This window comes from Streptococcus sp. HN38, from assembly GCF_028335765.1.
GTDB lineage: Bacteria > Bacillota > Bacilli > Lactobacillales > Streptococcaceae > Streptococcus > Streptococcus suis_P.
This window is the reverse complement of the sequence record NZ_CP116604.1, coordinates 518,191-632,686: the sequence shown is the minus strand read 5'-3', so window position 1 is coordinate 632,686 and position 114,496 is coordinate 518,191. Positions and strand designations below refer to the sequence as shown.

General features: G+C 41.5%; 115 protein-coding genes, 8 pseudogenes and 1 riboswitch (2 of these 124 running past the window's edge). Of the genes and pseudogenes, 24 read left to right on the top strand and 99 right to left on the bottom strand.

Annotated features, from left to right (window positions below; translation table 11 throughout):
- The 3 genes from PHA78_RS03180 to rplK all read right to left on the bottom strand — a co-directional run.
- Nucleotides 1-7,851, bottom strand: the beginning of a protein-coding gene (locus PHA78_RS03180) for a Rib/alpha-like domain-containing protein (protein WP_272158436.1). 8,022 nt of this gene lie to the left of the window's left edge; 7,851 of the gene's 15,873 nt are visible here — the first part of the coding sequence; its start codon is at nucleotides 7,849-7,851; the stop codon falls past the left edge of the window.
- Between the two features lie 551 nt (nucleotides 7,852-8,402).
- Nucleotides 8,403-9,092 carry a 50S ribosomal protein L1 gene (rplA, locus tag PHA78_RS03175; protein WP_004194879.1) on the bottom strand — a complete coding sequence of 230 codons (690 nt, stop codon included), beginning with the start codon at nucleotides 9,090-9,092 and terminating at the stop codon, nucleotides 8,403-8,405.
- A 40-nt stretch (nucleotides 9,093-9,132) separates the two neighbouring features.
- Nucleotides 9,133-9,558 carry a 50S ribosomal protein L11 gene (rplK, locus tag PHA78_RS03170; protein WP_002935890.1) on the bottom strand — a complete coding sequence of 142 codons (426 nt, stop codon included), beginning with the start codon at nucleotides 9,556-9,558 and terminating at the stop codon, nucleotides 9,133-9,135.
- Between the two features lie 154 nt (nucleotides 9,559-9,712).
- Here rplK and PHA78_RS03165 point away from each other — a divergent pair, with 154 nt between their 5' ends.
- Nucleotides 9,713-10,081, top strand: coding sequence for a DUF3397 domain-containing protein (locus tag PHA78_RS03165; RefSeq protein WP_023369732.1), 369 nt, complete (start codon nucleotides 9,713-9,715; stop codon nucleotides 10,079-10,081).
- A 207-nt stretch (nucleotides 10,082-10,288) separates the two neighbouring features.
- Here PHA78_RS03165 and gloA2 read toward each other — a convergent pair whose 3' ends face one another.
- The 10 genes from gloA2 to PHA78_RS03115 all read right to left on the bottom strand — a co-directional run bounded on the left by gloA2 (nucleotide 10,289) and on the right by PHA78_RS03115 (nucleotide 20,889).
- Nucleotides 10,289-10,675: an SMU1112c/YaeR family gloxylase I-like metalloprotein gene (gene gloA2 / locus PHA78_RS03160; RefSeq protein WP_105150606.1), complete on the bottom strand. Its 387-nt coding sequence runs from the start codon at nucleotides 10,673-10,675 to the stop codon at nucleotides 10,289-10,291.
- Nucleotides 10,675-13,044, bottom strand: a complete 2,370-nt coding sequence (locus tag PHA78_RS03155) for an FtsK/SpoIIIE family DNA translocase (protein WP_272158435.1) — start codon at nucleotides 13,042-13,044, stop codon at nucleotides 10,675-10,677. Before PHA78_RS03155 ends, gloA2 begins: the two co-directional genes overlap by 1 nt.
- Nucleotides 13,045-13,170: 126 nt before the next feature.
- On the bottom strand, nucleotides 13,171-14,529 hold the full coding sequence (locus PHA78_RS03150; RefSeq protein WP_272158434.1) for a glycoside hydrolase family 32 protein: 1,359 nt from the start codon (nucleotides 14,527-14,529) through the stop codon (nucleotides 13,171-13,173).
- A gap of 17 nt (nucleotides 14,530-14,546) precedes the next feature.
- Nucleotides 14,547-16,157, bottom strand: a complete 1,611-nt coding sequence (locus tag PHA78_RS03145) for an ABC transporter substrate-binding protein (protein ID WP_024415874.1) — start codon at nucleotides 16,155-16,157, stop codon at nucleotides 14,547-14,549.
- A gap of 254 nt (nucleotides 16,158-16,411) precedes the next feature.
- A complete protein-coding gene (locus tag PHA78_RS03140) occupies nucleotides 16,412-17,299 on the bottom strand; it encodes a carbohydrate ABC transporter permease (protein WP_029187444.1) in 888 nt (295 codons plus the stop codon).
- A 9-nt stretch (nucleotides 17,300-17,308) separates the two neighbouring features.
- Nucleotides 17,309-18,229: an ABC transporter permease gene (locus PHA78_RS03135; RefSeq protein WP_014637695.1), complete on the bottom strand. Its 921-nt coding sequence runs from the start codon at nucleotides 18,227-18,229 to the stop codon at nucleotides 17,309-17,311.
- 155 nt (nucleotides 18,230-18,384) lie between these two features.
- Nucleotides 18,385-19,371, bottom strand: coding sequence for a LacI family DNA-binding transcriptional regulator (locus tag PHA78_RS03130; protein WP_029187445.1), 987 nt, complete (start codon nucleotides 19,369-19,371; stop codon nucleotides 18,385-18,387).
- A gap of 156 nt (nucleotides 19,372-19,527) precedes the next feature.
- Nucleotides 19,528-20,073 carry a hypothetical protein gene (locus PHA78_RS03125; RefSeq protein WP_105156763.1) on the bottom strand — a complete coding sequence of 182 codons (546 nt, stop codon included), beginning with the start codon at nucleotides 20,071-20,073 and terminating at the stop codon, nucleotides 19,528-19,530.
- The gene (locus tag PHA78_RS03120; RefSeq protein WP_105156762.1) at nucleotides 20,074-20,451 is read right to left on the bottom strand and encodes a VOC family protein; all 378 of its coding nucleotides are present in this window, start codon (nucleotides 20,449-20,451) and stop codon (nucleotides 20,074-20,076) included.
- A gap of 84 nt (nucleotides 20,452-20,535) precedes the next feature.
- Entirely contained in the window at nucleotides 20,536-20,889 is a 354-nt protein-coding gene (locus tag PHA78_RS03115; protein ID WP_099806500.1) for a DUF2500 domain-containing protein, read from the bottom strand.
- A 142-nt stretch (nucleotides 20,890-21,031) separates the two neighbouring features.
- Between PHA78_RS03115 and PHA78_RS03110 the strand changes: the two genes are divergently transcribed.
- A complete protein-coding gene (locus tag PHA78_RS03110) occupies nucleotides 21,032-21,835 on the top strand; it encodes a peptidylprolyl isomerase (protein WP_029187447.1) in 804 nt (267 codons plus the stop codon).
- 54 nt (nucleotides 21,836-21,889) lie between these two features.
- Here the strand turns inward: PHA78_RS03110 and PHA78_RS03105 are convergent, their stop codons facing one another.
- The 19 genes from PHA78_RS03105 to PHA78_RS03015 all read right to left on the bottom strand — a co-directional run bounded on the left by PHA78_RS03105 (nucleotide 21,890) and on the right by PHA78_RS03015 (nucleotide 35,724).
- Nucleotides 21,890-22,435, bottom strand: coding sequence for an ECF transporter S component (locus PHA78_RS03105; RefSeq protein WP_272158433.1), 546 nt, complete (start codon nucleotides 22,433-22,435; stop codon nucleotides 21,890-21,892).
- Nucleotides 22,432-23,280 (bottom strand): pyridoxamine kinase, encoded by an 849-nt coding sequence (locus PHA78_RS03100; RefSeq protein ID WP_272158432.1) that lies wholly within the window; start codon nucleotides 23,278-23,280, stop codon nucleotides 22,432-22,434. Before PHA78_RS03100 ends, PHA78_RS03105 begins: the two co-directional genes overlap by 4 nt.
- Before the next feature lie 196 nt (nucleotides 23,281-23,476).
- Nucleotides 23,477-24,166: a 5'-methylthioadenosine/adenosylhomocysteine nucleosidase gene (locus PHA78_RS03095; RefSeq protein ID WP_024376765.1), complete on the bottom strand. Its 690-nt coding sequence runs from the start codon at nucleotides 24,164-24,166 to the stop codon at nucleotides 23,477-23,479.
- 8 nt (nucleotides 24,167-24,174) lie between these two features.
- A complete protein-coding gene (gene macP, locus PHA78_RS03090; protein WP_024376764.1) occupies nucleotides 24,175-24,495 on the bottom strand; it encodes a cell wall synthase accessory phosphoprotein MacP in 321 nt (106 codons plus the stop codon).
- Nucleotides 24,496-24,505: 10 nt separating this feature from the next.
- The gene (locus PHA78_RS03085; protein ID WP_004194850.1) at nucleotides 24,506-25,051 is read right to left on the bottom strand and encodes an NUDIX hydrolase; all 546 of its coding nucleotides are present in this window, start codon (nucleotides 25,049-25,051) and stop codon (nucleotides 24,506-24,508) included.
- A gap of 8 nt (nucleotides 25,052-25,059) precedes the next feature.
- A complete protein-coding gene (gene glmU, locus PHA78_RS03080; protein WP_024376763.1) occupies nucleotides 25,060-26,442 on the bottom strand; it encodes a bifunctional UDP-N-acetylglucosamine diphosphorylase/glucosamine-1-phosphate N-acetyltransferase GlmU in 1,383 nt (460 codons plus the stop codon).
- A gap of 111 nt (nucleotides 26,443-26,553) precedes the next feature.
- On the bottom strand, nucleotides 26,554-26,868 hold the full coding sequence (locus PHA78_RS03075; RefSeq protein ID WP_029187450.1) for a hypothetical protein: 315 nt from the start codon (nucleotides 26,866-26,868) through the stop codon (nucleotides 26,554-26,556).
- A gap of 66 nt (nucleotides 26,869-26,934) precedes the next feature.
- On the bottom strand, nucleotides 26,935-27,408 hold the full coding sequence (locus PHA78_RS03070; RefSeq protein ID WP_029187451.1) for an ASCH domain-containing protein: 474 nt from the start codon (nucleotides 27,406-27,408) through the stop codon (nucleotides 26,935-26,937).
- Nucleotides 27,405-27,686, bottom strand: a complete 282-nt coding sequence (locus tag PHA78_RS03065) for a hypothetical protein (protein WP_162496053.1) — start codon at nucleotides 27,684-27,686, stop codon at nucleotides 27,405-27,407. Before PHA78_RS03065 ends, PHA78_RS03070 begins: the two co-directional genes overlap by 4 nt.
- Nucleotides 27,687-27,696: 10 nt before the next feature.
- Nucleotides 27,697-28,395, bottom strand: coding sequence for a 3-oxoacyl-ACP reductase (locus PHA78_RS03060; RefSeq protein ID WP_029187452.1), 699 nt, complete (start codon nucleotides 28,393-28,395; stop codon nucleotides 27,697-27,699).
- A complete protein-coding gene (locus PHA78_RS03055; RefSeq protein ID WP_004194840.1) occupies nucleotides 28,388-28,624 on the bottom strand; it encodes a DUF2829 domain-containing protein in 237 nt (78 codons plus the stop codon). The genes PHA78_RS03060 and PHA78_RS03055 overlap by 8 nt, the downstream gene beginning before the upstream one ends.
- 275 nt (nucleotides 28,625-28,899) lie before the next feature.
- Complete coding sequence (locus PHA78_RS03050; protein WP_029942782.1) at nucleotides 28,900-29,724, bottom strand: hypothetical protein; 825 nt, start codon at nucleotides 29,722-29,724, stop codon at nucleotides 28,900-28,902.
- A gap of 1 nt (nucleotide 29,725) precedes the next feature.
- Complete coding sequence (locus tag PHA78_RS03045) at nucleotides 29,726-30,520, bottom strand: hypothetical protein (protein WP_029187453.1); 795 nt, start codon at nucleotides 30,518-30,520, stop codon at nucleotides 29,726-29,728.
- Between the two features lies 1 nt (nucleotide 30,521).
- Complete coding sequence (locus tag PHA78_RS03040; protein WP_024399936.1) at nucleotides 30,522-30,839, bottom strand: PadR family transcriptional regulator; 318 nt, start codon at nucleotides 30,837-30,839, stop codon at nucleotides 30,522-30,524.
- Nucleotides 30,836-31,000, bottom strand: coding sequence for a hypothetical protein (locus PHA78_RS03035; protein WP_029187454.1), 165 nt, complete (start codon nucleotides 30,998-31,000; stop codon nucleotides 30,836-30,838). Before PHA78_RS03035 ends, PHA78_RS03040 begins: the two co-directional genes overlap by 4 nt.
- Before the next feature lie 187 nt (nucleotides 31,001-31,187).
- Nucleotides 31,188-33,200: an ABC transporter permease gene (locus PHA78_RS03030; RefSeq protein ID WP_272158431.1), complete on the bottom strand. Its 2,013-nt coding sequence runs from the start codon at nucleotides 33,198-33,200 to the stop codon at nucleotides 31,188-31,190.
- A 1-nt stretch (nucleotide 33,201) separates the two neighbouring features.
- Nucleotides 33,202-33,960 (bottom strand): ABC transporter ATP-binding protein, encoded by a 759-nt coding sequence (locus tag PHA78_RS03025; protein ID WP_099871990.1) that lies wholly within the window; start codon nucleotides 33,958-33,960, stop codon nucleotides 33,202-33,204.
- 95 nt (nucleotides 33,961-34,055) lie between these two features.
- Complete coding sequence (locus tag PHA78_RS03020; protein ID WP_029187457.1) at nucleotides 34,056-35,048, bottom strand: sensor histidine kinase; 993 nt, start codon at nucleotides 35,046-35,048, stop codon at nucleotides 34,056-34,058.
- Nucleotides 35,041-35,724 carry a response regulator transcription factor gene (locus PHA78_RS03015; protein WP_272158430.1) on the bottom strand — a complete coding sequence of 228 codons (684 nt, stop codon included), beginning with the start codon at nucleotides 35,722-35,724 and terminating at the stop codon, nucleotides 35,041-35,043. The genes PHA78_RS03020 and PHA78_RS03015 overlap by 8 nt, the downstream gene beginning before the upstream one ends.
- A gap of 143 nt (nucleotides 35,725-35,867) precedes the next feature.
- On the opposite strand from PHA78_RS03015, the gene PHA78_RS03010 reads away from it, so the two are divergent.
- Nucleotides 35,868-37,049: a DUF2974 domain-containing protein gene (locus PHA78_RS03010; RefSeq protein ID WP_099778322.1), complete on the top strand. Its 1,182-nt coding sequence runs from the start codon at nucleotides 35,868-35,870 to the stop codon at nucleotides 37,047-37,049.
- 14 nt (nucleotides 37,050-37,063) lie between these two features.
- Here the strand turns inward: PHA78_RS03010 and PHA78_RS03005 are convergent, their stop codons facing one another.
- A complete protein-coding gene (locus PHA78_RS03005) occupies nucleotides 37,064-38,188 on the bottom strand; it encodes an aminotransferase (protein WP_024377555.1) in 1,125 nt (374 codons plus the stop codon).
- 139 nt (nucleotides 38,189-38,327) lie between these two features.
- On the opposite strand from PHA78_RS03005, the pseudogene PHA78_RS03000 reads away from it, so the two are divergent.
- Nucleotides 38,328-38,546: pseudogene (locus PHA78_RS03000) on the top strand (winged helix-turn-helix transcriptional regulator); the annotation flags it as partial.
- A 27-nt stretch (nucleotides 38,547-38,573) separates the two neighbouring features.
- Here PHA78_RS03000 and PHA78_RS02995 read toward each other — a convergent pair.
- Genes PHA78_RS02995 through hprK form a run of 4 tightly spaced genes read right to left on the bottom strand, consistent with a single transcriptional unit; the run spans nucleotide 38,574 to nucleotide 41,228 of the window.
- Nucleotides 38,574-39,110 (bottom strand): YtxH domain-containing protein, encoded by a 537-nt coding sequence (locus tag PHA78_RS02995; RefSeq protein ID WP_024396152.1) that lies wholly within the window; start codon nucleotides 39,108-39,110, stop codon nucleotides 38,574-38,576.
- Entirely contained in the window at nucleotides 39,094-39,504 is a 411-nt protein-coding gene (locus PHA78_RS02990; RefSeq protein ID WP_024376744.1) for a DUF948 domain-containing protein, read from the bottom strand. Before PHA78_RS02990 ends, PHA78_RS02995 begins: the two co-directional genes overlap by 17 nt.
- A gap of 13 nt (nucleotides 39,505-39,517) precedes the next feature.
- The gene (gene lgt / locus PHA78_RS02985; protein WP_238139013.1) at nucleotides 39,518-40,294 is read right to left on the bottom strand and encodes a prolipoprotein diacylglyceryl transferase; all 777 of its coding nucleotides are present in this window, start codon (nucleotides 40,292-40,294) and stop codon (nucleotides 39,518-39,520) included.
- Between the two features lies 1 nt (nucleotide 40,295).
- Complete coding sequence (gene hprK / locus PHA78_RS02980) at nucleotides 40,296-41,228, bottom strand: HPr(Ser) kinase/phosphatase (RefSeq protein WP_024376742.1); 933 nt, start codon at nucleotides 41,226-41,228, stop codon at nucleotides 40,296-40,298.
- Between the two features lie 217 nt (nucleotides 41,229-41,445).
- Between hprK and manA the strand changes: the two genes are divergently transcribed.
- Nucleotides 41,446-42,387 (top strand): mannose-6-phosphate isomerase, class I, encoded by a 942-nt coding sequence (manA, locus tag PHA78_RS02975; RefSeq protein ID WP_029187462.1) that lies wholly within the window; start codon nucleotides 41,446-41,448, stop codon nucleotides 42,385-42,387.
- Nucleotides 42,388-42,585: 198 nt separating this feature from the next.
- On the opposite strand, the gene PHA78_RS02970 is transcribed toward manA, so the two are convergent.
- The 10 genes and pseudogenes from PHA78_RS02970 to PHA78_RS02925 form a co-directional block, all read right to left on the bottom strand.
- A complete protein-coding gene (locus PHA78_RS02970; RefSeq protein WP_002936774.1) occupies nucleotides 42,586-42,858 on the bottom strand; it encodes a PspC domain-containing protein in 273 nt (90 codons plus the stop codon).
- Entirely contained in the window at nucleotides 42,848-43,609 is a 762-nt protein-coding gene (locus tag PHA78_RS02965) for a hypothetical protein (protein WP_029187463.1), read from the bottom strand. Before PHA78_RS02965 ends, PHA78_RS02970 begins: the two co-directional genes overlap by 11 nt.
- Before the next feature lie 105 nt (nucleotides 43,610-43,714).
- A pseudogene (locus PHA78_RS02960) lies at nucleotides 43,715-43,975 on the bottom strand (topoisomerase DNA-binding C4 zinc finger domain-containing protein); the annotation flags it as partial.
- Between the two features lie 169 nt (nucleotides 43,976-44,144).
- On the bottom strand, nucleotides 44,145-44,882 hold the full coding sequence (gene erm(B), locus PHA78_RS02955) for a 23S rRNA (adenine(2058)-N(6))-methyltransferase Erm(B) (protein WP_002321849.1): 738 nt from the start codon (nucleotides 44,880-44,882) through the stop codon (nucleotides 44,145-44,147).
- A 124-nt stretch (nucleotides 44,883-45,006) separates the two neighbouring features.
- Nucleotides 45,007-45,090, bottom strand: coding sequence for a 23S rRNA methyltransferase attenuation leader peptide (locus tag PHA78_RS02950; protein WP_032498436.1), 84 nt, complete (start codon nucleotides 45,088-45,090; stop codon nucleotides 45,007-45,009).
- Between the two features lie 68 nt (nucleotides 45,091-45,158).
- Nucleotides 45,159-45,281, bottom strand: a pseudogene (locus PHA78_RS02945) (peptide-binding protein); the annotation flags it as partial.
- A 51-nt stretch (nucleotides 45,282-45,332) separates the two neighbouring features.
- A complete protein-coding gene (locus PHA78_RS02940) occupies nucleotides 45,333-45,797 on the bottom strand; it encodes a SprT family protein (protein WP_099807264.1) in 465 nt (154 codons plus the stop codon).
- Complete coding sequence (locus PHA78_RS02935) at nucleotides 45,784-47,940, bottom strand: Tex family protein (protein WP_099807265.1); 2,157 nt, start codon at nucleotides 47,938-47,940, stop codon at nucleotides 45,784-45,786. Before PHA78_RS02935 ends, PHA78_RS02940 begins: the two co-directional genes overlap by 14 nt.
- 81 nt (nucleotides 47,941-48,021) lie before the next feature.
- A complete protein-coding gene (locus tag PHA78_RS02930) occupies nucleotides 48,022-48,864 on the bottom strand; it encodes an aldo/keto reductase (protein ID WP_024378936.1) in 843 nt (280 codons plus the stop codon).
- A 115-nt stretch (nucleotides 48,865-48,979) separates the two neighbouring features.
- Nucleotides 48,980-49,495, bottom strand: coding sequence for a QueT transporter family protein (locus PHA78_RS02925; RefSeq protein ID WP_024378937.1), 516 nt, complete (start codon nucleotides 49,493-49,495; stop codon nucleotides 48,980-48,982).
- Nucleotides 49,493-49,595: riboswitch (PreQ1 riboswitch) on the bottom strand. Its footprint overlaps the gene before it by 3 nt.
- A gap of 28 nt (nucleotides 49,596-49,623) precedes the next feature.
- On the opposite strand from PHA78_RS02925, the gene PHA78_RS02920 reads away from it, so the two are divergent.
- A complete protein-coding gene (locus tag PHA78_RS02920) occupies nucleotides 49,624-50,061 on the top strand; it encodes a GtrA family protein (RefSeq protein ID WP_272158429.1) in 438 nt (145 codons plus the stop codon).
- Between the two features lie 46 nt (nucleotides 50,062-50,107).
- Here PHA78_RS02920 and PHA78_RS02915 read toward each other — a convergent pair whose 3' ends face one another.
- The 9 genes from PHA78_RS02915 to PHA78_RS02875 all read right to left on the bottom strand — a co-directional run bounded on the left by PHA78_RS02915 (nucleotide 50,108) and on the right by PHA78_RS02875 (nucleotide 58,081).
- Nucleotides 50,108-51,031 (bottom strand): YihY/virulence factor BrkB family protein, encoded by a 924-nt coding sequence (locus tag PHA78_RS02915; RefSeq protein WP_029997739.1) that lies wholly within the window; start codon nucleotides 51,029-51,031, stop codon nucleotides 50,108-50,110.
- Nucleotides 51,032-51,078: 47 nt separating this feature from the next.
- Nucleotides 51,079-51,939 (bottom strand): methionyl aminopeptidase, encoded by an 861-nt coding sequence (locus tag PHA78_RS02910; protein ID WP_105101166.1) that lies wholly within the window; start codon nucleotides 51,937-51,939, stop codon nucleotides 51,079-51,081.
- Nucleotides 51,936-52,508 (bottom strand): GNAT family N-acetyltransferase, encoded by a 573-nt coding sequence (locus tag PHA78_RS02905; protein ID WP_099876325.1) that lies wholly within the window; start codon nucleotides 52,506-52,508, stop codon nucleotides 51,936-51,938. Before PHA78_RS02905 ends, PHA78_RS02910 begins: the two co-directional genes overlap by 4 nt.
- A gap of 94 nt (nucleotides 52,509-52,602) precedes the next feature.
- A complete protein-coding gene (locus PHA78_RS02900; protein ID WP_024376732.1) occupies nucleotides 52,603-53,862 on the bottom strand; it encodes a UDP-N-acetylglucosamine 1-carboxyvinyltransferase in 1,260 nt (419 codons plus the stop codon).
- Between the two features lie 130 nt (nucleotides 53,863-53,992).
- Nucleotides 53,993-55,192 carry a methionine adenosyltransferase gene (gene metK, locus PHA78_RS02895; protein WP_024380069.1) on the bottom strand — a complete coding sequence of 400 codons (1,200 nt, stop codon included), beginning with the start codon at nucleotides 55,190-55,192 and terminating at the stop codon, nucleotides 53,993-53,995.
- Between the two features lie 631 nt (nucleotides 55,193-55,823).
- The gene (locus PHA78_RS02890; RefSeq protein ID WP_024389949.1) at nucleotides 55,824-56,291 is read right to left on the bottom strand and encodes a deoxycytidylate deaminase; all 468 of its coding nucleotides are present in this window, start codon (nucleotides 56,289-56,291) and stop codon (nucleotides 55,824-55,826) included.
- A gap of 16 nt (nucleotides 56,292-56,307) precedes the next feature.
- Nucleotides 56,308-56,592 (bottom strand): hypothetical protein, encoded by a 285-nt coding sequence (locus PHA78_RS02885; RefSeq protein WP_238139815.1) that lies wholly within the window; start codon nucleotides 56,590-56,592, stop codon nucleotides 56,308-56,310.
- Between the two features lie 21 nt (nucleotides 56,593-56,613).
- Entirely contained in the window at nucleotides 56,614-57,045 is a 432-nt protein-coding gene (locus tag PHA78_RS02880; protein WP_272158428.1) for a hypothetical protein, read from the bottom strand.
- A gap of 1 nt (nucleotide 57,046) precedes the next feature.
- Nucleotides 57,047-58,081, bottom strand: a complete 1,035-nt coding sequence (locus PHA78_RS02875; RefSeq protein WP_272158427.1) for a M42 family metallopeptidase — start codon at nucleotides 58,079-58,081, stop codon at nucleotides 57,047-57,049.
- A gap of 44 nt (nucleotides 58,082-58,125) precedes the next feature.
- On the opposite strand from PHA78_RS02875, the gene PHA78_RS02870 reads away from it, so the two are divergent.
- From PHA78_RS02870 to birA, 3 genes are all read left to right on the top strand, one after another.
- Complete coding sequence (locus PHA78_RS02870; protein ID WP_272158426.1) at nucleotides 58,126-59,949, top strand: SNF2-related protein; 1,824 nt, start codon at nucleotides 58,126-58,128, stop codon at nucleotides 59,947-59,949.
- Complete coding sequence (locus PHA78_RS02865) at nucleotides 59,921-61,003, top strand: DEAD/DEAH box helicase (RefSeq protein WP_272158425.1); 1,083 nt, start codon at nucleotides 59,921-59,923, stop codon at nucleotides 61,001-61,003. Before PHA78_RS02870 ends, PHA78_RS02865 begins: the two co-directional genes overlap by 29 nt.
- Nucleotides 61,004-61,087: 84 nt before the next feature.
- Nucleotides 61,088-62,035, top strand: coding sequence for a bifunctional biotin--[acetyl-CoA-carboxylase] ligase/biotin operon repressor BirA (birA, locus tag PHA78_RS02860; protein ID WP_105147488.1), 948 nt, complete (start codon nucleotides 61,088-61,090; stop codon nucleotides 62,033-62,035).
- Here the strand turns inward: birA and PHA78_RS02855 are convergent.
- On the bottom strand, nucleotides 62,010-62,198 hold the full coding sequence (locus tag PHA78_RS02855; protein WP_099871730.1) for a DUF3272 family protein: 189 nt from the start codon (nucleotides 62,196-62,198) through the stop codon (nucleotides 62,010-62,012). The genes birA and PHA78_RS02855 overlap by 26 nt on opposite strands.
- 200 nt (nucleotides 62,199-62,398) lie before the next feature.
- Here PHA78_RS02855 and PHA78_RS02850 point away from each other — a divergent pair.
- A pseudogene (locus tag PHA78_RS02850) lies at nucleotides 62,399-63,906 on the top strand (IS1182 family transposase).
- A gap of 310 nt (nucleotides 63,907-64,216) precedes the next feature.
- Here PHA78_RS02850 and dnaX read toward each other — a convergent pair.
- From dnaX to udk, 5 genes are all read right to left on the bottom strand, one after another.
- Nucleotides 64,217-65,884 (bottom strand): DNA polymerase III subunit gamma/tau, encoded by a 1,668-nt coding sequence (gene dnaX, locus PHA78_RS02845; protein WP_029176833.1) that lies wholly within the window; start codon nucleotides 65,882-65,884, stop codon nucleotides 64,217-64,219.
- A complete protein-coding gene (locus PHA78_RS02840) occupies nucleotides 65,884-66,381 on the bottom strand; it encodes a GAF domain-containing protein (protein ID WP_014638428.1) in 498 nt (165 codons plus the stop codon). Before PHA78_RS02840 ends, dnaX begins: the two co-directional genes overlap by 1 nt.
- A gap of 64 nt (nucleotides 66,382-66,445) precedes the next feature.
- Nucleotides 66,446-66,715 (bottom strand): DUF1294 domain-containing protein, encoded by a 270-nt coding sequence (locus PHA78_RS02835; protein WP_105147489.1) that lies wholly within the window; start codon nucleotides 66,713-66,715, stop codon nucleotides 66,446-66,448.
- An 87-nt stretch (nucleotides 66,716-66,802) separates the two neighbouring features.
- Nucleotides 66,803-67,342: a PadR family transcriptional regulator gene (locus PHA78_RS02830; RefSeq protein ID WP_044777745.1), complete on the bottom strand. Its 540-nt coding sequence runs from the start codon at nucleotides 67,340-67,342 to the stop codon at nucleotides 66,803-66,805.
- 1 nt (nucleotide 67,343) lies between these two features.
- Nucleotides 67,344-67,973 carry a uridine kinase gene (gene udk / locus PHA78_RS02825; RefSeq protein WP_002936217.1) on the bottom strand — a complete coding sequence of 210 codons (630 nt, stop codon included), beginning with the start codon at nucleotides 67,971-67,973 and terminating at the stop codon, nucleotides 67,344-67,346.
- A gap of 83 nt (nucleotides 67,974-68,056) precedes the next feature.
- Here udk and PHA78_RS02820 point away from each other — a divergent pair, with 83 nt between their 5' ends.
- On the top strand, nucleotides 68,057-69,043 hold the full coding sequence (locus tag PHA78_RS02820; protein ID WP_272158424.1) for a Gfo/Idh/MocA family protein: 987 nt from the start codon (nucleotides 68,057-68,059) through the stop codon (nucleotides 69,041-69,043).
- The gene (locus PHA78_RS02815; RefSeq protein ID WP_272158423.1) at nucleotides 69,033-70,115 is read left to right on the top strand and encodes a DEAD/DEAH box helicase; all 1,083 of its coding nucleotides are present in this window, start codon (nucleotides 69,033-69,035) and stop codon (nucleotides 70,113-70,115) included. Before PHA78_RS02820 ends, PHA78_RS02815 begins: the two co-directional genes overlap by 11 nt.
- Nucleotides 70,116-70,181: 66 nt before the next feature.
- Here PHA78_RS02815 and PHA78_RS02810 read toward each other — a convergent pair whose 3' ends face one another.
- From PHA78_RS02810 to PHA78_RS02800, 3 genes are all read right to left on the bottom strand, one after another.
- A complete protein-coding gene (locus tag PHA78_RS02810; RefSeq protein ID WP_029997274.1) occupies nucleotides 70,182-71,579 on the bottom strand; it encodes a polysaccharide deacetylase family protein in 1,398 nt (465 codons plus the stop codon).
- 289 nt (nucleotides 71,580-71,868) lie between these two features.
- The gene (gene gloA, locus PHA78_RS02805; protein WP_015647197.1) at nucleotides 71,869-72,252 is read right to left on the bottom strand and encodes a lactoylglutathione lyase; all 384 of its coding nucleotides are present in this window, start codon (nucleotides 72,250-72,252) and stop codon (nucleotides 71,869-71,871) included.
- Nucleotides 72,253-72,357: 105 nt separating this feature from the next.
- Nucleotides 72,358-73,050 carry a phosphoglycerate mutase gene (locus tag PHA78_RS02800; RefSeq protein WP_024378952.1) on the bottom strand — a complete coding sequence of 231 codons (693 nt, stop codon included), beginning with the start codon at nucleotides 73,048-73,050 and terminating at the stop codon, nucleotides 72,358-72,360.
- Nucleotides 73,051-73,275: 225 nt separating this feature from the next.
- On the opposite strand from PHA78_RS02800, the gene PHA78_RS02795 reads away from it, so the two are divergent.
- From PHA78_RS02795 to PHA78_RS02785, 3 genes are all read left to right on the top strand, one after another.
- On the top strand, nucleotides 73,276-74,460 hold the full coding sequence (locus tag PHA78_RS02795) for an acetyl-CoA C-acetyltransferase (protein WP_024376718.1): 1,185 nt from the start codon (nucleotides 73,276-73,278) through the stop codon (nucleotides 74,458-74,460).
- 28 nt (nucleotides 74,461-74,488) lie between these two features.
- On the top strand, nucleotides 74,489-75,643 hold the full coding sequence (locus tag PHA78_RS02790; RefSeq protein WP_029187476.1) for a hydroxymethylglutaryl-CoA synthase: 1,155 nt from the start codon (nucleotides 74,489-74,491) through the stop codon (nucleotides 75,641-75,643).
- A 61-nt stretch (nucleotides 75,644-75,704) separates the two neighbouring features.
- Nucleotides 75,705-76,991 (top strand): hydroxymethylglutaryl-CoA reductase, degradative, encoded by a 1,287-nt coding sequence (locus PHA78_RS02785; protein ID WP_029187477.1) that lies wholly within the window; start codon nucleotides 75,705-75,707, stop codon nucleotides 76,989-76,991.
- A gap of 139 nt (nucleotides 76,992-77,130) precedes the next feature.
- On the opposite strand, the gene PHA78_RS02780 is transcribed toward PHA78_RS02785, so the two are convergent.
- Entirely contained in the window at nucleotides 77,131-77,598 is a 468-nt protein-coding gene (locus tag PHA78_RS02780) for a GNAT family N-acetyltransferase (RefSeq protein WP_002942918.1), read from the bottom strand.
- Nucleotides 77,599-77,686: 88 nt separating this feature from the next.
- Between PHA78_RS02780 and PHA78_RS12525 the strand changes: the two are divergent.
- Nucleotides 77,687-77,875, top strand: a pseudogene (locus tag PHA78_RS12525) (helix-turn-helix domain-containing protein); the annotation flags it as partial.
- Nucleotides 77,876-78,722 (top strand): annotated as a pseudogene (locus tag PHA78_RS02775) (IS630 family transposase); the annotation flags it as partial. It lies immediately after the preceding pseudogene.
- A 100-nt stretch (nucleotides 78,723-78,822) separates the two neighbouring features.
- On the opposite strand, the gene PHA78_RS02770 reads toward PHA78_RS02775, so the two are convergent.
- From PHA78_RS02770 to xseA, 11 genes are all read right to left on the bottom strand, one after another.
- The gene (locus PHA78_RS02770; protein WP_024409746.1) at nucleotides 78,823-79,002 is read right to left on the bottom strand and encodes a hypothetical protein; all 180 of its coding nucleotides are present in this window, start codon (nucleotides 79,000-79,002) and stop codon (nucleotides 78,823-78,825) included.
- A gap of 197 nt (nucleotides 79,003-79,199) precedes the next feature.
- The gene (locus PHA78_RS02765) at nucleotides 79,200-79,475 is read right to left on the bottom strand and encodes an HU family DNA-binding protein (RefSeq protein WP_105100958.1); all 276 of its coding nucleotides are present in this window, start codon (nucleotides 79,473-79,475) and stop codon (nucleotides 79,200-79,202) included.
- Between the two features lie 89 nt (nucleotides 79,476-79,564).
- On the bottom strand, nucleotides 79,565-80,161 hold the full coding sequence (locus tag PHA78_RS02760) for a YpmS family protein (RefSeq protein ID WP_105150353.1): 597 nt from the start codon (nucleotides 80,159-80,161) through the stop codon (nucleotides 79,565-79,567).
- Complete coding sequence (locus PHA78_RS02755) at nucleotides 80,133-80,966, bottom strand: SGNH/GDSL hydrolase family protein (protein WP_105150352.1); 834 nt, start codon at nucleotides 80,964-80,966, stop codon at nucleotides 80,133-80,135. The genes PHA78_RS02760 and PHA78_RS02755 overlap by 29 nt, the downstream gene beginning before the upstream one ends.
- Nucleotides 80,959-81,792 (bottom strand): DegV family protein, encoded by an 834-nt coding sequence (locus PHA78_RS02750; protein WP_002936253.1) that lies wholly within the window; start codon nucleotides 81,790-81,792, stop codon nucleotides 80,959-80,961. The genes PHA78_RS02755 and PHA78_RS02750 overlap by 8 nt, the downstream gene beginning before the upstream one ends.
- A 93-nt stretch (nucleotides 81,793-81,885) precedes the next feature.
- Nucleotides 81,886-83,547 carry a DNA repair protein RecN gene (gene recN, locus PHA78_RS02745; protein ID WP_272158422.1) on the bottom strand — a complete coding sequence of 554 codons (1,662 nt, stop codon included), beginning with the start codon at nucleotides 83,545-83,547 and terminating at the stop codon, nucleotides 81,886-81,888.
- Between the two features lie 2 nt (nucleotides 83,548-83,549).
- The gene (locus PHA78_RS02740) at nucleotides 83,550-83,975 is read right to left on the bottom strand and encodes an arginine repressor (RefSeq protein WP_002942941.1); all 426 of its coding nucleotides are present in this window, start codon (nucleotides 83,973-83,975) and stop codon (nucleotides 83,550-83,552) included.
- The gene (locus tag PHA78_RS02735) at nucleotides 83,968-84,789 is read right to left on the bottom strand and encodes a TlyA family RNA methyltransferase (RefSeq protein ID WP_099806743.1); all 822 of its coding nucleotides are present in this window, start codon (nucleotides 84,787-84,789) and stop codon (nucleotides 83,968-83,970) included. Before PHA78_RS02735 ends, PHA78_RS02740 begins: the two co-directional genes overlap by 8 nt.
- The gene (locus tag PHA78_RS02730; RefSeq protein WP_024398994.1) at nucleotides 84,782-85,654 is read right to left on the bottom strand and encodes a polyprenyl synthetase family protein; all 873 of its coding nucleotides are present in this window, start codon (nucleotides 85,652-85,654) and stop codon (nucleotides 84,782-84,784) included. Before PHA78_RS02730 ends, PHA78_RS02735 begins: the two co-directional genes overlap by 8 nt.
- Nucleotides 85,654-85,869, bottom strand: a complete 216-nt coding sequence (locus PHA78_RS02725; RefSeq protein ID WP_024409752.1) for an exodeoxyribonuclease VII small subunit — start codon at nucleotides 85,867-85,869, stop codon at nucleotides 85,654-85,656. Before PHA78_RS02725 ends, PHA78_RS02730 begins: the two co-directional genes overlap by 1 nt.
- On the bottom strand, nucleotides 85,844-87,187 hold the full coding sequence (gene xseA, locus PHA78_RS02720; protein ID WP_099806742.1) for an exodeoxyribonuclease VII large subunit: 1,344 nt from the start codon (nucleotides 87,185-87,187) through the stop codon (nucleotides 85,844-85,846). The genes PHA78_RS02725 and xseA overlap by 26 nt, the downstream gene beginning before the upstream one ends.
- A gap of 224 nt (nucleotides 87,188-87,411) precedes the next feature.
- Between xseA and ypfJ the strand changes: the two genes are divergently transcribed.
- Nucleotides 87,412-88,320 carry a KPN_02809 family neutral zinc metallopeptidase gene (gene ypfJ, locus PHA78_RS02715; RefSeq protein ID WP_099806741.1) on the top strand — a complete coding sequence of 303 codons (909 nt, stop codon included), beginning with the start codon at nucleotides 87,412-87,414 and terminating at the stop codon, nucleotides 88,318-88,320.
- A gap of 208 nt (nucleotides 88,321-88,528) precedes the next feature.
- Here ypfJ and PHA78_RS02710 read toward each other — a convergent pair whose 3' ends face one another.
- From PHA78_RS02710 to PHA78_RS02700, 3 genes are all read right to left on the bottom strand, one after another.
- Nucleotides 88,529-89,080: an isoprenylcysteine carboxyl methyltransferase family protein gene (locus tag PHA78_RS02710; RefSeq protein WP_024409755.1), complete on the bottom strand. Its 552-nt coding sequence runs from the start codon at nucleotides 89,078-89,080 to the stop codon at nucleotides 88,529-88,531.
- A 723-nt stretch (nucleotides 89,081-89,803) separates the two neighbouring features.
- Nucleotides 89,804-91,174 (bottom strand): sensor histidine kinase, encoded by a 1,371-nt coding sequence (locus PHA78_RS02705; protein WP_099807211.1) that lies wholly within the window; start codon nucleotides 91,172-91,174, stop codon nucleotides 89,804-89,806.
- A gap of 1 nt (nucleotide 91,175) precedes the next feature.
- Nucleotides 91,176-91,826, bottom strand: coding sequence for a response regulator transcription factor (locus PHA78_RS02700; RefSeq protein WP_024376704.1), 651 nt, complete (start codon nucleotides 91,824-91,826; stop codon nucleotides 91,176-91,178).
- Between the two features lie 228 nt (nucleotides 91,827-92,054).
- Between PHA78_RS02700 and PHA78_RS02695 the strand changes: the two genes are divergently transcribed.
- The 3 genes and pseudogenes from PHA78_RS02695 to PHA78_RS02690 form a co-directional block, all read left to right on the top strand.
- The gene (locus PHA78_RS02695) at nucleotides 92,055-92,756 is read left to right on the top strand and encodes a CPBP family intramembrane glutamic endopeptidase (protein ID WP_015647212.1); all 702 of its coding nucleotides are present in this window, start codon (nucleotides 92,055-92,057) and stop codon (nucleotides 92,754-92,756) included.
- A gap of 512 nt (nucleotides 92,757-93,268) precedes the next feature.
- A pseudogene (locus tag PHA78_RS12520) lies at nucleotides 93,269-93,457 on the top strand (helix-turn-helix domain-containing protein); the annotation flags it as partial.
- Nucleotides 93,458-94,242: pseudogene (locus tag PHA78_RS02690) on the top strand (IS630 family transposase); the annotation flags it as partial. It lies immediately after the preceding pseudogene.
- Here the strand turns inward: PHA78_RS02690 and PHA78_RS02685 are convergent.
- From PHA78_RS02685 to PHA78_RS02660, 7 genes are all read right to left on the bottom strand, one after another.
- Complete coding sequence (locus PHA78_RS02685) at nucleotides 94,204-94,704, bottom strand: hypothetical protein (RefSeq protein WP_272158421.1); 501 nt, start codon at nucleotides 94,702-94,704, stop codon at nucleotides 94,204-94,206. The pseudogene PHA78_RS02690 and the gene PHA78_RS02685 sit on opposite strands and share 39 nt — an antisense overlap.
- Nucleotides 94,705-94,757: 53 nt before the next feature.
- Nucleotides 94,758-95,324: a hypothetical protein gene (locus tag PHA78_RS02680; RefSeq protein ID WP_105100962.1), complete on the bottom strand. Its 567-nt coding sequence runs from the start codon at nucleotides 95,322-95,324 to the stop codon at nucleotides 94,758-94,760.
- Nucleotides 95,284-95,424, bottom strand: coding sequence for a YSIRK-type signal peptide-containing protein (locus tag PHA78_RS12515; protein WP_079267544.1), 141 nt, complete (start codon nucleotides 95,422-95,424; stop codon nucleotides 95,284-95,286). Before PHA78_RS12515 ends, PHA78_RS02680 begins: the two co-directional genes overlap by 41 nt.
- A gap of 240 nt (nucleotides 95,425-95,664) precedes the next feature.
- Nucleotides 95,665-96,513, bottom strand: coding sequence for a bifunctional methylenetetrahydrofolate dehydrogenase/methenyltetrahydrofolate cyclohydrolase (locus PHA78_RS02675; RefSeq protein ID WP_024378968.1), 849 nt, complete (start codon nucleotides 96,511-96,513; stop codon nucleotides 95,665-95,667).
- A gap of 129 nt (nucleotides 96,514-96,642) precedes the next feature.
- On the bottom strand, nucleotides 96,643-97,377 hold the full coding sequence (locus PHA78_RS02670) for an amino acid ABC transporter ATP-binding protein (RefSeq protein WP_002943067.1): 735 nt from the start codon (nucleotides 97,375-97,377) through the stop codon (nucleotides 96,643-96,645).
- Complete coding sequence (locus tag PHA78_RS02665; RefSeq protein WP_002938702.1) at nucleotides 97,370-98,059, bottom strand: amino acid ABC transporter permease; 690 nt, start codon at nucleotides 98,057-98,059, stop codon at nucleotides 97,370-97,372. Before PHA78_RS02665 ends, PHA78_RS02670 begins: the two co-directional genes overlap by 8 nt.
- 125 nt (nucleotides 98,060-98,184) lie before the next feature.
- A complete protein-coding gene (locus PHA78_RS02660) occupies nucleotides 98,185-98,415 on the bottom strand; it encodes a DUF1797 family protein (protein ID WP_024399156.1) in 231 nt (76 codons plus the stop codon).
- Nucleotides 98,416-98,638: 223 nt separating this feature from the next.
- Here PHA78_RS02660 and PHA78_RS02655 point away from each other — a divergent pair, with 223 nt between their 5' ends.
- From PHA78_RS02655 to PHA78_RS02645, 3 genes are all read left to right on the top strand, one after another.
- A complete protein-coding gene (locus PHA78_RS02655) occupies nucleotides 98,639-100,867 on the top strand; it encodes an ATP-dependent Clp protease ATP-binding subunit (RefSeq protein WP_272158420.1) in 2,229 nt (742 codons plus the stop codon).
- Between the two features lie 185 nt (nucleotides 100,868-101,052).
- Entirely contained in the window at nucleotides 101,053-101,514 is a 462-nt protein-coding gene (locus PHA78_RS02650; protein ID WP_002938708.1) for an NUDIX hydrolase, read from the top strand.
- A 54-nt stretch (nucleotides 101,515-101,568) separates the two neighbouring features.
- The gene (locus PHA78_RS02645; protein ID WP_002938710.1) at nucleotides 101,569-101,877 is read left to right on the top strand and encodes a DUF1827 family protein; all 309 of its coding nucleotides are present in this window, start codon (nucleotides 101,569-101,571) and stop codon (nucleotides 101,875-101,877) included.
- A 183-nt stretch (nucleotides 101,878-102,060) separates the two neighbouring features.
- Here the strand turns inward: PHA78_RS02645 and ileS are convergent, their stop codons facing one another.
- The 12 genes from ileS to murD form a co-directional block, all read right to left on the bottom strand.
- A complete protein-coding gene (ileS, locus tag PHA78_RS02640) occupies nucleotides 102,061-104,850 on the bottom strand; it encodes an isoleucine--tRNA ligase (RefSeq protein ID WP_099780175.1) in 2,790 nt (929 codons plus the stop codon).
- Nucleotides 104,851-104,860: 10 nt separating this feature from the next.
- Nucleotides 104,861-105,301: a GNAT family N-acetyltransferase gene (locus PHA78_RS02635; RefSeq protein WP_099780176.1), complete on the bottom strand. Its 441-nt coding sequence runs from the start codon at nucleotides 105,299-105,301 to the stop codon at nucleotides 104,861-104,863.
- Between the two features lie 232 nt (nucleotides 105,302-105,533).
- On the bottom strand, nucleotides 105,534-106,223 hold the full coding sequence (locus tag PHA78_RS02630; RefSeq protein ID WP_024378971.1) for a DivIVA domain-containing protein: 690 nt from the start codon (nucleotides 106,221-106,223) through the stop codon (nucleotides 105,534-105,536).
- Nucleotides 106,224-106,231: 8 nt separating this feature from the next.
- Nucleotides 106,232-107,023, bottom strand: a complete 792-nt coding sequence (locus PHA78_RS02625) for a YlmH family RNA-binding protein (RefSeq protein ID WP_024378972.1) — start codon at nucleotides 107,021-107,023, stop codon at nucleotides 106,232-106,234.
- A gap of 2 nt (nucleotides 107,024-107,025) precedes the next feature.
- Nucleotides 107,026-107,289, bottom strand: coding sequence for a YggT family protein (locus PHA78_RS02620; protein WP_002943042.1), 264 nt, complete (start codon nucleotides 107,287-107,289; stop codon nucleotides 107,026-107,028).
- Between the two features lie 4 nt (nucleotides 107,290-107,293).
- Nucleotides 107,294-107,857 carry a cell division protein SepF gene (locus PHA78_RS02615; protein ID WP_024378973.1) on the bottom strand — a complete coding sequence of 188 codons (564 nt, stop codon included), beginning with the start codon at nucleotides 107,855-107,857 and terminating at the stop codon, nucleotides 107,294-107,296.
- A 16-nt stretch (nucleotides 107,858-107,873) separates the two neighbouring features.
- Complete coding sequence (locus PHA78_RS02610; RefSeq protein ID WP_024378974.1) at nucleotides 107,874-108,545, bottom strand: YggS family pyridoxal phosphate-dependent enzyme; 672 nt, start codon at nucleotides 108,543-108,545, stop codon at nucleotides 107,874-107,876.
- A gap of 6 nt (nucleotides 108,546-108,551) precedes the next feature.
- Entirely contained in the window at nucleotides 108,552-109,781 is a 1,230-nt protein-coding gene (ftsZ, locus tag PHA78_RS02605) for a cell division protein FtsZ (protein ID WP_002943037.1), read from the bottom strand.
- A 25-nt stretch (nucleotides 109,782-109,806) separates the two neighbouring features.
- The gene (ftsA, locus tag PHA78_RS02600) at nucleotides 109,807-111,186 is read right to left on the bottom strand and encodes a cell division protein FtsA (protein ID WP_024378975.1); all 1,380 of its coding nucleotides are present in this window, start codon (nucleotides 111,184-111,186) and stop codon (nucleotides 109,807-109,809) included.
- Between the two features lie 152 nt (nucleotides 111,187-111,338).
- Nucleotides 111,339-112,421 (bottom strand): cell division protein FtsQ/DivIB, encoded by a 1,083-nt coding sequence (locus PHA78_RS02595; protein ID WP_029185014.1) that lies wholly within the window; start codon nucleotides 112,419-112,421, stop codon nucleotides 111,339-111,341.
- Nucleotides 112,422-112,426: 5 nt separating this feature from the next.
- Nucleotides 112,427-113,491 (bottom strand): UDP-N-acetylglucosamine--N-acetylmuramyl-(pentapeptide) pyrophosphoryl-undecaprenol N-acetylglucosamine transferase, encoded by a 1,065-nt coding sequence (locus PHA78_RS02590; RefSeq protein WP_032500041.1) that lies wholly within the window; start codon nucleotides 113,489-113,491, stop codon nucleotides 112,427-112,429.
- Between the two features lie 2 nt (nucleotides 113,492-113,493).
- On the bottom strand, nucleotides 113,494-114,496 hold the 3' portion of the coding sequence (gene murD, locus PHA78_RS02585) for a UDP-N-acetylmuramoyl-L-alanine--D-glutamate ligase (protein WP_024409762.1). 347 nt of this gene lie beyond the right edge of the window; the window shows 1,003 of its 1,350 coding nt (coding positions 348-1,350); its start codon lies off the right edge, out of view; its stop codon occupies nucleotides 113,494-113,496.

Below are 114,496 nucleotides of genomic sequence, written 5' to 3'. Positions count from 1 at the left end.
TTCTGCAGCTGGTGCTGTTGGTGTGTAGGTCTCGCTATCTTTCTGGTCAACTGGAACCTTGATGGTTTCAGAAGTACCGTCTGGGTAGCTTACAAGAACTGGGACAACTGGTTTGTCACCATCAAGCTCAACCTTAGCTCCATCTGGAACCTTAGCTGTGGTATTCTCTGGCAACTTGCTCAAGTCAACCTTAGCCGCAATAGCTGCCTTATCTGTATCTTGTACAGGTGTTTCAGCCTTAGCTGGTGTATCGGTCAAGACAGGTTGATCCGCATCTGTCAAGCTTGGTGTGTGCTTCACACTGTCTTTTTGAACTACAGGAACATAAACTGTATCTGTCGTATTGTCTGGATAAGTCACGGTCACTGGAACAACTGGTGTACCATTTCGATCAATAACCTTGGCATCTGCTGGTAGGCTTGCTTGACCACCTGAACCTTCTGGGATCACTACAGCATCTTTAACGGCTTGCTTATCACGTTCTGACAAGGTGCCATCTTGGACAGCTGGGGCATCCAATTTGACAGATTCAGCTGGTGCTGTTGGGTTGTGGGTTTCGTTATCTTTCTGGTTAACAGGGACATTGACGGTTTCAGAAGTGCCGTCTGGGTAGCTTACTTTCACTGTCACATACGGACCATCTGGACCTTCTGTAACTGGTGAAGTGATTTCCTTAGTAACCTTAGGAGCCTGACCACCATCTACAGCAGGAACTGTCACGCTATCAAGGATCGCTGCTTTATCTGTAGGATCAGTGATTTCTGTACCTGGAGTTTGTGGAGAAGTAATCGCTACAGCATTGTCCTTGTTTGGTGCTACTGGGTTGTAAGTCAAGTCATCCTTCTGGTCAACTGGAACCTTGATGGTTTCAGAAGTACCGTCTGGGTAGCTTACAAGAACTGGAACAACTGGCTTGCCATTTTCAAGCTCAACCACAGCATCATCTGGCACCTTAGTCTCTGTACCTTGAGGAAGATTTGTCTTATCAACCTTGGCTGCAATAGCTGCCTTATCAGTTTCTTGAACTGGCTCATTTGCCTTAGCAGGTGTGTCGGTCAAAACTGGGCTGTTTGCCTCTGTCAAGACTGGGGTATGCTTGGTGCTGTCTTTTTGGACAACAGGGACATCCACTGTTTCAGTCGTGCCGTCTGGGTAGGTCACAGTCACTGGAACAACTGGGGTACCATTTCGGTCAACAACCTTGGCATCCTCTGGAAGACTTGCCACACCGCCTGAACCTTGTGGAATCGTCACAGCATCCTTGACAGCCTGCTTATCAGCATCGGACAAGCTAGTGTCGGTCGTTGCTGCTACGTCCAATTGAACTGGCTTAGTAGGAGCTTCTGGGTTGTGGACTTGGTTGTCAGCGTGTTTGACAGGAACTTCAATCTTCTCTTTAGACTTATCTGGGTAAGTAATCTCTACTTCGACAACTTTCTTACCTTGGTTTGCACCTGTACCGTCTTTGACTGGCGAAGCAATCGTCTTAGTCACTTCTGGCTTAGTGCCCGCTGCTGGGACATCTACATTGGCAAGAATAGCTGCGTCATCTGGGCTGGTAATCTGAGTGTCGTTTGTTGGCTCTACAGAGATAGGAACCTCTTTAGGATTTACCAAGTTTGGTGTGTAAACAGCTCTGTCATACTGGCGAACTGGTACCTGAACCTTATCAACTGTGCCATCTGGGTAACGAACTTCTGCTTCAACGACAGGCTTGTCACCATCCAATTTGACAGCTGCATTTTCAGGAACATGAATCTGACCATTTGAACCTGCTGGGACATTGACACCAAACTTCAAGGCTTCTCTTTCCTCAGCAGAAAGGGTTTGACCTGGTGTCACTGGACTATCCAATGGTACTGGGGTTGTGCTAGCCGTTGCATCATACTTGGTGCTGTCTTTTTGAACTACAGGAACATAGACTGTATCTGTCGTATTGTCTGGATAAGTCACGGTCACTGGAACAACTGGCTTGTCATTCTCAAGCTCAACTTTAGCCCCCTCTGGAAGACTTACTCGACCACCAGAGTTTGCTGGCACAGTCACTGCTGCCTTGATGTCATTCTTATCATTGTCTGATAGGGTGCTGTTGGCGGTAGCTGGTGCATCCAATTTGACAGATTCAGCTGGTGCTGTTGGGTTGTGGGTTTCATTATCCTTCTGATCTACTGGGACATAGACAGTGTCTGTTGTCTGGTCTGGGTAGGTCACGGTTACCTTGACAACTTGCTTGCCATCTCGTTCCTCAACCACAGGATTTTGGTCAAGACTTGGTCTTCCGCTAGAACCTTCTGGAACAGATACTTTAGCAAGAATGGCATTCTTATCAGCCTCAACCGTAATAGCTGTATCCGATGCATGGCTAGCCTTGATAGCTGCTGGCGTTTCTGGATTGCTTATAGTCGCTTCATACTTAGCATTGTCTCTCTGCTTGACTGGTACTTCAACGGTTTCAGAAGAACCATCTGGGTACTCAACTGTCGCTACAACAACTGGCTTGCCTGTATTGCCTTCTGTACCATTTGTCACACGAGCGTCCGCTGGAACTGTGACAGTTGGCTGTCTATCACCAGCAGGGTAGTTCGGTACAGTTACCGCTGCCTTAACGGCATTGCGCTCATCCTCTGTCAATGGTGTGCCAGTTGTAGCAGCAGAATTAATCGGTGTTTCAGTCACTACTGGCGTGTGCTGAGCACTGTCTTTCTGCTTGAATGGTACAGTCACTGTTTCAGATGAGCGGTCTGGGTAAGTGATGGTCACTGCACCGTTTTCGGCAACATTAAAGTCTGTATTTTCAGGGAATTTAGATGCGCCTTCTGGAGTTTTGTTGGCCTCTTTGAGGGCATTGATCAGAGCAGTCTTATCAGCGTCTGTCGTTGGACGTGCGCTATCGATGAGGGCTGGAGCTGTGTTAGCTGGTGGGACAACCTCAATGTGAGCTGCCTGAGTTGGCCATGTAGCTCGAACCGTCACGGTCTTATCTTGAGATACAAAGGTTCGTTTGAAGTCCTCTGGTGCATTTGCATGAGCTTTTGTGCGAATAATTACTGAAACTTCTTTATTCTGACCACTTGTAGGAGCATCCGTTGGAATAATGACCTCAAAATCAATCAAATTGTCTTGACCTGAACCAACATTGAAGTTGATCTTAGGTCTAACATCCTCAGGAGTCAGTGCTTGATCAAAGGCTTTTTCAATAGCTGTCTCTGGCTGGTTAACAGTGGCATCAACAATACGAACATAGAAGTCATTTGTCGCCGCACTTGCTTGGTCTAAGTTATCCAAGGCACGAAGCTTACGGGTATGTTTGCCGATAGCAGAATCTGTTTTACCAGAAATCAAGGCTGCCTTCGTATTGCTTCCCTTGTCTTTTTCACCAACCGTCAAGCCCATCTCATCTTTAGTGCTTCCATTCGTAGAGACAATTTGGACATCCTTAATTGATTCGTTGTCCGTAAAGCCTCCCAACTCCACTGGAGTGGTCATATCTGTATTCTTGAAGACTACCAAATCATTCGGCTGGGTAGTTACTGTTGGAAGACCTGATTTAAGCGGTACTTCCACCTGTTCAGTCGAACCATCTGGGTACTCGACGGTCGCCACAACAACTGGCTTGCCTGTGTTTCCATTTGTACCATCCGTCACACGAGCGTCCGCTGGAACTGTGACGGTTGGCTGTCTGTCGCCAGTGAAGGTCGGAACAGTTACCGCTGCCTTGACGGCATTGCGCTCATCTTCTGTCAATTCTGTACCTGCCGTTGCAGCAGAGTTGATCGGTGTTTCAGTCACTACTGGCGTGTGCTGAGCACTGTCTTTCTGCTTGAATGGTACAGTCACTGTTTCAGATGAGCGGTCTGGGTAAGTGATGGTCACTGCACCGTTTTCGGCAACATTAAAGTCTGTATTTTCAGGGAATTTAGATGCGCCTTCTGGAGTTTTGTTGGCCTCTTTGAGGGCATTGATCAGAGCAGTCTTATCAGCGTCTGTCGTTGGACGTGCGCTATCGATAAGGGCTGGAGCTGTGTCAGCTGGTGGGGCAACCTCAATGTGAGCTGCCTGAGTTGGCCATGTAGCTCGAACCGTCACGGTCTTATCTTGAGATACAAAGGTTCGTTTGAAGTCCTCTGGTGCATTTGCATGAGCTTTTGTGCGAATAATTACTGAAACTTCTTTATTCTGACCACTTGTAGGAGCATCCGTTGGAATAATGACCTCAAAATCAATCAAATTGTCTTGACCTGAACCAACATTGAAGTTGATCTTAGGTCTAACATCCTCAGGAGTCAGTGCTTGATCAAAGGCTTTTTCAATAGCTGTCTCTGGCTGGTTAACAGTGGCATCAACAATACGAACATAGAAGTCATTTGTCGCCGCACTTGCTTGGTCTAAGTTATCCAAGGCACGAAGCTTACGGGTATGTTTGCCGACACCATAACTTGTACCTGTTTTACCGGAAATCAAGGCTGCCTTGGTATTATTTTCCTTGTCTTTTTCACCAACCGTCAAGCCCATCTCATCTTGGGTTCTTCCATTCGTAGAGACGATTTGGACATCACTGATTGATTCGTTATCTGCAAAGCCTGCCAACTCCACTGGAGTAGTCATATCTGTATTCTTGAAGACAACCAAATCATGTGGCTGGGTCGTTACTGTTGGAATACCTGATTTAAGCGGTACATTTACGTCTTCACGAGAGTTATCACTGTACCTAACCGTCACCGCACCAGTAGGAGCAACATCATAATTGGTATCTGCAGGCAATTTACCTGGGTTGGCTGCTTTAAGTGCATCGATGATAGTTTGTTTTTCATCCTCTGCTACAGTTGTCCCCTTGATTTGAACAGCCTCAGGCACTACCAAATCAGTACTATCCGCAAGGGTATCCTGTACACGATCTGGTGCATGTCCATCTAGGGCGATTCTAGCTTCTTGGAGTTTAGCAAGGGCAGCGTCAACTTCAGCCTGAGTTGCTGCTGGGTTAGCCTTGTCACGAACTGCTATTGCCTGTGTAAGGGCTTGTTCATAAGCTTGTTTCTTGTCCTCGCTAGCATAGGTATATTCTGCATTGGCTGGGTCTTTCACATGACTAGAGCGATCAATCTCAGCCCTGAGGTTGCCCTTGTCTACATCCTTGGTGACTGGTTGAGTTGTACCACCCAAGCCACGGATCGCATCGGTCAAGTTTGAAATCAACTGACCTACGGATGTTGTTGGCAATTCACCTGTTTGTGGTGATACTCTCTTGGCAGCATCCAAGGCAGTATTAAAGGTATTTTGCTTAGCTCTATCTGCTCTTGAATAATCACTTGACTGCTTGATCGTTTCTGCTTGCGCCACCAAATCCTTCAAGTGTTTCATTTCACCGTCCAAGGCACGGGCACTTGTCAGCATGTCTGCCACACCTTGTTGAGACTTATCTCTTTCCAAGCCTGCCAACAATTCTTCTTTTTGCTTATTGTTGATATTTGTCAGCTGGTTGATGGCATCCTTGGCCTGGATATAGTCGCTGTAAGCTCGTGCCTGGTCGACTGCATTGGTAATCTCTGATGGGGTTTGGGCACGGTCTACAATTCCAAGGAACTCATTTTTCTTCTCTTCTGGTAGGCCTGAGATGGCATTGATGTCACGTCTGGCCTGGTCTCTGAGAACTTCTGCCTTGGCTCTTTCTAGGATGGCTTCTATCCGTTCAGCTGTTTTTTTGCCATCTGAGCTGACAGTATTGAAATTAGTCTCTGTGATTTGAGCACGCAATTCATCCTTGTTGCTTGGAGCTGGATTCATGTTATCGAGCTGTTCCAAGGCACTGCGTTTCAGGTCTTCAAAGGCTGCTTCTTCGATGATGGCGTTGATTTGATCCTGTGTGGTTGCATTATCAATTCGGTTTCTGTAAGGTGTTTTTTCACCATCATTTAGTTTGCTGAGGGCGTTGATAGCCTCCTTGCCCTTGTTCCTCATATTGGTGGTGTTGAGGGCTTTGGCATCATTGAGTTTCTGGTCAACTACAGTAGTCGTCGTTGCGCTATTGATGGCATTGATGGCTGCCGTCTTCTCATTTTGAGAAAGGTGCGGAAGGGCATTGATTTCCTGGATAGCCGCTGCTTTCTTCTTATCGAGGGCATTCTTCTCATTGCGTGCTTCAGTGATGATCGCTTCAATAGCCTGCTGGTTTTGGGCCGCATCGATTCTGCTCTTCCAATCAGCAGCCTTACCATTGATGTTACCGATGCTATCGATGGTAGCCTTGGCTTCATCCTTGGTAGTCTTCAATGGATCTTCTTGGTAGAAGAGCATAGCAGGTGTCAAGAGACCGTAGACTTGGGTGTTTACTGGGCCACCAAAACGGCTATCTTTTGTAACCCCTTTAACTTCAATACCCTGAATTTGAGTTTGTCTACTATCTGTATACTTAATTGAAGCTGTAAGATGTTGAGCCTTCCAGTTATCTGGTCCAAATGTACGCGCCCCATTCTTGAATCCCCATTGATTATTCCAAGATTGAAGCTGTTTATTCAACTCAAGAAACTTATTCAACTGTTCTTGCCACTGGGTCAGATAGGTAGCTTTATTTCCAATAGTAGCGATGTTGGCAACTGCTTTTTTAGCTGGCAAGTTTAATTGATGGTCTTCACCTTGCAAACCAACCATATCGTTTCCAACTACTCCTCGTCCCTTAAGGACAAAATTAGTCGAAGTAGATGGAGCTGTTGGTGCAGCACCTGATGCAGTGTTGATTTTATAAACCAACTGCTTCATCGGGATGGTCTTTTCTGAACCATCCTTGAATCGGAGGACTGCATTGCCACCGACACCGTCAGTGGATACCGATACACCAGTAACCAAAGGCTCTGAACCATTGAAGAGGTCTGGGTTAGCTTCACGGATTTTTTGTGCGATGTTATTGCGTGTCTGTTGACTTAGGTCTTGCAGACTGTTAACTCCTATACGAGCAGGTGGGTTAATGGTAGACTTTTCAGCCAGCGTGCGGGTATCTGGCGTTGTGCCATACTGAGCCAAGAAGTTAGCATGACTTCCAGACTCTTCATTAAGACCTACGACGAAGTTCATCGGAGCATTGCCGTCTTTCACACGAGCACGGAACTTATAGACATGCTTATCGGTAGAGCCACTAAATCTGTTGATGTAGACAGTTCGGGAAGTGGCTTTAAAGTCACTAGCAGCTTTTGTTAGAGCTTCTTTACCACTACCAGCATTGTTAGGAACTGAGAACATCAGACGATCCCAGTCACCGTTCCATCTGCCTTCGCTTTGACCACCGATGGTATCTCCACCAGGATCAGTTGGAGATGTTACTTTTTTATGTCTTTCGCCCTGTAAAGAATCTGGACTACCTATGATATAGCGATGGTCCCAAAGGCGGTACCATGGCTCATCCGCAAATCTGTAATCACCCTGCCATGTTCTATACTCTGTGGTTTCACGAGGGGTTCTCTCACCTTGCCAGTAGAGTTCCCGAGTGATCTTTTCTGGCTCGTAAAGGGATTTCGGCATATTGAAATACAGAAAACGTCTCGCATAGCCGTCATGATCTTGGTTGAAGGTCAGTGTGACATCCACATACTGGACTCCATTTACCTCTACAAATGACTTTTCAATTTTGAAGTCCCCGTCACTGGCTAGAGCTTTTGGCGAACCGTTACGAACATAGCGAATTTCTACACCTGGATCATAGTCTGTACCAGCTTGAACTTGCTCGACGCCACTCAAGACCATTCCACTACCGATAACCAGTGAAACAACACCGATTGTCAACTTACGAATACCAAATCGACTGCGCTTTTCAAAGTTAAAGGCTTCTTGACGATTTAACTTATTTCGTTTAATTTTAAACAAATTCATTTCCTCCTATTTTTGGCATTGACGGAAAAGGAACTAGACTGTAGACAATTAAATCTAGAACTAGTTCAGTTTACATATCTTACTAGGTATCCTCCTCTCTTTTCCAACTAACGCAACGACAAAAGGCGGAAACTTCTGTCCGAAGTCCGCCACAAAAAAACTATAGAAAATCAAAAAGACAGTCTACACCTATCTGTCTGTCTGTCTGTCTGTCTGTCTGTCTGTCTGTCTGTCTGTCTAATGGTAAGACATTTCATAAGAACTGTCAACTCCTTATATCAATGCGTTGTAAGTAGTTTACCATACATTTTAAATTTTTTCAAGTATTTTTGCAATCGATTATAAGGTCGCAGACAAAACTTTCGAGCAAGCGTATGGTTTATGATGGTTTGAATTAGGAAATGGACATGTTTGAGTTATAGTATCAGTAGCCCACTTCCAAAATAACTTTAGAGTTCTCAAATTGATAAACTCAGATGTATACTGTTTCTAATTCATATTCCTTATAGAAAAAAAAGACTGCCCGAAGACAGTCTTACTGATCATTAAAGTGAGTTAGGATCAACTTTGATACCAACACCTTGTGTTGTTGTGATTGATACTGAAGTCATGTAAGTACCTTTAGCTGTAGCTGGTTTAGCTTTAGCCATTACATCGTGGAAAGCTTTGAAGTTTTCAACGAGTTTGTCAGCGTCAAATGATACTTTACCAATAAGAGCTTGTACGATACCTGCTTTGTCAGCACGGTAAGTGATTTTACCACCTTTAGACTCTTCAACTGCTTTAGCAACATCCATAGTTACTGTACCAGTTTTAGGGTTTGGCATCAAGTTACGTGGACCAAGTACACGACCAAGACGTCCAACAACAGCCATCATATCTGGAGTTGCGATAACAACGTCAAAGTCCAACCAACCACCGTTGATTTTAGCAACAAGGTCATCTTCACCAACAAAGTCTGCACCAGCAGCTTTTGCTTCTTCTGCTTTAGCACCACGTGCGAAAACAAGAACGCGTGAAGTTTTACCAGTACCGTTTGGCAATACCATTGCACCACGGATTTGTTGGTCTGCTTTACGTACGTCGATGTTCAAGTTGTAAGCAACTTCAACTGACGCATCAAATTTAGCGAAGTTAGTTTCTTTTGCAAGAGCAACAGCTTCTTCTACGCTGTAAAGTTTTGTGCTGTCGATTTTTTCAAGAGCAGCACGCAAGTTTTTGCTTTTTTTAGCCATGTTATATGTCTCCTTGTAATCAGATAATCTTGGGTGCTACTTAGTCAGTAACAGTGAATCCCATAGAACGAGCAGTACCTTCGATCATACGCATTGCAGCTTCAAGAGATGCAGCGTTCAAGTCAGGCATTTTAGTTTCAGCAATTTCTTGTACTTGTGCACGAGTAACTGTTGCAACTTTAGTTTTGTTTGGTGTACCTGAACCTTTTTCAACACCTGCAGCTTTTTTCAAAAGAACAGCAGCTGGTGGTGTTTTAGTGATGAAAGTGAATGATTTATCTTCATACACAGAGATAACTACTGGGATAATCATACCAGCTTGGTCAGCTGTACGAGCGTTAAACTCTTTTGTGAATCCCATGATGTTGATACCTGCTTGACCAAGTGCTGGACCGACTGGTGGAGCTGGAGTAGCTTTACCTGCAGGAATTTGAAGTTTTACGAGTTTTTCGACTTTTTTAGCCATGATATAAAATCCTCCTATTGTGGTTTTGGCGGTAATTAAAGATTTTTACCTCCCACAAATATGTGTTTTACACATACCTTTTCATTATACACGAATTTCAAAGAAATGCAAGCTTTAGGTTTACTTTTTTTCACATTTTTTATAGAATGAATGTATGTTTGAATCGATTATATTTTTAAAAATAGTAGCCTTTCTATTCATCTTTCTAACCTTGGCCATTTCGATAATTGCTGTCAAGTTTTTTAGGTTGCAAAACCGAGGATGGAACTTTGCAGACATTGCCTTTCCTCTCTATGCAATTGAATTTTATCTGATTTCGGACAAGGCCTACTATAACAGTCTACTGCCTCAGCTTGTCCTAGCCCTCTCACTACTAGCGATTGGTCTTTGTGGTTTCTTCCTTTTAAAGAAAAAGAATTTTTTATATCGCCGTTTCTTCAAGGTTTTCTGGCGAGCTAGTTTTATCTTGACTTTTTTGATGTATCTAGCTTTGGTTATTGCGGTCTTCGCTTTAAAATCCTAAAATCATCCATCCTCTCATAGATGGCATAATAAATCCCCAGTGCAGGCGCAGTGGGGATTCTTTTTTATACTAAATCAGAATAGGCGACGTAGATGCAAATAGAACTGACCTTCATCAAAATCAAGTCAACAGCGTATGATTTTGATTTTCTAAGAGTATTAATTAGTTGTCATATTGAAAGGCCTCTCTGGGCATGAAAAGATGGACTTATTCATGAATTTCTAGAGGGAGGCCATCTGGATCAAAGAAGAAGGCCATTTTTTTACCATCAAAATCATCTGTTCGCAGGACTTCATGTCGGATGTCCAAACGGTCAAACTCTTCCAGGCAAGCCTCCACATCTGCAACCTGGAAGGCTAGATGGCGTAGACCTGTATGTTCAGGATTGGGCATGGCCGGACGCATTGGCGCATCTGGTTTGATGAAAATTTCCAAAACCAAATTGCCTTTTTTGACATTGAAGAGAATATCATTTTTTTCTGAGCGAATATGCTCATCCACCTGTTCAAAGCCTAGTTTCTCAACATAAAATTCTCTTGTCTTGTCATAGTCACTACCGATAATTGCAATATGATGAACTGCTTCAAATTTCATTATTGTGTTTCCAATACCTTTCTAGGTTTTGTTCCTTCAGCTGGACCAATGACACCCGCTGCTTCTAGCTCTTCCATGAGGCGTGTTGCCCTGTTAAAACCAACAGACAAGCGTCGTTGAATCATAGAGGCACTGGCTTTTTGTGTCTCAACTACCAAGGCACGTGCTTCGTTGAAAAGTGGATCTCCTCCAGCATCACCAAAACCTGTATCGCCATCACCTTCTGCCACTTCACCTGGATCAAAGGATTCATCATAATCTGCATCTGCCTGATCCTTGATAAAGCCAACTATTGCTTCTACATCATCATCGGATATAAAGGAACCTTGCAAGCGGACTGGATGGTTTTCATCAATCGGTTTAAAGAGCATGTCACCACGACCCAAGAGTTTTTCAGCACCGTTTTCATCTAGAATCGTCCGACTGTCTGTACCGCTTGATACGGCAAAGGCGATACGAGATGGGACATTGGCTTTAATCAAACCTGAAATAACATCAACAGATGGTCGCTGGGTAGCAAGAATCATGTGGATACCTGCTGCACGAGCCTTCTGTCCCAAGCGAATAATAGCATCCTCCACTTCCTTGCTGGCTACCATCATCAAGTCTGCCAACTCATCTACGATTACCACAATGAGAGGAAGCGGAATCTGTTTTTCTTCTGAACGGCTATTAAATTCCTCGACCTTCGCATTATAACCTTCCAAGTTTCGGACACCAATTTGGCTAAACAACTCATAGCGTTTCTCCATTTCATCCACTACTTTTTGAAGAGCTCGAGCAGCCTTGCGTGGGTTGGTCACAACGGGAATCAATAGGTGGGGAATATCATTATAGACCGATAATTCGACCATTTTGGGGTCAATCATCATGAACTTAACTTGGTCTGGACCAGCTTTCATTAGAATTGAAGAGATGATACCGTTGACAGCAACAGACTTCCCTGAACCAGTTGAACCAGCCACCAATAGATGGGGCATACGTGCTAGGTTAAAGGAACGGACGGAACCATTGACAGCCTTACCGAGAGGAATTTCCAGAAGTTTGTCTGGGTCTGTTTTAGATTGTTCCCAGAGCTCACGGAAAGGTACTGTAGCCACTTCGGAGTTTGGAACTTCAATACCGACCAGTGATTTTCCCGGGATAGGAGCTTCAATACGGACATCTTTAGCCGCAAGGGCTAGAGCCAAATCATCAGCTAGGTTAGAAATCCGATTGACACGGACGCCGACTGCTGGTTTGACTTCATACTTGGTTACCGATGGTCCAATCTCAGCACGCTCAACTACTACCTTGATTCCAAAACTAGCAAAGGTGTCTTCTAAAACTTTAATATTCTGACGAACAATTCGTTTTTCATTGGACTGACTCTTAGCTTTTATAGGAGCAAATAAGTCTATGGACGGAAGTTTATATGCTAGTCTCTGCTTAGGCTTGAAATCAATCTCCACATCTGTCTCGTCCTTTTCAAACTCATTTGGTTCAGAAGCCTGGCTTGCCGAGTTTGATTGTGCTGGTTGGTCATCTTCTGCCAACATAATAGGAAATTCATCTTCTATGTCTAAGTGGTCATACTCTGAAATAATCGGTACTTGAACAGGCTCTTCTTCGAGGATTTCACCCGTTTCTAAATCGACATGTCTATCTACCAGTGCCAAAGCCCGAGCTGACTCTTCCTCTTCCTCTAGACGAAGGCGTTCCTCTTCTAGACGAGCTAATTCTTGCTGACGTTTTTCTTCTCGTTCAGCCTTCTTCTGTGTTCGAAGCTCTGCTCTTTTTACCTGCGTCTCCACCAACTTATCTTTGGCAACCGCCAAGCCATCGGCAACATCATAAACAGACCATGGGCTTACAAAAAAGATACCAAATACTATCACTAGAAGACCGATGAAGAAGGAACCGACATTTGCAAAGAGGAAGGAGACTGGCAGATAGAAGATACTTCCAATCATCCCTCCGCCTAGAAATGCTGTTACCTGAAACTTAGCTAGGTCTGACAAGGCCAATTTTAGAGTATGACCGAATAAGTCACTCCCTTGGTAGGTCCAATCTAAGTAAGCCTGAAATTCAATTAATAACCCGATAACAATCAGCCAGAAGCCCGATATGGTCCCTTCTCTTTCGCGTAAGACTTTGGGAATAAGAAGGTAGATAAATGCACCCGCCAATAATAGATAGGCCAGACTACCAAATAATAGCCGGAAAATATTGTAGCTGGTCACTCCAAACACACCTAGGCGACTGGCTGCAAAGGCAATGAATAAAAGCCCCAATACTCGAAGGGTGATATTTTTAACACGTTCTTGCTGTGCTAATTCTGCCTTGGTTGGTCGCCTCGTAGCCTTTCCTTTTTTACTTGTCTTTCTCATAGATACCTCAACTTTCTCAATCTCTTTATTCTATCATAATTGAGAATATTTTTCATATCAGAAAAAGTCCTGCATTATACAGGACTTCTCTTGGAGTGAAAGAATAATTTAAGAGGGCAAATAATATTATAGAGCGTTTAGAATAATCTGACCTTCTACGTAGAAGGTTGATGTCAAGGTTTCTTGACCATCGTTAATAAAGATTTCCAAACAGTTGGTGTCAACCAAGACCTCTAGCTCTGTCGCTTGAACCGTGACCGCTCGACGAACAGTTGACCATTCCTCCTCACCAACTTGCTGGATTTTGAGAGAGCTACGGTCAATATAGACTTCCTGTCTTTCTTTATCATAGCCAAATTGCAGGTAATCTTGGTCGCTTCCAAGTTTTAGTTCCAAACTGTCTTCCAGTCTAAGAGAGAGCTTGCTTGGACCTTGGATACTTTGTCCAATTTCAATATCCTTGAAGGCTTCCAGAACACTTGCTGGCAGAACTTGGTGCAATCCGTTTTCAGTCTTCTTGAGAATGCGTGGAAGGGTCATCTGACCGTACCACTTATGGCCAAGGTCATTGGTCACCAACTTGCGACCCCAAGTATGCATCCAGGCTACCATGATACGTTCGCCTTCTGGACCTTCGGTAGTCTGAGCTGCGTAGAAGTCATGTCCGTGGTCAATTTCCTTAAAGGAATCTGCCACAAAGACCTTCTTATCCCAGTCCACATGACCGCTCACAAATATATTAGAGTTTAGATTACTAAAGTCGTTACCATCTTTTTGGTAGCGCATTGGTGAAACAATCAGGTACTCCTGCCCATCTACTTCAAAGTAATCAGGGCATTCCCAAACGTGACCTTGGTGAACATCACCTTTTAAGAAGATCGACTCAAATTGCCAGTCCAGCAAATCGTCAGATCCTAGTAGGACAATACAGCCAACACCGTCTTTATGCTTGGTTGCTACAACAGAATAGTAGCGACCATCTTTCTCGAAAATCTTCGGATCACGAAAGTCATTGGCAATGACTTCTTCTGGCAAGAGTTCCTCCGTCGCAACAGGGTTCTGTGCTATTTTTTCAAAATGAATCCCGTCTGTCGAATAGGCCATGTTCTGCACCTGTCTGACAGAGCCGTCTTCATTGACGATATGACCTGTGTACATGAGCCAGAGGACATCATCTTTGACAATGGCAGAGCCCGAGAAACAGCCGTCTTTATCGTAAGCTTTATCAGGAGCTAGGGCAACTGGAAGCTGTTCCCAGTTGACCAAGTCCTTACTTTTCGCATGCCCCCAGTGCATCGGTCCCCAAACACTCTCGTAAGGGTTGAATTGGTAGAAGAGATGATATTCTCCACGGAAGTAGATAAATCCATTGGGATCGTTCATCCAGCCTGTTTCTGGTGTCAGATGGGCTTGCGGTTTGAAAATCGGATTGACCTTTCCTTTTTCTGTCTGAATAAATTGATTGGCTTCTACTACTGTTTTCACAGGCAGCCTCCTTTTGATTACTGATTTTCTTTATACTGATCGTAGTATTTTTGCTTGATAGCTAACCAGTCAGAAAGACCATAGCTTTCCAATTCTTTCAAGTAGCTATCCCACTCTTCTTCGATGCCGCCGTTGACAATCCATTCTGCACGCTTCCGGTAGATGAAATCGTTCATATCTGCTTCAACCTGGGCAATCTTATCCAAATCTTCTTGTTCCATGAAGACACGAGGGTAGATGTCATCGTTGGTCACATAGTCAAGATAGGTTGCGTGCATCAAGTCCAAACGCCATTTAGCATCGTCTGGCATGGTTGTCACTGTACCGTAGTATTCGTCAAGAATAGCAAGAGGACCTCCAACTTCTGTCTTCTGACGTAATTCGCCTGGAGCTGTACCGTTCAATGGTAGGTGCTTAAGACTATTAGTTGCTGTGTCAAGTTCAAAGATGTTTTGTTGGTTTTCATCGCCATAGGTACCCCAGTTGTTTTGAACAGACTGGATTGGTTTGTATTGGGCATCAATCCATTTAGCAGTTAGTTCCAAGTTTTTGTTAGCTGAGGTAATGACCATGCGGTCGCGTTGGAAGCCCATACCGTTGGTACGTGTGATGTGCTTGGTCCCGTCAGGTCCTGCCAAAACTGGCAAGATGTCATAAGTATCATTCATACCGGTGATATTTGCCTTGTCCCAAGTGAAGTAAACACCGTATAGGTTTTCGCTACCTTTAGCCAAGTAAGTATTCCAGTCATGTTCGAAGGCTTCTGGGTCAATGAGACCTTTTTCTTGAAGGGTGCGCATGAACTCAACACCTTCTTTGTAGTCTTCGTTGTCCGCTGTAAAGTCAACGGTACCGTCATTGTTTACGACGATATGCTCATCGTTATCACCGACACCGAAGGCACCAAAGAGAATCTTGAAGTCTTCGCCGCCGTTACCGTTGACAAAGGACATTGGAATTTCATCCGCCTTGCCGTTGCCGTTAGGGTCCTTGGTCTTGAAGGCTTCAAGGACCTTGATCAAGTCATCTGTTGTTTTTGGCATTTCAAGACCAAGCTTGTTCAACCACTCCTTGTTAATCCAAGCAATATCGCTGACAGTATGGATAGACTCCTTGCCTTCACCTAACTCTTCAATCCATGGGAATGAGTAGATATGACCGTCTGGAGCTGTGATCATGGAACGGTACTCTGGATTTTCATCCAAAATTTTCTTGAGGTTTGGCATATGCTTATCAATCAAGTCTTCAACTGGTACGATAACCCCTTGTTTTGCCCAGTTCATCAATTCCACATCAGAAGCCCCGTCGTTATGGATGGCATCTGGCAAATCACCTGAAGCAATATCCAAGTTCCGCTTTTCACCAAAGTCAGACTGGTAGTTGGTCCAATCAATATGAACGCCAGTTTCTTCCTCAAGACGTTGGAAAATCAACTTATCATTAGGATCAGCTGGAGCTAGAGGGGAGCTAGCTGTCATAAACTTAAGCGTCACAGATTTCTCCAGCGGAAATTGAATATTTTTCAATTCATAATCAGGGCTTGATGCAGTATTTTTTGAGCCACAAGCAGCCAACAAAACGGTACTTGCTAGAAGCGTAACAACTGTTTTTCCAAATTTGTGTTTCATCAGAAACAACCTCCTATATTTGTAAATTGATTTTTTAGAATATCTTTCAGTTTCCTTTTATTACTAGCTCAAAAGGTTTTGAGAACCTTTTGAGGTGGGAAATAGAGGGAACTACGTTCCTATCAAAAAGCTGAAGACTGTACTGAAGTACGGCATAGCGAGTTCAAATAATACCTGATTATTTGAAGCTGGAGATAAGGAAACGAAGTTTCCTCTTTCGTCGACGTAAGAAAAGAGAAAACGAAAGATATTTATTAACCTTTTAATGAACCAGCCATGATACCCTTGTCAAAGTATTTCTGGAAGAATGGATACATGACAATGAGTGGCAAGCTAGAGATTACAATAGTCGCATACTTGATCATTTCTGCGATGCGTTTCATTTCATTCATGGCTGCCTGGGCACCAATCATGTCCTTAGCAGGCTCGCTCTGAATGAGGATTTTACGAAGTACTAGTTGGAGTGGCTCCAAGTCTGGATTCTTGATGTAAATCATGGCATCAAAGTAAGAATTCCATTGACCGACAAAGGCATAGAGGAAGAGCACAAACATGATTGGCTTAGCTAGTGGAATCATGATTTTCCAGAAAATCTGAAATTCATTGGCACCGTCCATAACGGCTGCTTCTACCAACTCATCTGGCAAGCCTTGGAAATAGGTCCGTGCCAAGATGATATTCCAAACATTGACTGCTCCAGGAATAATGATGGCCCAGACAGTGTTCAGCATTCCCAAATCTTTAACCAAGAGATAGGTCGGAACAAGTCCACCACCGAAGAACATGGTGAATACTAGGAAAGCATTGATCCATTTTTTTCCGACCAAATCTTTTTTAGAGAGTGGATAGGCAGTCATAACTGAGATAGCCACGGTCACGAAGGCAAAGGAGAAGGAATAAAAGAGGGAGTTGAAAAATCCGCGTAGGATAGACTTGTCTGAAAATACCCGTTGGTAACCTTCTACTGTCCAGTCCTTTGGATCAAAGCTAATGCCCTTGCTGACCAAGGCCTGCGGATCCATGAAGGATGCGACTAAGATATAGACCATAGGCACAACTGTTATGAGAACAAGAAATGCCAGCAAGATTTTATTGACAATCAGCATTCGCTTGTCAAATTTTGTGTACATTTGTGTATTCATACGAACCTCCTATAAGCCTTGTCCGTCGTTGATGCGTTTGACAATCTTATTGACTGCAATCAGCAGGATAATATTGATAAGTGCGTTAAATAAGCCAACCGCTGTTGAGTAAGAGTAGTCACCTGACACCAAACCGATTTTATAGACATAGGTTGAAATGATTTCAGAACTAGTTAGGTTGAGGGAGGTCTGCATCAGGAAGGCTTTTTCATAGCCAACGTTCATGATGCCCCCAGCTGCTAAGATAAACTGAATGACCATAACTGGTTTTAGTGCTGGTAAGTCAATATGCCAGATACGTTGGAAGATATTGGCACCGTCTAGCTTCGCTGCTTCAATCAAGGCCGGATCGACATTGACCAAGGTAGCCGTGTAGAGTGTTGACGCCCACCCCATTCCCTGCCAGATACCACTGAGGATGTAGAGGGGTCTAAAGAAATCAGGGTCTGTCAGGAAGTTGGCTTCAATACCAAATAGACTTAGGATTGAGTTAACCGGTCCTCCTACTGAGAAGAAGAGGAAAATCATACCGACGATGACCACGACTGAGATAAAGTTTGGAGCATACAGCACCAACTGAATCCGTTTTTTAGCCTTATCGCTCAATAGTTGGTTGAGCATGATGGCCAAAATAATGGGTGGGAGAAATCCTAATAGTAGACCGTAGACACTCAATTTCAAGGTGTTGGCAAGTAAGGTAGCGAAGTTTGGAGAAGAGAGAAACTTGGTAAACTCTTCAAACCCAATCCACTCACTGCCAAGTACCCCTTTTAAAGGATTATAATCTTTAAAGGCAATCAGTACTCCGTACATAGGAATGTAACGGAAGATGAAAGTCAAGACCAAGCCTGGTAGTAACATCAGTAACAAGAGTTTTTGTTGCTTGATTCGATCCAAGAGCCCAGCTTGTTGCAGTTTTGATGTTTTCATAAGAACTCCTTTTTGAAACGTTTCAAATTTATTGATTTTAGAAAGAGGATGTGAACCTCTTTTTGAAACGTTTCATTTTTCTTGTAAAAATAAAACCAACTGTTTATTGATGGTTTTATTTTACCATTGTAACCGTTTTCTGTCAACCCCTATTTTCAATTTTTTGTCGTTTTTCCTTCAACATAGGAAATCGGCAAGGTGATTTGTTGTGGTTGCCCTTTTCTATCAATGATATCAATCAAACAAGCCACTGCTTCTTGAGCCATTCTTTCTAACGGTTGACGAATGGTGGAAAGTTCTAGAGAGCGTTCACTTGCCAACTGAATACCATCATAGCCAATCACCTGCACATCTTCTGGAACCCGTCGTCCCAGTTTTTCCAAAACAGCAAGTGTGTCTAGGGCAGTAAAATCATTGATGGTGAAAATGGCGTCAACCTGTGGATTGTTAATCAGAAACTCTTCGACTTGACCAACAAAGTCATCATATGGCTCTTCCAAGTCCAAGACATGACAAGGAAAACCTGCCTCTAAAATTCGCTTTTCAAAATACAATCTACGCTTCTTGGTTTCATTGATAGTTTTATTGTGCCCACCGATAAAGGCAAAATGACGACCACCTTTTGCAATCAAGGTATTCGCTGCCAGCTCCGCACCAGCTTGGTTGTCCGAGCTGACACAGGCAATGGCCTTGTTTTCATAGGTGCGGTCGATACTGACAAAGGGGATATTGGACGATAGGTAATCATCAATTGGACTATAGGTGATGGCGATAATGCCGTCCACCTTATTTTGTTGCAGCATTGTTAGATAGTCCAGTTCCCTTTTTGGACCAGAAATATTGCATAGGAGCAACTTGTAATTTTTCTTACTCAGCTCCACTTCAACATGATAGGCAAATTCTCCAAAAAAGGGATGCCAAACAGTTGGAATAATCAAGGCGATGGTTTCGGTTTTGTTCTTCTTCATGCCACGAGCATAGACATCTGGGATGTAATTCAATTCCTTAATGGCAGCATTGACTTTTTCAAGCGTACTTTCCTTAATCCCTGGTTCATTGTTTATCACCCGCGACACTGTGCCCACACTGACACCAGCAAGTCTTGCTACATCTTTCATGGTGATCGATTTTTGCTCTTCCATGGTTTACCCCTTTCTTTTGAAACGTTTCAATAATTTACACTAGAATATCATTGATAGCGTTTTCTGTCAAGAAAAATTGACTTGTTAGCAAATAAAAACACCCAAAAAGCTAGAATGATTCCAACTTTTGGGTGCCGTTCAAAAATCTTTTCTATTTTATTTGTACATCTTCTTCATTGGGTGTTTTGCAAGCACTTCTGGGTGATTATCGAGTGCAGATCTGCCTTTTTCCGTCAGGGCATAACCTCGGACAGTAAAGTATGGAGCTAACTTTTCTTCCGTCAAGTTGTCCTTGAGGGCAGTGTCAAGGTCGGCCGCCTTCATCTTGGATAGGCCTGTCACACCCTCTGCTTTGAGGATATTTTTCTTGGCAGTGGAGGTGATGTGGTCCAGCGAATCAAAGGCTGACTCCACATAGACATAACCGTCTGCAATCAACTGCTCCATGTGAGCAGGACCATTGATACCATACATGTACTCAAAGTACTTGGAGTAGGGCGTCATCGTTTCAAAAGAACCCAGGCTAATCCGCCATAGCAAAATAATATCTCCTGGCAAAATACCTTCTTCTAGCCGAACCATATTGCGTTTGGGAACGGGCTTGGCCTCCAAAAGCCAGGCTGCCAAGTCACGTTCGGGGGAAATATAGGGTTTGACCTCGTGGTCTTTATACATTTCTTCAACACGATTCTGGAGTGACATTTACTTTACCTCACGAATTGCGTAATAATTTCCATCATTGTCTGCAAAGCTAATTACCTTCATGAAACCAAGGTCCATGACTGGATTCGTTGTGACACCACGTTCAACAAGTTCTTCGTAAGTTTTGGCTACATCTACTGATGTCATTAAGATTGATGGTGTACCTAAGTTTAATTCTGACTCCATTTCAGCAACCTCTGCCTTATCATGAAGTACAAATTGTACCTCACTGTCTGATTTAGGTGCAATAATGTAAGAAGTTTGGGGGCCTTGCACTTGTTTTTCTACACGTTCAAATCCCATTTTCTCTTTCCAAAATTGAGCTGAAGCCTCAATATCATTTACATATAACATAACTTGTCCGATTGATTGAATCATCTTAAATACCTCTTTTGCGTTGTACGAACATGTGTTCAAACCATTATACACTAGATAGGGATATTCTCCAAAGAAAAACGACTCTTAGAGCCGTTCAAAACCTAGGAAACGAGTCCCTTGAAAATGCAGGGTGCCTACATCTCCCTCTGCTAAAAGGGCATATTCATCTGAACGAAGGCGAAATTCCTGCCGTTTTCCCTCCCATTCAAACGTTACATAATAATTGGTTCGTGCTACTTCGTTACCGAAAACATGGGTTCGTTTAGAGACAAGCTTAGCCTTGCAAGATTCTTTGGGCTCCCGATTGTTGTGGTGCCATTCCATAAAATTTTTAATGATATGGAAACAAACCGTCGCTAATATGATCGCGGAAAAACTGTAGAAAAGGACCGTATGCCATACTAGGCTTCCATCTGGGGCAAACAAGTTCTCAAACATCATTATTCTCCTTTTGTATCTGTAAATATAGTATATCATATTATTGTTTTAGATACGCTTTTTATACTAGATAAAAATTGAAAAAATCCATATTTCATGGTAGAATGAGCATAATTTTCAACAAGACAAGAAAGGATTTTCAATGAAAAAAATACTAGCTCTTGCTCTAGCTTCGAGCATCTTGCTAACTGCCTGCACAAACAACTCGACAGCTAATAGCTCATCTTCTACAGCATCTAGCTCTAGTTCAAGCTCGACTACGACAGCTGATACAACTGCTTCTAGCCAATATGCCAAAGATTTGGCATACGCCATTAACAATCCCAAAGCTACATTCCCTCAACTTTCTAATGAAATTGGTGAAAATGAGGCTGCTGTTAAAATAAAAACAACCGAAGGCGATATCACTATAAAACTCTTCCCCGAGCAAGCACCACTAACTGTAGAAAACTTTCTGACTCATGCGAAGGAAGGATACTATAATGGAACGATCTTCCATCGTGTCATTAAGGATTTCATGATTCAAGGTGGCGATCCTCTTGGAAATGGTACTGGTGGAGAGTCTATCTGGGCCGGAAAAGATACTACTATCGATGCTGGGAATGGTTTTAAAGACGAGATTTCAGCTTTCCTTTATAACATTCGTGGCTCACTTTCTATGGCAAACGCTGGCGCGGGAACAAATGGAAGTCAGTTTTTCATCAATCAAAATACAACAGACATGTCTAGCCAACTCTCTAGTTCTAGCTATCCTGGTAAAATCATTGACGCTTATAAAAACGGAGGCAATCCAAACTTAGATGGCAAGCATACCGTATTTGGTCAAGTCATTGAAGGGATGGACATCGTGGATAAAATCGCTTCAGTCGAAACAGACAATAGCGATAAACCTAAAACAGATGTTAAGATTGAGTCAATTGAGATCATTAAAGACTACACTAACTAGGTCAGACCAATAAAAAATGAAAACTTGAGAATTTCCTCAAGTTTTCATTTTTTATTACAATTGCTTTCCTTGTTTTCCATTATATAAACCCTTGAATACTTGATAGAGGATTGGTACAGCAATGATGGTCGTAATTGCAGTGCCATAGGTTCCTAAAATCCTACCCAAAGCAGCTAAAAATGATGCTGATGGCGTTAGTCCACCGACTAAACTACCCGTCAATGTGTACTTCAACAGGTTCAAGATAATTTTTGTGAGGGCTGCAACAATTCCAACCAAAATAATATTGGTTAAGCGATCATTTTCCTTGAGGAATTTCTCGTAAAACAAATGCAAAATGAAGCAGACGATGAGCGATTCTAAAATGGTAATCCAAGCGACTGAAGCATATCCCGACAGTAAATCAAAGATGCCTAGACCAAGTGACGCCGCCGCAGCTCCTTTTTTGGCACCAAAGATTAGTACTCCTACCACCACCAGAGCATTGCCTAAATGGACAAATTGACTCCCAAAAGGAATACGAATAAAGAAGACAACCACACAAATAAGGGCTGCAAATAGGCTAATTTCTGTTAATTGACGCAATTGATTCTGTTTCATAATTTCTCCTTTAATGTTTGAAATGCCTGCTGTAATTCTGCTAAAAATGGTTCGAAGTAAATCCCAAATTTCAAGTCTCGATTTAATGAAAGAGTTTGTTGTAAGCTCTTGTCGATAAAATCTAAAGCTAGAGGGATAGCTTGATGGAGATTGATTTGTTGGATGGTTGCTACAGCCAACAAGGTAGATAGAATGTCACCTGTTCCAAAGAAATTTGCTGGATATTTTTTAGACATATAGGTAGTTATTTCCCCTGTTTCCTGCTGAAAATAGGCTACACCTATTTGGCTATCATCAAAGGAAATCCCGGTCAGTACAATATCTGCAGATACCTGCTCCGCTAAAGCTTCCAGTAAGTCCTCAATAGCCGCCCTATCGTAGCAAGCTCCCAAATAATCCCTCCCTGTCAAAAAAGCTGCCTCTGTTACATTGGGAAGAATGAGCTTGGCCGACTGGATCAACTCTTTCATGGCTTCTACATAGGTAGATGTGAAACCTGTATACAACTTCCCTCCATCCCCCATGACCGGATCAACAATCAATGGTGTCTCTGTTTGTTTCGCATACATGGCCAATTGACTTAGTTGCTGAGGATTTCTACAGTAGCCAGACAAGATGCCTGCCAACTCCAAATTCAAGTTCTTCCACTGTTCAAAATAGGCTCGATTCAAGTCAGTCATATCTTCAACGACAACATCTGGAAAACCACCCGTATGAGAAGAAAGTAGTACCGTTGGTAAAAGAATCGTTTCTACCTGACAGGCTGCTGCAATTGGGATGCTAGTGGCTAGGGCAACCTTACCCACACCAGGCAAATCATTTGCAAGCAATAATCGCTGAACCATAACAACCTCCTAAATTATTTTTCTTAAACAAAATTGTAAAGTATTTTCACGAGCTTTTCAATAACTCTTATCAGAAATTGTATGGGGACAGATGGCTGAAACCTTATAATATAGGGCTCAAATTACTGCATAAGAAAAACAGTAACAACTTCTTGCTACTGTCATCCTATTTCAATGTATTGTTGTCAAAATCTGCTTAATTTTTCTCCAGAAAGGCAATCAGGGTCTGGGCAGAACGTTCTCCTGCTTGAATGATAAATTCATCAAAGGTGATATTGGCATCTCCCTGAGCTGTGTCACTCATGGCACGGATAACCAAGAATGGCTTACCTGTATTGACAGCTGCTTGAGCGATAGCTGCTCCTTCCATCTCTACGGCAAGGACTTCTGGAAAATGAGTTTTGATCGTAGCAATTCTCTCCTGACCTGCGATAAAACTGTCACCTGTCACAATCAGACCCACATGACCAATCATTTCCTGCTCTGCTAAAACGGTTCTTAGCTGTTCTAACAAGACTTGGTCGGCTGGATAATACAATTCCTGCCCTGCCATTTGCCCGTAAGAATAGCCGAAAGCCGTCACATCCACATCGTGGTAAGCCAATTGATTCGCTACAACCACATCACCGATGGCAATACCATCAGCAACAGCTCCTGCCGAACCTGTATTGACAATGACATCAACCGAAAAACGATCTGCCAAAACAGCCACGGACATAGCTGACATAACCTTACCGATACCTGACTGAACAAGAACGACTTCATGTTGACCGATTCGTCCCTGATAGTAAGTTCGACCCAAGACATCGGTTTCAGTTGCATCTTGTAGATGCTCAACCAAAATCTTTAATTCCTGAGGCATGGCTGCGATAATTCCAAATTTCATCTCTTCTCCTAAATAAATAATACTGCAATGATAAACATTATCAGTAAGATGATGACCCAAAAAAGGATTTTGTTTACCTTACTGCGGAAAGCTTCTCGCTTGATGGTTTCGATACGGCGACTTTTTACTACAGTAGGTTTGACCGGGATTCGGATCGTTTGTCCCTCTTCATATCCCTGATAATCTTCTTCTAGATATGGATCGAATAGAGCATCATCCATTGATATATCCTGGTTTGGACGATAGTGTCCAAACTGGCTAGATTGGTCGGAATACTGTTTCTTTTTCGCTTTCTCTAAAATTTCATCCGTCAACAAGGGCTTGCCCATTGCTAGTTTCCTACTTTCTCATGAGTTGTAAATATTGGATAGCCATGATGGTCTTTGCATCACAAATATCGCCAGTAGCCACCAAGTTCAAAGCCTCTTCCAAGGTTACCTCATGTAATTCGATCACCTCATCTTCATCCATTGGACGAGGATTTTCAACCTTGATAAGGTTATCTGCTAAATAAAGGCGAATTCGTTCATTACAGAAACCGATGGCTGAATAGAAGTCTGCCAACAAGGTCAGTTTGTCACTAGTATAGCCTGTTTCTTCTTCTAATTCACGCAACGCAGCATCTTCAAGCGTATCTTCTTCGCCTAGCTCCAATTTCCCCGCCGGAATTTCATAAATAGTACGTTCAATGGCCTTGCGGTATTGTTTGACCAAAATCATTTTACCTTCTGGGGTAACGGCTAAAACGCAAACTGCTCCCTTGTGGAAAATGAGTTCGCGCTTACCAGTTCCACCATTTGGCAAGGCAACATCATCTACTACTACATCAAAAATATGCCCTTTAAAAATTTCTGTCCGCTCAATGGTTTTTTCTTCAAAATTCATATGATTACCTATTTTTGACTTGGATGGAAGGGAAAGCGGGTCGCATAACCTTCTTTGTTTTCTTGACGACCACGACCAATACCGATGGCATCCTCTGGAATGTCTTTTGTAATGACAGAACCTGCAGCCAACAAGGCGTTGTCCCCAATAGTTACTGGTGCGATGATGGTTGAGTTAGAGCCAACAAAGGCATTATCTCCAACGGTTGTTTTAAATTTATTTTTACCGTCGTAGTTGACCGTGATGGTACCAGCACCAACGTTAACATTATTGCCAATCGTTGCATTTCCTAGATAGGTCAAATGACCAGACTTCGTTCCTTGACCAAGCGTAGAGGCCTTGATTTCCACAAAGTTTCCAACGTGAACATCTTTTTTCAGGAGACTGCCTGGACGAATATGGGCGTATGGTCCTACCGTCACACCTTCTTCAATAACAGATTCTTCAATATCTGAGTTGCTGATAACTACATCTGCTGCAATTTTCGCATCACGTACACGAGTACCATTGGTTAAAACAGTACGTTCACCAATCACAGTTTGCCCTTTCAAGACAACGTTGGCTTCTATGACCGCTTCTGCTCCGATTTCCACATCAATGTCGATATAAGTTGCTTCTGGATTGACAAAGGTTACGCCGTTAATCATGTGTTTTTCATTGATTCGTTTGCGCATAACAGCTTCTGCAGTCGCAAGAGCGACGCGGTCATTGACACCGAGACTTTCATCAAAGTCTTTAAGAACATAAGCACCGACCTTCTCGCCTGCCTGACGGAAAATCGAAATAACATCTGTCAGATAGTATTCACCTTGGGCATTGTCCGTATTAATATCTTTAAGCGCTTCAAAAAGACGTTTATTATCAAACAAGTAGGTTCCTGTATTGATTTCTTTCACTTGTTTTTCAAAATCGTTGGCATCTTTTTGCTCAACAATTTTTTGCACTTCCCCATCAGCATTTCGAATAATCCGACCATATCCGAATGGGTTATCAGCCTGAGCTGTCAAGATAGTCGCAACATTCTTATGGCTGACATGAAAGTTAATGAGGTTCTTCAAGCTTTCTCCTGTAATCAGCGGTGTATCTCCTGCGATAACAAGGGTCTGACCTTCTAGGCCTGCCAATGCAGGCTCAGCCATCATAACGGCATGCCCTGTTCCCAACTGTTCAGATTGAAGGGCAAACTCTGACTGGCCTTCGAGAACTGCCTGCACCAATTCTGCCTTATGACCGACAATCGTTACTGTTTTAGCAGGTTCCATAGCATCTACAGCCCGTTTGACATGCTCCAACATGGTAATTCCTGCCACTTTGTGTAAGACCTTTGGCAAGTCAGACTTCATGCGAGTTCCCTTACCCGCCGCTAGGATAATTGCATAGTTATTGCTCATAATAAATCTCTTTTCATTTGTATATGACCCTATTATAGCAAATTTTGTGTTTTTTGGAAAATAGCAGAAGTGTGCCAAGTTTTAAGTCAAGCAAAAAGGAGCCTGAGCTCCTTAGAATATTAAATGAAGACCTCGTTTACCATCTTCTCTTGCTTGCTCCGTCAGAGCTTTAAACTCTTCCCAAACAGGGCGTTCTTGGTCTGTAAAACGGAGATTACTGCCTGGCAAGCTGGCATTGGATACCGCTTGAACAAAGCCTGACAAAATGGTTGCCAAAGCCACACCGTCCTTACTGGCCACATCTTCCTTGGTCACAAGCAAGGCTGACTGCAATTTCTCCGTCAGTTCTTTACCGATTGTTTCCTCTTTTCCAGCAAGAATGGGAGAAAGTTGGTTCAACAAATCAATGATACGCTGTTTATCCATAGGATCCTCCTTGTTTTTGTTATTTTATATTATTATATCAAAAAACAGAGGCGAACAAGGGAAAACTTACATTTTAGGATAAACTAATTCAAATTCTTCACAGACAACCAGCATATCTTCTGAGAAGGACAGACCTGCTTCTGCCAGCCAGATAGTGAAAAGCTCTTCATGGACCTGCCGCCAGTGAGCCAAACTTTTCTCTTTTATGCCAGACAAGTCCCCTTCCTGACGGAACTCGCCCTCCTTGTAGGCATGTTCTTCCGTCACTTGGGAAAAGGGCGTCACATAGACCTTGGTGGTCTGGATAATACACACAGCCTGACCTTGTTCGTCCAGAATGATGTCATAGCCACCAGCTTTGGGGAGTTCTTCTCCCTCTACTGCGTAGAGGGCATGGGCAGAGCTGGTTGAGGTTTTGATGCCTCTAGCCACCAAATCAGCCAGTCGATCAGCTTCCGCCCCAAAAGCCCAGGCCTCAGGCTCAGGACCTGCTTGGGGATTGATAGTAAGAAATTCTTGCCATAATTCTGTTGGGGTCATGGGTGTTCCTTTCTAGAAATTTGCCAATTCTTCGCTTGATCAAGTAAAGCCTCAAATCCATAAGGAATTTGATTTAGAAGTGTTTCGGTTATCCCAAACTGGAGTATCTCAACTAAAGCAATTAATTGAACATCTGCAATGTCATGAATATCTCCACAAAGAAATTGCCACATCCCATCTTCCAAGTCGTGACTGATGTAGGTTATCGGTTTATTCGCTTCACTTATGTGTTTACAGATCACTACTGCTACATGAGGATTATCATCAAAAATCAACATCACTTTCCTCCTACTTCAAACTCCAGCCGCCGTCGATGGTGATAATCTGGCCTTGCATGGAAGCGAGTTTTCCAGTAGCCAGCATGAAGGTCAGCTCTGCTATTTCGCTGGGCTGGGTCCAGCGTCCGATAGGGGTCTGGTCTGCCACCCAGTCCGCTAGGCCACCAGTCTCAAAGTCCTTCTGGGTCATGCCTGTCTGGACGGCACCAGGAGCGATGCCGAAGACCTGGACCTTGTCCTTGGCATAGTCCAGTGCCAGCTGCTTGGTAAAACCTGCCAAAGCATGCTTGGAGGCGGTATAGGCTGAGCCTCCTCCACCTGCTAGACTGGAGGCAATGGAGCACATATTGATAATGATGCCTGACTGTCTATCCACCATTTGCTGCAGATAGGGACGGGTCAGTCTAGTCACCGCAAAAAAATTGACCGTAAAGATGCGAGCTAATTCATCCTCCTCAATATCGAGGTGGGGACGGTAATCGTCTAGTATGCCTGCGGTGTTACAGAGGACATCGACTGTCTGGCACCATGAAAAGACGGGCGATAAATCGCCTGTCAGGTCCAGCTGTAGAAAGTGGAAATCGCCTGCCAAATCAGGCTTGCTGGCCTGATCAATCCCGTACACACGCCAGCCATTTTCCAAAAAAATCCCTGCCTGCGCTAGTCCGATACCGCTGGAAACTCCTGTGATGAGGGCTGTCTTAGTCATGGACTTCTACCCAGTCGGTCGCAAGGACGTCGCAAGGGGTCGGGCTCCACATGGAAAAGCCCTCGCCCTCTCCGGTTACGTTGATGAGGAAATAGGGCGTCGCCTCTAGCTTCTGCCCGTGGACTTCGATGGTGTCAAAGAGCTGGACGTAGTTCTCCGCCCCGCCCCAGCCTGTGCGAACGTACTTTTTCTTGGCTTTCAAGCCTGGTAAAATCTCTTCAAATGTCATTTGAAACTCCTTGTTCTTTTATCTTTCAATCATTATACCAAAAAATCAGACTACTCTAAAGAGTTGCCTTAGATTGAAGAAAAAGCCCATTTTGGACAATTTTTTTCAATCTTTTTTCTTTATGTTGAAAATTAAAAACTCTCAGAAACGCCGAAATATCAATGTTTCTAAGAGTTTAATAACTTGCTATCTTTCGCAAATTTCTTCAAGTTTTTATATTTTTAGGAGTTTGTCTACGTTCTGAGACTACTCTAAAGAGTTGCCTGATTGTATTTCTACCCCATATTCTCCTTTTTCAATAGGAAAAATGTGCCTGCAAGCGTTGAGAAAAAGGCAAGAACCATAAAGAGCAGAGGCAACCAACCTGTCCAGTCCTGCGGTCCGTAGCCAAACTGACTGGCCAGCAGCTGACTAAAGCCGCTGAGCACCGTTAACACATAGGCTGGAATCAAGGTATCTACAATTGCTGACTTACTGCGATAGTAAAAGAGACCAGCTGCGATTCCTAAAATCACCAAAAGACTGGCCCACAAGGGCAGGGAAAGACCCTCATAAAACTGACGACTAATCCAAAAACGCAAGACAATCAACCCTACAAAACTAAGCCCCCACATCCCCATCAGCAAATAGGACTTGATTTTTGACCGTTCATAGACTAGGTTCTTTAGGATGAAAAATGCAGAGCTGGGTAGAATGAGCGCCAGAAGCAAATCGCACAGCAAGCCCCGCCATTCTAGGACCATTTCACCAGTCACTCCAAACAAACCTAAGAAAAACCAGCTAATATAGACCAAGGAAATAATTCCTGTTAACCGCAGACCATAGTACCAGCGAATAGGCGGCAGGTCAGACAAGAGTTCATCCGCCATCTGCTTACTATCTTTGCCTAAAAAATCCTCTGCCGACTGACCGTCTGCTTGGGCATCCAAGACATCTTGGTAGATAGAAAGCAAGAGTTCGGTCGCCCTCTCCTCCTGCTCATGAAAGGCTGACGCCAGTATCAAGTAAGCATGGAGCTTGCGCATATAGGCCTTGTTTTCCTTGGTCAACTTCCCCTGTAAGCTGCTAATAGCATTCAAATGTTCCTGTTGCTTGTTCATCTTACTTCTCCTTTTTCCATACCAACAACCAAACACCTAGCCAACTAGAAATTGCAGGAATGAGCAACAATAGTAAGTTTAGCCAAACTGGGACGGTCATGACCATATGCAATACACCGCCAACAATCAGAAAAAGATAGGTCGGTAAAAAGACATAGCGGACCAACTTTTCCTTTTGGAAAAATAGCAGAGCTAAACCGAGAACGGTAAGTAGCACTGCAAGCCCCCAGCCAGTCAAGACTAGGTCAGGTTCCTCGGGGATTGCCCAGAGACGAAGTCCGCAAATCACGAGAAAAAGAAGGGGGATACAGAGAAAACTTGCCCAAACCTTGATTTTGCTGGTCTGGTAAATCAGACCGCGAATGATGAGGAAAATCCCTGCTGGCAGGAGGAAACTGAGAGCCGTGTCACACACCAAGCCCAGCCAGTTGAGGGAAATGGTTCCTGTCCCTACAAAGTCTACCAGCCATTGGCTGCCGAGGTAGATGATGAGCATGAGGCCACTCAGGTTTACGACTTCCATGAAACCAATCGGAGGGAGGTAGCTGAGTAGGTTGTCTGCCATTTGCTTGCTGTCTTTGCCCAGAAAATCCTCCGCCGAAAGCCCATCTTTTTGGGCTTCCAGAACATCTTGGTAAATGGATAAAAGCTGGGCAGTCACTGCTTCTTCCTGCCTGTGAAAGACAGAGGCAATCATCATATAACCATTGATACGGCCCATGTATTCCTTGTTTTCCTTGGTCAGCTGGCTTTCAATCACTTCAATCTGCTTGCGGTATTCCATTTGTTTGCTCATCTTATTCTCCTTTCAATCGCTGAACCTTTTGGACCAATTCCGTCCACTGGCTCCAAAAATCTTCTAGATAAGCCTTTCCCTGGTCTGTCAGATAAAAATACTTCCTGTCTGGCCCGTCTGGAGAGGGCTTGTTCTGACTAAAAATCAGGCTATTTTTCTCTAACTTCTGGAGCAGAGGATAGACTGTCCCTCCGACCATGTTTTCAAAGCCCTGCTTTCTTAACTCCTGAACCAGCTCATAACCATAAATCTCCTTCTGACTGATAATTTGTAAGACACAGCCATCCAGGACCCCCTTGAGCATTTGGGTTTCTTTCATAAGGCCTCCTCATCATCTGTAAAAAATCCAAACAATAGGCCTGACACTAACATGATGCCTAAGATCAAAATAGAATCCAAAGCCCAGCCAGTTATTATAGCCGTCACAAGCGTGATACCTGCTAGTTCCCAATCTTCTCGTCCCATCTTGTCCAATTTCATGTTATTCTCCCATCTAGTTTGTAATACACACTAGTCTTGTAAAAATAAAAGTGATTTTCTTTGTCTTCTATCACTAGTTTGTTTTACCTATTAGTTTTGTATCTATAGTATAACACAAGGCAGCTAGTATGTAAAGCAAAATAGTGAAAAATATTCAAAAAAATTAAAAACTTGGGTTGCCCCAAGTTTATGAAATAATCTGTTTGTAAGACCGTGTTGTGATGGCATAGACCACTAGGTAGAGGAGGAGATAGCCACCACAGATGCCTGCTGTCACCTGCAACATAAGCCCTGCATTAACCACACCGATAGACAAAAGAATGGATGATAGCATCTTGTAGGCAAAGGATAGATGGACAAAGGCAAGTAGGATAGGCAGGAAGAAAACTGTCAGCAATTGCTTGCGAATGGACTGTCTGGTCTGATCCTCATCCAGACCAACCTTGGTCATAATGACGAAGCGATCTCTGTCTTCATAGCCTTCTGAAATCTGTTTGAAGTAAATCACCAGCACCACCGCCATCAAAAAGATGAGTGAAAGCAAGAGGCCGATGAAGAAAAGTGAACCTGCAAAACTGAAGAAACTACGCATCGCATAAGCACGATAGGCCAGAATGATGGAGTTGGTTCCATCAGGCAAAATATTGGAAGTCCACAGTTCGCTTTCAAAAGTACCGGATAAGAAGATCTCCTGGCTATCTACCTGTTCTTCTTCTGATAGACTGCTTTCAAAGCCCATATAATAGCGATTCTCAGCTTGATTTTCAAAGACAGCCAGGTCTTGAACAACAATGACCAGATACTGACTGAGAAGGAAGGAACCATGGTCAGGCAGATGTCCTAAAGTCACATTCTTGGGCAAGACTTGGGCAACTTCCATCTCCTTTTCATCAAAGGTGAGGGTTTGACCAGCTTGATACTGGACTCCCTTACTATAAATTGCCACTTGGTCAGATGCCAACTGGAGTTTTTCTCCCGTCATCTTTTCATAGCTGGCTTGATCAAGGACAAAACCGATCCCAACTCGGTCAGAGAAATCCATACCAGCGGCTTCTTCATTCGTCAAAAATCTTACTTGCTGGTTTGTCACCTCAGAAAAATAGGCTTGCTGGTAAGGATAGCCCACCTTACTTTCAATAGGAATATCCTTCTCTTCTAAGATAGCATCCGCCCACTCCTCCCACTTCTCCGTTTGATCTTTTGAAGTGCTTGCTTGCATTCCAACATCAATCGAAAAGTCATTTGGATTTTGATTGGCGATATAATCTTTACCACCGATGTAAATATTGAGTCCTCCAACCATGGTCACCAAAAACATGCTAGAGAGGATAGTAATGGTCGCAAGGCCCAGAGCATTTTTCCGCATACGGAAAATCAAGTTGGATACAGAAATGAAATTCTCAGGTTTGTAGTAATAGGTCTGACGGTTCTTTAGCCAGTTTAGTAGACTGATAACACCTGCGTGGAAGAGCAGGTAGGTCCCAAAGATAACCAGAAGAGTTGCTCCAAAGAAACTTGGAATAGCCTGCATCGGACTGGTCACTAGTTGGGCAATGGCGTAGCCTGCCCCCAATAGGATAAGGGCTAAGAGGGTTTGTAGCCAGAGTAAGCCTGATTTCTTATCCCCACGCTTCTTACCCTGAACCAGTTTGAGTGAGTCGGTCAAGCCCAGTTTCCCAATATTAAAGAGGCTGACCAAGGCAAAAATTCCAAAGAGATAAATAAGTACAGTAACCAGACTTTTCAACTGGAAGGTTGAAGCTAGGACCACAGGCATCTGCATGACCTTGAGCAAGAGGGCGTAGAAGAGTTTATCTAGAGCCAAGCCAAGCAACAAGCCTGTCAAAATACTACTGGCTGCAAAAACTAGATTTTCTAGAAAAGTCATCAGGAGGAGGTGTTTTTTCTCCAAGCCTAGAATACTATAAACACCGAACTCTTTTGACCGTTGCTTCATGACAAAACCATTGGCATAGAAGACCATGATGGCAACCGCCAACATGACCACAATCATACCAAAGCCCAATACCATGGTTACCCCATTGGCTCCCTTGACCTGACCTAAATCAGGATGAAAGGCAAGCGATGCAAAAATATAGGCAATGGCTGTTGAAACTATAGTCATTAGGGCATAGGGAAAATAAAGTCTGCGGTTCTTTTTGAGATTGGTCAGAGCCAATCGAACGGTTAGTCCAAACATACTACTCACCTCGATTCGCCATAAGTGTCAAGGTATCTGAAATCAACTGATACATTTCCTGACTGGTTCTCTCACCTCGGTAGATTTGATTATAAAGGATGCCATCCTTGATGAAGAGAACCCGTTTGGCACGACTAGCTGCTACTGTCGAGTGGGTTACCATCAGAATCGTTTGCCCCTCTTGGTTGATTTTTTCAAAAATATCGAGAAGAGTTGCCGTTGATTTGGAGTCGAGGGCTCCAGTCGGCTCATCTGCCAAAAGAATTTCAGGTCGTGTGATAATCGCACGCGCCACCGCAACCCGTTGCTGCTGACCACCCGAAATCTCGTAGGGCATCTTGTCTTGCAAGGTCGCAATTCCCAGACTATTAAGCGTATGAACGAGTCGTTTGTTCATCTCATCAATCGGATAGCGGGATAAAACCAGAGGCAAGAGCACATTGTCCTTGACAGAGAGGGTGTCCAAGAGATTAAAATCCTGGAAGACAAAGCCCAATTTCTCCCGACGAAAGACTGCCGCTTCCTTGCTCTTGATAGACTGGGTATCCAATCCGTTAAGCAAGACCTTGCCCTGCGTTGGCTTATCAAGGGTTGCCAAAATATTGAGCAAGGTGGATTTTCCAGAACCAGACTCACCCATAATGGCGACATATTCACCCTTTTCCACTGTAAAATGAATATCCTTCAAAGCTTCAACCTGTCCCGCCTTAAAGAGAGAACTGTATATCTTTTGAACGTGTTGAACATCTAAAACTGACATAACTTGACTCCTTTTCTTTTTCTACCTTCATTCTACACGGTCCCAAGACAAACTACCATAGCCTTAGCTTTCATTTACGTGACAGTTTTGTAAGATTAATCAAAAATCAACTCCACTTCTTTGATACCGATTCGCACCTCTGTTCCCCGACCCACTTTTGATTTTAGCTTTAGGGAATAGCCCAGCTCCGCAGCAATTTTCCGTGAGAGATAGAGCCCCAGACCCGAAGATTGCTGGGTTCTGCGGCCATTGAAACCTGAGAAACCACGCTCAAAGACCCGTTCCAAGTCACTCTCAGCAATCCCAATTCCCGTATCGCGAATAACCAAATCATCTCCGTCCAAAACAATCGAAATGGTCCCGTCCTGACAATACTTGAGGGCATTGGATAAAATTTGCTCAATCAAGAGACCCAGCCAGCGTTTGTCTGTCTTTACTGTCCTATCCAACTGCCCCAAGTCTAAGCTGGTATTGGCCTGAATGAAAAAGAGGGAATACTTCTTGACCAGACTTCTGACCAGCTCTTCCAAATTGACTGATTCGATAACCAAATCATCATGAAAGGACTGTAAACGGAGGTAGTTCAAGACCAAGCCTGTGTATTGCTCAATCTTGAAGAGTTCTGATTCCAGTTGGTGACGAACTGGACTACTATCTACTTCCTTGACCAAGAGCTGACTGGCTGCAATCGGCGTTTTCATCTGGTGGGCCCAGAGGGTATAGTAATCATCTAATTCTGTCTGTTCCTGTCGCTGTTTTTCAATCAAGAGCTTGTTTTGGACTTCTAGTCGCTCCACTTTTTCCTGCAACAAACGCTCACTGGCTGTCCCAGTAGTCACTTTCTGACCACGCCAGATTTTTCCAAAGCGGGAAAATTCCCTGAAAAAATCCCAGAGGAGGGCGAGGAGCCAGCAGATAGTGAGCAGGGTGAGGGCGTAGTAAACCAAGTTTCTTTGGATGTCAAAGAGGCTACTATAAGCCAGAATAGCCACAGCAAAAACGGCGTAGGCTATCAGAAAAATCAAGCGATGACCAAGCCATGAGGTCAAAAATCCTGGTACTAATGAGCCAAAATCATCCTTATTCATGTGTCCACACCAGGCCGTAGCCTACTCCTTTCTTGGTCGCAATCACATCTGGCAGACCCAGTTCTGCCAATTTCTTACGCAGGCGAGCAATGTTAACCGACAAAGTATTGTCATCCACAAAAATATCACTATTCCAGAGTTCTCTCATCAACTCCTCGCGGCTGACCACTTCCTTGCCATGTTCAAATAAAACGCGTAAAATCTGAAATTCATTTCGCGTCAGCTCTTCCACAACCTGTCCATAGGATACCTGCATGGTCTTTAGGTCTAGGGAAATCTCCTCAAACCAGAGCAAACTTTGTTCGCCGACAAAGTCATAGGTTCTTCTGAGAAGCCCCTGTATTTTGGCCAGGAGAACCGTCATTTCAAAGGGCTTGGTCACATAGTCATCCGCCCCCATATTGATCGCCATAACAATATCCATGGGCTGGTCATGGGAAGACAGAAACATAATAGGCACACGGGATGTCTTGCGAATTTCCTGACACCAGTAATAGCCATTGAAAAACGGCAGACCAATATCCAGCAAAATCAAATGGGGCTGAAACTCTTCCATCTGTTCCAAAACCATCTGAAAATCTTGGACCTCTTGCACCTGGTAACCCCAGTTTATCAAGTTTTTAGCAACTAGTTGGCTAATCGTTTTATCGTCCTCGATAACTAAAATCTTTTGCATCGCTCTCTCCCTTTTTCATATATACTATATATTATAGCCTATAAATCACAAAATGGTCCGATTTTTCTAACAAACAATCTCAAACTAAGATTTGTCAGACCAAGCATATTTCGTTATACTAGATAAAAAAGGAAAGGACTGCTATGCCGAATTTATTGACCTATCTTGAAGAAACTCAATACGATAATTTTTATGATAAACCTATCAATAAGCTAGATATTCTGGCTCTGACCGAACTTTCCTACCTCCCTTTTGATAATCTGGTTCCCTACTCTTTTACAGCAAATGGTGTACGACTTGATTGGTTGGCAGCGACCTTTGAAGAGACCTACAAAAATAATTTCCCTCCCTTTTCTATGGTGACCAAAAACCGCCTAGCCTTACTAGGACTTCTAGCCAAATCCAAACGCTTCAAATCTATCAAGGCATTTGGCTTCGTTGACGATTATCAGTTGGAACAGGAAAAGCAGTTTTCAGCAATCAGCTATCGCATTGACCGAAAAACGATTGTGACTTGCTTCAGAGGAACAGACGATACTATTATCGGTTGGAAGGAAGATTTCCACATGACCTATATGGATGAAATTCCTGCCCAACGTGCAGCAAGTGGCTACTTCGAAAAACTTATGATGCAGCAGGGGGGCCATTTTTATCTGGCCGGTCATTCGAAAGGCGGAAATTTAGCCCTCTATGCAGCATGCCAGCAAGCTACAGACCAACAGGATAGAATCCTAGCTATCTATCCCTTTGATTCACCTGGCTTACACAAAAAACACTTGGAAGCACCTAGTTACCAAGCTATTCACCAACGGATTTTCCCTGTCATTCCCCAGAATTCAATCGTCGGTATGATGTTAGAAACACCAGAAAATGCTCAGATTGTCCAGAGTAATACCCTCGGCATTCTACAACATATCAGTTTTTCTTGGGAGGTTGACGGAAGCGACTTCAAACTAGCCCCTGCCCTGACTAGCGATAGCCTACAAACAGACCAAGCCTTAAAAACTTGGACGGCTAGTCTAACAGACGATGAATTACGAAACTTCTTCGATTTGTTTTTCGGCATCTTCATCAAAGCAGGAATTGAACGTTTTAGCGACATCACGGTAAAGCCCCTACAGAAATTACAAGAAATTGACCGACTGAGAAAAGAAATAGCTCCAGAAGAAGCTGAAATGGTGGACAAACTCATTCGGCTCCTCTTTGATACCCGTTATCAAATCTGGAGGGACAATATTAGCACTTCCATTCCAAGCCCTGAAATCTCTCTACCAGATTGGCGGAAACTCTTCCAAAGAAATACAACTGAAAATAAAGAAAACTAGCTCAACCACCTGAGCTAGTTTTCTTTATCAAATCTTCTTAAAAACTGGGATAATTTTTCTAATCCTTTGATTAGAGTTTCTTTTTCACAGGCAAAACCCAGACGGACATAGCCGTCACGTTCAAATCGATTGCCAGGAACTAGAAGAACACCGTGTTCTTGCAAGAGTTGCAAGCAAAAATCTTCCACAGGCATATCCACTGCAATCTTGACAAAGCTAGTGGAAACAACCGCTGGACGGATATAGGAAACGAGGGGTTCCTTCTCAATCCATTGGTCTAGAATAGCTAGATTTCCTTCTAAAATACGCCGATTTCTTTTCAAAATCTCTTTACGAGATGCCAGAGCGAGTTGGGCCACCATGTCATCAAAGACACCGGCACAAATCATAGTGTAATCCCGATAATCTCTCAGAATGTCCGTCACTTGATGATTGGCGGCCACCCAACCCACGCGAATACCTGGCAGAGAATAGGTCTTAGACAGACTATTAACCGCAATACCCTTGTCATAGACATCAATAATAGACGGCACATCCAACTCAGAAAAGGAACGATAGACCTCATCCGATAGGATGTAGGCTCCAACCTCCCCAGCAATTTCCACCAATTCTTCCAAATAAGTCCTATCCATGACAGCACCAGTTGGATTATTAGCATTATTGATACAAATCATCTTGGTATTAGGGCGAATGAGCTGACGCAGTTTTACCAAGTCTGGCAACCAGCCATTTTCCTCCTCAATCTGCCACAAATCCACTTCTGCTCCCAAGGACTTTGGAATATCATAGAGTTGTTGGTAACTTGGGTAGAGGGAAATGACATGGTCTCCTGGTTCAATCAAACTATAAAGAACTAACAAGTTGGCCCCTGTTGCCCCATTGGTTTGGAGAATTTGTTCGGGACTGACCTGTTCGTAGAGCTGACTGACAGCTTCTTTAAATGCTGGCGAACCTTCTATCCAGCCATAGTTGAGCTTGGTGCCCTGCAATTTCTCATAAAAATCCTCAGGATTGGTGCCCGACAAAGCAAATAGTTCCTCCAAAGTCAATGAAGAAATGGACACCCCTGCTATATCATAAATCGCGCTGTTTTCATGGACATTCAGCCATTCCTCAACGCCAAAACGTGGTAATTTCATAAGACTTCCTACTTCAATTTATTCTGTGACTATTGTACCACATTCTCACAATAATTGTATAAATATGCGATATATCATAAATGGAATATTTTAAAAATTGAAAAAGCAGACTTTCTCAAACGAGACTGCCTGCTCCTAACGCTTTAGCGAGTTACAACGTTCCATTGGCTTCATTAGCCAGAAGGTCCTGACTAGCAACCTGCGAGACCTTGAAGCCAAAGGCATTGTGAAACGCAAGGTCTATCCAGAAGTCCCACCCCGTGTAGAATATTCTCTGACAGAACTGGGGCACTCCTTGAAACCCATCCTTGATTCTATGTGGGACTGGGGAGAATGGTACAAAACACAACAAAACTAGCCTAGAAAATTCTAAGCTAGTTTCTTTTTATCCTTCAACTGCTTCTGAGGCAGTTTCACTTGCTACTTCTGAAACGGTTTCTGATACCACTTCAGTTTGAACATCTTCGATATCAATTTCAATATCTTCAGACACAACTACAGCATCCTCAATATCTTCTTCTGTCAAATCCACTGTCGGAGCTTTAGCAGTTTTTGCCTTGATAGCTTCTAAAATGTCAGCCGTTGACAAGTTTTGTTCCGCAATTTTTTCCTTGATTTGCTCAAAGGTTTCCAAGGATTTTTCCTTACCAGACTTGACCAAATCTTCTACTGTCAATTCACCAGTTTCAAGTTGAGTTTTTACTTCGGTAAATCGTTCAGTCGCTTGTTTGCCTAAATCTTGTGCCTTAGTGACAAAATCAGCATTGATTTCTTCATGGTTTTCTTTATAGTCATTAGCAAAGTTTACAACTTTTTCTTTGACTGTTTTACCAGTTTTACTTGCTAGAAAGGCAGCTGCAGCAGCTCCTCCTGCTGCCCCTAACAAAAGGCTAGTCCACACGCTACTAGATTTTTTTACCATTTTTTTCTCCTTTCTTACCTAAGAGAGATGAGAGAGTTGACAGAGCTGAAAGAGCTCCGCCGGCTTTTACAGTACTTGCTCCAGCAGACTTAGCTTTAACTGTCAAATCACGCGCTGAAGCATTCAAATCAGATACAGAAGTTGACAAGTCAGCTACTGCTACAAAAAGAGGATCAAGGGTCGAAACCTTGCCATTTACATCTTCGACTAAAACATTGGTTTTAGCCAAAAGCTCGTTGGTCTGATAGAGAGTCACATTGACATCGCTGGTCAAGACCTTAAGCGTTTGCTGGGCTTCATCCGTCACCGTACCCAATTTTTTCAACAACAAAACAATATATACTGCCACCGCCGCGATGGACAAGGCAATAATCAAGACAGAAATTTCAATAATCATATCTTCTCCTTTAGGGTTGATAGAATGGAATAGAAGACTTTCTTCTCCGCAACACAACCATGATAATACCAACGAGGATTAACACCCCAGATAGCCATTGTGAAACACGTATTCCCAAGAACATGAGGCTGTCCGTCCGCAAGCCTTCTATCAAAAGGCGACCACAACCATACCAGACTAGATAGAAAGCCGTTATTTCTCCCTGTTTAAGGAATTTTGGCCGTCTACGTAACACACAAACCAAGCCAAAGCCTAGCAAATTCCAGAGAGACTCAAACAAGAAGGTTGGTTGACGGTAGGCACCATCAATATACATCTGGTCTCGGATAAAGTCTGGCAGGTAGTTCAAACTTTCTACTGCTTTACCATAGGCCTCTTGGTTAAAGAAATTTCCCCAACGACCAATTGCCTGAGCAATCATGACCGATGGCGCTACAATATCCAAAAAATCCAGGGTATTAATAAAGCGATACTGGGTAAAGAAATAAAGGACGATCGCACCTGTAATCAAACCACCATAGATGGCAATACCACCGTTCCAGATAGCGAAGATAGATAAAATGTTATCCTTATATTCACTCCATGAAAAGGCGACGTAGTAAATCCGTGCCCCTATGATAGAAAGCGGAAATGCGATTAGAATAAAATCTAAAATATCATCCTGACGAATTTTCTTTCGCGGACCCTCTTTTGTCGCCAGATAAACACCTAGAATCAGACCAAGCAAAATGCAGATTGCATACCAACGAATTTCTAAGGGACCTAATTTAACCGCAATAGGATCCATATTAAGCCTCTTCTCTATTGTGTTCAATTAAATTAGACAAGCGTTCTTCGAAGATCTTCGTTGCATCAAAGCCCATCTGTTTGGCACGGTAGTTCATGGCTGCAGCTTCAATTACGACAGAAATATTTCGACCGGTTTTTACAGGAATACGTATTTGTGGAATAGCAATTCCTGCTATTTCGATAGTATCGCCAGAGTTTCCCAAACGGTCAAATACCTTACCTGTTTCAAAATTTTCAAGATAGACAGCTAATTGCACTTCTGATGAATCTTTCACGGCACTAGCACCGTATAGACTCATGATGTCGATAATGCCGACTCCTCGAATCTCTAATAAGTGGCGCAGAATTTCCGCAGGTTCACCCCAGAGAGTAACATCGTCTTTTGCATAGACATCAACACGGTCGTCAGCCACCAATCGGTGTCCTCGTTTAACCAACTCAAGACCAGTCTCACTCTTACCGATACCAGAATCACCCTGGATAAGCACTCCCATACCGTAAATGTCCATCAAGACACCGTGTACACTTGTCCGCTGAGCCAAGCGACTATCCAAGTAAGAAGACAATTCTCCCGATAGACGGCTGGTTGCTGTCTTGCTTCGGCAGATAGCAATTTGTTTTTCTTTTGCAGCCTTGTACATCTCCTCAGGGATTTCCAAGCCACGTGCCACTATGACAACAGGGGTTTCTGGCTGGAACATCTGAGAAAGAACCTGATAGCGGTTATGGGCAGTCATGGCCATCAAATAAGACCACTCCTTCATCCCCATCAACTGGATGCGCTCTGGAGCATAGTAATCAAAATAGCCAGTCATTTCCAATCCTGGTCGGGTAATATCTGCCGTCGTAATTTGCTTTTGCAGGAGCTCTTCCGTACTGTAAGCACATTCAATCCGCAGATTATCGACCAAATCTTTCACATAAACGGTCATTTCTTCCCTCACTTTCAGTTTTATTATATTATACCATAAGCTAGGGGTTGGTGGAAAAACAAGTGGCTGATTTGGTAAAAAGAATGAGTTTCTTCCTTTTTCTCACAAAATTAGCAAAACTTCCACAGATTAAATGCACTTCTCTTCCATTGCTACATATTTTTGACAAATCTGTTATACTATATATAGATTAATACTTACTATTAAGGAGAACATCATGGAACCATTATTTCTCACACCTGTTATGCACGAAAAAATTTGGGGGGGCAATCGCTTAAGGACCAACTACCACTACGACATTCCTAGTGATAAGACTGGTGAATGCTGGGCTATTTCTGCCCATCCAAATGGCGTAACTACTGTCTCAAACGGTCAATTTAAAGGAAGAGGACTGGATGACCTCTATAAGAATGAAAAACATTTATTTGGCAATCCAACAGATGATGTCTTTCCATTGTTAACAAAAATCCTTGATGCAGACGATTGGCTTAGCGTCCAAGTCCATCCCGATGATAGCTATGGCTTAGCTCACGAAGGGGAACTGGGCAAGACAGAATGTTGGTACATTTTAGAAGCCGAGGAAGGCGCTGAAATCATTTATGGTCACAATGCCCAATCCAAAGAAGAACTCCGTCAGCAAATCGAAGCCGGAGATTGGGACAAGTTGTTAACCCATGTACCCGTCAAAAAGGGTGATTTCTTCTTTGCACCAAGCGGCACCATGCACGCCATCGGTAAAGGAATCCTTATTTTAGAAACCCAACAATCTAGTGATACAACCTACCGTGTCTATGACTTTGACCGCCGTGACGACGCAGGCAACCTCCGTGAACTACACATTGAGAAATCGATTGATGTACTGACCATCGGACCTGTTGCTAACTCAACACCTGCCCACCTCAAAGCAGGCAATCTTGACTCGACACTTCTAGTTGCCAATCCCTTCTTTACCGTATATAAATGGAATATCCAACAAGAAATCAAAATGGAACAGACAGTTCCTTACCTGCTTGTCAGTGTCATTGAAGGTGAAGGTGCCATCCAAGTCGGTGAAACCAGCTACCCACTTCAAAAAGGAAGCCACTTTATCTTACCAGCCGATGTGACAGACTGGACCTTTACAGGCCAAATGGACATCATCGCAAGTCACACAAACTAATACTCTTCGAAAATCAAAATTATCCGTTGTCAACTTGCCTTGATGAGTGAAAAGCTCCAGTGGAGGTTTTCAGCCTGTTACCTTGAAATAAGATAGTAACAGAGTTCTATCTTCGACTTCGTTTCCTAGGCTACTTTTGATTTTCATTGAGTATAAGCATACAAAAAACTTGAGCCTTTTAACTCAAGTTTTTTTGTATTATTCAAACCAAGACTTATTTATCTTTTCCGCTTCTTTTATCTTACGTGGACCTGTTCCATAGCGTTCCGCGTCTCTATCTTCCTTATAAGGTAAAAAATAAGCTGCTGCAATATAGAGAGCAATCAGAAGGAGGAAGGATTTGCCTAAGAGGAGACCTGCAATAAATATCGCGCGTGTTACCCAGGATTCCCAGCCCAATTTATGCGCTATGCCGGCAAGAACCCCTGATACTATCTTCCCCTGCCTTACTTTATACAATTCAATTGACATCTTTTATTCCTTTCACGTAAAAGCCTCCTTGACCTGTTTGTACCTTCAAGAAAAGTAAATCATTGCCAGATTTTTCAAACTGGTAGGGACTGGCTTTCTTTTTTCGGTTGACCAAAACCTGACCAGATGGTGACTCTATCTGCCCCCGAATTCCCTGGCCTTTGCCAGTTTGTAAAGTCAAGGGAGCCTGAGCTAGTTGCACATACAAGTGTTGGGGATAACCACCGCAAGTCGTCAAGCGAATATCCTGTTGTTTTTTATCCCTTGAACTGCGGATAGAAATATCTTCAAATGGTAAGTAATCCAAGCGAGCATCTGCCTGACCAAGTTCCAAATCCAGCACTGACATCCATTCCTGAGGCAAGTTGATTGTCAAACGACAGGCCAAGCTACTGCTGAAATAGAGGCATTTTTTTTCTACATAAAGATGTGGAAGTCTATCTTCAGGTGCATCCTGATTGTAGCAAATCTCCACACTAATCTGATTATTTTTAGACTTAGCCAAAGTTAGACGTCCCTCAGAAAGTTTTAGAAATAGCGACTCTATCCCTTCAAATGTATAGGCTTGCTTCAACTTAGATGAGGCAAATACTTTAAAAATTGGCAAGGAAAAATTCAATTTTTCTTTTTCTTCCACGAAAAGAAAGTCAGGCTCCTGATTCATTTCCTTGAAACAGGCACGCGCCTCTTCCTTGGTCAAGACACCTTTTTCATATAACTCAATTAAGCGTTCTTCTCTCTTTTTCGCCATAGGCTCACCTCAATTCTACTCTAGTATATCACATTTCTCCACAAAAAAATCAGCCCGAAGGCTGATTATCTATTCTTTCAAGCCCTCTTTAAAGGGCTTTTATGTTTATTTTGAGAAAGATATAAAATCAATATATCCCTTTTCTCCGATTTTTACAACGGCATTGTAGGACTTTCTATCTTTCGTTTTGATTCCTTTTACCAGGGTTTCTTTTCCCTCTAGTAATTCTTTTACATTTGTTTTGGTGAGTTTTTTCTTTCTAAAATGTTCAGCTAAAGTGAAGGTACATTCAGGATAATTTGAACAACCATAAAACGATTTTTTTAATACAATATTGTTGCCACACTTAGGACATTTTCCTACAAGGGGTCCCGAGCGCTTAGTGGGAATTTGTACCCCTTATCGATACAAATTCCCCGTAGGCGCTAGGGACCTCTTTAGCTCCTTGGAAGCTGTCAGTAGTATACCTAATAATTTATCTACATTCCCTTTAGTAACGTGTAACTTTCCAAATTTACAAAAGCGACTCATAGAATTATTTCCTCCCGTTAAATAATAGATAACTATTAAAAATAGACAATACTTGCTCATAAGTAACGGTACTTAAATTGTTTACTTTGGCGTGTTTCATTGCTTGATGAAACTGATTTTTAGTAAACAGTTGACGATATTCTCGATTGACCCATTTTGAAACAAAGTACGTATATAGCTTCCAATATTTATCTGGAACATCTGTGGTATGGCGGGTAAGTTTTATTAAGACACTGTTTACTTTTGGTTTAGGATGAAAGCATTCCGCTGGCAGCTTAAGCAATTGCTGAATCGAGACTTGAGTGTGCAAGAGCAACCCTAGTGTTCGGTGAATATCCAAGGTACGCTTGTAGAATCCTTCTTCAACAATCAGATAGATGTCAGACGCATGGCTTTCAAAAACCACTTTTTTAATAATTTGTGTGCTTAAATGGTAAGGAATATTCCCAACAATTTTATACCTCTGTTTGTTAGGGAATTGAAACTGTAGAATATCTTGGTGAATTAAAGTGACACGAGTGTTCAGTTTTAATTTTTCTGACGATAAGTTGAATAGATGACTGTCTAATTCAATAGACGTTACCTGTTTACTTATTTTAGCCAGTTTCGTCGTTAAATGCCCTTTACCTGTTCCAATTTCGTAAACGGTATCGGTTTCTTTTAAATTCAATTGTTTTATTATTTGGTTGAGTACTTTTTCACTCGTTAAAAAGTTTTGAGAATATTTTATATTTTTGTTCATGTAATCACTCCTGAAGTGATTACATCTGTAAATAAATACAGAAGTTAAATGATTTGTTTGTAATTTTAGTTATCTGTTTAAAAAGTCATAAGATTAGTCACTGGTAGGAATTAATCTAACGTATTTATTTATCTGTGTAATCACTGTTTTTAGTCTGTTTCAAAACAGTAGATGTTTTATCTACATTACGCATTTTGAATACCAACATGACGAATCCCTCCTTCTTAATTACAAATTTTTAGCATCTAATTTAACTTCAATTCCTATTATACAAAATTTTATGATATGGTGCAAGTCAGCACGAACACGAACCGTCTTATCTCCCATTATATCTTTTTTTGCACTGATTGGTGTATCATTTCGTTTTTCTTTTTGTGCGCCTAAATTTCCCACAATCACTCACTTCTTTCTATTTCTTCTTATTCTTATTTTATCATCAACAATCACAAATCACAAGTGATTTGTGATAAGTGATTTGTGATTAATATATAAAGTAAGTTTACCCCTACACATCCCACATCGGTATTTTTTTAGGTCAATGCGGCGCTTGCGCTGGTAGACTTGTCCACAGGACTGACATCTGTAAATCAAACTCGGCTTGGCAGTTTGTTCCAGTTTGGGAGCGTAGCGCAGGCCGTCCACCGCAGCCAACAATTCCTTGAAATCCCTGTCTCCGTGCCGATAGCCTTTCTTCTCAAAGTAGAGATGGTAATGGCAAAGCTCATGGCGTACAATCTTCCTAAAGACTTCTAAGCCTTGCTCCTCCAAGTGCTTGGGATTGAAATCCAAATGCCCATCCCTTGGAAAAAAGCGACCACCCGTTGAGCGTAATCGCCTGTTCCAGATTGCTACATGCCGAAATTCCTTACCGAAGTCTTGCAGGGAGACTTCTTGCACATACTTATTCAGATCCATTTGGTTTCAAGAGGCTAAGACCGATACGATTGCGTTTGATGTCCACTTCAACCACCCATACGGTTACGATTTCACCAACAGCAAGGACTTCGCTTGGATGAGGCAAGGCTTGTTGGCGTCCATTCTTATCCCGTTTGCGCTTGACCATGCGTGAAATGTGGACCAGACCATCCTCATGGACACCGATATCCACAAAGGCTCCAAAGTCCACAATATTGCGGACCGTACCTTGCAATTCCTGTCCGACTACCAGGTCCTTGACATCCAAGACATCTTGACGAAGGACTGGTGCTTCAAAGTCATCCCGTAAATCACGACCAGGTTTAAGCAAGTCTGCGATGATGTCCTTCAAGGTTTCTTGACCGACACCGATTCTTTCTGCCGTATCCGCGATAGCCACCTGCTTTAATTTTTCCTGCGCAGCCTCATCTAAGTGGTCAATAGCTAGAAGTTCTAACAGGTTTTCCACAGCCTTGTAAGACTCGGGGTGCACGCCAGTATTGTCCAAAAAGTTAGTCGCATCAGGAATCCGCAAGAAACCAGCTGCCTGCTCAAAGGCCTTGTCACCCAGACGAGGCACCTTTTTGAGTTGCTGACGAGAGGTCAGGGCACCATTTTCCTCGCGGTACTTGACGATGTTCTCCGAGATGGTCTTGTTAAGACCAGCCACGTGAGCCAAAAGGGCAGGACTGGCCGTATTGACATTGACACCGACCTGGTTGACCACCGTATCGACCACAAAATCCAGACTTTCAGACAGAGACTTCTGGTTGACATCGTGCTGGTACTGGCCGACACCGATCGACTTGGGATCGATTTTGACCAACTCAGCCAAAGGGTCTTGCAGACGGCGGGCGATGGAAATGGCAGAGCGTTTTTCCACAGGGAGGTCTGGGAACTCATATCGAGCCAGTTCAGAAGCTGAGTAGACAGAGGCTCCGCTTTCATTGACGATGACGTAAGAAACATCAGGGAAGTCCTTGAGCAAATCAGCGACGAAAGCCTCCGATTCACGGCTGGCCGTTCCATTTCCGATAGCAATGATTTCCACTTGGTATTGCCCGATCAGGTCTGCCAAGTCTTTCTTGGCCTGAGCAATTTGTCGCTGACCAGCCGGCTCCACAGGATAGATGACCTGGGTTGTCAAGAGTTTTCCAGTCTGGTCTACCACTGCTAGCTTAGCCCCTGTTCGAAAGGCAGGGTCAAAACCAAGGACAACCTTGCCTTTTAGAGGAGATACAAGGAGCAGATTTCGTAGGTTTTTAGAGAAGAGCTGGATAGCTCCTTCTTCTGCTTCTTCCGTCAATTCTGTCCGGATACGACGCTCCATGGCAGGTAGAATTTTCTTCTTAATAGCCTGCTGGATCACATCCTTGATATAGCTATTAGACTGTGGAAAACGTAGCTCAAAGAAACGAACCATTTTATCCACATTGTGTTCAAAAGAAACCTTGAGAACGCCTAATTTCTCACCACGATTGATGGCCAAGGTCTTATAACCCTGCATTTTTGCTACTTTCTCAGAGAAATCATAATAAATCTGAAAGACTTCTTTTTCATCTGCTTCTTGATCTTTTAGCTCTGAAGTCAGGCTTGAATTGGTTTGTACTTCATGGTAAACCCAGGCCCGAAGCTTATTGTCTTCTGAGATAGCTTCGACCAAAATATCCACAGCACCAGCCAAACAAGCCTGAGCAGTATCAAAACCTTCACAGATGAAACTAGTAGCCTGTTCTTCCAAGTCAGCCACATTCTGCAAAATTAGACGAGCCAGCGGGAACAGTCCAGCCTCACGCGCCACCGTTGCCTTGGTCCGACGTTTTTCCTTATAAGGCAGGTAGAGTTCTTCCACATCTGCCAACTTTTCCGCTTCCTCGATAGCCTGACGGAGCTGGTCTGTCAACTTGCCCTGTTCTTCAATCTTGGCAAGGACAGTCGCTTTGCGTTCTGCCAGAGCAGACAAGGCCTTATCCCGATCAATGATAGACTTGATGACAACTTCATCTAAATTCCCAGTCACGTCCTTTCGATAACGAGCGATAAAGGGAATGGTATTGCCTTCAGCCGTCAAAGAGAGAACCGTATCAATCTGTTTTAAACTAACGCCCAATTCCTGAGCAATTTTCAAATATTTTTCTTCCATAGCTACTATTATAACATGAAAGCGGTACAAATGACTCAATAGAAAAGGCACGTAGATAAACTACATGCTCTCAATAGCTAATTAAAATTCAGCCTGATCCGGGTCAAGGCGACCTTTCACTCCTTCTAGTTTATCCAACTTTGCAACTGCTGTCGGACTAATAGCCAAGCCATCAATTTCCAAATTCGCCTTAATATTTTCTGGACTAGTTGATTTCGGGAGAGGGAGAAAGCCTTTATCTAAAGACCAAGCCAATGCTAACTGGGCAACACTACAACCAGCTTCTTTAGCCAAATCGGCTGCTTCTTGGCTTTGGAAAAGGCTTCCTGTACCAAATGGGCTATAGGCCTCCAAGAGAATCCCTTTGGCTTTGCAGTAGGCCACTAATTCTGACTGAGGAGTTCCTGGGGCCAGCATAATCTGATTAGCCATCGGGATAATCTCAGCTGTTTCCAGCAAAGCTTCTAGATGGTGTTCCATAAAGTTAGAAACTCCAATTACTTTCACTTTTCCAGCACGATAGAGCTCTTCTAATGCCTTCCAAACCTGGGCATTGCGTTCCTTCCAGCCAATGCTGTCGCGACTAGCCTTTGGATTTGGCCAATGGATCAGTAACAAATCCAGATAATCCACCTGAAGTTTTTGCATGGATTCTTCTACTGAAGCAAGGGTATCTTCATAGCCAATCTTATCATTCCAAACCTTAGTTGTTAAAAAAATGTCCTCACGAGCTAGGCCACTATCAGCTATAGCCCGACCAACACTAGCTTCATTGCCATAAATTTGAGCAGTATCAATATGGCGATAACCAGCTTCCAATGCATAAGAAACCGCACCGTACGCCACTTCACCATCAGGTATCTGCCAAGTTCCAAAACCAATTTTAGGAACAGTTACACCATTTGAAAACGTATATCTTGTCATAAAAGACCTCCTATTTCTTCTATCCCCAGTATAAACTAAATTGTCAATCAATACAAAATAATGCGACCTAAAAATAAAAGACACCCGAAAGTGTCTGCTCACATTTATTGTATACTTACTTTTCAAAATTTATTTTCTTGGATAGTTTATCGATAACAACAGCTCCAACTAATAGAGAAAGCAATTCTCCTGCTGCTGTTGTCAACCAAGTTAGAAAGAATGGTAAATCATATAAGACTTTTAATTCTAAAGCAATGGTAAACATAGTTGCCGCAAAAAAGAATGAGAAATAAAAGAAAGCCTTGTTAAATAATCCACCGAATAGATAGTCCTTCTTGTATTTTTCAAACAGAATAACTCCCAACGTAACGAAAATTAATGTCGAGAATCCACCCACAAAAAGGTCAATGACACCAAAACCAATCAAGTTGGAAATCATGCAACCAAGGGTCACAGCGATAATATACTTACGATTATAAAAAGCCAAGAAATTGAGCATTTCAGACAAACGAAACTGAACAGCACCGAAAGAAATAGCATTCAATGGCGGTGTCAAGGTAAGAGCGACATAAATCGCCGCAACAAGAGCAATTTCTGCCATATCTCTGGCAGTCCATTTAGATGTATTCATAAAATTCTCCTTTAGCAAAAAAGCTTAAAATATGCTTGGGTAAAGTGAGCAAGCCCCAAGGGTCATTGAATTTGTCAACAACGTTGATTAGTATAGCATATTTTTGCTAAAAATGATAGACTAGTCCTATGAAAAAACTATTTTATCAACTCATCAATAACGAAGTTATTCTCTATTTGATTGCAGGTGTGGCAGCAACCCTTGTCTATATGGTCACTCGAATGGGACTATTTCTGTTCATCCCATCCATTCTACTAGTAACTCTTTTAGCCAATGCTGTAGCTATCCTCTTTGCCTTTTGGACCAACGACCGTTTCGTTTTCAAACAAGCCAGAGAGGGTTGGCCTCAGCGATTGGGCAAGTTTGTATCTGCCCGCATCGCGACCTTGGTCATGGATATGGCTCTAGCCTATTTATTAGTACAAGCCTACCCACAATTGATTGGGCAGTTTGTCAACCATGATTTAACACTTGTCAACGCCATTTCCACACTTTTCTCACAAGTCTTGGTCATTGTGGTCAACTATTTCTTGAGCAAACTCTTTATCTTTAAAAATACGAAATGAGGCTCCAACGGAACCTCATTTTTATATATAGCTTGATTTTCCTGCTTCATTCTTTATCTATCGCTGTAAATCTTGCCTTTAGCCTATTCAAGATAGAAACAATATCCCCATCTCTAGCATGAAACTCTTCTACCTGCATACTTTGAACCGTAGCATTAATCATTGCACCAATGATGAGTACTTGAGCCATAAAAATGAACCAAAGCATAAAAACAAGAAAGACGACAGCTGTTACTATTCTAAAATCCAGCAACTTATTAGCATAATTATCAACATAAATCGAAAATAACTTTCCAATAGAAGTCATCGTCAACAGAACAAACAACGTTCCTGGAAAAACATATCGAACTTTTTTTATCCGAACATTTGGCAAAAAGAAATAAAGCATAACCAAGGCGGCAAACAGAGCCATTAAACCTACTAACTGTGTTTGACTAAGAAGTCCCTTCAGCCAGGCGTCTTCAATAGGAACCAGCTTATTAATATAAGAAAAAACTGCCTGCCCGAAAGTCAAAAGCGTAATACTTAAGAGGATAATTACCTGCAGACCAATTCCTAAAAATATGCCAATCAAGTGCCCAATAATAAAATCACGGTGTTCATTGATGCCATAAGCCTTATTAAAGGCCTTCTGCAAAATAGTCATACTACGTGACAGGGTCCAAAGAGTTGTCAGAATTGAAATCCCTAACCATGATGACGACGGCTTTGTTAATACAGAAGTGATAAAAGATGAAACCGAAGGATAGAGCTTGTCTGGCACAAATTCAGCTACAACCGATAAAATCATATCCACATCAAATGGATAATATGGCAGTAAATTCGCGAGAGTTAGAAGAATAGGGAAAATAGAAATTAACAAATAGTAAGCTACTGCAACACTTGTTACATCGCTATCAGCAGAACGATAAAAAGAAAAGAAGGTTGAGCAGAATGTTTTCAAACCTTCAACTATTCTGGTTTTCCTCATTCTCTCCTCCTTCCTCATTCATCTATTATTCACGACCACACCGAGAATTAATAGGTCCCTTCTTCACCTTGACTGGTCAAAATAACCGGACCATCTTTGGTGATGACAAATTGGTGTTCGTATTGACAAGACAAACCACCATCAAGTGTCTTATGAGCCCAACCTGTCTTCATATCCGTGTCAATTTCCCAGGTACCAGTGTTAATCATTGGCTCGATAGTCAAGACCATTCCTTCACGCAAGCGAAGTCCACGGCCCTTTGTCCCGTAGTGAGGAACCATCGGCTCTTCGTGGAAGGTTGGTCCCACGCCGTGACCCACCAAGTCACGAACAACGCCATAACCAAGACCCTCAGCATATTCTTGAATAGCTGCACCAATATCGCCGATACGATTGCCAACAACTGCTTGCTCAATACCACGATACAAACATTCCTTGGTTACGTCCATCAATTTTTGTACTTCTTCAGACACCTGACCGACTGCATAGGCCCAACAAGAGTCTGCACAACCACCACGATAGGTTTGAGTGATTTTCTTCATAGCCTTAACATCATTGAAGTTTAGCTTAGACACATCAATAACAGACTTGTCCAAGGGTTCACTAAGAACCATATCGACTTTCAGCAAATCACCTTCTTTAAGCTTGTAGTGACGTGGAAAGGCATGGGCTACTTCATCGTTTAGCCCGCAGCAAGTTGCATAAGGATAATCCATCAACTCACCATCAACACCAATTTGAAGGGGTAAAACATTTTTCTCCTTACAAGTTTTACGAACATATTCTTCCACTTCCCACATGTCAACGCCTGGTTTGATGATGTCGCGTAAACCAATATGAATACCTGCTAGCACATCGCCAGCTCGGTTCATGGCATCAATTTCTCGTTGTGATTTAATAGTAATCATTCATTCTCCTCATATATTTCTAAACTAAATTCAGCCCTCTTCAAGCTAAATTTTAGATAATTTCTTGTTTTATGGCTATAGCGGTCACTTCCGCGATACTGCGCAACCTGTACCAAACCAGCTTTTTTTGCCACCATCTGACTGGCCACATTTTCCTCATGAGTGACGATAACCAGCTCCCTCAGACCAAACTCATAAAAAGCTAGATAGACTAAAGTCCTCACTGCTTCCGTCATTAAGCCTCTTCTCCAGTGGTCTTTTTTTAGGAAATAGCTGAGCTCCGCAGAAAGTTGACGTTCATCTACCTTTTCAAAACAAAGCGCACCAATCATCCTCTCCGAATACTTATCAACTAAGGCCCAGTTTCCCAATGGTGAACGCATAAATTTTTCAACCATTGTCGAAAAAGCAATATTTCTGTCCTCCAAAGCTGGAAAGATAAACGGAAGATTTTCGGGATTTGATACAATTTCATAGAAACTTTCTCCATCTTCAAAAGAAAATGGTCGTAAATACAAACGGTCCGTTTCAAAGTAAGCAAACTTCGCTAGTCTTGTCCAAAGTGTCATAGTGTACCCAAGGGGCTGAGAATTACTCCCAGCCCCAGATTGTTTTGTTTTTAAATCGATTACGTTTTGAGAAAGTAGTTCTCAATTAGACTCTCTAATCCTCAATCAATTGAATATCTGCACCTAATTCTGTCAGCTTATCAACAATATTTGAGTAACCACGCAGAATAAACTCAATGTTTGTAATTTCTGTACGCCCTTGAGCCATTAAACCAGCGATAACCATTGCGGCTCCCGCACGCAAATCAGTAGCTTTAACAGATGTACCAGTCAGTTGATTTGGACCTTCAAAGGCAATATGGTTGTTACGAGTAGAGATTTTTGCTCCAAGATTTGCAAGCTCCTGCACATGACCAACACGTTTTTCATAAATCGTATCAACAATCGTACCAGTCCCTTCTGCCTTAAGCAGTAAAGGTGTAATGGGTTGCTGCAAGTCTGTCGCAAAACCTGGATAAGGTGAAGTTTTGATATTCACTGCCTTTAATGTTTCTTGCTTTTCAACAAAAATACTATCTTCAGAAATAGTCATGCGAACACCCATTTCTTCCAACTTAGCGATGTAACTCTCTAAGTGTTCATAAAGGACATTATCGATACGAATACCCTCACCAACAGCAGCAGCAAGGGCAATATAAGTCCCTGCTTCAATACGATCTGGAATCACTTGATGACGTGTTCCTTTTAGACTGTCTACGCCTTCAATGGTGATAATATCTGTACCCGCACCACGGATACGTGCCCCCATATTATTAAGCAAAGTTGCCACATCAATAATTTCAGGTTCACGCGCCGCATTTTCAATAACTGTACGGCCTTCTGCTTTGACAGCTGCTAAGATAGTATTAATTGTCGCACCGACGCTTACAACATCCATGAAGATATGTGCCCCTTGAATACGCTGACCATTAGTTGCCAAGCGCATATATTCACCTTCATAGGTTGTTTTCGCACCCATGGCTGCGAATGCTTTCAAGTGCAAATCAATTGGACGCGGACCCAAATCACAACCACCTGGCAAGCCAACAACAGCTTGACCAAAGCGACCAAGGAGGGAACCGTAAAAATAGTAGGATGCACGCAAGCTATTAATTTTGCCAAATGGCATAGGCATGTCTTTTACACCACGAGGGTCAATTTCGAGTGTTTCACCATCACGCTTGACCGTCGCGCCCATTGTTTCCATAATATCAACTAAGCTATCTACATCCGAGATTGCAGGTACTCCGTCCAGAGTAACAATCCCATCTGCAAGAATAATGGCCGGAATAAGAGCAACAACTGAGTTTTTGGCACCACTAACGGTAACCGACCCTTTCAGTGTTTTTCCACCATTAATTACAATTTTTCTCATACTAACATTCACTTTCTTAGTTTGCCTAAAAAGGCATACGTTTCATTTTACCACAATGGGTGGTAAAATGCTAGTTATTTGATATATAAAAAAACAGGAGGCAAGTCTGTCTCCTGTTTTGAAAATATTCCTAGTTGATCTTTTGTAGTACTGCTTGTAAAGCATCTACTTTGTCCAAGCGTTCCCATGGCAAGTCAATATCCGTACGTCCCATGTGACCATAGGCTGCAGTTTGTTTATAAATTGGACGTTTGAGATCTAACATTTGAATAATACCAGCTGGGCGCAAATCAAAAATTTGACGAACTGCTGCTTCCAATTTACTTTCTGCTACTGTACTCGTACCAAAGGTATCAATGCGAACTGAAACTGGTTGAGCAACACCGATAGCATAGGCCAATTGAACTTCCGCCTTTTTAGCCAAACCAGCTGCTACGATATTTTTAGCGATGTAACGTGCCGCATAAGATGCAGAACGGTCCACTTTGGTCGCATCCTTACCAGAGAAAGCACCGCCACCATGACGAGAATAACCACCATAGGTATCCACAATAATCTTACGACCTGTCAAACCAGAGTCCCCTTGAGGTCCACCAATGACAAAGCGACCAGTTGGGTTGATAAAGTAGTTGGTTTGGTCATCCAGATAATGAGCTGGAATGATTTCCTTGATCACACGTTCAATGACATCCTGACGAATTTGCTCCTGGCTAACTTCTGGATCATGCTGGGTCGAAATAACGACCGTATCCACACGAACGGGTTGATTGTCTTCATCGTATTCAACTGTTACCTGTGACTTAGCATCTGGACGGAGATAAGCAATTTCACCAGATTTTCTCAACTCGGCCAAACGACGCACCAATTTGTGACTAAGTGAAATTGGCAAGGGCATAAGCTCAGGTGTTTCATCTACTGCAAAACCAAACATGAGCCCCTGATCACCTGCACCAATCAAATCCAATGGATCTTGACTAGCATCTTGACGAGTTTCCAAGGCTTCATTGACACCTTGGGCAATATCTGGCGATTGCTCTACAAGTGACGGATGAACCCCAACCGACTCAGCTGAAAAACCATACTCACCTTTTGTATAGCCAATCTCCGCAATCGTATCACGTACCACACGGTTAATATCCACATAGGCAGTGGTGGAAATTTCACCAAAGACATGAACACTGCCTGTATAAACAGCCGTCTCCGCCGCTACGTGCGCATCTGGATCTTCTGCTAAAATAGCATCCAAAATGGCATCTGAAATCTGGTCTGCAATCTTATCCGGATGCCCCTCCGAAACAGATTCAGACGTAAACAACTTACGTTCTGACATAAAAATGTCCCCCTTAAAATAGAATATATGCTAGAAACCTAGCGGGTTACTAAGGTTACAAAGAACTAGTCGAAGACTAGTTCTTTGTAAAAGACAACTGTCTTAAGCAAAGGGAAATCCTATTTGCGAAAGACACCTGTCTTGAGCAAGGGAAAATTTCCAGATACCCAACGAGAAAGACAATACCAAACTGTATGAAATCAGCCTTATTTGAAGAAAATAGTGACTGAAGTGTAGTAAAGTTTTTACGCTTACTATTCAATATTACCAGTTTCTTTAATTGTGTTTCAAGTGTTTCTGCAAATATTAACTAGTCTATAAACTACCTTTTCGGGACTTAATAACGTTTCTAGTATAGCATATATTAGGTGACTATCCTAGTATTTTTCTTAAAAATAAAGAGGAGGCTGGGCAAAAAGCCCAGGACCACTACTCAGAGTTCGTGTCAACATCTCAGCGCAGTGGTTGATTGGGTTTAACAGTCCAGTGGACTGTTGGAGCTATGCGGGGGTGGGAGTGAAACAGTCTGGGGATAGACTGTTTCAGCTCAACAACTTAAAACGAAAAATTGTTGACGAACTCTTCTATGAATGGTCGAGTTCTTTCCCACTCCCACTCTTCTACAAAATCATTAGATAAATTCGGCTTCTGCAATTGCCTGTTTAACCACCTCTAGAGGCAAATGAACCAACTCGCATCCTTTTTCCTTATAAAGATACTGAGCATAGTCATCCATGCGGTATTCATTGATATAAACAACCCGCTTACAACCAACCTGTAACAATTGTTTGGAGCAGTTAAGGCATGGGAAATGGGTCACATAGGCAGTAAAACCTTTTGGAATTCCCCGCTCCGCTCCTTGTAAAATGGCATTGACTTCCGCATGCAAGGTTCTAGCGCAATGACCATCAATCATAAGACATTCCTGATCCAAACAATGTTCGGTTCCTGAAACAGAACCGTTGTAGCCTGTTGCGATAACCTTATTGTCCTTAACCAAAACCGCACCGACCTTTGCTCTCTTACAGGTCGCCCGATTGGCAATCAAGAGCGCCTGAGCCGCAAAATACTCATCCCAAGCTAAACGATTTGTTGACATGATTTCTCCCTTCCACTCAATCCACCATTCCATAAATTTCTGCTATATCTTGTGCCGTAATGATACCAACAATATCTTCAGGAGAATGAAGCTTCCCGCTCGCCTGACGACTGACTAGGACGGTTGTGCGCTTACGCCCCTCAAAATGATTAATTACCTGATAAAGATGGGTTGTTATTGGTAGAACAATCACCTGAATACTATCTTCCTCACAAGCCAGTACGTCTTCAAGACTAGCCTCCACCAATTTTTCACGTATAGAGCCCGTTTCCTTGCTTGCCTTGGCCAACCAATTTGTCAATCCCTTGTCAGAAACCAGACCTTAATAAACCTTGTCAGAAAAAATAGGAAACTTAGAAAAATGCTCTTGCTCCACAATTTCTAAAGCCTTTATCAATTTGTCCTTGGCCTCAAAAATAACCGGCTTAATTTTCTGGGTCTTTTGCAAATAGTCGGCAATGGTAATCGGTTCTTGGTACTGGGCTATCACTTTTTCCAAAACAGTGATTAATTCCTGCGAAGGTTGGGCTACTTCCTTCAAACCTGTTCGTTTCTCATGAACCATGAGATTACGCAACTGACGAGCCACATAGAGTTTATCCCAGTTCGCCTCAACGGGATTATGTCGCGTCAATTCCTTTGCCTTGGTCAACATAGAGCCTACATCTGCATATTCCCCATCCGCAACACCGCACACCTTACGCAAGACCTTATCCAAGTCATTGAATAACTCTAAAAAACGGGTTTCATTCATCTTAATCTACCATTGCTGATTTCAAATAGGCATCTACCATCCGCTCAGTCGCAACTACAGAATCCAAATGCGTCCGTTCATAGGAATGGCTGGACTCAATACCAGCCCCCAATAGGGCATGCTTAACATCTGCACCTGCTCGCATAGCTGCCGAAGCATCGGAACCATAATATGGATAAATGTCTAATTTATATGGAATACCATCCCTCTCTGCCAAGGCTACCAAGTGCTGACGAAGTTCGTAATGATATGGACCTGAACCATCTTTGACACAGATAGAAACTGTGTATTCGTCAGTTTGCTGGTCATCTCCCATTGCCCCCATATCCACCGCCAAATACTCAACCACCTGAGCAGGAATGCTGGAGTTGGCGCCGTAGCCAATCTCTTCATTGTTTGAAAAATAGAAATGTGTCGTATAAGGCATGGTCGCTCCCTCTTCCTTATAGACCTTCAAAAGATGAAGCAAGATAGCTGCGGATACCTTATCATCCAAGTGACGACTCTTGATAAAGCCAGTTTCTGTCACGACGGTACGAGGATCAAAGGAGATAAAATCTCCGACTTCAATACCTAAGGCCCGCGTCTCGTCCGCATTGGTCACTTTTTCGTCCAAACGAATTTCCATATTGGTCTGATTGCGCTCAGCGGTACTGGCATCCCGATAGACATGGACAGAGGTCTGGTGCATGAGAATAGTACCTGTGAAAGTCTTGCCATTTTTAGCGCAATGAATTAAGCAGTTTTCTCCCTCAATAGAAGGGTATCCAAATCCTCCCACCAAATCCATTTTGAGTCGGCCATCCGGTTTCACTGCACGAACCATGGCCCCCAGTGTGTCCAGGTGAGCAGTCACCATGCGGTGTTCCTGGTCATTTTCCCCCGGAACTGTCACCAAAACACCACCTTTAGCGGTCTTACTAGCAACATAGCCGAAACTTTCAACCTCTGCCTTGATGTAATTCATAATATCCGTCGTAAAACCAGTTGGCGACGGAGTGTTGGTCAATGTAACAATGTAATCAAGTGTCTTCATGAAAACCTCCTATTCATAAGACTATTATAGCAGTTTTAAATAAAATGACTATCAAGAAATGTATTTTACTTATTTATATAAATAAAAATGTGTTAAAATATTATCAAAATAAAGGAAGGAAAGAAGAAAAATTGATGAAGCTAAGTGAACTAAAAATTTTACTGAATAAGGTTAATCTAAACATCAAGTTACTCGAAGATTTTGAGAATGTAGAGTTGACTCGCTTTCATATTAAAAAAACAGAGTTATATAACTATCAAAAAGAAAAAGAGTTTAAAGAATGGCAAACAAAACTACCAAAACTTATTCTTGAAGAATTGATAAATTGCACTCATACTCAAGATGAAAAGCAATTAAAAAACAACTTTTTTCCCTCAAACATTTTTGAAAATAGAGATGAGTGGCAAACCATTTTAATCATTTCTGAATCACTAGAACAATATATATCTGAATATAGAATGAATTCTTTTTTAAATTTACTAACATTACAAGAAAACTTACAATATGTTATAAAGAAAGAAAAATATCCGTTCCTAAAATTTATTCAAAGTCAAACTACTAGAAACAAGTTAAATACAGCTTATCAAGAGATTGAGTTGCACTCAAAAGAAGTTGTGAAATTAGAAGAAAATCTTTCAAACTGGAAAAAACTAATTAATAGTGACAGTTCCTCCAATCAACTTGAATACTTTTACCATCATCAGAAGGAATACTTTACACAACTCATCAATCAGCTTGGAATACTAAGTGATTCCAATTCAGATTATATTCTCGAAACTTTACATCTATCACTCAATAAAAAACTACGTCACATCAAGAAACATTCAAAAATGGGACTTAGCTTGGCTATTAATAATACCTGGGATGAAATTAAAGAAAAATATTTTAATAGACAATCTCAAAGTTATCCCATTGAATTATTAGAAAATACCAACATTCAGATTGAGAGATATTTTCCTAACCTATCAAAACATTTCAAGTTTCTAATGAATATCAAAAATTCTTCAAATGAACATATTAGTAAACTTTGTGCCATTCCTTTGGAGGATGTTTTATCCATTAAGAAAGTTGTGGCAAATATTTTACAGAGCAGTAAGCTAAATTTTTTCCCTAAACTCTCTGTAGACACGTTCTCCGAACATGAATACAAGCTTATTAATTTATTGACAATATATCAGGCATATCCAATAGAAAAAGAGAAACTAGAACAAAAAATAGTGTTAGAATTAGAATCTCTGATTGCAGCCTTAAAACAATTAGAAGCAACTACTCCTAATAGATTGCAATTAAACTTTCAAACAGACGAAAGAAGAGATAGCTGGCTAAATGCAGAATCAGAACTTTACAAACGATATGCGGCTATTTTAAGAGAATATTCATTTGAAGATCGAGTTGAGGATATCCTTGACAAAGATAAATTAATAGAGTTATTTATTGAAAACAATGCTACTTACTATGCTCTCATAGAAGAGACAACCGGTTCTAAAAAGAAATATATTCCTAACGATCTACCTAGTATCATTGTAGAAAAAGTAAAGCAAAATGAAATTAATCGACTTGGTTTAAAAGTTGTTTTGCGTTCATATCAAACATTTGGAGTTCAATATGTTCTTCACTATAAAAATGTTCTACTTGGTGATGAGATGGGTCTTGGTAAAACTATTCAAGCTATTGCTATCGCAAACCATTTGTTTCACAATAAAAAAATATACACTGTTGTGGTTTGTCCATTAAGTGTATTAGAAAATTGGGATCGAGAAATTCAAAAATGGTCAACTCTTCCAACTTTTGTGTATAGAGGAAATTTGCGGCAAACATTACTACATCAATGGCAACAAAATGGGGGAGTATTACTTACTAATTTATGAACAGGTCAAAACCTTACTGACTTCAATAAGAAACAAAAATATTGATTTTTTAATAATCGATGAAGCACACTATATTAAAAACCCAAATACAATGCGAACAAAATACTCAATGGAACTAAGTAAACTCGCTGATTATAAACTTTTTATGTCGGGTACACCTCTAGAAAATCGATTCTCTGAGATGTTACATCTAATTAATATGTTGAATCCAGCTCTAGCAAACAAATTAGAATCAAGATATCATTCTTCTAAGGACTTAAAAATAAAGCTTTCTACTATCTACTTAAGAAGAAAACGAAAAGAAGTTCTTGATGAATTACCTGAACTAGAAACGATAGAACTGTGGTCTCAATTTACACCAATCCAGCAACAATTCTATGATGAATCATTACTAGATGGACCAGGAGGTATCATGAGAATGAGAAGGGCTGCATTTTTCGGTAATGATTCAAAGAAAATACTTCAAATACTTGAAATCTGCAAGGAGGCTAAAGAAACTGGTCAAAAGGTAATTATCTTTTCATTTTTTAAAGAAGGTGTCCTTTATAGATTACAAGATGAATTAAAACACTTAGCTCGTTTCATAATTTCAGGTGATATTTCACCAAAACAAAGACAGGAAACCATAGATGAATTTAGCAAAGATCCAAATCAGACGGTTTTACTCAGCCAAATTGATGCCGGAGGAGTCGGTTTAAATATTCAAGCAGCCAACATTGTTATCCTCTGCGAACCTCAATGGAAACCCTCAACCGAACAACAAGCAATAAGCCGTGTCTATAGAATGGGACAATCCAGAAAAGTTATCGTATATCGGTTGTTAACTGAGGAAAGCATCGATGAATCCATAGTAAAACTACTAAGTGAAAAAATTGAATTATTCAATAAATACGCTAATGATTCTAGTATTGCTGAAGCATTTGAAAAAAGTGAAGTTTTTGAAATATCAAATACAGAGGAGAAAAAAATAAAACAAGAAGTATTTGAATTAGAGAAAAAAAGATTGGCATTACGAAAAAGCAACTCAATAAATAGTAATTCGCCTAATAATTAGTTCTAAGTGTCAACAAATATGATTATCTCTAATTTCTAATTATATCATGTGATAGAGCCACAAATACTATGCTATAATGAAGGTATGAAAACCTACCAGAAGATTTATTTACTATTAAAAGAAAAAGAAGACTACATGAGCGGAGAAGATTTGGCTCAGGAATTGGGTATTTCTCGGACTTCAGTTTGGAAAGCCATTCGCCAGTTAGAAACGCATGGTTTAACTATTGAGGCTGCCCGTAATCGTGGTTACAAATTGGCCGATGGGGATTTGCTACTGCCAGACTTGATTGCAGAGGAACTCCAACTGCCTGTCTACCTGAAAGCTGACAGCGACTCCACCCAACTAGATGCCAAACAAGGTATTGAATCAGGTCATACTAGTCCTGCCCTATATCTAGCTCCCTATCAGAATAAAGCCAAGGGGCGATTTGGGAGACCCTTTTATGCCTCCAAGTCAGGCGGCATTTATATGTCGCTTCGTCTCTCTCCCAATGTTCCTTTTCTAGAATTTAAGCCCTACACCATTTTAGCTGCAGCTGCTGTTGTGATGGCCATTCAATCTCTTTGCGACTTGGACGTCCAAATCAAGTGGGTCAATGACATCTATCTCGGACACAAAAAGGTCGCTGGCATCCTCACTGAAGCTATCTCTTCTATGGAAAACCAACGGGTAACCGATGTCATTATCGGTGTCGGCATCAATGTCCGTATAGACGATTTCCCTAAGGAATTACAACAATCTGCAGGAAATCTTTTCGAGGAACAACCACCATTTACCCGCAATCAACTCATTACTGCCATCTGGAAAGCCTTCTTAGAAACCGATGAGAAGGAACTAATTGCCCTTTACAAAGAAAAATCACTTGTCGTTGGCCAACAAGTGAGCTTTGTAGAAAATCAAGTTGAATTTAAGGGTACAGCCATCGCTGTTACTGATACAGGAAACCTGGTTATCCAGTTAGATAACGGCAAAGCAAAAATTATCTCCAGCGGAGAAATCAGCCTTACTTCTTGGTCTGCTTCTCCATAAAACGAATAAATTTAGTCACCTTGTAAGCAAAATGAAGATTCCGATAGGCGATAAAGGCGTAGATACCTGCAATCAAGAAATCTCCTGTCAAAATCGATGCATTCATAAAATAAACAGCTAAAATAGTTGTAATGGCTAAAAAAAGAAATTGTGGAAGTTTCATAAAATAGATTATACCAAAAATTCAGTCAACTGGCTGAATTTTTATATGCTTTCTTGATAGGTTTCAATTCTTTTCTAAACAAGAAAACACCAATCTAATTGGTGCCAGACTGAAGACAAAGTCCTTAGAATTGATTTTCTAAGGGCTTTTCTTCGTATTTAGGAGTATAATATAAGAAAAAGAACTTATGAGGTTCTCCTATGCTACACAAAGAAAAACCTGACTATAACCGCAATCAGTACGGTTTCTATACCCTTGACCAGCTTGTGCCTGCAGATCATTTCCTGCGCCAAGTGGAAGTTGTGATTGACTTCGACTTCATTTATGACCTAGTAGAAGATACCTATTCGCCTGATAATGGTCGTCCTAGTCTTGACCCTGTCATGTTAGTTAAAATTCCTCTGATTCAGTGCTTTTATGGTATTCGTTCCATGCGTCAGACCATCAAGGATATTGAAGTGAATACTGCCTATCGCTGGTTTCTTGGTTTAACCCTAGATGACAAGGTGCCTCACTTCACGACATACGGCAAAAATTATTCCCGTCGCTTTCAAGAGAAAGGGTTGATTGAGTCCATTTTCACACATATTCTTGGGCTGTGTATCAATGCAGGCCTGATTGACCCGACGGAGATTTTCATAGACGGAACTCATATTAAAGCTGCGGCCAATAATCGTAAGTTTATCAACCAAGAGGTGGAAAAGCAGGCTAAATTCATGAGTGAACAGCTGGAAATCGAAATTAATCAAGATCGGGTAAAGCACGGAAAAAAGCCACTAAAGCCCGTCGAAAAAAGAGAGGTTAAAAACCAGAAACTATCCACTACCGACCCTGAGAGTGGCTGGTTCCATAAAGGTGATCATAAGGAAGTTTTCGCTTATTCTGCCCAAGTTGCCTGTGATAAGTATGGCTGGGCACTTGCTTATAGTGTTGAGGCTGGCAATATCCATGACAGCCAGGCTTTTCCTGCACTTTTTGCCAAGCTTGAACCCTTGAAACCAGAGTATATCATTGCGGATTCAGGCTATAAAACTCCCAGTATTGCCAAGTTTTTGCTTGATAAGGAAATCACTCCTGTCCTTCCCTACACCCGTCCCCGTGGGAAGAAGGGACAACTTCGTCCTAAAGATTTTGTCTATGACGAACACTTCGATTGTATCCTGTGTCCTGAACATCAGGCTTTGACCTATCGCACGACTACCCGAGAAGGCTACCGAGAATACAAAAGTGATCCTGCAATTTGTGCCAACTGTCCCCTATTATCAGTATGTACGACCAGTAAGAACCATCAAAAAGTTGTCACGCGGCATATTTGGAAGGAGTATTTGGAACAGTGCGAGGATATTCGTCATCAAAGAGGGATGAAGGAACTCTATCAACATCGGAAAGAGACGATTGAACGGCTATTTGGCACAGCCAAGGAATACCATAATCTGCGCTACACGAGGGAAAAAGGCAAGTCCAAAATGGAGGATAAGATTGGACTGACTTTGGCGTGCTTAAATCTCAAAAAACTAGCTAAAAGGATGGCAAGAAGGCCTTTTTATTTTGTCCAGATGGGGTGGTTTCAGCATTAAAACAGCCATTTTTCTCTAAAAACAGTAAAAAAGACAAACACCAAAACGATGTTTGTCTGCAATCTGACACCAATCTAATTGGTGCTTTCTTAAGGAGATATGAAAAATATTTAGGATTGAAAATAGTATAAAATATCTATCAAAACTATTCGGGAGTGGGAAAGAACTCGACCATTCATAGAAGAGTTCGTCAACAATTTTTCGTTTTAAGTTGTTGAGCTGAAACAGTCTATCCCCAGACTGTTTCACTCCCACCCCCGCACAGCTCAAACTGTCTGGGAGACAGTTTGAGGTTGGAAATGAAGCAAACTCTGTTCGCATCAGTCGTAATGGTCAGATTTGGAGTGTAAAACACGAACAAATCTGCCAATCAACCACTGCGCTGAGATGTTGACACTAACTTTGAGAAGCGGTGCTGAGCTTTTTGCTCAGCCTCATTTTCTAATCATTTCTAATCTCAACTGTATCTGCGAGAAAGCCAAATTCTTCTGGGACTGGACTGGCTTCTTTTTCGATTTCCTGTGTCTTTTGCCCTTTTGCTTTCGCCGAAAATTCAGCACGAATACTTACCCAATCTTCCTGAGCAATAGCTAAAATCTGTGGTGAAAAACCTGCTGCCTTGCTGAGAATATTTCCAAACATGGTATTGAGATTGTCACGCTTCATCGTCTGTTCAGCATTAAGCGGAGAATCAAAGGCTAGAATCGCATGATTTTCATTGGCAGCAACTGGTTGTGAACCAACCAACAAGGCACGATCTGCACCTGACAGACTCTCGATAATTTCTCCCCAAGCATTCTGCAAGCGAGTCAAATTTTCACGCGCCAAGGTTGGATTTTCCATAGCTTCCTGCAAAATGGCATGAACCTTGCTGGTATCCAATCGGTACTTCTTCGGAGCCTGTGGCTTGCGTGAAACTGGCTTAACAGCACTTGGTTGACTAGATAATTGACCTAGTTGTTTCTGTAAATCCGCAACTTGTTGTTGCAGACTGGCTAGTTGACCCAGTAAATCAGCGGGCAGCTCTGCCATTGCCCCCGAAGGAGAACTATCTTCAGCCAAACGAATGGTCATCATTTCAGCGTAAATCTTCGGTTGAGGACTGGACTTGATGTCCGCCAACCCCCTGGTCACCATCTCTATCATGGTAAAAATCCGTGCCTGCTCAAGAGCTAGATTTTCTGAAAAACCTGTTGTTAAATGCGTATCCTCACCACCCGTCTGCACGATAAGGACATCTCTCAAATAGTGCAAAAGATCTGTCGCAAAACGGCTCATACTCTTTCCTTGGTCAAACAAGGTTTGTAGATGCTGGAGAGCTGTGACACTATCCCCTTGACGCAGACTTGCCACATAGTCATCCAAGGCACGCAAGCTGATAGAACCCGTAATTTCCTCAGCAATTTCCAAGGTCACTTGCTGGTCCGGACTAAGGCTGAGAGCCTGATCCAAAATGGATAGGGCATCCCGCATCCCCCCTTCTGCCCGACGCGCAATGATCGTCAGAGCCTGCTCGTCAAAGATTAGCCCTTCCTTGGTCAAAATTGCAGCCAAGTGCTCCTGAATGTCCGTCACCTTGATGGACTTAAATTCAAATCGTTGCACCCTTGACAGAATGGTAGCAGGAATCTTGTGCAATTCCGTCGTTGCTAGAATAAAGACCACATTTTCCGTCGGTTCTTCCAAGGTCTTCAAGAGGGCATTGAAGGCTCCAGTAGACAGCATGTGGACCTCGTCGATGATATAGACCTTATAGGTCGCAAGACTAGGTGCATAGGTCGATTTATCACGAATATCACGAATCTCATCCACACCATTGTTGGAAGCAGCATCAATCTCAATCACATCTTCCAGACTGCCCTCGGTAATGGCCTGACAGATATAACAATCGTTACAAGGCTCACCTCCAACCTGATTAGGACAGTTCATGGCCTTGGCAAAAATCTTAGCTGCCGATGTCTTACCCGTACCACGAGGACCTGAAAAGAGATAGGCATGGCTGATTTTCCCCTGTTCAATGGCCTGTTTGAGCGTGGTCGCAACCACCTCCTGCCCCACCATCTCCCCAAAGGTCTGGCTTCGGTACTTCCTATATAAAGCTTGGTACATTAGCGTTTTTCTCCAAACATAGCAAAATTCCAGTCCGTCTTCTCAACCAAGAGAGCAACGAACTTTTCTAGATAGTCTTGGTCAATCGTATCGTAATCAGCTACCAATCTCGAATCCAAGTCCAAAACGCCCAGCAACTGGTCGTTTTTCACCATTGGCACCACGATTTCTGATAGGGCTGTCGCATCGCAGGAAATATAGTTATCATGTAGACGAACATCGTCTACGAGAATAGTCTGGCGCTTAGCTGCAGCCTCACCGCAGACACCCTTTCCAAGTGCAATATGAACACAGGAAACGCCACCCTGAAAAGGCCCCAAAATCAATTCACTACCGTCATACAAGTAAAATCCTGTAAAGACAGAGTTTGGTAGAGCTTGATTGAGCAAAGCAGAAGCATTTGATAGATTGGCTAAAGCATTGGTTTCACCATCAAGAAGAGCTTCCAATTGAGCCAATAATAATTGATAGTTTGAAATTTTTTCTTGTTTTGTCATAGGAACATTATAGCATAGTTAAGCCGACTTTTATAGTCCGAGCGATAAAGAAAAAGGCTTGCGCCTATTTCCACATCCAGTACATAATCACTGCATCAATCAATACCCCTATAGCCCAGGCTAGTTGAAAATACTTTTTCTGGGTTTTGTGGCGGAAATGAGTACCACCTGCCCAGGCACCTAGACCACCACCCAAGTAAGCCATTAGTAATAAGGTTTTTTCAGAAATTCGATAGGCATCCTTTCTGGCCTTCCCTTTATCCATACCATAGGTAATAAAGACAAGTAAATTCCACACTACTAGCGCCATACTAACCATCTGTTTGATTGACATACATTCCTCCAATTAAGTCACATTTCTTCTTACTCTAACATAATCCAAAACAGGACACAAGAAAAAACGATTCGGAAATCCGAATCGTTACATTTCTGCCAGTGTATCCTCTAACCATTTGAGCTGGGCACGGTTGCGTTCAATAGACCGTGTCAAAATCAAATAGTGACCATAGTTGTCTTGGATACTCTCCTTGGTCGAGAACAACTCAACCTTACGACTGTCTAGGTGTTTCAAGTGCTTAGCGACTAATTCAATTTGATTTTCCAACAAACCTGGTATCCGTGGATCATTTTTATCACGGATAAAGAACATTTTAATGGAAAACAAATCCTTTTGTTGAGGAGTTTCATCATTTGGAACAGATAACCATTCATCCAAAATCTGACGCCCTGTCGCAGTCATCGCGTACTGCTTTTCTTTTTCATTGCCAGGTACAGCATGACAGGTAATCAATTCTTCTTTTGTCATGCGTTTCAATTCTGGATAAACTTGGCTGTGAGCTACCTGCCAAAATTCTCCTAAATCACGTTGAACATAGTCGGTAATCTGCTTGCCAGTTACCATTTGACCGCTAGCACCCATTATCCCTAGAATAATATGGGGTAATATTCTCTGCTTCGGCATCTTAACCACGCTCTCTTAATATACTCTCCACCTTGGTGTTAATCAAGTCGATGGCTACAACGTTGCTGACGCCTTCAGGAATGACGATATCTGCATAGCGCTTGGTTGGCTCGATAAACTGGTGATACATTGGTTTCACCACCGAGGTGTACTGCTCAATGATACTATCTAAGCTACGGCCACGCTCTTCCATGTCTCTCTTAATGCGGCGAATGATACGAATATCGTCATCAGTATCGACGAATATCTTAATATCCATTAAATCCCGCAACCGTTTGTCTTCCAATACTAAAATACCTTCCACAATAAATACATCTTGTGGTTCCTGACGATAGGTCTTCTCTGAACGTGTGTGCTGAGTGTAATCATAAATCGGAATATCCACTGAACGTCCTGCTAATAGCTCACTGATATGATAAATCATCAAATCCGTATCAAAAGCCAGTGGATGGTCATAATTGGTCAGTATCCGTTCTTCAAAGGTTAGGTGTGACTGATTCTTATAGTAAGAATCGTGTTCAATCATTGATATGCGAGCATTTGGGAAATTATCCAGAATGGCACGCGACACACTTGTCTTGCCACCCCCAGATCCGCCGGTTACGCCAATAATAATGGGTTTCTGAGTCATCATCATCTCCTTCTATTTTCAATACTATTTTACCATGAAACATGGTATAATGGAAAGGATAACACATAAAGAAATGAGAATTTATGCTAAATTTTGGTATTATTGGTACCTCAGACATCAGTCACAAGTTCATTTTCTCCGCTCATTTGAGTAAATATCTTCAATTATCAGCGATATTTTCAAGAAAACTGGAAACTGCTTTGTCATTTTCAACAAATTACGAAAATGTAAAATTATACACAGAATGGATAAAATTCCTTTCTGCACCGACTGACTTGGTCTATATTGCCAGTCCAAACGCCTTGCATTTTGAACATGCAAAAGCTGTTCTCAAGGCCGGCAAACACGCTATCGTTGAAAAGCCTATGGTGTCTACACCTCAAGAATTGACACAACTTCGTCAGATTGCCAAGGAAAATGGTGTCTTCCTATTTGAAGCTGCCCGCAATTACCACGAGGTAGCCATCGCTATTATTAGGGACTTCTTGAAGGATAAGACTGTTTTGGGGGCCAACTTCTCCTATGCCAAATACTCTTCCAAAATGCCTGACCTCTTGGCAGGACAGACCCCAAATATCTTTTCAACTGATTTTTCAGGCGGAGCCTTGATGGATTTGGGTGTCTATACCCTCTATACTGCCATTGGCCTCTTTGGCAGACCAAATGCAGCCCGATACACTGCTCAACAACTCCCTTCATCCATTGATTTGAATGGGACTGGGCAACTGACTTATGATGATTTTCTCGTAAGTATTCAGGCTGGAAAGAATATCACTAGCAATCTACCAAGCGAAATATATACCAGTGAGGGAACTCTCACCCTCAACGCCTGCCAGCATATCAGCTCTGCTATTTTCACAAAACATGATGGTAGCCAAGTAGTCCTACCTATCCGAGCTCAGGAAGATGCTATGCTGGAAGAGGTACAAGCCATTGCCCAAGCTATACAGACAGGCAATCACGACCTAGCCAATGAATGGCTGGATGTGGCAGAAAGCGTCCATCAAACACTTTACACCATGCGTCAAGACGCAGGAATAATCTTTAAGGCGGATAACAATGAAATCTAAATTTCCCTCCAGCTGGACGGACCAGCTTACCCTACTTGGCTTTGAGGACTTTACTCCTATCCAAGTCCAGGCCTTTGAGCCTATTGCAAACGGCAAGTCCCTTCTAGCTATCAGCCCAACAGGTACAGGAAAAACCCTTGCCTACCTCTGGCCTAGTCTATTAGCCCTAACTCCTAAAAAAGCTCAACAATTGCTCATCCTCGCACCAAATACAGAGCTGGCTGGTCAAATATTTGACGTTTGTAAGACTTGGTCGGAAACAATTGGGCTGACTGCCCAACTATTCTTGTCTGGTTCCAGTCAAAAACGCCAGATTGAGCGACTAAAAAAAGGACCAGAAATCCTGATTGGAACACCTGGTCGTATTTTCGAGTTGATTAAATTGAAAAAAATCAAGATGATGAATATCAACACCATTATCTTAGATGAATTTGACCAACTCTTCTCTGATTCTCAATATCAGTTTGTTGAAAAGATTATCAACTATGTACCTCGTGACCACCAGTTAATCTACATGAGTGCAACAGCTAAATTTGACCGTCAAAAAATTGCTGAGGACATTGAAAGCATTGATTTATCTGAGCAGAAATTGGATAATATCCAACATTGCTATATGATGGTAGATAAGCGTGACCGTTTGGAAACTCTACGTAAGTTTGCCAATATCCCTGATTTTCGTGCTCTGGCTTTCTTCAACAGCCTATCAGACCTTGGTGCAAGCGAAGATAAACTACTCTATAATGGTGTGAATGCAGTTTCATTGGCTTCTGATGTCAACGTAAAATTCCGTAAGGTCATCATCGAACGTTTCAAAAATCACGAACTCAATCTTCTACTTGCTACAGATATGGTCGCACGCGGTATTGATATTGATAACTTAGAATGTGTCCTCAACTTTGAAGTTCCTTTTGACCAGGAAGCCTATACTCATCGTTCTGGACGTACTGGACGCATGGGCAAGGAAGGTCTTGTCATCACCCTAGTCTCTAGTCCTAGCGAACTAAAACAATTGAAAAAGTATGCCTCCGTCCAAGAAGTCATTCTCAAGAATCAAGAGCTCTACAAAATATAATGAACAATATACAAAAGGCTTAGAACCAGTGTTTCTACTAACATGATTCTAAGCCTTTTATCATTCTTACTGGGCTGGACCAGATAATTCTTGTGAATAATAAATTAATTGAGGATTGAGAGGACTGGCGAGTAAGTCTGTTACAGTAACCATATTGTAGCCCTCACCTGTTAAAAATTGCAATACAGACTCGAGGCTATCAACTGTTGACTGATGAATATCATGCATTAGGATAATACTTCCTGGACAAGTCTGTTCTTTTATTTCTTTCAAAATGGCTTGTGGATCGCGACTCTTCCAATCTTTAGAATCGACCGACCAATAAATCGATGGAAGTCCAATCTGATTGACAACAGCCTGGTTAACTGAACCATAAGGAGGGCGAACCATTGTTGGTACAATACCTGTAGCTTCAGTAATAGCTGCCTGTGTATCTTGAATTTCTCTCTGTACTTGCTCCCCAGAAATAGTGACTAGATTGGGATGATTCCACGTATGGTTGGCGATGACGTGCCCTTCTGCTACAATTCTACGGAGAATAGCTTCATTCCCAGCTACAGCCTTACCAACAACAAAGAAAGTTGCTTTGGCATTATATTTTTTCAGTAAATCTAAAACTACCGGTGTCGTGTTCGGATTTGGTCCATCATCAAAGGTTAGAGCGACCTGTCTCAATTGTTTCTTATCCACAACTTGTGCAGCCATATACTCATCATAGCCAACCTTATCAGCATCTACTAGATAATCACTCTTCACTACTGGGTACAAATCTGAAATCGGTAGAACCAACTGGTTGATGCCGTAACCATCTGGTAATTGTAAGGTTAATTGGCTGTCTCCATAACTAAAGGAAATAGCATTTAAGTCTAGTGTTTCAAATTTTTTGACAATCGCTTCTACATCAGTCTCTTTCATTCCTTGAGCAAGTAAGGCTTCTCTTAGATGATCAACAATAATACTTACTGCAGAGGATAAATTAGGTAATAAATCTTCCAGAGTAAACAATTCATTGTCCTGCGTCAACAACACACGCTCAGACGGGAGTTTATCCTGCTTTTTAATTTGCAAGTTGTCTACTTTATAGTGCTCCGCTTGAATTTCACGAGCTGTTACATTTTTAAAATTTGTTTTTCCCTCTATTGATGAAATAAAGACCAGTTTTTGAATTTTTCCTGCTGGTTTTTTATGACCAAAGCGTCTTTGAACATAGGAAATCATTCGACTTTCTACAGGTCCTAAGACATGACCTGCATCATCTGTAGGTAAGGCAGCCACAACATGGGTCGTATCAATATTTCCCTCTTGAATTTTGCCCTTGCCTTTAGCGAGGATGGTTTGTTGTTTTTCCTCGATAAACTGACTAACCTGTCTTTCTTGAAGTCCTGCAAATAACCATACAGCCAAACTTACCATTATGCCGAGCAAGGCGATGTTGATTCCCAACCAAAAACTAACTTTTTTCATCTCCAACCTCCCATTCAAAACATATATAAACTATGCTAAATCATTTAAAGGCTCTTGTCAAGACAGTTCTATAAAAACTCATAAAAAGATTAGGTAATACTCTTCGAAAATCAAAATTATCCGTTGTCAAGAGCCTTGATGAACTCCAGTTCTATCTTCGGATTCGTTTCCTAGGCTACTTTTGATTTTCATTGAGTATAAATAATTGATTTGCTTCCTAATGCCCTCCCTTCTGCCATTTTCTGATTTTTTTGAAAAGAAAAAGACTGCCTAAGCAATCTTTTCTAAATTAATCTGCACGAATGACTTCCACACGGTAGCCATCTGGATCTGTCACAAAATAATAACGACCTGGACTTCCTGGCAAGCCCTTGATGTCTGTCGTTGGATAGCCCAGCTCCTTATGTTTCGCATTGTCCCCTTCTAAATCATCTGAAGAAAGAGCTAGATGCGAGAAACCGTCGCCTACGATATAGGGACCATGATCATAATTGTAGGTCAATTCAATCTCAAAGTCATCTCCTTCAAGTGCTAAGTAAACCAAGGTAAACTTGTGCTCTGGATAGTCCTTGCGACGGGTTTCTTTAAAGCCAAACCCTTCTTCATAGAACTTTTGCGATGCTTCTAAATTCTCAACACGCAAACAAGCGTGCAACATTTTTTTACTTGCCATAATAAATTCCTCCTACCATTTAATACCACCAGTATACCATACTCTCTATGAAAAATCTGATATTCAAAACTAAAAAAGCCTGAGCGAACTCAGGCCTTAAATGAATTATGCTTCCAAGTAGTACTCTTTCACAATGTTCAAGTTTTCATCCAATTCGAATACAAGTGGTGGGAAGTTTGGAATTTCCACATCCATGATTTCGTCATCAGACAATTGTTTGATGTGTTTTACAAGGGCACGGATTGAGTTACCGTGTGCACCTACGAATACGTTTTTACCGTCTTTCAATGCTGGAGCAATTTTATCTTCCCAGAATGGAAGGGCACGCTCAAGCGTTACTTTCAAGTTTTCTGCATCTGGAATAACTGAATCATCAAGGTGTGCATAGCGACGGTCAGTGTGTGCTGAATACTCATGATCTTTAGCCATTTCTGGTGGCAAAGTATCATAAGAACGACGCCAGATGTGAACTTGCTCATCACCAAATTCAGCAGCTGCTTCAGCTTTGTTCAAGCCAGTCAAACCACCGTAGTGACGTTCGTTCAAACGCCATGATTTTTCAACTGGTACCCACAATTGATCTGCAGCTTCAAGAGCCAAGTTTGTAGTCTTGATAGCACGTTTCAATACAGATGTGAAAGCAAGATCAAATTCGATACCTGCTTCTTTGATCAATTTACCTGCATCGATTGCTTGTTGTGTACCTTTTTCAGACAAATCAACATCAGCCCAACCAGTGAAAAGGTTAGCTTTGTTCCATTCAGACTCACCATGGCGAGCAAAAACCAATTTTACCATTTATGGATTCTCCTTTAAATTTTGAGGTTCCCCTCTTATACTTCTCTATTTTACACGAAAAGGTAAAAAAATGCCAGCCTTTCCACAATCTGTGTACGCTTTCATTACTCTTTCATGTAAATTCAGTCTCTAGACCTATCTTTCTTCTTAGAAAAAATACAAAATAATGGTATAATAGTAAGGCTGAACACGACAGTTCAAAACGATACCACTATAGGAGTTATCATGAAAAAAGTAGCTATCGTGTCTGCCTATCGTTCTGCCATCGGCAGTTTCGGAGGTAGTCTGAAAGATATTGAAATTGCTGATTTAGGGGCGCAAGTCCTCGAAACAGCCTTAGCTAGTAAAAACATCCCTGCAGACAGCGTTGATGAAGTTATCTTCGGAAATGTTCTTTCAGCAGGACAAGGACAAAATATTGCACGTCAAATTGCTATTCGTGCAGGCATTCCTCAGACAGCCTCTGCCTATGCAGTCAATAAAGTCTGTGGTTCCGGTCTCAAATCAGTCCTCCTGGCTGCCCAGTCAATCATGCTAGGTGACAATGATGTAGTTGTGGCTGGGGGCATTGAAATTATGAGCCAGGCACCTTATCTATCCAAAACTAGCCGGTTTGGTAGTAAATTTGGTCATATTACTCTAGAAGATTCTATGCTGACAGACGGTCTAACAGATGCCTTCAACGACTATCACATGGGTATTACTGCAGAAAATGTTGCTGAACACTATCAAGTCAGTCGCGCAGAGCAAGATGCTTTTACATACAGTAGCCAAGAGAAGGCTGCAAAAGCTATTGCTGAGGGAAGATTTGTTGACGAAATTGTTCCTATTAGATTAAAAAATCGGAAAGGCGAAACTATTTTTGCCACAGATGAGTACCCTCGTCTGACGCCAATTGAAAAATTGGCAACACTTCGGCCATCTTTTAAAAAGGATGGAACCGTCACCGCAGCCAATGCTTCTGGCATCAACGACGGCTGTGCTGTCTTGGTACTCATGTCTGATGAAAAAGCCAGTGAGCTAAATATCCAGCCACTCGCCTATATTGAGGCCTATGCAACAAGCGGTTTAGATCCCGCATTGATGGGGCTTGGACCTATTACTGCTAGCCAAAAAGCGCTACAAAAACTGAATAAAACAGTCGAGGATATCGATCTATTCGAACTCAACGAGGCATTTGCAGCCCAATCAATTCCAGTTGTCAAACAACTCGGCATTGATCCTGCAAAAGTCAATGTCAATGGTGGTGCTATTGCCCTTGGACATCCAATCGGAGCTAGTGGTAGTCGAATCCTAGTCACTCTGATTCACGAATTAATCAAGCAAGAAAAAGAGCTTGGTCTTTGCTCACTTTGTATCGGAGGCGGTCAAGGCATCTCCCTAATCGTTTCCAATGCGCAAACAAGTTAACCTATCATTTGTACACAAAGGATATATTATGAACATCGGTATTGATAAAATCGGATTTGCGGCACCCGATTATGTTTTAGATTTGGCTGATTTAGCCCAAGCCCGCAATGTGGACCCAAATAAATTTAAGATTGGTCTTCTTCAGTCTGAAATGGCTGTAGCTCCTGTCACTCAAGATATTATCAGTCTTGGGGCAAAGGCTGCCGAAGCCATTCTGACAGAAGAAGATAAACAAACCATTGACATGGTTATTGTCGGTACAGAATCTAGCGTAGATCAAAGTAAGGCTGCCGCCGTCACCATTCATGGATTACTCGGTATTCAGCCCTTCGCTCGCTCCATCGAGATGAAGGAGGCTTGTTACGGTGCAACGGCTGGACTAAGTCTTGCCAAAAGCCATATCGCTCAATTCCCAGAATCAAAAGTCCTAGTCATTGCTAGTGATATTGCAAAATATGGAGTCGCTTCTGGCGGTGAACCTACCCAAGGTGCTGGTGCAGTTGCCATGTTGGTAACCGCAAACCCACGAATTTTGGTCCTCAACAATGATAATGTCTGCCAGACACGTGACATCTACGACTTCTGGCGTCCTAACTACGACAAATATCCACGTGTTGATGGTAAATTTTCAACTGAACAGTACACCGATTGCTTGACGACAACTTTCGACTACTATCAACAAAAAACAGGCAAAACCCTCAACGATTTTGCTGCCATGTGCTTACATATTCCTTTCTCCAAACAAGGTCTTAAAGGACTGCAAGCTATTGCTCAGGATGAAGAAACTCTTAGTCGCTTGACAGAACGTTTCCAGGAAGCTATCGTCTATAATAAAGTCGTCGGCAACATCTACACTGGCTCTATCTTCCTCTCTCTTCTTTCCCTTTTGGAAAATAGCAGAGCGTTAGAGACAGGGGATCAAATCCTCTTTTATAGCTATGGTAGCGGCGCTGTCTGTGAAATTTTCAGCGGTCAACTCGTTGAAGGTTATCGCAACCACTTACAAGAAAATCGTTTAGAACAACTCAATCAGCGTACAAAACTCAGCGTTAAGGAATACGAACAAGTCTTCTTTGAAGAAATTACACTTGATGAAACTTGTTCATCCCTTGACCTACCAGAAGACCAAAGTCCCTTTGCCCTTATCAAAGTGGATAATCACAAACGTATCTATCGTAAATAAAAGCCAAAACGGCGCCCTTTGGCTCTCACCAAGGGGCGCTTTCCTATAGAAAGAGGAACCTATGTCAACTTTTTCCGGATTTTATAAAAAATCACGCCAAGAGCGCATTGATATTCTCCGTCAGAATCGTTCCCTATCCGAAGATAGCTTAGACGTTCTATACAAAGACGAAAACCTGCCAGAAGCAATTGCGGGAAAGATGGCAGAAAATCATCTAGGAACGTTTTCCTTACCTTTTTCTGTACTTCCAGAACTTCTAGTGGATGGACAAACTTATTCTGTACCGATGGTTACTGAAGAACCTTCTGTGGTTGCAGCTGCATCTTTCGGAGCCAAAATCATCGCTAAATCTGGCGGTTTTACAACGACTATTCACAACCGTATCATGATTGGACAAGTTGCCCTCTACGATATTTCAGACCATAGCAGAGCGACACAGGCGATTCTTAACCATAAGGAGAGTATTTTAGAAACTGCCAATCAAGCACACCCTTCCATTGTCAAACGAGGGGGCGGTGCAAGAGAATTGACTATTGAGAGTAAGGATGAGTTTTTGATTGCCTATCTTCAGGTTGATGTACAAGAAGCCATGGGAGCCAATATCCTCAATAACATGTTAGAAGCTGTTAAGGATGACTTAGAAGAGCTCAGCAAGGGACAGGCTTTGATGGGAATCCTCTCCAACTATGCAACGGAGTCACTGGTCACCGCCCAATGCCATATTGCCATCCCTAGTCTGGCTACCAGCTCTGCCATTGCTCAAGAAACTGCTCAAAAAATAGCCTTAGCAAGCAAACTGGCGCAAGTGGACCCTTATCGTGCTGCGACACATAACAAAGGGATTTTTAATGGTATAGATGCTGTCGTTATCGCTACAGGAAATGACTGGCGGGCAGTCGAAGCCGGGTCCCATGCTTATGCCAGCCGTGATGGGCAATACAAGGGGCTTTCTACTTGGTCCATTGATGGCGAGCACTTGGTCGGCTCCATCACCCTACCTCTTCCGATCGCCTCCGTCGGTGGCTCTATCGGGCTCAATCCAAAGGTAGCAGTCGCTTTTGACCTTCTCCAACAACCAAAGGCACGCCAATTAGCTTCTATCATCGCTTCTGTCGGTCTCTGTCAGAACTTTGCTGCCCTGCGTGCTCTTGTTACTTCAGGGATCCAGGCTGGTCACATGAAGCTCCACGCAAAATCCCTAGCGCTACTTGCTGGCGCCGAGGAGCATGAAGTAGACCAACTAGCCCAACTCCTGCGGAAAGAAAAGCACAGCAACCTAGAAACTGCTCAAAAATTATTGGCAAAAATGAGAGGACATTGGGAGTGGGAAAGAACTCGACCAAGATAAAAAGAGTTCGTCTTCCCACCCCCGCACAGTTGATTAGGCCAGATTTGGAGTGCAAAACACGAACAAATCTGCCAATCAACCACTGCGCTGAGATGTTGACACGAACTCTGAGTAGTGGTCCTGGGCTTTTTGCCCAGCCTCACTCTATTATTTGCTCCATACGGAACTTTTGTGGTTTCATTCCTTGGCGTTCATAAAAACGGACAGCTCCTGCATTGTCAGCCCATACATCCAAGGTAAGATTGTGGCAACCCTGCTCCTTAGCATAGGAAAGAGCAAATTCATAAAGCTGCTCGCCAATTCTTTGACCACGCGCAGAATTGGCTACACACAAATCATCAATAAACAAGGTTTTAACTGGTTCTAAAACATCGCCTGTTGCGGTAGATAATTCACAAAAAAGATGCCCAACCACTTGTCCCTCTAACTCAAAGACAAAAATAGGCTTATCTGGATTTTCCAAAAGTGCTACTAATTCAGCCTCAGAAAATTTTTGACCTGCACTTTTAAAAATATCTGGTCGTGCCTGGTGATGCACCTGTAAAATATCTTGTAATAATTCATTTAAAACTGGAATATCAGATTGTCTAGCTTTACGGATTGTCATAATACTCTCCTTTTGAGTTTTTATTATTATAGCACATGTTTATTTTTTAATACTATTCAAAAAACAAAAACTAACCTATAATAGATTTATGAAACTTACTATCGAACAAACGAAAGAATTAAAAACTTATTTGAAAGATAAAACCTATTCTCCATTTCATAGACGACTTCAAGTTATCTTGTTCAGAGCAGAAGGTCTTAGCTATAAGGAAATCACTAACCTCATCGGCTATTCAAAGTATACAATCTGGTCCTTACAGCGCAAGTACGAACTTGAGGGGATTTCAGCTCTAGTAAGAGAAACGCGAGGTGGACGGAACCGTCAATATTTAACCCTTCAAGAAGAGGAAGCGTTTCTAAAAGAACAGTTAACAGCCTCACTAAATGGCGAATTTGTGACGATAAACTCTCTCTATGAAGCTTATCAGAAACGGGTTGGACACCCTACGACCAAGGAAGGATTCTATGCCATTCTTAAACGCCATGGTTGGCGCAAAGTGACGCCAAGACCAGAACACCCTAAAAAAGCAGACGCCGAAACGATTCTAGCGTCTAAAAATAAAATCTTCATTCACGAAAACAGGAAAGCGCTTCAAGAATAGTCGTCGCTATCATAAAGTCAGGCTAATGTATCAAGATGAGGCGGGTTTCGGTCGGATCAGTAAAATTGGGAAGGCCTGGGCACCAAAAGGGGTGAGACCGCATGTACATAGTCACTATATTCGTGAGTATCGCTATTGCTATGGTGCTGTTGATGCCCATACAGGAGAGTCCTTCTTCATTATCGCTGGGGGCTGTAATACAGATTGGATGAATGTTTTTCTCAAACAACTATCTGAAGCTTATCCTGACGATTATATTTTATTAGTGATGGACAATGCCGTTTGGCATAAATCAAGTACCTTAGAGAAACCACATAATATTGGTTTTGAGTTTATTCCTCCCTATACTCCTGAAATGAATCCAATTGAACAAGTTTGGGCTGAGATTCGAAAGAGAGGGTTTAAGAATAAAGCTTTTAAAACACTAGACGATGTGATAAACAAGCTTCAAGAAGTAATACGAGAGTTAGATTGGTCTATTTTAAAACCAATTGTTAGTAGACAATGGTTTAAAAACACTTGACTGGTTTGCTTTTGATTTTTGTTGAGTATAACAAAATAGGTCTGCAGACCGATGAAGAATCTGAAAATTCGAGTATACTATAGGTGTATCCTAAAATTTTTCATAAATCTCCTAAAAAATCAGCTGCCCAAGGCTGGTTTTTTGTTGTCTTAAAACGAGAATGTGTAGTGTAGAAAATTACTAATACTCTTCGAAAATCAAAATTATCCGTTGTCAACTTGCCTTGATAAACTCCAGTTCTATCTTCGGCTTCGTTTCCTAGGCTACTTTTGATTTTCATTGAGTATAAAGTTTTGCCCCTTTTTTGCCGCTTAAACAAGAAAAAAGCCTACTGCACGACGTAGAAACGTTGATACACTAGGCTTTTTGATGCTTAGCCTCGCTCTTTTGTTTTTAAGCGAGGGATAAAACAGTCTATCCCCAGTTTTGCTCTCCCGTTTTCAAGCAAAAGATAAAAAGGTCCACTGGACCTTTTTATTATTTTACAGCGTCCTTGAGAGCTTTACCAGCTTTGAATGCTGGAACTTTTGATGCTGCGATTTTGATTTCTTCACCTGTTTGAGGGTTGCGACCTGTACGTGCTGAACGCTCACGAACTTCAAAGTTACCGAAACCGATCAATTGTACTTTTTCACCAGCTGCAAGGTAGTCTGCTACTGCTCCGAATACTGCTTCAACAGCTGCTGCTGAGTCTTTTTTAGTCAATGAAGTCGCTTCTGCAACTTTTGCAATCAAATCTTGTTTATTAGCCATTTGCTAAGTCCTCCAATAATTTTCTGAGTTATTACTCACTCCTATATAGTACCTAATTTTAGGCGTTTGGTCAAGTTTTTAATGCTATTTCACTGTCTTTTTCTGTAGATATCAACAATGAATTGGTCGTTGTACAAATCAATCGTATTCGCCTTTCCATACAGACCAAATTTGTTCTTCAGTTCTGTCAGTTGAACCTGTACTTGCGCTTGTTCGGAGTCTATTTTTACAAAGGCAGGTAGTTTATAATTTTTTTGTAAATAAGCTAATACCTCTGTTTTCGGCAAGGATAAACTTCCAACTGATATTTCTGTTATCCGTAACAAAATACTGCCATCTTCCATTTTGCTAGGTTGAAAATAAATGTAGAGTGGGATAGTCACACCAAAAACCTGATAGTTGCCTTCAAAAACTACTTGTTGACTCGTTATGAATAATTGATAGGAAAACTCTTCCGTCTGATACTCTTTTAGATAGTTAGTGATGGTTTGGTTGAGCTGTTCCCTATTAGTGGAGAAGGTCCCAACCTTGGTATCTTCTGTACTAGTCTGAACGAGCTTTGTTAAATCCTCTCTATCTGTTTGAATCCGTGTATAGAGGACTATTCCGCAACCAATCAATAAAGCCAACTGGGCTAAAAATAGCCATTTCCAAATATTAAGGTTCCCAGCTTTCCGTGGTCTCATTCATTCTCTCCAATATCGCTTTTTTCATAATCTCATATCCAGTATTATTGGGATGGAAACTGTCTTCCTCATACAGTAAATTATTGGTAACTTGGCTACTATTTTGACTAATACCAGCCTCCCCTTCCAATCCTTTATAGAGCAAATCATTAATCGGAACAAAGTAGACATGTTGATATTTTTCAGTTATCTGTTCTGTCATCGTATTCCAATTATCAACAATTGTCTGCATTTCTGTCAATTCAGGAAAATTGAGGTAGAGTGGATTGTAGATCCCGACAACATAGATGGGAAGATTTGGATTATTCTTACGCGCTGTCTTAATAATTGTATCCAATCGTTTTCCGTAATCTTTTGCGGGCTTATCAAAAGTTGAAACTTTGAGATTGGCAATGTTTTTAATAATAGCCTTGCGCAAATCGTTGCCACCAACTGTCAGAGTTAACAGATCTGCTGTTTTTAAGTAACTTATCAGCTCGCCATCTTCCTTCATTCGCTTAAGAATCTGATTACTGGTATTCCCAGAAACTCCGAAATTTTTATAATCTACTTCATAACCATAATCGTTAGTTAGAGATTGAGCCAACAAGGGAACAAAGCCCCCCTGTCCAGTTGTATCTCCAACACCTTCTGTCAAAGAATCACCAAGTGCCACATATCGAAAACTGATTTTTTCTGATACGGTAAGCTCTTGCCTGGAGATTCGAGATGAGGCAACAGGAATGAGCAGATGAAATAGAAAAATCGACCCTAGAATTGCCAGAAAAAAGAAAACAAAGCCTTGAATCAACTTCCTGTTATTCATAACGAATCAAAATAGCCCAGGCATCCTCACCAGTATGAGTTTGAATGATGGAACCTGTCTCTAAGACAGAAATTTCTTTTGAGACGTACTCTTGTAATTGACTCTTCATTTCATTTGCAAAATCAGCCGTTCCTGAATAGGAAATACCAATCTCGGCTACTTTTTTATCTGCTAGAGTTGCCGTGAACTCTTCCAGCCATTTTTTAAAGGTCTTATTACCTCGTCCTTTGACAATCGGAGTCAGCTGATGGTCTTTCATTTCCATGATGACACGGATATTGAGTAGGCTACTCAGCATCCCTTGAACACGTCCAATACGACCACCCTTGACTAGATTTTCTAGGGTTGATACACCGATGTATAATTCCGTTTTTTCTTTGACTGTTTCAATAGCTGCAAGGATTTCTTCTTTGCTGGCACCAGCTTGTGCCATGCGTGCTGCTTCTACAACTTGGAATTTTTCAGCCTGATCTGTAAAGCTTGAATCGAGTATTGTCACATCAGCACCAGAAAGGGTTGCTCCTTGTCTAGCAGCTTCTACTGTCCCTGACAAGGCATGCGACAAGAGAATGGCAATAATCTGACTGCCATCTTTAGCCAAATCAGCAAAAGTTTCCGCAAAGAGTCCTACTGGGGGCTGGCTTGTTTTTGGCAAGTTTTTCGACCCACGCATGAGCTCTAAGAATTCTCCTTCTTTTAAATCGTTGTCAGAGTATACGACTCCGTCAACCATTACAGATAATGGAACAACTGTTATATTCAATTCTTCGACCAAACTGGGTTCGATAGTCGTACTTGAATCCGTAACAATCTTAATCTTTGACATATTTCATCCTACAATTCTCTTCAATTTTGCCATCTATTATAACAAATTTTAACTAAAAAATAAACTTTGGACATAAGCAAAAAGGCTAGTCGCCTAACCTTTTTCTACTAATTCTTTTGCTTGATTACGAGCTGCATCTGTGATTTTGTCACCTGCTAACATCTTGGCAATTTCCTCAATACGCTCTTCTTTGGTCAAGAGACGGACACGAGAAACAGTCGAATGGTCGTCGGATATTTTCTCAATAAAGAACTGATAATCTGCAATAGCAATGACTTGTGGTAGATGAGAAATCGCCAATACTTGACCATATTGTCCGATTTTATAAATTTTCTGGGCAATTGCCTGGGCCACACGTCCAGACACCCCTGTATCCACCTCATCAAAGACAATAGAAGTTTTACCTTCTTTACGGGCAAAGGCTGACTTAATGGCCAACATCAAGCGAGACAATTCTCCTCCAGAAGCCACCTTAACCAGAGGCTTGAAGTCTTCGCCTGGGTTGGTGGAGATGTAAAATTCTACCGTTTCATTTCCTTCTCGATTAAATTTTCCTTTGGTAAATCGAACTTGGAAACGAGCTTTCTCCATATATAAGTCTTGCAATTCTTGACGAATAATATCTTCTAAAACAAGAGCCAATTCATGGCGTGATTGGCTGAGCTGACCTGCTCGTTCAACCAATTCTTTCTCTAAGTTCTTAAGCTGAACTTCCAAATCATCACCAGATAAATCATTGCCTGTCAATAGATTGTATTCTTCGCTGATTTTACTAAAATAGTCCAAAACATCATCGACAGTTCCGCCATATTTCTTCGTAATGGTATTGAGCAAATCCAGACGACTTTCCAATTGCATGAGACGATTGCCGTCAAAATCTAGATTATCGACCACATCGCTGAGACGCTTGGTCACATCTTCAACGACATAATAAGCTTCTGTCAGGCTAGAAGAGAGCTGTTTGTAGTCTGGGTCAAATTCTTCCAGACTTTGCAAGTCACTCATTGCTGAGCGTAGGTTGTTCAAGCTTGAAAAATCTTCATTGTCTAACAGTGCATAGGCATTGGTCAGTGTATCTGCAATTTGTTTGTGGTTGAGCAGTTTATCGCGTTCCTGATTGAGTTGAATATCTTCGCCAGACTTCAAATCCACTGCTTCGATTTCAGCAATTTGGTATTCCAACATCTCAATCCGCGCCTTGTGTTCTTGCTCATTTTTTTGCTTTTCAAGAACTCGTTTGCGAAGACTACGATAAGCATCAAAGGTTGTCTGATAACGGTCTTTAAGACTCCAAAATCCATCTTCTCCGAAACTGTCCAAAAGACGGATATGGTGCTGGGATTTCATCAATTCTTCCTGGTCATGTTGACCATGAATATCTACTAAATATTGCCCAATCTGTTTCAAGACAGATAAATTGACCATTTGCCCATTGACACGACTGACCGAACGGCCATTTTGTAGGATTTCACGACGGATAATGAGCTCGTCAGCTACTTCAATCCCCTGTTCAAGCAAAATCTGCTCGAGAGCTCTGCTATTTTCAAAGGAAAAGAGCCCTTCAATCTCAGCTTTGGCGGCCCCATGTCTGATAACATCTGTCGTCGCACGCGCCCCTAGCATCAGGTTCATGGCGTCGATGATAATGGATTTACCTGCACCTGTTTCACCAGATAGGATGGTCATCCCGTTTTCAAAATTCAGTGATACCTGCTCAATAATGGCGAAGTTTTTAATGGACACTTCTAGTAACATGGCTACCACCCTCTAACCGTCTGTTCGATTTGCGAAATAATGCCTTCGTTTGTAACAATGAGCAGAATACTGTCATCATCAGCAATCACTGAAAAAACATGTTCTTGAAATTGTTCCAAAATCCGGCGTTTGACCACAGCAGAGCTTCCAGGTACCAGACGGAGATTAATCATTTTATCCATCACTGAGACTTCAAAAACATTCTGCGATTTCACCTTAACAAGACCTGCCTTTGGTAAACCATAAATATATCCCTTATCCGCTGATGGAACCTTAATAATGCCAAGTTCCTTGATATCACGTGAAACCGTTGCTTGTGTCGCATTGACACCCATTGCTTCTAGACGTTCAACAATTTCTTCCTGTGTATCAATAGGAAATCGGACTACCAAATCTTTAATGACTTCTAATCGTTCTCGTTTATTCATCCTTTTTAAATTCCTCATGTGCTTGATAGACTGTAGTTGTTATGACCTCTTTATCAATCTGGTTTGGTTGTGTTGATTTTTCTAAGTGCGCTAAAAATTCGATATTGCCATGACCGCCTTGAACAGGGGAAAAGCTAAGGGCTTTGACTGAAAAGCCTGTTTCCACGGCCATTTTTGTCACATCTTCCAAGACTTTCAAGTGAACGGATTTATCCTTGACAATGCCATTTTTCCCAATCTGTTCACGTCCAGCCTCGAATTGGGGTTTGACAAGAGCAACAACCTGGCCACCATCCACTAATATACGATGGAGAGCTGGTAAAATCAGACTCAGTGAAATAAAGCTGACGTCAATGGACGCAAAACTTGGTTGACCAAGTTCGAAATCTCCCAACTCAGCATAGCGGAAATTGTACTGTTCCATGCTGATCACACGCTCATCCTGACGTAATTTCCAAGCCAATTGATTGGTCCCTACATCCACAGCATAGACCTGCTTGGCACCAGCCTGCAACATAACATCCGTAAATCCGCCTGTCGAAGCCCCAATATCAATCGTTGTTTGACCCTCAACTGATAAGTGGAAAACCTGCAAGGCTTTCTCCAATTTGAGACCACCACGGCTGACATACTTGAGTTTTTCCCCCTTGAGCTTGAGTTCAATTCCCTCGTCAATCTTCTCACCAGGTTTATCATAGCGTTCGCCATTGATGACGGATACAACTAAGCCAGCCATAACACCGCGTTTGGCCTGCTCCCGCGTCTCAAAAAGCCCCTGTTTAAAAGCTAGTACATCTACTCTTTCCTTAGCCATTGATTCGTAAACTTTCTATCAATTGATACACTTCTTGCCCCTTAAAGCCATTGTGTTCTTCTAATTCCTTAAAAATGGCCACGGCCTTATTCAATGAATCCTGAACAATGAATTTGGACTCTTCTAACCCTAACAAGCTTGGATATGTTGCTTTTTCAGCCGCCAAATCTTTCCGAGGCGTTTTCCCCAATTCATCAAAATCTGCCGTTACATCTAAAATATCATCTCGAACCTGGAAGGCATGACCAATCAACATCCCAGCTTGCCACAAGGAACCGACAACGGAACTAGGCTGTTGCGTAATAATCCCTGCTGCATGAAATGGGAATGTCAATAATCGACCTGTCTTGTTGCTATGGATATTTATCAGGTCAAAAATTTCCAATTTTTTTCCTTCACCTAGCATGTCCAGCATTTGACCACCGACCATCCCAAAGGTTCCAGATGCTAATGACATAAGCTGTACCAATTCAAGTAAAACCTGGTTTGGCAAATCAGCCAGAGACAGGAGGCCAAAAGCGTCCAAAAAGAGGCTATCGCCTGCTAAAATAGCTGTCGCTTCGTCAAATTTCTTATGATTGGTGAGTCGACCTCTACGGTAATCATCATCATCCATGGCAGGAAGATCATCGTGAATCAGGCTTCCCGTATGAATCATCTCTAAGGCAGCGGCCACTTGGTAGTGGGCTTGCTGTAATTCGACCCCAAATCCTTCCACGATTTGAAGCAATAAGACCGGTCGAATCCGCTTTCCACCACCATCAATCGAATACAAAATCGCATCAATTAATTCTTCCGAAACAATTGTTCCACGGTTGTAATAAAAATCGCGAATTTCCTGATCAATCCGTTTCACATCAACCATTAATCCATCTCCGCTTCACTGCCATCCGCCTGCATGACCTTGACCAAGGTCTTTTCAGCTTCAGCAAGTGTCTTTTGTAAATCCTTAGATAAAACCATACCTTTTTGAAACTCGGCAAGTGCCTCTTCCAAGGCTACATCCCCACGCTCCAATTTGGTTACGATTCCTTCTAATTCAGCTAAATTTTCTTCAAATGTTTTTGTCTTTTTGGACATGATTTACCTCCACATCAAGTTGACCATCCCTCATCTGAATGGTCAGGTGTTCTCCCTTTTGTATTGTTTCCACACTGTCTAGAACTCGACCATCTTGTAAAAGCATGGCATAACCACGGGCCACGATCCGACTGGTATCCAGCATAGTCAAGGCCTCAATCAGCTTGTCCGCCTTGGCCATCTTATTGTCATAGATATTAGCCATATTGCTCTTCAAGAGTCGTTCCTGCTGGATAATTCTCTCTTGGAAACTCTCTACTTTACGACCTGGATGCACACCTTGTAATCGTTGCTGTAGTAAGAGACTAGCCTGTTTCTGCTGGCTGTAGAGTTCTTTCATCCGTGTCTGCAATTGATTGGTCAAGCGGTCTAATTTTTGTAAATAACCATCATACAAGCGTTCAGGCTGGCGGAACATGACTGACTGGCTAATTTTCTCAAGCTGACCTCTTAGGAATTTCAAACGATTGGTCATAGCCTGATAGGCTCTATTTTCCTGCTGATTGAGGTAGCCCAGTAAGTCTGCCTTGGTCACAGGTGTTGCTAATTCTGCAGCAGCTGTTGGGGTAGCAGCTCGTTTATCTGCTACAAAATCAGCCAGAGTCGTATCCGTTTCGTGACCCACACTGGAAATGATTGGAATACGGGATTCAAAAATAGCCCGAACCACTATTTCTTCATTGAAAGCCCAAAGGTCTTCGATAGAACCACCACCACGACCAACAATCAGAACATCCAAGTCATCCCGTTCATTGGCTCTTTGGATATTGGCAACAACCTCCTGAGCAGCACCATCTCCTTGCACCTTGGTCGGATAGAGAACTATCTCTACGCCTGGAAAACGTCGGCTAACGGTTGTAATAATATCCTGAATAACAGCTCCACTCGGACTGGTAATGACACCGATTTTCTTGGTAAACCGTGGCAAGGCTTGCTTGAATTCTTGTTTAAACAGTCCTTCCTGGGTCAGAGCTTGTTTGAGCTGTTCAAACTTGATTGCCAAGGCTCCAATACCATCTGGCTCAGCTTTTTCAATGACAATGGAATAAGAACCGTTTGGTTCATAGAGCTGAATGCGCCCAATGACATTGATTTTCATTCCCTCTTCAAGCTCAAAGCCCAGATTCTTATAGACGCCTGCCCACATGGTCACTTGGATGACTGCCTTGTCATCCTTGAGCGAAAAATATTGATGGCTAGGGCGTTTACGGAAGTTGGACACTTGACCTGTCAAATACACCTTCTCCAAATACGGATCGCGGTCAAACTTTAATTTTAAATACTTAGTTAGATGACTAACCGATAAATATTCAACCATGTCCACTCCTTCTATATTGTATCCCTACTATTATACCAAATTTTGTACTTTTATACAGAACTAGGCCTATTATTTCCGATAGCTTTCCTGTGTTTTTTTCAACAATTTGCTATATAATAGTTTGTGAGAATATAAAAACCTGGATTCACAGTCCAATGCGTAAAAACACTTTACTTGTGAATATGGGTTCTAAGAATCATTATGCAGGTTCTAAGGAAATTTATATGAAAATTGATGATTTACGAAAAAGTTCTAACATTGAGGACCGCAGGGGACAATCCAGTTCTAACTCTTCTTTCTCGTCTGGTTCATCTGGCGGAAATGTTCTATTGGGACTAATCTTTTCACGACTTGGTTGGAAAGGAAAACTACTTGTTCTTGTCCTTTTATTAGCCTTCGGAGGCATGTCAAACCTTGGTGGGCTGCTTTCCCCATCAACAGGGACTAATCCTTACCAATCGAGTCAAGTCACAACGACTGGTACAGATGTGTCTGATGCAGATGCTGAATTCATGAGTAAGGTTTTAGGATCGACAGAAGATTTTTGGGTCCAAGAATTTAAAGCCAACGGTTTAACCTACAATGCACCGACTATGGTTTTCTATACTAACCAGACCCAAACCGGATGTGGAGTTGGTTCCGCCCAAGCCGGTCCATTCTATTGCTCTGCTGACCGCAAGATTTATATTGATACTTCTTTCTATCAAGAATTGTCTAGCAAGTATAAGGCTGCTGGTGACTTTGCCATGGCTTATGTCATCGCTCATGAAGTTGGTCACCATGTTCAAAATGAATTAGAAGTTCTTGGGGCCTACCATCAAAAATGGGCTCAACTATCCGATAAGGAAGGCAATGCGCTAAATGTTCGCTTAGAATTGCAAGCTGACTATTATGCAGGAGCCTGGGCCAAATATGTTGATGGACAAGGCATCTTGGATGCTGGTGATATTGACGAAGCCATGAATGCTGCCCATGCAGTTGGTGACGATACTCTTCAGCAGGAAGCCTACGGCCGTACTGTTCCAGACAGTTTTACCCACGGTACTTCTGAGCAAAGGAAAAAATGGTTTAATCTTGGTTATACCTATGGTGACCTTGCTCACGCCGATACATTCTCCGTAGAGAAACCGTAAACATCCATAGCCTCTCGTAGCAATAAAGAAACTCTTGCAACATACACTTTTGCAAGAGTTTCTTTATAATATACAACTGACAGAAGCCAATTTACACATACGATACCACTTTTAAATATGAAAACTGAATCATGTAAACTTACTCATCAACTCTAATTAGAGCGGTATCCTAGTTTCAAACAATATCACAATTATTATTTAGCAAACTTTAATTATTTCCAGTTATCTCTGCTGCAGACTGCACAGTTCCGTTTGGAATAATCACTGTTTTCAACAAGTTATTTTCCTCGTGAATACGTCTGTATAAGATAACCATGTAGACTGGAAATAAGATGAGAAAACTATATGTTGCATGACACAATAAAGCTAAACCGATTAATTCTGGTATAATATTTAGGAAATAGTTAGGATGCTTTACAACACGAAACAACCAATGATCAACAAAACGATGATCTTTTACCAACATGAGCTTAACTGTCCAAATATCACCTAACAATCGTGTTACCCAAAATAACATTCCCATTGAAAACAGCAAGAATATCAAACCTAAGCTACTAAGCGTATCAAACTTGGCGTGTCGCACTACTGTCTCAACCAAACATGATAAATAAAATAGAATATGTACAACTGTTAATAATTTAGTATTTTGAACACCAAATTCTGAACCGCCGTTTTTCAAAATCCGTTTTTCGTTTTTAATGGAAATCTTCAAAAAATAGATTCTCACCAAAAAAATACAAATAACCAAAAAAACAACCATAAATCCCTCCTGTATTTTAATAGATTTTATCAAACACATTCATTATACAAGGTTAGACTGTCGCTATTCTATTCCTCTCCTGTTTTTTTCCTATTTTCCATTTTTCCATTTGAGACTACAATAAAAGAGACCTGTTTTCAAAAATGGATGAAATCATGTCTCTTTTATAGTCTTTTAGTTTACTTTTAGTACTCGCTCCAAAGGTTTGGGGAACCTTTGGAGGTTGGAGATAGGGCGAAGCAAGTTCGCTTCAATAGCTGCAGACAGCTTGTACAGTCGAGTGACTGTGCAAGGTTGGAGATAGCACTTGCGGAGCAAGTCACCCCTGCAGAGTACAGCAAAGCGAGTTCAAACAATCCAGTGGAGTGTTTGAAGTTGGAAATAGGGAGTGGGAAAGAACTCGACCATCCATAGAAGAGTTCGTCAACAAGTCTTTATTTCTAGTTGTTGAGCTGAAACAGTCTATTCCCAGACTGTTTCACTCCCACCCCCGCATAGCTCCAACAGTCAGAGTAGTGACTGTTGGAGGTTGGAAATGAAGCGAACTCTGTTCGCATCAGTCGTAATGGTCAGATTTGGAGTGTAAAACACGAACAAATCTGCCAATCAACCACTGCGCTGAGATGTTGACACAAACCCTGAGAAGTGGCGCTGGACTTTTTGCCCAGCCTTCTTACGTCGAAGTAATAAAAGAAAAACTAAATGTCTATATTATAATTTTACCTATATCAATTCATTAGATTGCAAATGAATCATAAAACGCATAGTTTGTGTATCAGAAGCATAAAAAGTGTACGGAAAGCCGTGTTTTTCTAATATTTTCTGTACAATAAACAAACCAATCCCTGTACCACCATCTTTCTTATCACGGCTGTAGTCTGGACGATAGAATGGACGAAAGACTTGATCCAATTCCTCGTCACTTAAAACACGTTCAACCTGATTTTCGATTATTAATTGATTTTGGCGCAGTACTACACGAATAGTAGCTTCTTTACATGAGTACCGAAAGGCATTATCTAAAATATTCTTAATAGCTTTTAAGAAATAATCAGGATTTCCTTCAATGAGAACCGGTGATAGTTCTACTTCAAATTGATATCCCTTAACCTCTGCCAAACTCTGATAACTTGTTAAAGAGGAATCAATCAACTGATCTAATCGGATTTGTTCTCTGCTTTCCTTTAAAGCCATATCAAGATTTGTAGCTTCTAAAATAGAATGAACTAGCTCAGATTGTTCCTGCAAGATTTCCTTGCATTTTTTTAAATATGTATCATGGTCCTTAAATGGCCCCACATTATAAATCATGCCTTCGACTAACCCCAACATACTAGCTATTGGAGTTTTTAATTCGTGTGATGTGATACGGAGGAAATCAGACTTCTCCTTCTCACGTGCCATAGCACGTTCATTTTCCGTTCTTAATTCATCGATACTTGACAATAACTTGCTATACAGGCTGTTAATATCCTGAGCCAATGCTGTTATTTCATCTGTTCCTACAACAGCACAACTGATTCCAGACTCTAACGATTGCATCCGTCTTGTTGTTTCTGAAATTCTTGCTATTCTACGAGTGGACAGCCTACTGTAAACAAAAGCTACCGAAACTGCCAGAACAATAATCAACAGCAATATGAATGGATAAAAAGTTACCAATGTTTGACTGACATCCGATAATGAGTGGAATCCATAATTAAATAACAGATAATATGTAACTCCTTCTGCCGATGTTATCTCGACGCCCCCAGAACCAATTTCATCAAAATCTCCATTTTCTAAATACTCTTTCTCATACTTTTTGGCCATTTCATCATTGGGGTCTGGATAAATAATTTCTCTATCACTCGAAAAAAGACTAATAATAATCTTCGGAGTTTTTCTGTCGTAATCATCAATCTCAGATATAATCTTAGCTTCTGGCATCCCATCCAATTGTTTAGCCACAGTCATATAATCATGTCTCAATTCCTGTTTCTTAACCTGATTATAATATATAGGCATAGCATAATACAATAACCCTAACAATGTTACAGAGATGAAAGAAATCATCACAGCAACAACTATGAAATTTTTTCTAGCAATCCCCATATCAAGTATCCTCTATTTGATAACCACGACCAACAACTGTCTTCAAAGGAAGTGACGGCAATTTTTTACGTATATTCTTGATATGATTATCTAAGACACGACTATCCAATTCCGTATATCCCCATATTCCCATCATCAAGTTATCACGACTAACAATTTTCCCACGTCGTTTAGCTAAATATAGTAAAACTTCATATTCTTTTTTTGTTAATTGAACTTCTTCTTCTTCCATATAAACTGCCCCACTAGTTGGTTGAATAAGAATTGTTCCTATCTCAATGCTATCTGTATCTCCTTTTCCTCTCAAAATATTCTCAATCCGTTTTACCAATATAGTTGGTGAAAATGGTTTAACAACATAATCACTTATAATCTGATTAAAACTAATAAGCTGTGTATATTCGTCACCCATGGCTGTCAGCATCAAAATTGGAATCTGAGAAGTTTTGCGAATTTCCTTCAGTACTTCCAAACCTGTCATAGACGGAATCATGATATCTAAAACAATTAAATCGAATTGTTCTTCTTGAAACCTTTCTAAAGCAACCTTTCCATCAAAAACAGATTCTACCTGATAACCATATTCTTTTAAAAACTCACAAACAACTTGACTAATAACTATGTCATCCTCGACAACCAAGATCCTTGACATTTTTATACCTCCTCGTAAAGTTCTATTATAAAATATTATTATACAATTATATACCGATTCGTACAATGGTGCAACTCTATCATAGATAAATAGAGCATCATGTTCTGCTATTTCAGCTTTCTTTTGACTTCTTCTGTTTAAAACAGATAAAAAACAGATGAAACCAAGGACATATATAGATTTGTTTGATAAACTGAACTAAACAAAAATGAAAGGAGCTATCCCATTATGTGGAGTCCAAAAAAATTAACCGTATTAAAATGGTTTGATATTCTCATTCTAACAATTATTTTATTTGGAGATGGAATCATCAACTCTACTCTCCAATACATAGCCTTACAAAATCAAACTACAACTCTTCAAGAAAATTTGACATTTTCAACAATGGACAATTATAAGGCTTTGGCTCTACAGTTAGTTTGGCTCACAATAGCCATCTTCTATCTATTACTCCGAAATTTTGATTTCTCAATTTGGAAAAAACATATTTTTATTACTCCTTGGGTTCCATTACAAGCTGTTGCCTTATTCATTTTCTCTGCATTATGCTTGGATATCTATCATTTAGTATCCTATCAGTTTCTAGCTTCCAACACTCCATCCATGTTTCAATTATTTCCTAACATTGATTTATCACTGATTTTGTACTCATTGTTGAACGGATTTTATGAAGAAATTTTCTTCCTTAACCTGTGCTTACTGGTTAACCCTAAATATGCAAAATGGGCATTTTTATATTCATTAATTATTCGATGCAGTTTCCATACCTATCAAGGTTTAATTAGTGCACTCGGTTTAGGCTTAATTCTAGGAACTATTTTCTATCTACTTTATCAAAAAATAAAACCTAAAAATTTATTACCATTTTTCCTAGCACATGCGGTGGCTGATGTTATCGGTTTAACTATTCTATCATATATTCTATACTAGTTATCTAACAGATAATTTGAACACAAGCTATCCTCATATCACCAAAGACTGAGTGGATACCTACTAGTCATGACCACCCGTGAAAACGGGTGGTTTATTTTATGTAATTTAGAGAAAAGAGTGCCAAAAAACGCATAAAATCGTGTTGCTAAGAACGTTGATTTTATACATTTTATTATCAATATTTTTATTGAAATTTATATTTATGCCCAACTATACTTCTCAGAATCAATGTCCATATCTCATCTCAGCCTATAGATTGACAGACTCTAATTTATAAGTAACGGTCTGTACATCTCTGCGGTAGTCTCGAAAGAGAATTTTTGAGAAACGATTTTCTTCCTTCCATTTATTAAATATAGCATTGTCCATAAACCCTGCAGACCGACCCCATTGCGCATCAAATTCTCCCTTTCCATTTTCAAACGCCCTATACTCATCCCCACCAGCACCTTCTGACTTATAGTGATTTAATACTATTCAAAAAACAAAAACTAACCTATAATAGATTTATGAAACTTACTATCGAACAAACGAAAGAATTAAAAACTTATTTGAAAGATAAAACCTATTCTCCATTTCATAGACGACTTCAAGTTATCTTGTTCAGAGCAGAAGGTCTTAGCTATAAGGAAATCACTAACCTCATCGGCTATTCAAAGTATACAATCTGGTCCTTACAGCGCAAGTACGAACTTGAGGGGATTTCAGCTCTAGTAAGAGAAACGCGAGGTGGACGGAACCGTCAATATTTAACCCTTCAAGAAGAGGAAGCGTTTCTAAAAGAACAGTTAACAGCCTCACTAAATGGCGAATTTGTGACGATAAACTCTCTCTATGAAGCTTATCAGAAACGGGTTGGACACCCTACGACCAAGGAAGGATTCTATGCCATTCTTAAACGCCATGGTTGGCGCAAAGTGACGCCAAGACCAGAACACCCTAAAAAGCAGACGCCGAAACGATTCTAGCGTCTAAAAATAAAATCTTCATTCACGAAAACAGGAAAGCGCTTCAAGAATAGTCGTCGCTATCATAAAGTCAGGCTAATGTATCAAGATGAGGCGGGTTTCGGTCGGATCAGTAAAATTGGGAAGGCCTGGGCACCAAAAGGGGTGAGACCGCATGTACATAGTCACTATATTCGTGAGTATCGCTATTGCTATGGTGCTGTTGATGCCCATACAGGAGAGTCCTTCTTCATTATCGCTGGGGGCTGTAATACAGATTGGATGAATGTTTTCTCAAACAACTATCTGAAGCTTATCCTGACGATTATATTTTATTAGTGATGGACAATGCCGTTTGGCATAAATCAAGTACCTTAGAGAAACCACATAATATTGGTTTTGAGTTTATTCCTCCCTATACTCCTGAAATGAATCCAATTGAACAAGTTTGGGCTGAGATTCGAAAGAGAGGGTTTAAGAATAAAGCTTTTAAAACACTAGACGATGTGATAAACAAGCTTCAAGAAAATATCCGTGTTACTCTGATCTACTAACTTAGTTAGTTTTAAGCCATCTGGAATGATAAAATAGTATCCACCAATTGATTCATAAAATGCCCAATCTCTAGATTTGAAAGTCACTTTCCACTCAATTTTTTTATCGGTTACGGAAGTTGCTTCTATCAAAACGGATTGCTGTACTTGAAATGGTTTGCCTGGATAGTTTGTATCTTGGATGTAAGCCAGTTGTTTCTCATTCGGCAATTCTGGAGTAACAGGGAGGGATTCCATATCCAAATTATTTTCAGCTGACCTTACAGCACGCGGTGTAAATTCAGAAAGGGTTGAATCCTCAACCTTTGGCTCTGGGGTTGCTTCAGCCTTTGGCTCAGAAATGACATTCTCGATTTCCTCTAGGTTAGCAGACTGGTTTGGAACTTTATCGGCTTGATTTTCTCCATTCTCAGCTCCTTTTATATCTTGTTCTTCAACTGTCAATGGCTATTCTTCTAACGTTTGGTTAGATTCTATTGTCACAAGGCTTGCATCGGTTAATGCCTCCGTATCCGCCTTGATATTTGATCTGATTGTATTACATTATTCTTATCATCTACCCATTTCGAAACCCTGTAACCTTTTTTTAGAATAACATCATTCGGTTTTCGATCATTATCAAGCGGAGCTTCTTTAATAGCAATTTCTTTCAAAAATTCTGCTAACGTTGTCCCTGCAGAAATTGTTCTTTGGAAATTACCTTGATAAATATAATAATAGAAATCCAAATCCGTAATTTCTGAATTTTCCCCTCCTTTAACTGTAACGGTAATCTTATCTTTTGATTTTAAACCTTCTATAGGAGCTTCAGTTTCTTTGTCTACCTCAGGAACTGAAGGTGCTTTCTTTTCTGCTTTCTCAGTGTTTGGATTGCTAAAATCTAAGTTATTCGACTTTGGATTTACCTGCTCTAACTTCTTAAGAGTCAATTCTAAACTAGCAACCGAAACGATTTGCTTAAATAGATGATTCTGATGATCAAAATATTTCATTACTACAACTAGTGAAATATTTTTCAGTGACTTATCTAAAATCTTTCCTTTTAACCGATAAGTTACTTTCATCAACTTTTACAACTGTTCCAAACCACATAAGCGCAATCATAACAGAATCTAATCCAACCTTACTCTTTCTCAACGAAAAAATTTCAGTCTGTCTATTCATTTTTTCTCCTTGTTTTCTATCATTTAATACTCAACACACAGTGCCTACTCTAATTATAGAAAACCAATCTCACATAGTATTATGTTTCGTTTGTTTTTTATCTAATCTGCCCATGCTCATTCCTAAGAATATGCCTCAAAACAAAGCTGGGCTCAAGCCCAGTACCACTTCTCTGATTTCGTCTTCCCACACCCAAAATAAAAAATACCAGCTACACCACACAGCTGATATTTCAGATAATTATTTTGCACTTCTGACACAAGCTTCATAGGTCTGTTCCATCAACATGGTAATAGTCATCGGACCAACACCACCTGGAACTGGGGTAATATAACTCGCCACTTCTGATACCTCATCGTATTTGACATCACCGATTAGCTTGCCATTTTCATCACGATTCATACCAACATCAATCACCACGGCACCTGGTTTAACAAATTCCTTGGTCACAAAATGACCACGACCAATGGCAACAACAAGAATATCGGCCTGACGAGCAAGCTCTGGCAAGTTTTTGGTACGAGAATGCGCAATCGTTACAGTAGCATTGGCATCCAATAACAGCTGCGCCATCGGTTTACCAACAATATTAGAACGACCAATAACTAAAGCTGACTTCCCTTCCAGCTCAATCTGATATTCCTTGAACATTTCCATAATTCCTGCTGGGGTAGATGGAATCATAACAGGATGACCTGACCAGAATTTCCCCATGTTAGTCGGATGAAAACCATCCACATCCTTATCTGGGTCAATGGCCAACAAGACCTTCTCCTCGCTGATATGGGCTGGTAAGGGCAATTGCACCAAAATACCATGCCATTCATCATCCTGATTATAGCGCTCAATCAAATCCAACAAGTCTGACTCAGAAATCGTATCTGGAACGCGAACAACCTCACTCTTGAATCCAGCAGCTAGAGCTGACCGCTCCTTATTCCGTACATAAACCTGACTAGCAGGATTTTCGCCAACTAAAATAACTACAAGACCTGGTACCAACCCCTTTTCTTCTTTTAATCGAGCAGTTTTCTCCGCCAAGGCAGCCTGCATTTTTATACCTAGTGCTTTCCCATCAATGACTGTCATACCTACACTCCTTTTGTTTTTTCTATTATACCCTAAAATTCTCCGACTGACTATACTTGTCCAAAGTAGAATATAGCATTTAGCAAAAAACTCCGAACAATGTCGGAGTCGTACTTATTTGTTCATTTATTACAAGACCTTAGACAAGAAATCCTTGGTCCGTTCTTCCTTGGTATGTTCAAAGACTTCTTCAGGCGTTCCATCCTCCACGATGACACCGCCATCCATAAAGATAACCCTGTCAGCTACCTCACGCGCAAATCCCATCTCATGAGTCACGATAACCATGGTCATCCCTGACTTGGCCAAATCCTGCATTACAGCAAGAACTTCTCCAACCATTTCAGGATCTAGTGCAGAGGTCGGTTCATCAAAAAGCAGGACATCTGGGTCCATAGCCAGACCACGTGCAATAGCGATCCGCTGTTGCTGACCACCTGAAAGGCTTTGTGGATAGGCATTTGCCTTATCTGGCAATCCTACCTTTTCAAGTAATTCCTTAGCCTTCTTCTCAGCCTCATCCTTTGCAATTCCCTTTGTCTTAATAGGTGATAAAGTAATATTATCTAATACCGTCATATTCGGAAAAAGATTGAACTGTTGAAAAACCATTCCCATCTTTTCACGCATCTTGAAAATATCATTTGACTTGTCAGTAATATCAACACCTTCAAATGTAACAGTTCCCTTGGTTGGCACTTCTAAGAGATTCATTGTACGTAAGAAAGTCGATTTCCCTGACCCAGATGGACCGATAATAACGACCACCTGACCTTGTTGAATATCTAAATCAATTCCTTTTAGAACCTCATTCTTTCCGAAGTACTTATGTAAATCCTTGATAGAAATAATCGCATTAGACATGGAACTGCCCTCCCTTGTTCAACTTTTTCTCAAACGACTGAATAATCACTGTTAGCACCGTTGTCATAATTAGATAATAGCTCGCTGCAAATACAAGTGGTGTTAAAGGAATATAAGAAGTGGATTGAACTGTCTGAGCACCGTTCCATAATTCCATCACACCGATGGTTGACAAAAGTGAACTATCCTTAACAATAGTCACAAATTCATTTCCCAAGGCTGGAAGGATATTCTTGATAGCCTGTGGCATGATAACGTAACGCATCGCCTGCTTTGGTCTAATACCAAGCGAATAAGCTGCTTCCAGCTGTCCTTTTGGTACAGCATTAATACCGGCACGAACAGTTTCAGATACATAGGCACCCGAGTTCATCGAAATAACAATGATACCTGGAATCAAGCGTGTCAAATCAACCGTCAAAATTCCTAGCTGAAAAGTTGGTGCTACAAAATGTGTCATCGCAAAAGCAATCATAATCTGGACAATCATCGGTGTCCCACGGAAAATCCAGACATAGATATTGGCAGTCCAAGCTAAAACTTTATACTTACTACGCTGAGCAAAGGCAAGCAACACACCTAAAATACTACCAAAAAATACTGAGAAAAATGCAATAATGAGGGTAACAATTGCCCCATAATTAAAATAAGCCCAATACTCAGGCAAAAAAGAAAAATTCATTCATCTTACTCCAATTCTGTCATTTAGAGTCTATTATACCATTTTTGAATATTTATGCAATACTTTTATTTATAATATTCAATTTACACAAGAAAAAAGCACCCTTAGGCGCCTCTCACTTCTTCTTAGTACAATAGCTCATAGATTTCCATTGCAATCAAGTCGATGCTGTCAAACGCGTACGTTTCACGAGCAGCAACATCACGCAAGGTAAATACTGAACCATTTTCCTCGTCATAGTTATAAGCCACTTCTGCAACAACAATACCATCACGTTCGAAATTACGTTTCAACGTACCGCCGTCATTAGCCATAGCCTCCAGACGATTGATAATTCTCACCAAATGTGATTCCATATTCGTTCTCCTAATCCTTTTTATAGGAATATTTTACCACATATTGCCAAAAAAGTCTTATTTTTTCCCTATTTTCTTCCTATCGTCCTATTTTTCATAGAAAGTTTTTCCAAGCGTAGCAGTTTCTTGATTTTTCTATGAATCTTGTTATAATAAAGCTAGAACTGACCTTTTTTGACTATTTAACAATAGGTCACATTTTTTCACAGAAAGAGGTAGAATTATGCTCTGCAAAAATTGTAATATCAACGACGCAACGATCCATCTCTACACCAACTTAAACGGTAAACAGCAGCAGGTAGACCTCTGTCACAACTGCTACCAAATCATGAAAACAGACCCTAATAATGCCATCCTACGTGGGTTGGGAGATTTAACAAATCCTAACAATATGGATCCCTTTAGTGAATTTTTCAATCACCTAGGTGGCTATCCTGGCAATACCCCTGCTGGAAAAAATCGCGAACAGACTCCTCCCACTCAAGCCGGTGGGCATAATGGACGTGGTGGACAGACCCCTCCTCCGCAACAACCCCAACAACCAAATGGGCTCCTTGAAGAATTTGGTATCAACGTTACCGAAATTGCCCGTCGTGGGGATCTTGATCCAGTAATCGGTCGCGATCAAGAAATTACCCGTGTCATCGAAATTCTCAACCGTCGTACAAAAAACAACCCTGTTCTTATCGGTGAGCCTGGTGTAGGTAAAACAGCGGTTGTTGAAGGCTTGGCTCAAAAAATTGTCGATGGCGATGTCCCACAGAAATTACGAGACAAGGAAGTCATTCGTCTGGATGTTGTCAGCCTCGTACAAGGAACAGGTATCCGCGGACAATTTGAAGAACGCATGCAAAAACTCATGGAAGAAATCCGTAATCGTCGCGAAATTATTCTTTTTATTGACGAGATTCACGAAATTGTCGGTGCTGGTTCTGCAGGCGATGGTAACATGGATGCAGGCAATATCCTCAAACCAGCCCTCGCACGTGGTGAAATGCAACTAGTCGGTGCAACAACGCTCAACGAGTACCGTATTATCGAAAAAGATGCCGCCCTAGAACGCCGTATGCAACCTGTAAAAGTTGAAGAACCAAGTGTCGAAGAAACCATCACTATTCTCAAAGGTATCCAAAATAAATACCAGGATTACCATCATGTTAAATACTCCGATGCTGCTATCGAAGCTGCCGCAGTACTGTCCAACCGCTACATTCAAGACCGTTTCCTACCAGACAAGGCTATTGACCTTCTGGATGAAGCTGGTTCAAAAATGAATTTGACCCTCAACTTTATTGATCCAAAGGAAATTGACCAACGCCTGATTGATGCCGAAAATCGTAAAGCACAAGCTACACGGGATGAGGACTATGAAAAAGCGGCCTATTTCCGTGACCAAATTGCTAAGTACAAGGAGATGCAAAAGGCAACTATCAGCGAGGAAGATATTCCACTCATTACTGAAAAAGAAATTGAAGCCATCGTTGAGCAAAAAACAAATATCCCAGTTGGTGATTTAAAAGAAAAGGAACAGTCCCAGCTTGTAAACCTCGCTAGTGACTTAAAAGCCCATGTTATCGGACAAGATGAAGCAGTTGACAAGATAGCTAAAGCCATCCGCCGTAATCGTGTCGGTCTCGGTGCTCCAAATCGTCCCATTGGATCCTTCCTCTTTGTCGGACCAACAGGTGTCGGTAAAACCGAATTGTCTAAGCAATTAGCTATCGAACTCTTCGGTTCGGCTGACAGCATGATCCGCTTCGATATGTCCGAATACATGGAAAAACACGCTGTCGCTAAACTCGTCGGAGCTCCTCCAGGTTATGTAGGCTACGAGGAAGCCGGTCAGCTAACTGAAAAAGTCCGCCGCAATCCTTACTCTCTCATCCTCTTGGATGAGGTAGAAAAAGCCCACCCTGATGTCATGCACATGTTCCTTCAGGTCTTAGACGATGGGCGTCTGACAGATGGACAAGGTCGGACAGTCAGCTTCAAAGATACTATTATCATCATGACATCAAATGCTGGTACTGGAAAAGTTGAAGCAAGTGTCGGTTTTGGTGCGGCTATGGAAGGGCGGACTCAATCAGTCCTTGGCCAACTTGGCAATTTCTTCACACCTGAATTTATGAACCGATTTGACGGTATTATTGAGTTCCAACCACTGAGCAAGGAAAACCTACTTGAAATCGTCAGCCTCATGCTAGACGATGTAAACAAACGCCTTTCTCACAATGGCATCAGCCTCCATGTAACAGATAAAGTTAAGGAGAAATTAGTGGACCTTGGCTACGATCCAAAGATGGGAGCTCGTCCACTGCGCAGAACCATCCAAGATCAGATTGAAGATGCTATCACCGACTTCTACTTAGAACATCCAGCAGAAAAAGACCTACGTGCTGTCATGTCAAGTAAAGGTACAATTCAAATCAAGGCACAAACAAAGACAAAATAAGAAAATAGAGCTGCTCTCTACGAGTAGCCTATTTTACTGTTTTGCTACTTTATTTTTCTAAATTTTTCCCCATCTCCATCCTATAAAAAAACTTTACTTTGTAAAGCCTATCACAAGGAAAAATAATAAAAAAGTGGTATAATGTATACAACTCATTCCAATTATGAAAGAGGATAGAATTGCCTATGGAGAAAATTGCTGTATTTGGAGAAAAGAAAGCTGGCGTCAGCTACCAGAGTCGCTTTGGTGTTTACGCAGTTATCCCAGATGAAAAGAAAGAACAGATTATACTCGTTCAAGCACCAAACGGAGCTTGGTTTCTTCCTGGTGGAGAAATTGAAAAGGGAGAAAATCACCTCATTGCTTTGGAGCGCGAATTGATGGAAGAGCTTGGATTTACCGCTGAAATCGGAAAATACTTTGGTCAGGCTGACGAATACTTCTACTCTAGCCACCGCGATACCCATTTCTATAATCCAGCCTACATCTATGAAGTAACTAGCTACCATCAAATAGGACAACCACTAGAAGATTTCAACCATATTGCCTGGTTCCCAGTCAATGAAGCCATCGATAAACTCAAACGTGGTAGTCACAAATGGGGCATTGAACAATGGAAATTGCAAGAAAATTCATTCAATAACTAGTAAAAACACTCTAATCGTGCTATAATGTAGCCAAAGAGATAGAGGAGGTTCCACATGAAAATCATTAACACGACAAATAGTCATCCCAATCTTGTCCAAAGCCAGTTGGCTAATACTGATGCTTTCCTAGTAGAGACTTATTCTGCAGGTAATACAGACGTTATTTTCACACAGGCACCCCGTCATTATGAACTCTTGATTAGTAATAAATACCGTGCAGTACAACAAAATGAAATCGAGCAAATTCGTGATTTCTTCCTTCATCGAAAAATTGATGAACGAACTATTAACAAGGCTGCCATTCAAACGATTCACACAGACCGTTTGATTGAAATGTCTATTCCCATTATCGCAGAAGTATAAGAAGCCAAATGGCTTCTTTTTTTCTATTTATACTCAATGAAAATCAAAAGTAGCCTAGGAAACGAAGCCGAAGATAGAATTGGAGTTCATCAAGGCTCTTAACAACGGATAATTTTGATTTTCGAAGAGTATTATAAAAAAAGCCTATCGCTAGATAGACTTTAACAAATGTATTGTGATTGCTTAGGCTTCAAAACCTTGAGCTACTGCTTCAGCAAAGTTTTCTTCCACTACGCTTGCACAGTGGTCACAGATTGTCGCACCATAGCTGCGCTCTGCAACACTAGTATCAATGCGACGGCAACGGTCACACACTTCACCGCTTGCACGCTCTACAGTAAAGGCAACTTCTTCTACCAGAACAGCACTTTCAGGAGCTGCTTCCGTGGTTACTGTCAAGTTTGAAACGATGAGCAACTGAGCAAGGTCTGCATTCAAGCTCTCCAAGAAGGACTTAGTTTCAACTGAGACATAGGCAGTCAAATGAGCTTCAAGTGACTTACCAATCACTTTTTCATTACGCGCTTCTTCCAAGGCTTTTTGTGCCTGAGTACGGAAGTTCATAAAGTTTTCCCAGTCAGCCAAAAGCTGCGCTTCATTGGCAAAGGTTTCCACCTCTGGCATTTCCGCCAATTGTACAAACTCTTCTGCTTCGTGTTCCAAGTATGACCAGATTTCTTCTGCTGTATGTGGCAAGATTGGAGTCAAGAGCTTGGTAATTTTCACCAAGATGTCATAGAAGACAGTCTGCATCTGACGACGAGAAAGTGATTTAGCACCATCGATATAGACAACGTCCTTGGCAAAATCCAAGTAAAAAGCTGACAAGTCAAGTGTTACAAAGTTTACGACAGACTTGTAGATAGCCATGAAGTCATAGTTGTCGTAGGCTTGACGGATTTGAGCTACCAATTTATTGAATTTCACCAAGAGATACTGGTCAACAGAACGAAGTTCTTCGTATGCCACCGCATCACTTGCAGGATTGAAATCAGAAGTGTTAGCAATCAAGAAGCGAAGGGTATTACGGATTTTACGGTAGGTTTCAGAAACCTGTCCAAGAATATCCATAGACACACGTACGTCGTTTGAAGTATCCACAGAAGTTACCCACAGACGCAAGATTTCTGCACCAAATTGTTTCTCAACATCACTTGGTAGAATGGTATTTCCTAGAGATTTAGACATCTTCATACCTTTGCCATCTAAGACAAAACCTTGTGACAAGACAGCTTTATATGGCGCATGACCATTTACGGCTACAGAGGTAATCAAGGATGAGTTAAACCAACCACGGTATTGGTCAGAACCTTCTAGGTAGAGGTCTGCTGGGTAAGCAAGGTTTTCACGGGCGTTCATGACACCATTCCAAGATGAACCAGAGTCAAACCATACGTCCATGATGTCTGTTTCTTTTGTAAATTCGCCATTTGGTGAACCTGGATGAGTGAAACCAGCTGGCAAGAGATCTTTGGCTTCAGATTTCCACCAGATGATTGAACCATGTTCTTCAAAGAGGGCAGCAACGTGGTCTGTCACTTCCTTTGTCATGATCGCAGTACCATCTTCTGCATAGAAGATTGGAAGTGGAACACCCCAAGCACGCTGACGTGAGATGACCCAGTCACCACGGTCACGGATCATGTTGTAAAGACGTGTTTTACCCCAAGATGGATTGAAAGTTGTTGCTTCGATTTGGTCTAAGATTTCCTGACGGAATTTAGAGACAGAGGCAAACCATTGCGGTACTGCACGCCAGATGATTGGCTTCTTGGTTCTCCAGTCAAATGGGTAGGAGTGATTGATCACTTCACTAGCAAGGAGCAAGTCGCCTAATTTTTCCTTAACCGTTGGGACAACCTTGTCATAGAATTGCCCTTCAAAATCAGGACCCGCAGCTTCATTCATCAAACCGCGTTCGTTGACAGTTACCGCAACCTCCAAGTCATATTTGACACCGACATTGTAGTCATCCTCACCAAAGCCTGGAGCCGTATGGACGATACCAGTACCTGAATCCGTTGTAACATGGTCACCCAAGATGACCAATTCATCCACTTCTCTATCCCATGGGTGTTCGGTCACAATATATTCAAACTCAGCACCCTTGTGTTTTGAAATCACTTCGAAGGATTCCCAACCGAATTTGGCTGCCAAGCTATCAACCAAGGCTTCTGCCAAGACATACTTACGGTCAGAGCCAGCAGGTTGAACCAAGACATAGTCAATGTCTGCTCCCATTGTCAAACCGCGAGAAGCCGTTACCGTAAATGGAGTGGTTGTCCAGACAACGATGTAGCTATCCGTATCCAAGAGCCCCTTGCCATCTTTGACCTTGTTAGCATAGTAAAGAGTTGTCGAGTCAATGTCGTGATATTCAATTTCAGCTTCTGCAAGGGCAGACTCAGATGACCATGACCAGTAGACAGGCTTAGCACCGCGGTAGATATAGCCCTTGTCTGCCATGGCACCGAAGACACGGATTTGAGCTGCTTCGTAGTCTTTAGTCAAGGTGATATATGGATTTTCCCAGTCTGCAGAAACACCCAAGCGTTTAAAATCATCACGTTGCTTGTCAACTTGACTAAGAGCATAATCACGACACATTTCAAGATATTCAACCAAGTCCATTTCCTTGCGTTTGACACCTTGTTTTGCCAAGACTTGCTCAATAGGAAGACCATGCGTATCCCAACCTGGTACAAATGGAGCACGGAAACCAGACATTGACTTAGAGCGAACGATAATATCTTTAGAAATCTTGTTCAAAGCATGTCCAACGTGGATATTTCCGTTAGCGTATGGAGGGCCATCGTGGAGGTGGAAGGCTGGCTTGCCAGCGTTGAGTTCTTGACGACGAGCATACAAGTTTGCTTCATCCCAGGCCTTTTGCCATTCTGGCTCACGTGTTGGTAAGCCTGCACGCATTGGGAAGGCTGTCTTACCTAAATTAAGTGTTTCTTTTAGTTTCATCATAACTCCTTTATTTTATACTTAATTCCATTTTCATTTCTTGGCCTTCTAAACCAATGAATTGAAAGCCAAGTTTTTCTAAGATATACCTCATTTTATGATTACCAATGACATAATTTACGGTAACCTTATGGCACTGCTGATCATCCCTTGCTCGTCGTAACACTTGCCGAATGACCTCCTTGCCAAAGCCTCTATTTTGATAATGCCTGTCTATTAACAAACGCCACACATAGTAGCTCTTGTCTTCTTGTATAGACAACAATACAAAACCTACGACTTTCTGTCCTGATTTGACAGCATAAGGGAGAAGATGTCCGTCCTCTCTATACAGCCATGCCTGTGCCAAAGAATATTCAACCGATGCTACTCGGCGTTGGTCCTCAGGTGCAAGTTGAACTTGTAACACCGCTTCAAAGTTGTCCTTGTTTACTAATTCTAATCGTATCATAAAAAATATAAAAAACTCCCGCCAAATAAGGACGAAAGTTCGTGGTACCACCTTAGTTTAGATAGAGTTTCCCCTATCCCTCTATGTTCGTAACGTGAACGGGCGTCTTTCCTTACTATTTTCAGGAAAAATCAAACAAAGTGATGATCCATAGAAAGAGATTGTAGGGCTTCCACCATCTCCTACTCGCTATAAATATTTCTACCGACCGTGTCTCTGCTTATGATCTTTATTATTCTTCTGTTGAAATTTCTACAGAATCTCCACTCTCAAAAGCCACTGCCTGACGAGTTAATTCTACAATTTCTTCTGGTGTCAATTGACGTGTATAATCCAAACTTTCCTCTTCAACAGGTAATTCTTCATCCAAAGCCTTATGAAGAACATCACGGAAAGCCTCGTCACTTGTTTGAATGTAACTTGCTGTTGGGCGAAGGATTTCCTCCCATTCAGATGAATTAACCAATGATAATTGGCTTTCTACTGTTGATTTCAGACGCTGATGGAAAATACGTGTCTGGTTTTTTAATTCTTCAGTCTCAATGACAACTTTTTTCGCGTTGTCAGTCGCATTACGAAGAATTTCATTTGCCTTATCTTTAGCTTCATGTAACAATGTTGCCGCATCATAGTCAGCTTGTTTAATAATATTTGCCGCTTGATCTTCGGCCGCAACCTTTACTTTCTCAGCTGTATCTTGAGCTAAAAGAACTGATTTACTCAATGATTCTTTCATCTCATCAAAATAAGCCAAACGTTCCCGCAAATTTTTCAATTCTAACTCTTGATCATGATTTTTACGAATTAAATCCTCATAATCACGTGTTACAATGTCCAAAAAGTCATCAACTTCATCTGCGTCGTATCCTCTAAATTTTGTAGCAAAGGTTTTATCTTTTAATTCTAATGCTGTAAGTGCCATCTTTCCTCCTAAGTTTTAACAATGTCTAACTTCAATTTTATCTTCCCTTGCTTAGAAAAACCTAAAAATTCATTTAGGCGAACTCTACCATATCTCCTAACGCTAATTAATTGCCCTATTTCAACTAATTTACTGGTTTGTTCTGTCAGAACATAATCCAACTTCACATGTCCAGCCTCAATCAACTTGTTTGCAGTTGCCCTTGAAAGATTAAATGCGACCGAAATCAATTTATCCAATCTCATACTGGAAACCAACACATCCTTTGAACGCCATTCCTGTCCAATCGGTAGTCGAACAGTCGTCCATTCTTCTTCCTTTCCCTTAACAGGGACACGAGCAACTTTAGTGATAGATTGTAAGGCAATCTGCCCAAATTTCTGATCGATAAAGACAATCAATCGTTCATCATCAATCAAAATATCACCCAAATACTCCCTTTTAATCCCTAGTTGATTGAGAAAAGTTCCAAGAACTTGTGAATGGGATACGGTGTGAAATTTTCTAGCATAGGACAAATGAAGAGCGGTTAACTCAAAGTCCTTGATGTCCAACTCATAATAAGCCGGGGCAATAATAACCCGCGAATGTTCTGTCGAAACAAGGTCACGACTAGAAAACGTTTGTAACTGGTAGTAGTTAGCAATTTTGCATACAATTTCATCTTGTCTAGGATGTAAAAATTGAGTTAATCTGTATGAATACGTATCTTCAACTTGCTGACACATATCCATTATTTTCTCTACAAACTCTCTTTCTTCCCTAGAAAAATGTTGCAATAAGTTTTTGTCATTTTTCATAACTATGCTAACAGGAGCAATAATTGAACCAAGAAGCGTGTTCCCATATTAAGCGCAATCATGGCTGCCATTACGGTCCAATCCAACCCCATAAATTGCAGATTAAATCGCCTAAAGGGTTTTAAAATCGGTGCTACCAGCCATTGAATCAAACGTCCAATCGAGCTTGTGTATAGGCTAGGAAACCAACTTAGCAAAGCGTATGCCAATAAGAGATAGGAATAAATTTCTACAATTTTTAATAGTAAAAAAATCAAAATTTGCATAGCGTTACCGTTTTATATCAAAGTCAAAATTTGAATCAGCCACACCAGTAGTTGTACCAGCATTGCGCAATTCTTCAATATTGACTGTGACATTTACTGGAGTTAACAACCACATGGTATTTGAGACCTTTTTCAAATTTCCAGATAATACTGAACGAGCACCATCCAAGTAGTCTAGGCAACGTCTAGCTTGTTGCTCCGACATATATTGAAAATCAATGAGAATACTCGCATTATCTAATAAAAGATTTACCATCTCTGGTGCATCTTCATAACGTTTTGGAAACTTAATATCAATTGTAGTTTTGACAATCTCTTTTTCGGTATTATTAGTCATCAATTCTTGCTGCCTTTCATGTAGGCGTTGAAGTTGACTTTCTGAACGTGCTTCCCGACGCGTCTCTACTTTTGGCTGCTGTTCGCGCACAAGTGCAGCTGTAGTACTGGCAACACGCATTTTAGGACGATCATTAGGCATTGAATAGGCATCTGCCTGTTCTTCAACTTCATTGACTTCGTCAACTTCAAAGTAATTAAATAAGTTCTTAAATGTATCTTTTAATGCCATATTTTCCTCCTCTCCATTATTCAAAGAATGCTGAGCCAATTCTCACATATGTAGCTCCGTGAGCAATGGCGCGTTCAAAGTCCCCACTCATTCCCATGCTTAACTCTGTAAAGGGCATACGTGGTAAGTTCCTTGTAGCTAGTTCTTCTTGGATTTCCTGCATTTTAGAAAAAATCTCGTCTAATTCATCATCTGTAGCATCAATCGGTGCCATCGTCATCAATCCAACAAGTTCAATGTTCTCCAATAAACTAATTTCAGCAAGTGCCGCATCAATCTCAGATACTGCAAAGCCATGCTTAGTCTCCTCACCGGAAACGTTGACTTGGAGGAAACACTTGACTATTTTAGTCGCACGTTTATCTATTTCCTGAGCTAGTTTGACAGAGTCTAGGGCGTGGAAATAATCAACAAATGGAATAATGTCCTTGACCTTTCTTCTCTGTAAAGTCCCTATCAAATGCCATGTCAATTGTTTGTCTGCTAGGGTATTATACTTTTCTAAGAATTGATCGACTCGATTTTCTCCAATATGGGTAATCCCAGCATTCACAAGCTGATTAGCAATAGAGCTGTCAACATATTTGGTGACAGCTATTACCTTTACTGATTCACTTGGACGACCTGCCTTCTCAGCAGCTTTTGCCACTGCTGAAAAGATAGCATCCTTATTCTTTTGAAAATTCATTTTAGTTTAGCGATTACGGAAGAATGGTGGTGTATCCAATTCATCCTCATCTTGATCCATTGTAAATTTTTCGACTGAAACAGTGGATGTTGGTTCTGTGTCAGTTGGACGAATCAAGTTTTCACGACGCAAATCCCACTCTCCGAAGGCAGAAGCTTTCGGCGCTTCAGTTTGTTGTGCAGCTCCACGAGTTGGTGCTGATGCTACTGAATGATCAAAGCGTTGAGAAGGGCGTGGTGAAACAGCTTCCGTGCGATGGCGGGCTGGTTTATCAGCAGTATCTTGACGAACACCCGTAGCCACAACAGTCACACGAATCTCATCTTTCATTGTTTCATCAATAGATGTACCCAACCAAATGTTAACACCTTGACCCGCAGCCTGATTAACGATTTCTGAAGCATCTTCTGCTTCTGTCAGAGTCATGTCATAACCACCTGTAACATTGACAATGACATCCTCTGCACCATCAATTGTTGTTTCAAGAAGAGGAGAATAAATCGCTTTACGAGCCGCCTCAATCACTCGGTCCTCACCAGTACCGATACCGATACCCATCAAGGCGTTTCCTTTGTTTTCCATAACTGTCTTCACATCTGCAAAGTCCAAGTTAATCAAACCAGGATTTGTAATCAAGTCTGTAATTCCTTGAACACCTTGACGAAGAACATTATCAGCTTCGCTTAGTGCTTCTAAAAGCGGTGTTTTCTTATCAACAATTTCAAGAAGGTTGTTGTTTGAAATAATTAAGAGTGTATCTACTTGTTCACGAAGACCTTCAATTCCCTCAATCGCAAAGTTTCCACGTTTATTTCCTTCAAAACCAAACGGACGAGTCACAACTGCGACAGTCAACGCACCCAAGTTTTTAGCAATACGTGCAATAACAGGAGCCGCACCAGTCCCTGAGCCACCGCCCATACCAGCAGTGATGAAGACCATATCTGCACCAGTTAATACATTAGTCAATGCTTCTTCGCTTTCCTCAGCAGCTTTACGACCAACCTCAGGTTGACCTCCAGCACCCAAACCACGAGTCAATTTAGGACCTAGTTGGATAACTGTTTCAGCTTTAGAGCTACTTAGCGCTTGTACATCTGTGTTTGCTGCAATGAACTCAACCCCAGCAACACCTTCTTCAATCATACGGTTAATCGCGTTCCCGCCACCACCGCCGACACCGATTACTTTAATGACAGCACCATGACTAGCTGCTGCTTCAAATGAAAATGCCATAGTTTAAATCACCTTTTCTTTTCTCTTATTCAAACATGCTGCCAAACAAACCACGAATGCGATCTGTGATGTTTCCCTTAGCAGCTGGACGAGCTTCTTCTTCCTCATCATGGTAAGTAGGAGCAACTTGTTCCTCTACCTGATCAACTGTGTTCAATTCGTTCACGATTTCTCTTTGAATTGGCTGACTAATCCGAGGACGAGCAACAGGAATTTCAACTGGCTTATGTCTCAAGGTAGTTTCGCCATTTACTGCATGTTGGGCAATATTTTCTACATCTTCTAACTCACCAACATACTCAACAAAGCTAATCACACTTGCAAATGCTGGATTGCGGATACCAATTTGATTTGGAACATAAAGTTTAGTGTTAACACCAAACACTTCTTGGGCCAATTCTGTAATTCCTGGTAAGATAGCACCACCACCTACAATAACAATGCCTCCTGGTAAATCTAGAGCACGTGTACGCTCCAAATCTTGTTTCACACGGTCAAAAATCTGACGTAAACGTGCCGCAATCACTTCTGAAAGGTAGCGCTCGGTCACTTCAACTGGAGCGTTTTCTCCAATCACGTCAACAGTGAATTTTTCCTTATCACTTGCATCTTGCGGATAAGCAATGCCGTAGTTGTATTTCAAGTTTTCAGCAATACTCTTTGAAGTTGTCAATACTTTTGAAATATCGTTTGTGATATAATCTCCACCTTCTTGGTAGATGTTTGTATATTGCAACTCTTGGCCACGCATAACAGCCACAGTCGTTTGACCACCACCAAGATCAATGACAGTCGCACCAAACTCACGTTCACCTTCATTCAATACAGAGCGAGTTAGTGCCAACGGAGAAATTACAATATTTTCAACTTGGACACCTGCACGCTCCACCGTTTTACGAAGATTGTGAAGAATGGTACGTGGTCCTGTGTACAGCATCCCACGCATTTCCAAGCGAATTCCCATCATTCCACGAGGGTCCTTAATGCCTTGGAATCCATCGACAGTGAACTCTTCTGGAATAAATGAAATCACTTCGCGTTCCGGAGTCATACTCTTCGTCAATGCTGATTTTACAACATTCTCAACATCCAAGTCTGTAATTTCTTGTGAATCTGTTGTAACAGGAATCATCCCTTGAGTCGGTTCAATCTGAAGAAGGTTGGCAGGTAATCCAACATTTACCTTTTCAATGCGGATACCTGACTTTTCTTCTGCCTGCTCGATCGCTTTTTTAATCGCTCCAGCAGCCACCTCAATATTTACAATAATTCCATCTTTGACGCCAGCACTTTTTACATTGCTGACCCCAATCACATTCATTTCGTTATCAATATATTCTGCAACCAAGACTTTAACGGAGCTTGTACCAATATCTAATCCCGTAAAAAAGCCGTTCCTAGCCATTCTATCAGTCCTCTCTTACTTCCAACTTTAACAAATCATCTTCCATTTTGAAAAATAGTATAATTAGTCATCATTCATTATACCATATTATATCGAATTATGGTGTTTTTAAAGGATTTTTTTATTACTTTTTCTTTACAAAATTATCTATTTCAGCTTGCATATCTATAAATACCAACTTCCATATCAATTGTCGTTGGAACTGTCACTTCTGCCGCTATTTTTGTATAGTAAGGCAACTTCTGGCTAATCTCACTCAATGGAACTAAAACCGTATTTCCATCTGCCATATTGAGTGTCAGCAAATCCGCAGTCACTTTACTTGGCGTTAAATTTATTGTCTGAATAGCAGAACGAATTCCTGCATCTATTTTACCCAATTCAATGGCCAGTTCCTTGATTAATTCCTTGTCGGATAAATTAATCGTTGTGTAGCCTTCTGGCAAAGAATCCTGTGAAATCGGCTCTCCGCCAACCACTCCACTAGACAGTACTGGATACCACTGACTTTGTTGCTGAATGTAGCCTATGATAGCGTATTCTTTGATGTGAATGGTAAAGGTAGCTGGAAACTGGAACTTGATTGTTGCTGTCTCTACAGACGAACTATTCTTCTTAATATTCTTTGCGTAAGCATCTGCATGCAGAGCTATGGTTACAATGTAATCATCCGGAGAGATAAGGCTATAATTTTCTACTTGCTCCGCAGTTAGTCGCTCATTTCCAACGACCTCTATTTGTTTTTTCTTGCTGGTTGGAGAAATATAATACAAGGCTAGAGCTGCCAGTAACAAACTCGTCACAAGAACCGGAATAGCTTTCCAGACTACTTTGGAAGGAATATCAACTTTTAAAGGCTGGACCTTTTTCTCTGTTTCTTTCTTGGCTTCCAGACTCTCTTGTCTTCTGTTTATTCCCTGAAAAAGGACCCTTTTACTCTTTTTAGCTTCTGGGCTCTTCTGTTCTGTCTGTCCCTCGTCAACTGCCTGAATATCTGCCTCATCTTTATGAGCAAGGTAGGCTTGGTGGCGTGCTTTCCATTGTTCGAAAAAGGCACTTTTTTCATCATCCGGAGCAGTCATGTCAGGTATGTCTACATCCGTAGAAAGTCCTTTTTCTTCGGCTAATACAGATTCTTTCTCTACTGGTGAAATTTGTTCTGAATCCAATTCTACTTGGGATGCCTGTTCCACTTCTAGCACTGATTCTTCTACATTTGAATCTTTTTCCGTCATAGAACCTACCTTCCCATATCTTCTCTAAGCAAATTGTAAAAACTATCTACTGACTGAATTTCATTAGAATTTGCCATGTTTTGGATATAAAATTCCTTATTTTTCAATAGCTCATCGACTTCTACTAACAGGCTGGCAAATGTCAATTGACTTTCATCAATCTGCTTAGAATATCCTTTTTTCTCTGCATAGAGAGCATTTTCAATCTGATCCCCTCGACTGGCCTGTCGTCCTAGAGGCACAATCAAATGGAGTTGTTGCATGGCAATCAACTCAAACAGAGTATTGGAACCACCACGGGTAATAACGACATCCGCTAAATCCATCAACGGTTGATAAAGTTCTGTTACATAGTCAACTCTATATAGGTTTTTATCTAATTGGTTGAGACTACTATCCCCTGTCAAATTGATAATATTGAATCGTTCGGTCAGAGCAGCACTATTCTGACTGATTAAATCATTAAAGACCTTAGCACCGCCCGAACCACCTACAAACAGTAGGGTCGGTAGACTTTTATCGAAGTGACTGAGAATTTCTGGCAACTGGATTGGTGTAACTTTGTCATTCGTTTGCCCCACTTTTGTAACCGCACCAACATGTTTTACTTTAGTCAAGCTGGCAGGTTGCTCAAAAGTACTATACATGGTTGTCGCAAATTTATAGGCTATTTTATTGGCCAGTCCCATTGTTAAGTCTGATTCATGGATAAAGACTGGAACCCGCAGCAAATTAGCGGCAATAACTGGCGGAACCGATACAAACCCACCTTTTGAAAAAAGAGCTTGCGGACGAATTTTAGCAATAATGGCCAAGGATTGAAGAACACCAAAACCAACTTTAAACACGTCCAACATATTTTGGAAAGAGAAATAACGGCGTAATTTCCCAGTCGAAATAGAATGAAAATGGACATCTAAACCTGATTTCACAACCTGTTCATGCTCAATCCCATTCCCATCACCAATATAATGAACTTCCCAGCCTTCTTCCAAAAATCGCGGAATCAAAAGGAGATTGAGCGTCACGTGCCCAACAGTCCCTCCGCCTGTAAAAACAATTTTTTTCATGATCATTTCAACTCCTCAAAGGTCTGTAAGAAGACGTCGCCACGCACTTCAAAATTGGCATACATATCCCAGCTTGCATTGGCTGGACTTAAAAGGACAATATCTCCTTTTTCCGCAATGGCAAAGGCTTTTCTAGTCGCATCCGCAATATCGAGAGCTTCTATCGTTTCCACCTCTGCTTTATCAGCAGCACGTTGAACACGGGGAGCTGATTGGCCAAGGATCACCATTTTCTTTAGTCCGACCAAATCAGGGACTAATTCATCAAATTCATTACCACGGTCCAAGCCACCTGCAATCAAAATGACCTTGCTATTGTCAAACCCTGAAAGAGCTTTTTGAGTCGCCAAGATATTGGTAGACTTACTATCATTGTAGAAGGAAACTCCGTTGACCTCACCTACAAATTGCAAGCGGTGTTTGACACCTCCAAAAGCAGACAAACTTTCCTGAATCGCTTGGTGGTCTACTCCCAACAATTTTGCAACCACAATTGTTGCCAAGGCATTTTCAACATTGTGTGAACCTGGAACACCAATTTGGTCAGCGTCCATGATGTATTCACCCTTGAAATAGAGTTTTCCTTCTGCCAAATAAGCTCCATCAACTACTTCCAGCGTAGAAAAAGGAACGACAGTTGCCTTGGTCTGTCCAGCCAATTCCTTAGCTTCTTTCTGGTTGAAGTTGAGCACTACAAAATCCTCAGCCGTCATCTGACGCTGAATCATCCATTTGGCTGCTACGTAGTCTTCAAAAGTCCCGTGATAATCAATATGACTGGCAATGAGATTGGTCACAACGGCGATATGCGGATGGAAAGATTCTGTCCCCATTAACTGGAAAGATGATAATTCCATGACCAAGGTATCCTCTGCAGTCGCAGTTTGAGCGACCGAAGATGCTGGGTAACCAATATTTCCACATAATTTTGCAGGTTTATTTCCAGCATTCAAGACTTCCGCAATCATGGTCGTTGTCGTTGTCTTGCCGTTCGAACCTGTTATC

Bases quoted from the DNA above. Each gene is read 5' to 3' on its own strand.
- PHA78_RS02655 (WP_272158420.1), top strand. From the start codon at position 98,639: ATGCTCTGCAAAAATTGTAATATCAACGACGCAACGATCCATCTCTAC.
- PHA78_RS02610 (WP_024378974.1), bottom strand. From the start codon at position 108,545: ATGAATTTTCAAAAGAATAAGGATGCTATCTTTTCAGCAGTGGCAAAA.
- PHA78_RS03100 (WP_272158432.1), bottom strand. From the start codon at position 23,280: ATGGTTCAGCGATTATTGCTTGCAAATGATTTGCCTGGTGTGGGTAAG.
- PHA78_RS02750 (WP_002936253.1), bottom strand. From the start codon at position 81,792: ATGTCAAAGATTAAGATTGTTACGGATTCAAGTACGACTATCGAACCC.
- PHA78_RS02830 (WP_044777745.1), bottom strand. From the start codon at position 67,342: ATGCCGAAGCAGAGAATATTACCCCATATTATTCTAGGGATAATGGGT.
- PHA78_RS03010 (WP_099778322.1), top strand. From the start codon at position 35,868: ATGCCGAATTTATTGACCTATCTTGAAGAAACTCAATACGATAATTTT.
- PHA78_RS02835 (WP_105147489.1), bottom strand. From the start codon at position 66,715: ATGTCAATCAAACAGATGGTTAGTATGGCGCTAGTAGTGTGGAATTTA.
- PHA78_RS03075 (WP_029187450.1), bottom strand. From the start codon at position 26,868: ATGGATAAACAGCGTATCATTGATTTGTTGAACCAACTTTCTCCCATT.
- udk (WP_002936217.1), bottom strand. From the start codon at position 67,973: ATGACTCAGAAACCCATTATTATTGGCGTAACCGGCGGATCTGGGGGT.
- PHA78_RS02700 (WP_024376704.1), bottom strand. From the start codon at position 91,826: ATGTCAAGGATCTTGGTTGTCGAGGATGACATAGTTATTAGTCAAGTT.
- PHA78_RS03020 (WP_029187457.1), bottom strand. From the start codon at position 35,048: ATGAATAAGGATGATTTTGGCTCATTAGTACCAGGATTTTTGACCTCA.
- PHA78_RS02840 (WP_014638428.1), bottom strand. From the start codon at position 66,381: ATGACAAAACAAGAAAAAATTTCAAACTATCAATTATTATTGGCTCAA.
- PHA78_RS02725 (WP_024409752.1), bottom strand. From the start codon at position 85,869: ATGTCCAAAAAGACAAAAACATTTGAAGAAAATTTAGCTGAATTAGAA.
- PHA78_RS03025 (WP_099871990.1), bottom strand. From the start codon at position 33,960: ATGTCAGTTTTAGATGTTCAACACGTTCAAAAGATATACAGTTCTCTC.
- PHA78_RS02650 (WP_002938708.1), top strand. From the start codon at position 101,053: ATGGAGAAAATTGCTGTATTTGGAGAAAAGAAAGCTGGCGTCAGCTAC.
- ftsZ (WP_002943037.1), bottom strand. From the start codon at position 109,781: ATGGCATTTTCATTTGAAGCAGCAGCTAGTCATGGTGCTGTCATTAAA.
- PHA78_RS02645 (WP_002938710.1), top strand. From the start codon at position 101,569: ATGAAAATCATTAACACGACAAATAGTCATCCCAATCTTGTCCAAAGC.
- PHA78_RS03145 (WP_024415874.1), bottom strand. From the start codon at position 16,157: ATGAAACACAAATTTGGAAAAACAGTTGTTACGCTTCTAGCAAGTACC.
- PHA78_RS02675 (WP_024378968.1), bottom strand. From the start codon at position 96,513: ATGACAGTCATTGATGGGAAAGCACTAGGTATAAAAATGCAGGCTGCC.
- PHA78_RS03165 (WP_023369732.1), top strand. From the start codon at position 9,713: ATGTTTGAATCGATTATATTTTTAAAAATAGTAGCCTTTCTATTCATC.
- PHA78_RS02670 (WP_002943067.1), bottom strand. From the start codon at position 97,377: ATGTCTAATGCGATTATTTCTATCAAGGATTTACATAAGTACTTCGGA.
- PHA78_RS03110 (WP_029187447.1), top strand. From the start codon at position 21,032: ATGAAAAAAATACTAGCTCTTGCTCTAGCTTCGAGCATCTTGCTAACT.
- macP (WP_024376764.1), bottom strand. From the start codon at position 24,495: ATGGGCAAGCCCTTGTTGACGGATGAAATTTTAGAGAAAGCGAAAAAG.
- PHA78_RS03050 (WP_029942782.1), bottom strand. From the start codon at position 29,724: ATGAACAAGCAACAGGAACATTTGAATGCTATTAGCAGCTTACAGGGG.
- PHA78_RS03030 (WP_272158431.1), bottom strand. From the start codon at position 33,200: ATGTTTGGACTAACCGTTCGATTGGCTCTGACCAATCTCAAAAAGAAC.
- PHA78_RS02935 (WP_099807265.1), bottom strand. From the start codon at position 47,940: ATGGAAGAAAAATATTTGAAAATTGCTCAGGAATTGGGCGTTAGTTTA.
- PHA78_RS02695 (WP_015647212.1), top strand. From the start codon at position 92,055: ATGTGGAGTCCAAAAAAATTAACCGTATTAAAATGGTTTGATATTCTC.
- PHA78_RS02595 (WP_029185014.1), bottom strand. From the start codon at position 112,421: ATGACGGAAAAAGATTCAAATGTAGAAGAATCAGTGCTAGAAGTGGAA.
- PHA78_RS03115 (WP_099806500.1), bottom strand. From the start codon at position 20,889: ATGTTTGAGAACTTGTTTGCCCCAGATGGAAGCCTAGTATGGCATACG.
- manA (WP_029187462.1), top strand. From the start codon at position 41,446: ATGGAACCATTATTTCTCACACCTGTTATGCACGAAAAAATTTGGGGG.
- PHA78_RS03130 (WP_029187445.1), bottom strand. From the start codon at position 19,371: ATGGAAGAGCAAAAATCGATCACCATGAAAGATGTAGCAAGACTTGCT.
- glmU (WP_024376763.1), bottom strand. From the start codon at position 26,442: ATGAGCAATAACTATGCAATTATCCTAGCGGCGGGTAAGGGAACTCGC.
- PHA78_RS03035 (WP_029187454.1), bottom strand. From the start codon at position 31,000: ATGAAATTGGACAAGATGGGACGAGAAGATTGGGAACTAGCAGGTATC.
- PHA78_RS02730 (WP_024398994.1), bottom strand. From the start codon at position 85,654: ATGGTTGATGTGAAACGGATTGATCAGGAAATTCGCGATTTTTATTAC.
- PHA78_RS02665 (WP_002938702.1), bottom strand. From the start codon at position 98,059: ATGAATTTTTCTTTTTTGCCTGAGTATTGGGCTTATTTTAATTATGGG.
- PHA78_RS02925 (WP_024378937.1), bottom strand. From the start codon at position 49,495: ATGAATACATCTAAATGGACTGCCAGAGATATGGCAGAAATTGCTCTT.
- PHA78_RS02865 (WP_272158425.1), top strand. From the start codon at position 59,921: ATGGGGGAGTATTACTTACTAATTTATGAACAGGTCAAAACCTTACTG.
- PHA78_RS02740 (WP_002942941.1), bottom strand. From the start codon at position 83,975: ATGAATAAACGAGAACGATTAGAAGTCATTAAAGATTTGGTAGTCCGA.
- PHA78_RS02940 (WP_099807264.1), bottom strand. From the start codon at position 45,797: ATGGATCTGAATAAGTATGTGCAAGAAGTCTCCCTGCAAGACTTCGGT.
- PHA78_RS02870 (WP_272158426.1), top strand. From the start codon at position 58,126: ATGACTATCAAGAAATGTATTTTACTTATTTATATAAATAAAAATGTG.
- PHA78_RS02770 (WP_024409746.1), bottom strand. From the start codon at position 79,002: ATGAAAATCAAAAGTAGCCTAGGAAACGAAGCCGAAGATAGAACTGGA.
- PHA78_RS03155 (WP_272158435.1), bottom strand. From the start codon at position 13,044: ATGAGAAAGACAAGTAAAAAAGGAAAGGCTACGAGGCGACCAACCAAG.
- PHA78_RS02995 (WP_024396152.1), bottom strand. From the start codon at position 39,110: ATGGTAAAAAAATCTAGTAGCGTGTGGACTAGCCTTTTGTTAGGGGCA.
- PHA78_RS02795 (WP_024376718.1), top strand. From the start codon at position 73,276: ATGAAAAAAGTAGCTATCGTGTCTGCCTATCGTTCTGCCATCGGCAGT.
- PHA78_RS02635 (WP_099780176.1), bottom strand. From the start codon at position 105,301: ATGATACGATTAGAATTAGTAAACAAGGACAACTTTGAAGCGGTGTTA.
- lgt (WP_238139013.1), bottom strand. From the start codon at position 40,294: ATGGATCCTATTGCGGTTAAATTAGGTCCCTTAGAAATTCGTTGGTAT.
- PHA78_RS03070 (WP_029187451.1), bottom strand. From the start codon at position 27,408: ATGACCCCAACAGAATTATGGCAAGAATTTCTTACTATCAATCCCCAA.
- rplA (WP_004194879.1), bottom strand. From the start codon at position 9,092: ATGGCTAAAAAAAGCAAAAACTTGCGTGCTGCTCTTGAAAAAATCGAC.
- PHA78_RS02790 (WP_029187476.1), top strand. From the start codon at position 74,489: ATGAACATCGGTATTGATAAAATCGGATTTGCGGCACCCGATTATGTT.
- PHA78_RS02900 (WP_024376732.1), bottom strand. From the start codon at position 53,862: ATGAGAAAAATTGTAATTAATGGTGGAAAAACACTGAAAGGGTCGGTT.
- PHA78_RS02930 (WP_024378936.1), bottom strand. From the start codon at position 48,864: ATGACAAGATATACGTTTTCAAATGGTGTAACTGTTCCTAAAATTGGT.
- PHA78_RS02765 (WP_105100958.1), bottom strand. From the start codon at position 79,475: ATGGCTAATAAACAAGATTTGATTGCAAAAGTTGCAGAAGCGACTTCA.
- PHA78_RS02785 (WP_029187477.1), top strand. From the start codon at position 75,705: ATGTCAACTTTTTCCGGATTTTATAAAAAATCACGCCAAGAGCGCATT.
- PHA78_RS02755 (WP_105150352.1), bottom strand. From the start codon at position 80,966: ATGAATAACAGGAAGTTGATTCAAGGCTTTGTTTTCTTTTTTCTGGCA.
- PHA78_RS03120 (WP_105156762.1), bottom strand. From the start codon at position 20,451: ATGATTCAATCAATCGGACAAGTTATGTTATATGTAAATGATATTGAG.
- PHA78_RS02705 (WP_099807211.1), bottom strand. From the start codon at position 91,174: ATGGGGATTGCTAGAAAAAATTTCATAGTTGTTGCTGTGATGATTTCT.
- PHA78_RS03105 (WP_272158433.1), bottom strand. From the start codon at position 22,435: ATGAAACAGAATCAATTGCGTCAATTAACAGAAATTAGCCTATTTGCA.
- PHA78_RS03045 (WP_029187453.1), bottom strand. From the start codon at position 30,520: ATGAGCAAACAAATGGAATACCGCAAGCAGATTGAAGTGATTGAAAGC.
- PHA78_RS02910 (WP_105101166.1), bottom strand. From the start codon at position 51,939: ATGATTACTATTAAATCACAACGAGAAATTGATGCCATGAACCGAGCT.
- PHA78_RS03140 (WP_029187444.1), bottom strand. From the start codon at position 17,299: ATGAATACACAAATGTACACAAAATTTGACAAGCGAATGCTGATTGTC.
- PHA78_RS02880 (WP_272158428.1), bottom strand. From the start codon at position 57,045: ATGAATGAAACCCGTTTTTTAGAGTTATTCAATGACTTGGATAAGGTC.
- PHA78_RS02780 (WP_002942918.1), bottom strand. From the start codon at position 77,598: ATGACAATCCGTAAAGCTAGACAATCTGATATTCCAGTTTTAAATGAA.
- PHA78_RS02890 (WP_024389949.1), bottom strand. From the start codon at position 56,291: ATGTCAACAAATCGTTTAGCTTGGGATGAGTATTTTGCGGCTCAGGCG.
- PHA78_RS02800 (WP_024378952.1), bottom strand. From the start codon at position 73,050: ATGGTAAAATTGGTTTTTGCTCGCCATGGTGAGTCTGAATGGAACAAA.
- PHA78_RS02905 (WP_099876325.1), bottom strand. From the start codon at position 52,508: ATGACACTTTGGACAAGACTAGCGAAGTTTGCTTACTTTGAAACGGAC.
- birA (WP_105147488.1), top strand. From the start codon at position 61,088: ATGAAAACCTACCAGAAGATTTATTTACTATTAAAAGAAAAAGAAGAC.
- PHA78_RS03055 (WP_004194840.1), bottom strand. From the start codon at position 28,624: ATGACATTTGAAGAGATTTTACCAGGCTTGAAAGCCAAGAAAAAGTAC.
- PHA78_RS02875 (WP_272158427.1), bottom strand. From the start codon at position 58,081: ATGAAGACACTTGATTACATTGTTACATTGACCAACACTCCGTCGCCA.
- PHA78_RS03015 (WP_272158430.1), bottom strand. From the start codon at position 35,724: ATGCAAAAGATTTTAGTTATCGAGGACGATAAAACGATTAGCCAACTA.
- PHA78_RS02760 (WP_105150353.1), bottom strand. From the start codon at position 80,161: ATGAGACCACGGAAAGCTGGGAACCTTAATATTTGGAAATGGCTATTT.
- PHA78_RS02820 (WP_272158424.1), top strand. From the start codon at position 68,057: ATGCTAAATTTTGGTATTATTGGTACCTCAGACATCAGTCACAAGTTC.
- PHA78_RS02680 (WP_105100962.1), bottom strand. From the start codon at position 95,324: ATGAAAGTAACTTATCGGTTAAAAGGAAAGATTTTAGATAAGTCACTG.
- xseA (WP_099806742.1), bottom strand. From the start codon at position 87,187: ATGGTTGAATATTTATCGGTTAGTCATCTAACTAAGTATTTAAAATTA.
- PHA78_RS02915 (WP_029997739.1), bottom strand. From the start codon at position 51,031: ATGAGGAAAACCAGAATAGTTGAAGGTTTGAAAACATTCTGCTCAACC.
- PHA78_RS03095 (WP_024376765.1), bottom strand. From the start codon at position 24,166: ATGAAATTTGGAATTATCGCAGCCATGCCTCAGGAATTAAAGATTTTG.
- PHA78_RS02735 (WP_099806743.1), bottom strand. From the start codon at position 84,789: ATGGCTAAGGAAAGAGTAGATGTACTAGCTTTTAAACAGGGGCTTTTT.
- PHA78_RS02660 (WP_024399156.1), bottom strand. From the start codon at position 98,415: ATGGAATCACATTTGGTGAGAATTATCAATCGTCTGGAGGCTATGGCT.
- PHA78_RS02965 (WP_029187463.1), bottom strand. From the start codon at position 43,609: ATGGCGAAAAAGAGAGAAGAACGCTTAATTGAGTTATATGAAAAAGGT.
- PHA78_RS03085 (WP_004194850.1), bottom strand. From the start codon at position 25,051: ATGAATTTTGAAGAAAAAACCATTGAGCGGACAGAAATTTTTAAAGGG.
- PHA78_RS02920 (WP_272158429.1), top strand. From the start codon at position 49,624: ATGAAAAAACTATTTTATCAACTCATCAATAACGAAGTTATTCTCTAT.
- PHA78_RS02620 (WP_002943042.1), bottom strand. From the start codon at position 107,289: ATGCAAATTTTGATTTTTTTACTATTAAAAATTGTAGAAATTTATTCC.
- PHA78_RS03060 (WP_029187452.1), bottom strand. From the start codon at position 28,395: ATGACTAAGACAGCCCTCATCACAGGAGTTTCCAGCGGTATCGGACTA.
- ypfJ (WP_099806741.1), top strand. From the start codon at position 87,412: ATGAAAATTGATGATTTACGAAAAAGTTCTAACATTGAGGACCGCAGG.
- PHA78_RS12515 (WP_079267544.1), bottom strand. From the start codon at position 95,424: ATGAATAGACAGACTGAAATTTTTTCGTTGAGAAAGAGTAAGGTTGGA.
- recN (WP_272158422.1), bottom strand. From the start codon at position 83,547: ATGTTACTAGAAGTGTCCATTAAAAACTTCGCCATTATTGAGCAGGTA.
- ftsA (WP_024378975.1), bottom strand. From the start codon at position 111,186: ATGGCTAGGAACGGCTTTTTTACGGGATTAGATATTGGTACAAGCTCC.
- PHA78_RS02615 (WP_024378973.1), bottom strand. From the start codon at position 107,857: ATGGCATTAAAAGATACATTTAAGAACTTATTTAATTACTTTGAAGTT.
- PHA78_RS03135 (WP_014637695.1), bottom strand. From the start codon at position 18,229: ATGAAAACATCAAAACTGCAACAAGCTGGGCTCTTGGATCGAATCAAG.
- ileS (WP_099780175.1), bottom strand. From the start codon at position 104,850: ATGAAACTAAAAGAAACACTTAATTTAGGTAAGACAGCCTTCCCAATG.
- PHA78_RS02855 (WP_099871730.1), bottom strand. From the start codon at position 62,198: ATGAAACTTCCACAATTTCTTTTTTTAGCCATTACAACTATTTTAGCT.
- PHA78_RS02970 (WP_002936774.1), bottom strand. From the start codon at position 42,858: ATGTCAATTGAATTGTATAAAGTAAGGCAGGGGAAGATAGTATCAGGG.
- rplK (WP_002935890.1), bottom strand. From the start codon at position 9,558: ATGGCTAAAAAAGTCGAAAAACTCGTAAAACTTCAAATTCCTGCAGGT.
- dnaX (WP_029176833.1), bottom strand. From the start codon at position 65,884: ATGTACCAAGCTTTATATAGGAAGTACCGAAGCCAGACCTTTGGGGAG.
- PHA78_RS03125 (WP_105156763.1), bottom strand. From the start codon at position 20,073: ATGTCACTCCAGAATCGTGTTGAAGAAATGTATAAAGACCACGAGGTC.
- PHA78_RS02630 (WP_024378971.1), bottom strand. From the start codon at position 106,223: ATGGCACTTACAGCATTAGAATTAAAAGATAAAACCTTTGCTACAAAA.
- metK (WP_024380069.1), bottom strand. From the start codon at position 55,192: ATGTCAGAACGTAAGTTGTTTACGTCTGAATCTGTTTCGGAGGGGCAT.
- PHA78_RS02950 (WP_032498436.1), bottom strand. From the start codon at position 45,090: ATGTTGGTATTCAAAATGCGTAATGTAGATAAAACATCTACTGTTTTG.
- PHA78_RS03065 (WP_162496053.1), bottom strand. From the start codon at position 27,686: ATGTTGATTTTTGATGATAATCCTCATGTAGCAGTAGTGATCTGTAAA.
- PHA78_RS02590 (WP_032500041.1), bottom strand. From the start codon at position 113,491: ATGAAAAAAATTGTTTTTACAGGCGGAGGGACTGTTGGGCACGTGACG.
- PHA78_RS02625 (WP_024378972.1), bottom strand. From the start codon at position 107,023: ATGAAAAATGACAAAAACTTATTGCAACATTTTTCTAGGGAAGAAAGA.
- gloA (WP_015647197.1), bottom strand. From the start codon at position 72,252: ATGGCAAGTAAAAAAATGTTGCACGCTTGTTTGCGTGTTGAGAATTTA.
- PHA78_RS02810 (WP_029997274.1), bottom strand. From the start codon at position 71,579: ATGAAAAAAGTTAGTTTTTGGTTGGGAATCAACATCGCCTTGCTCGGC.
- PHA78_RS02815 (WP_272158423.1), top strand. From the start codon at position 69,033: ATGAAATCTAAATTTCCCTCCAGCTGGACGGACCAGCTTACCCTACTT.
- hprK (WP_024376742.1), bottom strand. From the start codon at position 41,228: ATGACCGTTTATGTGAAAGATTTGGTCGATAATCTGCGGATTGAATGT.
- gloA2 (WP_105150606.1), bottom strand. From the start codon at position 10,675: ATGAAATTTGAAGCAGTTCATCATATTGCAATTATCGGTAGTGACTAT.
- PHA78_RS03005 (WP_024377555.1), bottom strand. From the start codon at position 38,188: ATGAAATTACCACGTTTTGGCGTTGAGGAATGGCTGAATGTCCATGAA.
- PHA78_RS03040 (WP_024399936.1), bottom strand. From the start codon at position 30,839: ATGAAAGAAACCCAAATGCTCAAGGGGGTCCTGGATGGCTGTGTCTTA.
- PHA78_RS02710 (WP_024409755.1), bottom strand. From the start codon at position 89,080: ATGGTTGTTTTTTTGGTTATTTGTATTTTTTTGGTGAGAATCTATTTT.